Here is an 82,497-nt window from a genome sequence, read left to right as displayed (position 1 = left end):
CAAGGCTATCACGCCCGCCTCTCCAAGTAAAGTTGCGAGCAAGTGGATCCTAGGCATATTGTTTATTGCCAAATATATTTTTTGTAATACTTTGTGAAAGCATTGACAGGGAATTTACACAAGATAATGGACTTGACTCAAAAATTCTGCCCTCGCGCTCAAGAAATCGGATCGGCGCTCAAGATTTCTGCTCCCGCGCTCAAGAAATCGGATCCGCGCTCAAGAATTCTGCTCCCGCGCCCAAGAAATCGGATCCACGCTCAAGAATCCTGTCCCCGCGCTCAAAGCAAGCCGCCGATTAAGTGATCTTCTCATGATAGAGCCAATTCAGTATACCGAAGCTAATCGCTCTTGCGCATTGAACGCGGTACGCACTCGAGAGCAATAGTCCCGCCTCTTCGCGATTCGTCATGAAACCGCACTCCACTAATACTGCCGGCATTCGCGTCTCCCTCAACACTGCGAAATTTGCGGTTTTCACCCCTCGGTCTTTCCGTCCGCAAGCTGTGATCAGCGAGCGATGCACCTGTTCAACCAATGCCGCAGTTTGTTTGCTCGCTTGCGGGAACATATACGTTTCGATGCCTTGCGCTTCATTCCAACCGTTGCCGAATGCATTGGCGTGGAGTGACACGAACGCATCTGCATCCAACTTGTTTGCAATTGCAGCCCTCTCCGTTAAAGGCACATCCCGGCTGTTTTCATGCGAATAAAAGACGTCGACCCCTTCCAGAAGCAAATAATGCCGAATCCGTTCAGCCAGCTCCGCGTTGAAATGGTATTCCAATAGCTTTCCGTCAGGTGAACGTTTTCCTGGGGTTAGGGGTCCGTGACCTGCATCAAGTATGATCGTTGCCATCTAATCTCCTCCTCGCCATCTATATAGTCTGTTTCGCATCATTAGTGGACAAATTCGGACGAAATCATTTCAATTGAATCCGTTCGTGGTAAAATAGGGTTCAGGGATACTTGAACTGACAGAAATTTATCGCTTCGTGAAGCGGTCGAATGCATGTTCAACATAGAAAGGCGGCGAGCTAATGTCGGTTGTTACAGTGGAAGACGTTCAAACTCATTTTGGACTTGAAATTGTTGCAGGCGGGAAAGGTATTGAACGGAATATCTTTACGAGCGACATCTCCAGGCCAGGTCTGGAAATGGCTGGCTATTTCGATTTTTACACGTCGGCACGGATTCAACTGCTCGGCAAAACGGAAATATCCTTTTTTAACAAATTGGATGAGGCGGAACGCTGGAGTCGGATGGATCGCCTTTGCACGAATGAAACACCGGCTTTCATCCTCGCGCATAATATCGAATGTCCGATTGAACTTAAGGAAATTGCGGAAGAGCGGGGAATTGCGGTGCTGCAGACCGAGCATCCGACTACGCGGTTTTCGGGCATGTTGACGAATTTCCTGGAAGGCCAGTTGGCTCCGATGACGACGGTTCACGGAGTGCTTGTCGATGTCTACGGGATAGGTGTTTTGATCACCGGAAAGAGCGGTGTAGGAAAGAGCGAAACTGCTTTGGAGCTTGTGAAACGCGGCCATCGTCTCGTAGCGGATGATGCTGTTGAAATACGGCAAGTGGCGAAGAACGTCTTGATTGGAAATGCACCGAAGCTTCTGAGTCATATGCTTGAAATCCGTGGTGTCGGCATTATTGATATGATGACGTTGTTCGGTGCAAGTGCGGTGAAGGATGATAAACGGATTCTCATGGTCATTGATTTGGAAGTATGGGATCCGGATAAAGTGTATGACCGGTTAGGCATCGATGAAGAAAAGATGAAAGTCATGGATTCGGACTTGACGAAGCTTACTGTACCCGTTAGGCCAGGGCGGAATTTATCAGTCATCATTGAAGTCGCGGCCATGGATTATCGGATGAAACGGTTGGGTATTAATGCAGCGGAAGCGTTTTCAAAAAAGCTTGATTTGGCGATCAGCCAAGAGGCAGGGAATTCTGAAGTAGAGGGGATAGAGTAAACTAATGTTCGATTTACTAACGATTGATCCGACGGCCTTCAGTCTGGGGCCAATAGATATACGGTGGTATGGAATACTAATCACAACCGGCATCATCCTTGCATTCCTTGTCGTACAAAAAGAAATGGTGAAACGTGGGATGCATCCGGATTTCTTAACGGATCTGCTCATATGGGCGGTGCCGTTATCCATCATAAGCGCAAGAATCTACTATGTCATATTTACGTGGGACTCCTATAAGGATAACCCGATTGATGCCATCAAAATATGGGAAGGTGGCATTGCCATCCATGGAGCGTTGATTGGAGCCTTTTTAACGACATATGTTTACACGAAAATCCGTGGCGTATCATTCTGGAAAGTGGTGGACATTGCTGCGCCGGGCTTATTGATCGGTCAAATCATCGGGCGATGGGGAAACTTCATTAATCAGGAAGCGCATGGCGGTCCTGTATCGGAAACATTTCTGAAAAACACGTGGATTCCCGATTGGATCATGAACCAAATGACGATTAACGGCGTAACGTATCATCCGACATTCCTCTATGAATCGTTATGGAATGTCGTCGGCCTCATTATTATTCTGCTTTTACGAAGGGTCCGATTGAAGCGGGGCGAAATGTTCTTTTTCTATCTGACGTGGTATTCAATAGGGAGATTCTTCATCGAAGGGATGAGGACGGACAGTTTGTACGGCGGCGATCTTCGTGCTGCACAGATCGTGTCGATCATCGCAATCGTATTTTCAGTTTCATTATTCATTTGGAGAAGGTTCATTAAGAAAGTCAACGTGGACTATCAAGATATATAGAAGAGGGATGGGGAAATGCAGACGCTTCGAAATGGGTTGAAAGCTGGATTAAAGACGACGTGGACGTTAGGGAAGATCATTTTCCCGATCACTGTCCTAGTTGTCATTTTGCAACATACACCTGTTTTGCCGTGGCTAGTCAAATTGATCTCGCCTTTCATGGGGTTGTTCGGATTAAGCGGGGAAGCCGCGATTCCGTTAGTGCTCGGCAATGCATTGAATTTATACGCAGGAATCGCCGGAATCCTCTCACTCGAGCTGACTGTCAAGGAAGTATTCATTTTGGCTGTAATGCTCAGTTTTGCACATAATATGTTCATTGAGACGGGAGTCGCTTTGAAGGTGGGAGTCAAATTATGGATTGTGCTCGTTGTGCGATTCGGTTTGGCGGCGTTCTCGGGCATCATTATCAATTTATTCTGGAAGGGCGGCAGTGAAATAGCACATTACGGCATGGCGCCTGAAGTGACTGCTGTTCCGGATGGATGGCTGGAAATCGGATTGCTCGGTCTACAGAAAGCGTCGTTTGGCGTATTGCAGCTGGCGCTTATCGTCATTCCGCTTATGATCGTCGTCCAGTTTTTGAAAGACCGCAACTATTTGCAGAAGTTTTCGGAGAAACTGGCACCATTTACGAAGGTGATCGGCGTACAGCCGAACGCTTCGATGACGCTTGTCGCAGGCCTAGTCATCGGTCTTGCATACGGTGCAGGCGTCATGATCCAAGCGGTTCAGGAAGATGGCGTCAGCAAAAAGGACGCAACGCTCGCTTTCATTTTCCTCATTGCCTGTCATGCTGTCGTTGAAGATACGCTCATTTTTGTACCTTTAGGCATTCCGATCCTGCCGCTGCTCATCATCCGTCTCGTTACTGCATTCGTGTTGACGATTGTGGTCGCTTACATTTGGAAACAGGCAGAACGGAAAAGAGAGAAGGAGGTTACCATTCTCGATGGATAAAATTACAACATTGTTATTTGATTTCGACGGAACTTTGCTCGATACGAATGAGCTGATCATCCAGACATTCCAAACGGTTTTGAACTCTCATTATCCGGGAAAGTACGAGAGGGAAGACATCCTCCCGTTCCTTGGGCCGACGCTGAAGGAAACGTTTGATAGTATCGACCCTGAAAATTCGGAACGACTGATCGCTGAATATCGCACGTGGAATATTGCCAATCACGACGCTTTCGCCTCTGAATTCGATGGGGTGAGCGAAACATTGCGGCAGTTGAAAAGTTCAGGGTACAAAATGGCCATCGTATCAACGAAACGAAATGATATGATCATGAAAGGTTTACGGCTCATGGAGGCTGAAGATCTGTTCGATACGGTCGTCGGGTTAGATGATGTGCAGCACGCGAAGCCTCATCCGGAACCGTTGCTTCTGGCAATGGAGCGATTGAATTCGACTCCCGCAGAAACGTTGATGATCGGCGATAATGTCCACGATATTCTCGGAGGGAAGAATGCCGGAGTTCGCACGGCCGGAGTTGCTTGGTCGGCAAAAGGCGAGAAGTTCATCCGTGAGCAGGAACCAGATTTTGTTTTGCAGCATATATCGGACCTGTTGAAGATTACAGCCGGAGTCGAAGCTTGAGACGGACGGAGCGATATCCTGCCGGAGGAAACGCGAACTCCCTTTGGCATATATATAAGACTGTTTCGTTTTTCAAAGTAGCGAAGAACTTCATCTTCATCCAAATCGGGCGATACACGCCTTTCATTCCGTTGAAGAATTTCATCTATCGGACGTTTCTTGGAATGAAGATAGGTGAAAAAACTTCATTCGCATTGATGGTCATGCCCGATACAATGTTTCCCGAGCGGATTACGGTCGGCAACAATTCGATTATCGGTTTCAATACGACGATTCTCGCTCATGAGTATCTGATAGAAGAATACCGGATCGGCGATGTTGTCATCGGCGACCGTGTGATGATCGGTGCGAATACGACAATCCTTCCCGGCGTGGAAATCGGGGATGGTGCAATCGTATCGGCGGCTTCGCTTGTCAACCGGGATATTCCTGCAGGCGCCATGGCAGGCGGTAATCCGGTACGGATCATATACACGGCCGAACAATTGGAGGAGCGTCGAAGAGCTTCCCAACAATCGGATATTGACAAGAAATAGGATGACGGAACTAGAAGTTATGATATAATGAAGCCAACTGATTGGAGGAACGTGTAAGCGTTCCTTCTAATTTTTTTCGGAGGAATTTGATTGGACAAAAAGTATAGGAACATAGATAAGAAAGTCATTTCTTTTATCCCGGACGGTGAATTCTACTATCAGAAAGGCGTTAAAGCTATGCAGCGGGAACGCTTTGATGATGCCCATAAATACTTGCAGCGGGCGGTTGAACTGAGCCCGAATGATCCACTCATCCTTATGCAGTATGGCATTCTCATCATGGAAGAAGGCATGTTTGAGGAAGCGTATGAAATTTTGGCGGCAGCGCATGGTCTCGATCCGGAAGAAGAGGATATCATCTTTTATTTGGCGGAAGTCCATGCTCATCTGGGCCTTCTTCGTGACGCGAAGATTTATGCGGAAAAGTATATAGCCCTAGCCCCCGATGGACCTCTGGCCGATGATTCGATGGAAATCATCGATTTTGCGGAACAGGAGGAAGGCTTTTTCAGTGAAGAGGAAATACCGGATGGTGAAGTGTATTTTCTTCAGGAGAAAGCTAGAAGACTTATGGAAGAAGGCGGGTTTGAAGAGGCAATTGAAATTTTGGAGTCGATCATCGTCGATTATCCTGATTTTTGGGCCGCTCATAATAACCTTGCTCTCGCCTATTTTTATATCGGCAAAATCGAGCCTGCGAAGGAATTGCTGGCTGATGTGCTCGCTAAAGACAAAGGGAATCTTCATGCATTGTGCAATCTCGCCGTCTTTTATTATTATGAGAAAGATAAAGAGGAATTGGACGCAATGCTCGAACTCCTCATGAAAATAAAACCTTATCAATTTGTGCACCGCTATAAATTAGGGGCTACATTTGCATTGGTCGGAAAGCATAAGGAAGCGTACGGTTGGCTTAGAAGTTTGCAGAAACGGGGCTTTGAAGGGGATGCAGGCTATTACTTCTGGCTTGCGCATTCCGCTTATTTTTCAGGTCAGGAACAAGCGGCGAAGGAATCGTATGAAAAGCTTGTTGAACTGGATCCGACCAAGGCTGGCTTTGAACCGTGGAAAGACGTGCATCCGTCTGCGAAACCGGAGTCCTATGAACAGGACCGTGAATTTTTATTAAGCAAAATTACGAATAAGTATAGAAGTGAAAGACTGTTAGGGTTTTATTTGTTAGGGAAATCCGCACATAAACAGGAGATCATTTCACATCCTACGTATATCGATCTCGATAAACTAAGTGTCATTGAGCAATTGTTTTTGGCGCACAGTCTCGACTATGAATTCACAACGGAAAATGCGTTTGATCATTCCTTCATGCGCGCCCTGGAAACGACGGAATTGCTTTATGAAAAGTATAAGCCGTTAGAGCGGCAAGGGACCCATCTTTTTCAAATGTGGTTCACCCTTTGTGAAGTAGGTCTCATGCGCTCCTATCCATTCAGGAATCCTGCAGCATTGGCGGCAGCGGCAGATTATATGTTCCAATCTTCCCGATATAAAGGGGTTACAAAAAACTCCATAGCCAAAAATTACGGCATATCTGTGCCTACATTAACGAAATATGTCAGCGAGCTGATCGAGTTTTTGCCTCAGTTCAATGTGTAAGTGCAACCCATGATCGTGTAGGCATATATATTGATTGGCTCCACGGAATCTTATACGATTTGGACAGTGGTATATGTACTGGAGGAGGATAATGTATGACTACCGAGAAAATATACGACGTCATCATCATTGGTGCAGGTCCGGCTGGAATGACTGCTGCGGTTTACACGTCCAGAGGGAGTCTTTCGACGTTAATGTTGGAGCGCGGCATCCCGGGCGGCCAAATGGCAAACACGGAAGAGATTGAGAACTATCCGGGATTTGAAACAATCCTCGGTCCCGATCTTTCGACAAAAATGTTTGAACATGCGAAAGCTTTCGGCGCGGAATATGCCTATGGCGACGTAACCGAAATTATAGATGAAGGCAATGTGAAGATTATTAAAGCGGGCAAGAAAGAATATAAAGCTCGAGCCATTATCATTACAACGGGCGCCGAGTATAGAAAAATGGGCGTGCCGGGTGAGAAGGAACTGACTGGCCGCGGCGTCAGCTATTGCGCAGTTTGTGACGGAGCCTTCTTTAAAGGCAGAGAAATTGTTGTCATCGGCGGCGGCGATTCTGCAGTCGAAGAAGGTGGATACTTGACGCGCTTTGCAAATAAAGTGACGATTATTCACCGACGCGATGAACTCCGCGCACAGAAAATCCTTCAGGACCGTGCGTTTGCAAACGACAAGATCGACTTCATCTGGAATTCGACTGTCAAGCAAGTGAACGAAAAAGATGGCAAAATCGGCTCAGTGACACTCGTCTCTACAGTGGACGGCACTGAAACGGTCATGGATACGGAAGGCATGTTCGTCTATATCGGCATGGATCCGTTGACAGCCCCATTCAAAGGCTTAGGCATCTTGGATGATCACGGCTATATCGTAACGAACGAAGAAATGGAAACGTCAGTGCCTGGCATCTACGCAGCCGGCGACGTCCGCCAAAAAACGCTTCGCCAAGTCGTCACAGCTACTGGAGACGGCAGCATCGCAGCACAAGCATGCCAGAAATACATCGAAGAGCTCGAAGAAAAAATGGCTGCTGAGGTTTGATCTTATAGGGTTGAAAAAAGCTTAATGTATCCTTAATGTTGTTGTAATCGAACTGCAATACAAAAAGGTTATGATAAGAATATCAATTGACCCCCCTTTTTAATATAGCAACATTTTAAAGACGATCTGCCCTTCAAACGGCAGGTGGTCTTCTTTTTTTGTCGTTTGCTTTCAAAACATTGTATAATGGGAATTAGCGCATTGATAGAAGTGAGGAAATGGTCATGCAGAGAATCGCAAATTTATTAGTAGTAAAAGACAACCAAGTGCTATTATTGAAAAAACCGAGACGGGACTGGTACGTGGCGCCGGGTGGCAAGATGGATCCGGGTGAATCGATTTACGATGCCGCCATCCGGGAGTTCGAGGAAGAAACCGGAGCAACCCCCGTCCAACCGCATATTAAAGGCATCTACACAATGATGATCGTAGATAAGGAAACAAAAGAATTACTGAACGAATGGATGCTGTACACGTTCGTTGCGCGGGATCTACTAGGCACTCCTTATGAATCAAACAGGGAAGGCCTGCTCGAATGGCATCCTGTCGAAAGCCTGAAGATACTTCCGATGGCGGAAGGAGACCGAACGAATTTATTATTTGCAGTCTCCCAAATGGGCGTGCAATATGGTACATTCTATTATACAGAAGAGTTTGAACTGTTGGATGAACACATACAAAAATCAATGGAAGGTGACCAGGATTAATGGAGAATGAATTGCCGAACAGCGATGTCGAATTAGTTATCATCACTGGTATGTCAGGGGCCGGGAAAACAGTTGCCATGCAGAGTTTCGAAGACCTTGGGTTCTATTGCATCGATAATCTGCCTCCTGAGCTGCTCGTCACTTTTCTGGATTTGATGATGAAATCCGAAAACAAGATGAGGCGGATTGCCGCTGTCATGGATACACGAGGGGGCGACCTGTTTGACGCCTTGATCGGAGCATTGGATAACTTGCTGAAAATGGAAGGCGTATCGACGAAGCTGCTATTCTTGGATGCGGACGATGAGACGCTCGTCAGGCGGTACAAGGAAACGAGAAGGTCCCACCCACTCGCAGAAGGCGGACTGCCGCTCACAGGCATCCGCAAAGAACGGAACCTCTTATCTGAGCTGAGAGGCCGTGCCCGTTCCATCTACAACACATCCAAATTGAAGCCGCGGGAGTTAAGGGAAAAGATCATGTCGGAATTCTCCTCTACGGGAGACACCTCATTCACCCTGAACTTCATTTCTTTCGGTTTCAAGCATGGCATGCCGATTGATGCTGACGTCGTCTTTGACGTTCGTTTTTTACCGAACCCCTATTATATCGAAGACCTGAAACCGTTGACCGGTTTACAGAAAGAAGTATATGAGTATGTGTTAAAATGGAATGATACACAAGTGCTGATCGAAAAATTGACAGATCTGTTCAAATTCATTATTCCTCAATATAAGAATGAAGGAAAATCCCAAGTGGTCGTCGCTTTCGGCTGCACCGGCGGTCAACATCGGTCCGTTTCGCTCGCTGAATACTTCGGAAACCGTTTTAAAGAAGAATACAAGACGTTGATTACCCATCGGGATGTAGAGAAGAGAAAGGGTTGACACTATGTTGCAATCCGGGAAAAAGAAAAAAATTGTCGTGTTTGGCGGCGGGACAGGATTGTCCACGTTGCTTCGGGGATTAAAGGCCTATCCAGTCGATCTCACCGCGATCGTTACGGTCGCGGACGACGGGGGCAGCTCCGGGAGGCTGTTGGATCAGTACAATATCCCGCCGCCCGGAGATATCCGTCAAGTGATGGCAGCGCTTTCAGATGTCGAGCCGTTGATTGAGAAAATGTTCCAATATCGATTTTCCAACTCGGACGATTTGAAAGGGCACTCGCTAGGCAACCTCATGCTTGCCGCCCTGACGGACATTACAGGTGATTTTGCGCGCGCTGTAGAAAAAATGGGCCAAGTTTTGAATATTAAGGGAAAAGTGTTGCCGGCTGCAAACCAAAAGATCACCTTGCATGCTGAGCTCGATGATGGCACAATTGTAACCGGTGAGTCTAAAATCCCGGTGTATGGACGCAAAATCCGGAAAGTCTATGTGTCTCCCCAAGAGGTCGAACCTTTGCCGGAAACGGTAGAGGTCATCAAAGAGGCGGACTTGATCATTTTTGGACCTGGGAGCTTATATACGAGCATTTTGCCGACGATACTTGTAAGTGACATCCGTAATGCCGTCCTTGCATCCGAAGCGAAGAAGGTATACATCAATAACTTGACGACGCAGGAAGGCGAAACGTACCAATACACGGCATCCGAGCATGTGAAGGCGTTATATGATCATGCAGGCAGTCAATTCATTGACACAGTGTTGTTGAACAAGACGGATTTCCAGACGTTATTTAACGGGGATGCGCCTTCAGATATCCAGGTTCCTGTAGAAAATGACATCGAAGCATTGCAATTGCTCGTCCCCACAATCGTCCTAGGGGACTTTTCGACTGTTGCGGACGGAAGAATCATACATGATGCAGGTAAAGTTGCATCGTGGATCATGGGTTATATGGAAGGTACCATCGTTAGCGAGGAGACCTGATCATCGCCGAGAGAGAGGGGGAAAATCATGTCTTTTGCATCTGAAGTGAAAAAAGAATTGACGCAAATCGATTCCAAGGAATGCTGTGTGAAAGCGGAAATCGCCGCCTTTATCAGGATGAACGGTGCCTTATCGTTTTCAAATAAACAATTGAGCCTCGACGTACAGACAGAAAACGCGGCAATCGCGAGAAGACTTTATTCAAACATCAAGCGATTGTATCCGTATAAAGTCGAGTTGCTCGTCCGAAAAAAAATGCGCCTGAAAAAGAACAATGTCTACATATGCCGAATCCGCGACGGAGCGAAGCATTTATTGGAAGACTTGTATATACTGACAGGAACCTTTCAATTTAAGAACGAGATTGTGGAGCAATTGGTGAAAAAGAAATGCTGCCAAAGATCCTATTTGCGTGGAGCATTCCTCGCAGGCGGATCTGTAAACAATCCCGAAACTTCCTCCTATCATTTAGAGATCTTCTCTTTTTATAAAGAGCATAGCGAAGCGTTAGTGGATTTGATGAACAAATTCCACTTGAATGCAAAATCGATCGAACGGAAGAAAGGCTTCATTGCCTATTTGAAAGAAGCAGAGAAAATCTCGGACTTCCTGGGATTGATCGGAGCGCACGTATCCTTGATGAAATTCGAGGATGTCCGGATTTTACGGGACATGCGGAACAGCGTCAACCGGCTTGTCAATTGTGAAACCGCCAATATGAATAAGACGATTGGAGCGGCACAACGGCAAGTGGAGAATATTAAATTCATCCAGAGCACAATCGGGCTGGATCAATTGCCAGATCGTTTACAAGAGATCGCGTCGCTGCGCATCGAAAATCAGGATGTCACGTTAAAAGAGCTTGGAGAAATGGTGAGCGGTGGCACGGTTAGCAAGTCCGGAGTGAATCATCGTCTTCGGAAAATCGAAGAGATTGCGGAAAATCTTCGCAGCGGAGGAATTGTAAGCCGTTGAGAAAGGTAGATAACGCATGAGGAAGGAGTCGAATACTATGGCAGAAAAACTGGTTGAAGTGAAAATGAAGACAGGATTACAAGCACGGCAAGCTGCGCTTTTCGTGCAAGAAGCAAATCGCTTTACGTCTGACGTCTTTCTGAAAAGGGATGAACGTCAAGTGAACGCGAAAAGCATCATGGGTGTCATGAGTTTGGCAATTGCAAGAGGCGCTGAAGTGACATTGATCGCAGAAGGCGTCGACGAAGAACAAGCAATTGAAACTCTTACAGCACTAGTTGAGAAGGAAAATTAATATGAAGACAGCCGTTTCTCTATGAAGATAGGAGACGGCTGAACAATAAAAAAAGCCGTAAACATGACTACATGTTTACAGGCTTATTTATCAACTCTATTATGCCCTCGGCGGGAGTCGAACCCACATTTCAAGCTTCGGAGGCTTGCGTGCTATCCATTGCACCACGAGGACTTGTCAGTAACAGACAAGATTAATTGTACTAAATAAGTGGTATGAATGCAACAACTAATTTAAAAGCGTTATATTTGACCTTTATTGACCATAATATGTATGATAGAAGTACAGTTGAAACAACTGGTTTCAGCAGAACGAAAATCCTGACCCATTCATAAGGAGGAAATAAGATGAATTTAATACCTACAGTTATTGAGCAAACGAACCGTGGAGAACGTGCTTATGATATCTACTCCCGTTTATTGAAAGACCGCATTATCATGCTGGGAAGCGCAATCGACGACAACGTCGCAAACTCGATTGTTGCACAGTTACTTTTCCTAGAAGCAGAAGATCCAGAGAAAGACATTTCCATCTACATTAATAGCCCGGGTGGTAGCATTACAGCGGGTATGGCGATCTATGATACGATGCAATTCGTCAAGCCGGATATCCAAACGATCTGCATCGGTATGGCTGCATCTATGGGATCTTTCCTTTTGACAGCAGGAACAAAAGGGAAACGTTATGCGCTTCCTAACGCAGAAGTGATGATTCACCAACCACTTGGCGGAGCGCAAGGGCAAGCGACTGAAATTGAAATTGCTGCGAAACGCATTCTCTTCCTACGTGAGAAATTGAACGGAATTTTGGCGGAGCGCACAGGCCAACCTGTTGAAGTAATCGCAAAAGACACAGACCGCGATAACTTCATGACAGCTGAACTTGCGAAGGAATACGGTCTAATCGACCATATCATCACACGCAGCGACATGAAAGAATTGGACGCGAAGAAATAATAGAAGTACGAAGAGCCGACTCTGTTTGTGGAGTCGGTTTTTTGATTTTGCAGGATATCGATCATTTCCCAAGATATATGGTCATTTCGGGACCTTTGGATCACTTGTTTATCTTGTTCAATGCCGCCGCGTTCGCTTTGTTACTGACAAAAAATATGTTTGAAACCTTTTCTCACGTCATACGATAAATAGTATATAAACCCACGTGTTTAAGCCGCGATGCCACTTGGGTATTGCAACTATATCGAATGGAGAGTGAAAAGATGAAAAGAATATTAGGGCCAATCGCCATCATTGTTGTCATTCTTGTTATCCTTGGCATCATGTTCGTGCCGAGTTACAACAAATTTGTCAACTTGGAAGAGAACGTCGATGAATCGTATGCACAAGTTGAAAATCAATTGCAGCGCAGGCTCGATTTAATTCCCAACTTAGTGAGCACTGTGAAAGGATATGCTAGTCACGAGAAGGAAGTGATCGCTGATATAGCCGATGCACGGGCGAGACTTGCAGGAGCGAGAGGACCGGAGGAGCAGGCGGCTGCAGATACCGAGCTTTCGAATGCACTTGGCAGATTGCTCGTCGTTGTGGAAAATTACCCTGATTTGAAAGCGAATCAGAACTTTACGCAATTGATGGATGAGCTTGCCGGAACAGAAAACCGGATTGGCGTCGCAAGAATGGACTATAACACTGTCGTAGCGGACTACAATAGGCAAACGAAGCGTTTTCCAGGTAGACTCGTCGCTTCGATATTCGGATTCGAACAGAAGGAATATTTCAAAGCGGATGCAGCTGCGAATGAAGCACCGAAAGTTGATTTTGGAGATGACAGTAAGTGATCCGTAGGACATTCCGATGCATGATCGCTCTATGTCTAAGTCTCATGATCATGCCGGCAATGGCGTTGGCAGCTGACGTCCCGCCATGGAATTTCTCGGATTACTATATTCAGGATCATGCGGGCATACTTTCCGCGGAACAGAAAGCCGAACTAAACCGGTTAGGTCAACAGTTGAATAAGGCGACAGGTGCTGAGCTTGCGGTCCTTACTTTGCCCAGTATAGGTGATGAGCCGGTAGAGGATTTTGCCGTCAAAGCGTTTAGGGAATACCAGCTTGGCAAAAAGAATGAGCAAAACGGTGCCTTGCTTATCGTGACTACCATTCCAAATTCGGATGACGATCGGCATTTTCGATTGATTCCGGGATACGGCCTGGAAGGCGCACTGCCTGACGGAAAAATCGGCAGGATTATGGATGAAGTTGCTGTGCCATACTTGCAAAATGAACAACCTGACATGGCGATTATGAACGCATACAAGTCTTATTATAACGAAATTGCGGCAGAATACGGATGGAATGGAGAAGTTGCTGATGTGAATACGCTTGCTGGCCAAGGCGGCGGTTCAGGCATTGGCATCCCGTCACCCATCATCATCTTTATCATCATCTATCTGCTATTCCGCTTTATGGGAGGCGGTCGCGGAGGTGGCGGCGGTCCTGGAGGAAGGCGAAGAGGAAGAGGTGGGATGATTTTCTTCCCTGGCTCCTTTGGCGGAGGCGGTGGTTTCGGTGGTGGCGGTGGCTTCGGCGGCGGCGGAGGCGGCTTCTCTGGTGGCGGTGGATCCACTGGCGGAGGCGGCGCTGGTCGTAGTTGGTAATTAAAAAGGGGCAGTCCATAAGGTCCCTAAAATCAAAGGTGTAGAAAAACGATTCGTTTTTCTGCACCTTTTTTGATCATAAACCCTGGCGAGTGATCATAAACCCCGGCAAGTGATCATACACCCACTTCCACACAAGAAGACTGTCACGGAAGATCGTAGTGACTTTGACTTTGTAGACAGCCTGTTTTTCATTTATACTAAAAGAAAAAGCAATTCGAGGTGTTCTGCATGCATGTACAATTCTACACAAAAAAAGGCTGTCATTTATGTGACGAAGCAGAATCGATGATGAAGCTCGTTCAGGAGGACTATCCGTTAACGTGGTCGACCATCGACATCGAGACAGACGATGAAAGCCATGAGAAATATATGTTGATGATTCCTGTCATTGAGAAAGACGGCGAAGTTCTTTTATACGGTTCGATAGGCTATATCGACTTGATCGATCTATTCCAAAATGGATGAAGAAGTTTGAATTTAATGGCGGTGGGGTATATACTAGTAATAGGATTTATATTTTTTTGCACTAGGTGGGACAAATAATATATAGGTGGGCAGAATTCGTCCTATCATGAAAGAGGGGCTTTTCTTTGATCCCGAAAATTATAGAGGCACAACGAAAGCTTGTGCCGGAAATGATGGAGTTATTACATCAGCGGTACAAAGTTTTGAAGTTTATTGAAATAGCAGGTCCGATTGGACGAAGGCCGCTTGGCCAGATGGCTGATATTTCGGAGCGGGAATGTAGGAACTTGATGGAATCGTTGCGAACGGAAGGACTTATACGAATCGCCAAAGAGGGCGCAACGATTACGAGCGAGGGGGCGACCGTCCTCGAATCGCTTAGACCTATCAGTGACGAATGGACCGGGCAAGGACTGATTGCTAGGAAACTGGGCGAGTTATTAGGAATCCGAAGCGTACAAATCGTCCCGGGGGATTCCGATGAAAATCCGGCTGTGAAAATCCTCATAGGCAAAGAAGCGGCCGCGGAATTCATGAAACGGATCGGCGACAGCCATATTATTGCTGTGACTGGCGGCAGCTCGGTAGCTGCGATTCCGCGGCACATCCATTCACTTGAAAACGCAGATCGTTTGCACTTCATTGCTGCAAGGGGAGGGGTCGGCGAGGATATCGGATTGCAGGCGAACGTCATCGCCGCCTCATTCGCAGAAGCAAGCGGGGGTACGTACAGCTCATTTTACTACCCCGAGTCGCTTAGTGTAGAAGCGCATGAAGTATTCAAACGGGAGCCTACTGCGATCCAGATGGTGGAGCTCTACGAGAAGACGGATTGCGTCCTGCATGGAATCGGGGATGCACTCCGGATGGCGGACTTGCGGAACACGCCCGAGAACGAATGTCATCTTCTGCGTGAACAAGGGGCGAAAGGTGAAGCGTTCGGCTATTACTTTGATGAAGAAGGCAAAGTCGTCCATCGAATCAGAACGGTTGGCATCCAGACGGAGCAGCTGGAAAAGGTGCCGCTCATCATCTCTGTTGCGGGCGGCAAAAGCAAAGCAGAAGCAATCCTGTCTTATATGGCAGGCGCTCCCCGCCAGACGATCCTTGTCACCGATGAAGGAGCAGCACATACCATGCTTGAAAAATTGGAAGGTTAACATGAACGAATAAAGTAAATAACTGAAACCAATCATAGGAGGTAATGGAATTGACAATTAAAATGGCTATTAATGGATTTGGACGTATTGGAAGAGTTGTGATGAGGGAAGCGAGTAAGCATGATGAAATCGAAATCGTTGCAGTAAACGATTTGACGGATGCACAAATGCTTGCACATCTTCTGAAGTATGATTCGGTGCACGGAATTTTTGACGCTGAAGTCGGTTCAGAGGAAGATCATCTTGTAGTCGATGGCAAGAAAATAAAAGTGTACGCTGAAAAGGATCCTTCAAATTTGCCGTGGGGTGAATTGGATGTCGATGTCGTCATCGAAGCGACAGGCGTATTCCGGGATGAAAAAGCATTGATGAAGCATATCGAAGCGGGTGCGAAAAAAGTTATCTTATCGGCACCGGCAAAAGGGGATATGAAAACGCTCGTTATGGGTGTGAATGAAGAGTCCTATGATCCGGAAAACGACAACATCGTTTCCAATGCTTCCTGCACGACGAATTGCCTTGCGCCCGTCGTTAAGGTGTTACAGGATAAATTCGGTATTAACAAGGGCATGATGACGACAGTTCATTCATACACGAATGACCAACGTATTCTGGACCTGCCGCATTCCGACTATCGACGCGCGCGTGCAGCTGCTGAGTCGATGATTCCTACAACGACAGGCGCCGCTTCAGCAGTGACAAAAGTTATTCCGGAATTGAAAGGGAAATTGGATGGCATGGCAGTCCGTGTTCCAACGCCGAACGTATCCCTCGTCGATTTCGTTGCTGAACTTGGTACAGAAGTGACTGTGGAAGATGTGAATGCCGCATTGAAAAAGGCTTCTGAAAATGAATTGAAGGGCATCCTTTACTATAATGAAATTCCGCTCGTCTCTACGGACTACAACGGAAATACAGCATCTTCTACAGTCGATGGGCTTTCGACAATGGTATTGGACAACAATATGGTGAAGGTCATCGCATGGTATGACAATGAAACAGGATACTCTGCTCGTTGCATCGACTTGGCTCTATACATGAATAGTAAGGGCATCTAAGCACGACCATTGTCTAAAACATAGCCATTCTTATGGCGACCCATTATAATAGATAGATGGGTAGGAGGAACGGAGAGACCCGTTCCTTTTTTTTATATTCCCCGCCGTTTCTGGCGCTCAATTTTCTTAGAGGGGTGCGGTTTACATGATAGCCAAACAAACGATCAAAGATATTGAACTGAACGGGAAGCGCGTATTTTGCCGTGTCGATTTCAATGTGCCGATGGAAAACGGTGAAGTTACGGATGATACAAGAATCCGTGCTGCTGTTCCGACAATTGAATTCATGGCGGAAAAAGGCGCAAAGGTCATTCTCGCCAGCCATCTTGGAAGGCCAAAAGGTGAAGTGAACGAAGACATGCGCCTCACAGCGGCCGGGGCAAGATTATCGGAGCTCCTTGGGAAAAACGTGAAGAAGCTTGATGCTTCCATCGGGGAAGAAGTGGAACAAGCGGTTGCCGACATGAAGGCAGGCGACATCATTCTTCTGGAAAACGTCAGATTCCACGCTGGGGAAGAAAAGAATGATCCCGAGCTCGCGAAAAATTTCGCGGACCTGGCAGATGTGTTCGTCAACGATGCATTCGGTGCGGCGCATCGTGCACACGCTTCCACAGCGGGCATCGCTGAGTTCATTCCAGCTGTAAGCGGATTCCTTCTAGAAAAGGAATTGGAAGTCCTCGGGAAAGCGTTGTCAAATCCGGAGCGGCCGTTCACAGCGATTATCGGCGGCGCGAAAGTGAAGGACAAGATCGGTGTCATTGATAATCTGTTGGATAATGTGGATCATTTATTGATCGGTGGCGGCCTTTCCTATACGTTCACGCGAGCGCAAGGGTATGAAACAGGCAATTCGTTAGTCGAAGAAGATAAAATCGAGCTAGCGAAATCATTTATTCAAAAAGCAAAGGAAAAGAACGTCAAACTCCATTTACCGATCGATGCGGTAGTGGCGGATGCGTTTTCCGAAAGTGCGAATGTGAAAACAGTCAAGATCGACGAAATCCCGGAAGGTTGGATGGGACTTGATATCGGTCCTGAAACAGCTGAACTGTATGCGGATGTCATCAGGAATTCCAAGCTCATCCTTTGGAATGGACCGATGGGAGTTTTCGAAATGGAACCGTTCGCTGCGGGCACGAAGAAAGTAGCATTAGCGATGGCTGAAACGGAAGCATACACAGTGATCGGCGGTGGGGATTCCGCTGCAGCTGTCGAAAAGTTCGACGTTGCGGATAAAATGGATCATGTGTCAACAGGTGGTGGCGCGTCATTGGAATTCATGGAAGGAAAAGAATTACCTGGCGTGACTGCGCTGAATGATAAGTGACGGAGGAATAAAAATGCGAAAACGAATCATTGCAGGAAACTGGAAAATGTATAAGACGCTGGGAGAAGCGAAAAACTTTGTGGCAGAAGTGAAAGATCGCTTGCCGGAAACGGACAAGGTCGATGCAGTCATTTGTCCACCTTCCCTTTATTTGTCCACGCTCGTGGAATTGACGGAAGGCACTCCATTGAAAATTGGTGCCCAAACGATGCATGATGTCGATGAAGGAGCGTTTACAGGTGAAGTAAGTCCGAAAATGCTGGCCGATTTGAACGTGCCATACGTCATCCTCGGTCATTCCGAACGACGCCAATATTTCAATGAAACGGACGAAGCTGTGAATCGTAAAGTGGTGGCAGCGTTTTCAAAAGGCTTGACGCCAATTGTCTGTGTCGGAGAAAGCTTGGAGGAACGTGAAGCTGGGAAGACAGTCGAAACGGTTGCAGTCCAAGTGAAAAAAGCGTTTGAAGGTGTTAATGCTAAGCAGGCTCAGGAAGCGATCATCGCCTACGAGCCGATCTGGGCAATCGGAACAGGCAAAACTGCTACTGCTGAAGATGCGAATGAAGTATGCGGCGAGATCCGTGCTGAAATCGGCAAGCTATATGATGACGAAACAGCAGCAGCTATTCGCATCCAATACGGCGGCAGCGTGAAACCTGGCAATATTGGCGAGTTGCTATCGATGGAACATATCGATGGCGCACTTGTCGGGGGAGCGAGCCTTGAACCGGAATCATTCCTTGAAATGATCGGAGTTGCGGCGAATGACTAAAGGGCCTATCGCATTGATCATCCTGGATGGCTTCGGGCTGCGGGATGAACGGTTCGGCAATGCTGTGGCACAAGCGAGCACGCCGAACTTCGATATTCTATGGAATGAATACCCTCATTCGACGCTAACTGCTTGCGGGGAAGCTGTCGGGCTTCCAGAAGGGCAGATGGGGAATTCGGAAGTCGGCCACCTCAATATCGGTGCAGGCCGGATTGTCTATCAGAGCCTGACAAGAATCAATAAATCCATCAAAGACGGGGACTTCATGACGAATCCGGCGTTGCTAGGGGCAATTGAACACGTTAAACAGGAAGATTCCTCACTTCATTTGATGGGGCTGCTATCGGACGGCGGTGTACATAGCCATTATGAGCATTTATTCGCCCTCCTTCGCCTCGCAAAAATGAATGGAATCAAGAAAGTTTATCTCCATGCATTCCTCGATGGACGGGACGTCGGTCCACAGACGGCACCGGGTTACATCGAGCAGACCGAAAAGGTGATGGAAGGACTTGAAGTCGGTAAAATCGCCTCGGTTTCCGGCCGTTTTTACGCAATGGACCGTGATAAAAGATGGGACCGAGTGGAGCGCGCATACGAGGCGATTGTCAACGGTAAAGGTGAAACGTTTACGAATGCCGGACAAGGCATCCTGTCTTCCTATGAGAAAGGCATCCATGATGAATTCGTGGAGCCGTTCATCATCGCGAAGGAAGGAAAGCCGGTTGCTACGGTGAAAGACGGCGACGCGGTCGTGTTCTTCAATTTCCGTCCCGATCGCGCGATTCAATTATCGAGGGCGTTCACGGATCCGAGGTTTGACGGTTTCCATACCGGATCCGAGGCGTTCGAGAATTTGAAGTTCGTGACATTCACACAATATAGTGATGAAGTCCAATCTGACGTCGTTTTTACATCTCAGAACCTAGAGAACACGCTAGGCGAAGTGCTGTCGAACAACGGACTTCGGCAGCTGCGGATTGCCGAAACCGAGAAATATCCGCATGTAACGTTCTTCATGAGTGGCGGTAAGGAAGATGAGTTCGAAGGCGAGAAGAGGATCCTCATTGCAAGTCCGAAAGTCGCAACCTATGACTTGAAGCCGGAAATGAGTGCGGTTGAAGTGACGGAAGCTTTATTGAAAGAGATTGAAGCAGAAACGCAAGACGCCATCATCCTTAATTTCGCAAACCCCGACATGGTCGGACATAGCGGAATGCTCGAGCCGACGGTCAAAGCGATTGAAACGGTCGATGCGTGCCTTGGAAGGATCATTGACACCCTTCTACTGAAAGGCGGTACAGCGATCGTTACAGCGGATCACGGGAATTCCGACGAGGTCGTGACGCTGGAAGGGAAGCCAATGACTGCGCATACGACAAATCCCGTACCGGTCATCATTACAAAACCAGATATCGAATTGCGGAAAGGCGGCATTCTGTCGGATCTTGCACCGACGATGTTGAAGCTTCTAGAAATCGAACGACCGGAAGAAATGTCCGGAACACCATTATTCTAAATTAAGGGAGAGATTGAAATGCCAATCATTACTCATATCCAAGCTAGAGAAGTTCTTGATTCACGCGGTAACCCGACTGTTGAAGTTGAAGTGTTTACAGAAAGTGGAGCGTTCGGCCGGGCCATCGTTCCTTCAGGCGCTTCCACAGGTGAATACGAGGCGGTTGAGCTGCGCGACGGCGACGCATCCCGTTATCTAGGAAAAGGTGTTTTGAAAGCGGTCGATCATGTCAATGAAATTATTGCGGATGAAATCGAGGAAAATTATTCTGTACTTGATCAAGTCGTTATCGATAATGCGCTTATTGAACTGGATGGCACGCAGAACAAAGGCAAGCTTGGCGCGAACGCGATCCTCGGCGTTTCAATGGCGGTTGCACACGCTGCAGCGGATTACTTGGACCTCCCGCTTTACCAATACCTCGGAGGCGTTAACGCGAAAGAGCTGCCTGTTCCGATGATGAACATTTTGAATGGCGGCGAGCATGCAGACAACAACGTCGATATCCAGGAATTCATGGTCATGCCGGTAGGTGCGGAATCGTTCCGACATGGTCTTCGCATGGGAACTGAAATTTTCCATAGCTTGAAAGACGTTTTGAAATCGAAGGGCCTCAACACGGCGGTCGGTGATGAAGGCGGATTCGCTCCGAACCTAGCATCAAACGAAGAAGCGCTATCCACAATCATGGAAGCGATCAAAAAAGCAGGCTATGAACCGGGAGAAGAAGTATTGCTCGCAATGGATGTTGCGGCTTCTGAGTTTTACGACAGTGAAACGAAACAGTACCGTTTAGCGGGAGAAGGAATTACAAAGACATCCGAAGAGATGGTCGCTTGGTATGAAGAGCTTTGCTCGAAATATCCAATTGTTTCAATCGAAGACGGCCTTGACGAAAACGACTGGGCTGGCCACAAACTGTTGACGGAACGCCTTGGCTTGAAAGTCCAATTGGTCGGGGACGATCTGTTCGTTACGAATACCGAGAAATTGGAGCGCGGCATTGAAGAAGGCGTCGGCAACTCGATCCTTATCAAAGTGAACCAGATCGGCACATTGACGGAAACGTTCGATGCGATCGAAATGGCGAAACGTGCGGGCTATACAGCAGTCATCTCCCACCGTTCCGGAGAATCCGAAGACACGACAATCGCAGACATCGCTGTTGCGACAAACGCAGGTCAAATCAAGACAGGTGCACCTTCGCGCACGGACCGCGTTGCGAAATACAACCAATTGCTCCGCATCGAGGACCAATTGGATGAAACAGCTGTCTACCGTGGAACAAAAACGTTCTATAATTTGAAAAAATGACACGAACAACCAGCCGGCTTTCGTCGGCTGGTTGTTTTTGAGCGCGGGATTGGAATGTTAAGCGTGGCACCGGGGGCGCGGAACTGGAATGTTGGGCGCGGAACTGGAATGTTGAGCTCGGCACCGGAATGTTGAGCGCGGACCTGGAATGTTGAGCGCGGACCTGGAATGTTGAGCGCGGACCTGGAATGTTGAGCGCGGACCTGGAACGTTGAGCGCGGACCTGGAATGTTGAGCGCGGCACTGGAATGTTGAGCGCGGAACTGGAATGTTGAGCGCGTAACTGGAATGTTGAGCGCGTAACTGGAATGTTGAGCGCGGACCTGGAATGTTGAGCGCGGAATCTGGAATGTTGAGCGCGGCACCGGAATGTTGAGCGCGGAATCGAAATCATGAGCGCGGCACCCGGATCCATGAGCGCAAAACTGCATTATTCTCGAAATTTGTTGTAACAGTGAAAAATGTTTGATAGAATATAAATGTTGTGATGCTCTATGCAGGAGGTGGAACAAAGTGCATGCTTTGTTAATGACGTTGCTATTAATCGTATCATTGGCGTTGATCGTTGTTGTATTATTACAATCCGGAAAAAGTGCAGGTCTGTCTGGAGCCATCTCCGGTGGTGCCGAACAACTTTTTGGGAAACAGAAAGCACGTGGGCTAGACTTAGTGCTTCAAAGAGTGACAATTGTACTTTCAATTTTATTTTTCATTTTGGCAATCGCCATCGTGAAAATTTAATCGGAACTATATAATCGCATAATTGATAAACGCCTGGCCACCCGTATGGTCGGGCGTTTTTTTCACAATGAAAAAGGGAAAGATAGGATACATAAGGATTTTTTATTTAGATCTACATCATTTTTAGCAATGGTAGAGAAAGGGTGACGGATATGAGAATTGCGCAACCGAAGCCATTCTTCTTCCAAAATGGCAAACGGGCAGTATTACTATTGCACGGCTTCACAGGAACATCAGCTGACGTACGGATGCTTGGCCGTTTCCTAGAGAAGAAAGGCTACACATCACTGGCGCCGCACTATAAAGGACACGGCGTCCCGCCTGAACAATTGATCGAAACAGGACCGGACGAATGGTGGGAAGACGTCATTTCAGGTTACAATCAATTGAAGGAAGCAGGCTACGAAGAAATCGCAGTCGGCGGATTATCTCTAGGCGGTGTATTTTCATTGAAATTAGGGGTTAAAATGCCTGTGAAGGGTATTGTAACAATGTGCTCGCCGATGATAATGAAAACACCGGAAAAATTATATGAAGGCGTATTGAAGTATGCTTCGGATTATAAAAGATATGAAGGAAAAACGGCAACTGAAATCGAAGAAGAAGTCGATGCACTACGCGGTAAAACGATGCCGTCGCTTGCCGACTTAAGAACGCTTGTCGACGATGTCCGGATGGAGCTGCCTAACATCGAATCGCCGCTCCTCGTCATCCAATCACGAAACGACGGAGTGATCGATCCGGATTCCGCAAATGTCATTTACGACAATGCCGCGTCTGATAAAAAGCAGATCGAGTGGTTTGAAAAATCTGGACATGTCATCACACTCGGTCCGGAAAAAGAACAGCTTCACGAAGATGTATATCAATTTCTTGAATCACTCGACTGGAACGTGTGAAAATGGAATCAGTTGACGATAGTTATGAATGGAGGGATAGTAATTGGATTTTATTGATGAGGAATTAAAATCAAGACTATTGAATTTCATGAAAGAGGAATCGTATAAACCAATGACGGTTCAGGAAATCCAAGAGGTATTAGAGATTCAAGGGGCAGCTGAGTTCAAGGAACTCGTAAAAATGCTCGTCCAGCTTGAACAAACAGGTGAAATTGTACGCTCCCGCACAAACCGTTACGGCGTTCCGGAGCGCATGAACTTAGTAAGAGGTAAATTCATCGGACACGCGAAAGGGTTCGGTTTCGTCACGCCGGAGACGGATGGAATGGACGACATCTTCATTCCGCCGCCGGAAGTGAATGGGGCGATGAACGGAGATATTGTACTTGTCCGAGTTTCGAAAGGCGATTACGGCGACCGTCGCGAAGGATCGATCATTCGAATCGCTGAACGGAAAACGACGAAGGTTGTCGGGACCTATCAGGATAACCGTGGCTTCGGCTTTGTCATCCCGGATGATAAGAAGCTGCCGATGGATATTTTCATCGGAAAAGGGAATTCACTAGACGCTGTCGATGGACATAAAGTCGTCGTGGAAATTACGGAGTGGCCGAGCGAGTTGAAATCGGCAACCGGTATGGTCGTCCAAATCCTTGGACATAAAAATGATCCTGGTGTCGATATTTTGTCGATCATCCATAAGCACGGCATCGAAGTCGAGTTCGCTCCTGAAGTGATGGAGCAAGCGAACAAGACGCCTGACGAAGTGCAGGAAAAGGATCTGTTCAAACGCCGCGATCTACGAGAGGATCTCGTTATTACAATTGACGGAGCCGATGCGAAGGACTTGGATGATGCCATTTCCCTCGTGAAAAATGAAGACGGGACATACACATTATCCGTCCATATCGCCGATGTCAGCTATTATGTTGAAGAGAACACACCGCTCGATGACGAAGCGTACGACCGGGCGACGAGCGTCTATTTGACGGACCGAGTCATTCCGATGCTTCCGCATAAGCTATCGAACGGCATCTGTTCCTTGAATCCTCACGTTGATCGCCTGACGATGTCATGCCAGATGACAATCGACCGGAACGGAAAAGTGATCCACCATGAAATATTTGAAAGTGTCATCCAATCGAAGGAACGGATGACGTATACGGACGTCTATAAGATCATCGGGGAAAAAGATGAAGAGCTCATGAAGAAATATGAGCATATCGTTCCGATGCTGAATAATATGGCGGACCTTGCATCCATCTTGAGGCAAAAACGGATCGACCGAGGCGCCATCGACTTCGACTTCAAGGAGTCAAAAGTGATTGTTGATGAACAAGGTTGGCCGACGGATATCGTGATTAGGGAACGTACTGCAGCGGAACGCCTCATCGAGGAATTCATGCTTGCTGCGAACGAAACGGTTGCCGAACATTTCCACTGGATGCAAGTGCCGTTCCTCTATCGAATCCACGAAGACCCGAAGGCGGAAAAGCTCCAACGTTTCTTTGAATTTCTGACTAACTTCGGAATCGTCGTCAAAGGGTCGGGGAATAAAGTGCATCCTCGCGCGTTGCAGGAAATTGTCGAGTCAATTGAAGGCATGCCGGAAGAGACAGTCATTTCAACAATGCTCCTTCGCTCGATGCAACAGGCGAAGTATTTCGAGGAAAGCCTCGGCCACTTCGGATTGTCAGCTGATTTCTATACGCATTTCACGTCCCCTATCAGACGTTATCCGGACTTGATCGTTCATAGATTGATCCGCACGTATTTGATTAACAAGGATGTATCATCCGAGACGATTGCGCATTGGAACGCTAACATGTCTGAGATCGCTCAGCACACGTCCGAGCGTGAACGACGGGCAGTCGATGCAGAACGCGATACGGACGCGCTGAAGAAGGCACAGTACATGCTCGATAAGATCGGTGAAGAGTTCGATGGTGTCATTTCATCGGTGACAAACTTCGGCATGTTCGTCGAACTGGAAAACACCGTAGAAGGACTCGTCCACGTCAGCTATATGACAGACGATTACTATCGCTTCGACGACCGTCAAATGATGATGATCGGCGAGCATACTGGCAAGCAGTTCAGAATCGGCGATGAAGTGACGATCAAAGTCGTTTCCGTGAAACCTGAGGAATCGGCAATCGACTTCGAAATATCAGGGATGAAGCAATCATTCCACCGGGCACGTAAAGAATCGCCGAAAGTCATCCATGCGAAGAAACCATCAAGTGGCGGCGGGCGTCGGGGAGATTCCGATAAGCCTAAAGGCGACAAGAAAAAAGGCGCACCAAGCCAAAAGAAGAAGTTTTACGAAGGTGTAGCGAAAAAGAAGAAGAAACAAGCTCCGAGAAAGAGAAAATAAACGTGGCGGCATTCGTTCAGGCGAATGCCGCGGCAAGTGGATTCACATCTAGCTCCGGACGCCAGAGGCTCGGGGTCATAAGTCAAAGCTGTTCTGTGGCAAAAGTCGCCACTCCACATCTTCGCCTTATGCCTGTCGCCTCTAAGCAGGCGTCCTGCGCTTTCGAAATAGGGGGTTATAGAGTATGGCGAAAGGTCAAGGGAAAGTACTGGCCATCAATAAAAAAGCAAATCATGATTTTGCGATTGAAGAAACGATTGAAGCAGGGATTGTGCTGCAAGGAACTGAAATCAAGTCGATCCGTAATGGCAAAGTGCAATTGCGCGATGCTTTTGTTTTGATCCGTAACAATGAAGCATGGATTTCCAACATGCATATCAGTCCGTACGAACAGGGAAATCAATTCAACCACGACCCATTGCGTTCGCGCAAGCTGCTGCTCCATAAGAAACAGATTGCAACGCTGCTCGGGCAGACAAAGCAGGAAGGCTTCGCAATCGTTCCGCTGAAGATGTACTTAAAAGACGGCTTCGCGAAAGTCTTGATCGGCATCGGTAAAGGGAAGAAGCTTTACGATAAACGTGAGGACCTGAAGAAGAAGGAAGCGAAACGCGAAGTGGAGCGTGCCTTCAAAGCGAAACAGCAGTATTGATTTTTACGTCAAAATGTAGTATGATACTAGTAGTGATATAGTTCAGAAGCCTTTCAACAGGCATTCCTGACATCCCTTAAAGGTATAACAACCTTTACTAACGGGGACGTTACGGATTCGACAGGGGTGGTCTGGGCTTGAGCTGCGCGTCGGAGGGATCGTCTCCGTCAGAAACGACAGTTAATAATAACTGGCAAAACAAACAACAACCTAGCATTCGCAGCTTAATAAGCTGATGAATCTGCCTAGCAGTTCCATCGCCCATGTGGCATTGTTAGGCTCACTTATTAGTGGGATACGGTAACGGTCGCCTCCTGAGGCCGTTGCAAGAGATTATCAGGATAGCGCTCAAGACGCCTTGATTGACGGCATAATGCAGTGCGAATCGCAAGTAGTCAATCTACACGCGTAGACGCTGAAGTAGCAGAGCCTTTGGACGTGGGTTCGACTCCCACCGTCTCCATAGTTTAATTTCATGGAGTTTCATTGAACGCCATAAACCTTGTATTATCAAGGTTTGTGGCGTTTTTTCATGTTATACATTTTCATTGGATTTCAACGAAATATAGTCAAAATATAGTCAAAGAGCAAATTTAGTCCGATAGATAGTTATTGAACTTTCCTATTCTTATATAGCTTAATGACTATTCGAATGGGAACAAGCTAAGACTTGATCGCAATATTGTTATTATTTTGAAACCTATAGTAACTAATTCCGTCTATACTCTTAACATGAAAAGAAGGGGTTGTATTATGAAGCCACATATAGACAAAGGAGGGATACATAAGTGAAACGTTCTGATTTGGACGATCGATTAAAAATGTTAAATAATATAAATTTAACAGAACATGAAGCCTCTGAATCATATAAAAAAATACTTTCCAAAGTTAATAAAGCGAAGAAACGAAAAAACGATGGAGCCTTTTTTAGAGGCCCTATAAACGCAATTGCTACAATAATCGTTCTTTTAGCTGGTGGCTGGTTTTTAAATGACCTTTTGAATAGCTCTAGTAACCAACCAGGAGATCAGATACCATCTTTAGTAGAAGATGAAGATAATTCAATAGTGGATGAAAAAACTAAAGCTTGTGTAGATAGCAATGTTGAACTCTCTTCTATTTCAAGATCAATATTAGTTTATTTTTATTTTGAATGTCTTGAATCTGAAGAACATCCATACCCTTTCAAAGCAGTTTTACGAGAAGTTAACAGTGGGGAAAGAGTGGAAAGCCGTATTGAATATGCAGTGAAGCAATTAATAAAAGGTCCGACTAAAGAAGAAATTGCAGACGGATTCAACTCGATATTTAATGAGGAAACTGCTGATTTAAAACATTTAATACACAGTATCGAATTACAAGATTCCGGTCATCTCATAGTAGATTTCGTCGATTTCTCTAAGGTCTTTCCAAATGGAAATTCCTCAGCAGCTTCCTTTTTAATGCTGGAAACGTTAAACAAAACAGTTTCTCAGTTTGTAGAGGTTGAAACTATAGAATATCGTTTTGATGGCAGCTGTGAAGAATTTTATGGATGGATTCAGCGAGCATGCACGACTCATGAAGCGGATGATTATCGAACGGACTTAGAAGAGAGCACTACTAAAGAATTATTACTGGAAAAGTCAGAAGTTGTATTTAATCAGTTAATGGCGAAGGAATGGGAGGAATTAGCAAATAATATTAATTTAGAACGAGGACTTGTCTATTCTCCATTTTCTAATGTTGGGGACAGTGATGATTTACATTTTACTAAAGAAGAAGTTCGAGGTTTTGCAGAGGATAAAAAACTATATAGTTGGTCTTGGGATCAAAGTTCGGCTGAATTTATTGCAACACCAAATGATTTTGTAGAAAACCTACTCAAAACAAGGTATAACTACGTCTATGAATATGATGAAATTACGTATAATGACTCTGATATTGGAACAATGCCAAATACGATTCATGATATTTATCCAAACGCAATCTATGTTGAGTACTTAGATGAACCTGATAGGGATTCCTTCGAATGGCATTACTATCAGGCTATAAGATTTGTTTATGAGGAAATCGAGGATGAATGGTATCTAATTGCAATAGTAAGAGGGGCATACAATCCTTAATTACAAAATTAAATTCTTCCAAACCGCGACCAGACAGCATTCCTGTGAGAAGGTAGTTCGACTTCCGCCGTCTTCATAGATAATATGGCTGATAATTATAGTCGTAACAATGATTTAAAAAGATAGGGGTATTAACGGAGCTGGACTCTTGGGCAATATCCCTAGTTTTAAGTTATAGGATGGATAAAATGATTATTAATAAAAGCTTTGCTCGCTCATCTAAAATGTACTAAGCACATTAGAATGAGGTTCTTACACCATCATTCTATACACTAATAAAGATAAAAGGTATACTTCATTAAATAAGGTACATTATATTTGTTGAATTGGCTCACTTAAAGATGAGAAAAGAAAAGTAGGTGAAAAAAGTGGGAAAATATCAATTGGATAACAAAGGTAAAGCGGCTGTGACAAAGTATCATGAAAAAAACAAGCCGGCCAAATTTGATAAAAAGCAACAACTGGCAAAGCTACGTGCGGAGTATTTGAAAAAAAAGCAAAAACAAACAGATAAAGAATAGGAATGAAAACATAGGAAGACTAAAATCTCCCTATGTTTTTTCTTATTCTAAGTTGTCCTGTTTAAATTTAATGTACTGCATATTGAATTGAGAAAAAAAGAATAAGAAATAGAAGGGAGACCTTCTATTTCTTTAAGGGAATATTCAACAATTCCGGAACTGTGACAAACTCGTACCCTTGCTCTTGCAGTGCCGGAATAATTTGTTGAAGCGATTTGATTGTATTGGTCCGATCTCCACCCGATTCTGCTCCATCGTGCATGAGAATAATCGCGCCTGGATGAATAATGTCTAACACATTTGAAGCAATAACTTCCGGCGGGTCTTCCTGCCAATCCAACGAATCAACCGACCAGCCAATCACGAAATAGTTCATGTCGCGTAGCTTTTCGACTAATTCATTGTATAAGAAGCCATACGGTGGTCTAAATAATTTTGTCCGGTACCCAATAATCTCGTTAAGAGCGTCCTCCGTTTTAGTTACTTCCTGCTCTAGGGTATCGAGGTCGGATTCTTCGACAAGGTTAGGATGGGCGTAGGTATGGTTTCCGATTACATGACCCTCGTTTTGCATCCGCTTGACAATTTCGGGATTAGCAACGGCTCTTGAACCTAACACGAAGAATGTTGCTGGTACATTGTACTGTTTCAATACATCTAATACATCATTTGAAAAACGCGGGTCAGGACCATCATCAAAAGTTAATGCAACTCGTTTTTCATCGGTAGGGCCTTGCAAGAAAAAGATATCTGGATACCGCTGTTGTAAAATTCGTAGGTCAACGGGCTGCTGACGTTCCCTCCCGGAATTTTCAGATCCTCCGTCAAGGTCAGGCAAGTCTTCTTCCGGATCCTCTTGTATGACCGCTTTCGACAATTGTCGCGATACATTTATCAAGGGTTCCTCATTCGCATGAACAGTTAAGAGATCTGTAATATGAAAACTAAATAAAACCCCCGTAACCAACAACCACTTGAATAGTAGATCTTTCATCCGTTCATCTCCTTTTTGTATTCCTTCGTGTTGATATCAAAGGCTAATTATTATCACCATTGTTATTTTTTACGAAAGCGGGTTAATTATTCAAAAAGAAGTGAACGTGGCTAAACGGGGACGTTACGGATTCGACAGGGGTGGTCTGGGCTTGAGCTGCGCGTCGGAGGGCTCGACTCCGTCAGCAACGGTAGTTAATAATAACTGGCAAAACAAACAACAACCTAGCATTCGTAGCGTAAGCTGATGAATCTGCCTAGCAGTTCCATCGCCCATGTGGCATTGTTAGGCTCACCTATTAGTGGGATACGGTAACGGTCGCCTCCTGAGGCCGTTGCAAGAGATTATCAGGATAGCGCTCAAGACGCCTTGATTGACGGCATAATGCAGCGCGAATCGCAAGTAGTCAATCTACACGCGTAGAGGCTGAAGTAGCAGAGCCTTTGGACTCGGGTTTGACTCCCGCCGTCTCCATAAGTTTTATGGAAAACAGCACAGAAAGAAGCACGGACTCTCCGTTGGAGAGATACTGCTTCTTTTTATTTTTATCTATTGTGTCTATTAATTAAATCAATAAAGAATTTACGAAGGACTGTAAAAACTCTGTAGTTCCTTCATTAACCTTTCCACTCTCATCAAACAATTGTGGGGAATTTGCTAAGTATGTTTTCGGTTGCTCCACAACTGCATATTTAGAAATTCAAGTCTTTGCGTAAATGATGGTTTGCGCCAAACCCACTTAAATTCCCAACAGACTCTACCTAGGAAGCGAACGCTTTAACTTATTTACTTTTAGATTGTAATGATTAGTTTACAATTTGACACCGAGCCTCCATGGGTTGTTCGTATATTCCGGTGACAAATGATACATCGGTTGAACACTAATGAACCTTTAGGTATGCTTATTATGAAAGGTGTTGGTCTATTAACTCATATACTAGGAGGATAAATTTGAAAAACTATATTAATTCCTTTAGGCAGTATTATAGTCTTGTGCAAATCTTTAAATATACGTTATTTGTAACTACTGGTTTTACGATTATAGACCTACTGAATCTCCCCTCAAAATACTTCTTTATGTTTGATATTAGAACTACTTTAATTATTTTTATTGCTTTAAGCTTATTTCTGTTACTATTAGCAATTGAATTACATTTGGTTGATGCACTTAAGATTATCTCAATAAATATTATTGATGCATTAGCCTTAACACTTCTACTCTCCTTAACGACGTACACCGGAATTTTAGCTTACTACTCAATTTTAGAAGTATACAAAATCTGTATTATAATATTTGCAACGGTACTATTATTTATATATTTAGCCGCTAGAATATATAATTTAAATAAATTCACAAAAAAAACCATTGAATATCAATCGAATATAATTGACTTAAAAAGAATTTATGATGGTGATTTTTCAATACAAGGGAAGCCAATATTAGTCGATGAAAATGATGTTCAATATGATTTGTTAAGTAGGGGCAGCACCATAAATATTCTCTATAACACCATTCAAAATTCTAATCCTGAAAAAGGCTTTGTTATAAGTTTAGAGGGGAATTGGGGAAGTGGGAAAACAACAATAATTAATAATGTGAAAAATAAACTAATAGATAATAATGAAGATATTATTATTATTGATGAACTTGATCCTTGGTCATATTCCAATCAAGAGGCGCTTTTTTATAGTATGTTTGACTATATTATACAAAAATCCGGGCTTAAGATTAGTACATCGACGACCAAGCAAATGGCCCAATCGTTCTATGTTGGCATTTTCGGGAGTCAGAAAACCTCTTTATTCAAAAATCTGTTTGTAAGTACTGATACTATTGACTCTTTAAAAAACAGAATTAATGATTATCTAAGGTTATCGGGGAAAAAGGTCATTTTTTTTATAGATAATATTGATAGAGCTGAAAGCCAAAATATAATTCTCTTATTTAAACTTATAGGAAATGTATTTGACTTTGAAAGAGTTATTTATGTTCTTTCTTTTGATAATAATCGTGTGCAAAGGATATTAGTTGACAACCATAACATTGACTATCAGTATCTAAAGAAAGTAATACAAATGCAGGTTCGAGTTCCAGAAATAGATAAATCAGTATTAAATGACTTAGTCACAAGATGTATGAATAATATACTTATTTCATACGGAGAAAAAGAAAAAGAACTAACCCACTATAAGTCATTAAGTAATTTTGTTTCAAATCACATTTCTGATATTAGAGACTTTAAGAGATTCATTAATTCTGTCTTGAGCCTTCCATTCAACAACCTAAACAGATTAAATAAAAAAGACCTACTTTCTATCGAATATATTCGTCTAAACAATTTAAATCTGTATGAGAGCATTTATAAAAACAGGAAATTTTTCATATCCCATGATAAAATGTCTGATACTGAAATCTTTGCGACATCATTTGATAAACTTACATTAAATAATACAGGGAAAGAATTTTTTGATGAATTATTTAAGGATAACTGTAACTCGGAATACATCGATTTATTGAAGGATATCTTTCCTTATGTAAAAAAATACTCAGCAGGCCAAAATCTCGAAAATGATAGTAACTTCATTGTTTCTGATTCCAGTTATCCTGAAATAGCAAAGAGTAAAAGTATATGTAGTGCCAAATACTTTAATTTATACTTCACACAAAGTTCTAATGATTATTTAGAGATAGGTAATTTAATCGATATATTTGTTGATCAAATTAATTCACAAGAAGAATTGAACAGCAAAGTTATTTTGTTTAAAGAACTATTGGAATCAGTTCATTATTCTTACCATCAAGAACTAATGGAACGACTACAGTTATATGTAGAGAATTTTAATGAACAGACTCTTTATGATTTAACAATATTACTGTTCAATAACTTGGAAAATGTCAATGATTCTATGAGTTTTATGTCTCTAAACGCTAAAAGTAGGTTGGAAATAATCATTTGGGAATTACTCCAAAGAATTACTGAAGGTGACTATAATACTTTCCTTGAAACTATTAGAACAAGTTATAATAAACTGCAGTACATAAATAGTATCCTTTACTGGTTTGAAAGTGATAAAGAAGGTAAATGTATTGCTGGTAGAGAAGACAAACTATTAGAAGTATATAAAAGTATGGGTGAAAATATAATTAATCAATCATTAAATTTGTATAATGACGCTATTTATTCCCCTAAGAATATTTGGGGATTATACAGTTTATATAAAGAGGATGAGCCTGTATTAAAGCAATACTTCAAAAGGATAATTAACGAAGAAAATATATTTAGATTTCTTTACGATATTACCAACACATCTATGGGATCTACCATTAAATACTCTATTTCAAAGAAAAATATCAATCACTTCACAACTGTTGATGTTATTGATGAAATTCTAAAAAACGCCGAGGTTAAAACCAAGGATCAAGAATTTATTCTGGAAGTTTATAATAACTTTAAAGACGATATTAGAGATGACTGGGGCGAAACTGGAGTATTTACTCAAAATCTTTTAAATTCAAATCGCAAGCCCAAATTATAATTAACATGCGAACATTACAAGTATGCATTGTCAGAGTGTAGACAAAAGGATATTGGACAAGAGTAGAACTCCTGTTCAATATCCTTTTTCTAATACAACTGGATAAACAGATAACCTGAACTCATCAATAAGATCTAACTCAATTAAGGTTGTACTAATGCTTGTTATTGTAAATCTAAAACAATATATTCGTTGTATAGTGGAAGAGATTTCCACTTTCTACAAGTTGTGTTTCATCTTCGTCAGAAAATAATTCACCAACACTTACCGAAGAAGGAATAAAACTGCAAAGTAAAGCCCATCAATTTGCAATGTTAACTGACCAAGAATTACATCAATTGATTGCAATACTGAAGAAAATCGAAATGGGTAACATGAATAACCTTATGCAATGGGGAAGGTGTATCCTAGTGACATTTTGGTGAAATACTAACGGCAAAACAAACAACAACCTAGCATTTCGCAGCGTAAGCTGATGAATCTGCCTAGCAGTTCAAACTCCAATGTGGCTTTGTTAGGCTCACCTATTAATGTGATAGAGTAAGGTCTCCTCCTGAGGCAGTTGTAAGAGATTATCAGGATAGCGCTCAAGAGGCCTTCATTAACGGAAACATGCCCGCAAATCGCAAGTAGTCAATTGTTGCTGAACTAATGAGTTTATAAATCCCGCGAAATAACAAATATAAATCATAGGAATTATCTCCAAGTACTGTATAATGATAATATTCAATAAAGTTCTGCTAGAAATACTAAAAAATAACTCAAAATGCCCTGTTATTGAATTTTAGACCTATGAGTTTATTTTCTATAAGATTAGATTTTGTGCAGAAATTATCCTAAGGGGGTATTTATATAAATTATGAATTATATACCGACAGCTGCCATCTATCAAATCAATTCTGAATATGTTGAAGAAAGAAAAGAATTACATAAACTCATAATATTAAAAAAAACCGATACTAGTATTTCCAAAATACCCTCGTCTGCTGTATTAACTGCGGGAGGTTCAGGTTCAGGAAAATCATTTTTTGTGGAAAAATTATTCTTATCATCTACAGAGGAAGATTATGTTTTAATAGACTCTGATAATATTAAAGAAGAATTACCTGAATATGTTGCTGCAATTGAAGATGAGAATTTAGATGCAGCCGATATTGTCCATGAGGAAAGTGGATTTATTGCTAAAACATTATTAGAGTACTGTATATCCAGAAATTACTCTTTTATTTATGATGGTACTATGTCGAATTTTGATAAATACAATACAATAATTGAACATCTGAAAACAGCAAAATTTAATATTAGTGCTTTATACGTGGATATAGACTTGGAAGTAGCTTTAAGAAGAGCGTTTACTCGTGCGAAGTCTACAGGACGAGCAGTTCCTGAAGACATTATTAGAAAAACAAACATAATGTCTGCTAAAACATTCCATAGACTAGTCCCTCAGTTTGATGAAGCAATTATGTTTAATAACTCTAAGAATTTTTCTTCTAATATCGATATCGATCCTTTTGCATTAAAGGAAATAAACAAGTTAAAAGCTTATAATTTTGAAGAATACAGATTATTTATGGAAAAAGTTGAATCATAAAATGAGTTAAGTGATTTAATTTTGAAAAACATGTATTTTTTTTCACATTAGGGGTATATAATGGATAGAAGGTTTAAAACATAGGGGGAGATTATATGGTAAGCATATTTGGTAATATGATTAATAACCTCAAAGATGAGCAATTCATAAAATGTGTTGCTGAGAGTATGCCTAGTGAACCTGAGATAACTCCCGAATTCACAAAAAAATATAATGAATATCAACAAAAGAACCAAGGAAATAAAAAAAAAATTAGTAAGTATCAATTTGTTTAAACAGATTAATGATAGAAAATTCCGTGGGTATTAACTTGCAATAGCTAATATAATAGGAAGTATTGGTATTTCTAGTTTGTGTATGAGCTTTCTATTTTCAGGCATATGCTTTATTTCCAAAATATGATAAACAATTAATTCAAGGTACCGGTTTCCAATACAATTTCGAATTGTACTGGAAACCGGTACCTTTTTATATCTGTCATTGGTTAGAAACTTTAGAGAAGATGTGGAGAGACTTACTATAGTAAGACTAAAGGTCAGTGTAATATTGATGTTTATATGGCAAGAAGAATAAATTCTGTTCTTGACAATGGTGAAGGGGAAAGTTTCCTTGATCTCTTGATTAAATATGCACCAAAGCTAAAACAGAGATGGATCATATGTTTGAACAACTAATCAATGTATTAGATAGAACAAAGGATCCATTATGTATACAGTCGGATGTAATGGAATTTCTCGATGATGCCTAAGTTGACGAGTTTGCGGATTGCACGTAGTACTGTCACATTGGATTTCCCGATCGCTTCTTCGATTGTTCCGTGTTTCAAATGGGCAGTCCCATATTTCACTGAATATCGACGGATGACGTCGAGAAATAGACGATCAGATTTTGTCATCTCATCCCAGTTGCTCATAGTATGCTGTTCAGCTCCAGCGTCCATTTCTTCGATCGTGTTAAATCGTGAGTATTCTTTCAAGTAGTGTGTCATTTACATATCCCCCTTCACCCTCTATATAGAGGGGAGGGGTCAAAAAGGATACTCTACATATCGGAAAAAATAATACAGTTCCAAATACCTGTGACTATCTTGGTTAAAATAATTTGCATGATGGAGTCAGGCTTTGATTAGATGATAGATATACTTAATTTTATTTTCAGAAGAAGATATATTTTAAAATAGGTTTTAACGAAATTACTGCAAGGGTGGTTGGATTATAAATGATACGTTTTGAAAGTGATTATGCAGAAGGTGCTCATACACAAATTCTGAAACGACTACTGGAAACCAATGAAGAACAGACGCCTGGATATGGCATGGATGAATATTGTGAACGGGCCAGGGGTTATATTAGAGAAGCGTGTGATGTAGAGAATGCAGATGTACACTTCTTAGTTGGAGGAACACAAGCAAATACTACGATTATCTCTTCCATATTGCGCCCACATCAAGGAGCAGTTTCTGCAATTACGGGTCATATTGCAGGACATGAAACGGGAGCAATTGAATCCACTGGACATAAAGTACTTACTTTGCCGAGTGATGATGGAAAAATTAATGCAAAACAAGTAAAAGAACTATACAATGCTCACTGGAATGACGCCACTCATGAGCATATGGTTCAGCCGGGTTTGGTTTACATTTCTCACCCTTCCGAGAATGGGACGACTTACAGTAAATCCGAATTGGAGGAATTGAGCAAGGTTTGCCGAGAATGTGGTTTGCCATTATTTATGGACGGAGCTCGATTAGGGTATGGTCTCGCTTCAAAAGACAACGATCTATCTTTAGGGGATATCGCAAGACTTTGCGATGTGTTCTATATCGGCGGAACGAAAATAGGAGCTTTGTTTGGAGAAGCTGTTGTCATCACAAAAGATGACCTTAAAAAAGACTTTCGGTATATGATAAAACAAAATGGCGGGATGCTAGCTAAGGGGCGCTTATTAGGAATCCAGTTTGAAACTTTGTTTGAAGATGGCTTATACGATGAGATTTCTAAGCATGCGGTAGACTTGGCGATGATGATTCGAGAAGCGTTTGTTGAAAAAGGATTTTCATTAAGATATGATTCCAAGACAAATCAACAGTTTCCCATTTTACCGAATAATGTGTTGAGTGAATTGGGCAGGAAGTATTCTTTTTCTTTTTGGGAAAAAGTTGATGATACGCAAAGTGTTGTGAGATTTTGTACGAGTTGGGCAACAAAAAAGGCCCATGTTGAAAAACTGATTGAGGATATTAAGAAGTTAAATCGTTAATATGGAACTGCATTATTAAAAAGTTGGAGATTAGTTCAGATTAGATCTGTCTAAGACTCCAACTTTTTTATTTATCGCGTGTCTATTGATTTATTCAACAAACGCATCTACGAGGAGTGTAAAAACTTTGCTGAGAAAGGGGGGGACATGTTGACATACGAAGCAATGAATTATGATGTTCCAGTTTGGGATGTACCTCGTAAATGGCAACAACAGCCAACGAGGATTGATTGATGGAGCTGGCACAGGGCCGTGCCGAGGTCGAAGAAAGGAAATGTAAGCAATGAGATTGTAACTATAGATTTCTAATCCCATACATAAACTATATCTAATTATCTACTTAAATCACAATAATTGGAGAAAAGTGTTAAACTTATGAGAGAGATCACGATATAGAATTTTCCGGGGAGTCTGAATTTTTAAGCGATATAGGATTATTGAGGAAAATGGGAGGATTATTATGACGAAAAATAATCTACATTCTAAGACGAAAATGTCTAAGATGTTGGGGTGGTCAGAAGGTGGCGGAAGAAGATGGGTAAAGGAATTTGAGGAGTATATTCCCACTGTACTACATAATAACAAAGTTATGTATAATGACGAATCGGTTAGAATTCTGAAGTTCTTGAGAGATATGAATAAGTCCGGCTTAACGATGTCTGAAATTAAAAAATGGGTTGGGAAAAATGGGATTCCCGAAAACGATGGAGAGTCCGAAAGAGTTATAGCTAAAAATGAATCGCAAATTGTGAGCCATGAATATAATCAAGAAATTGCTGCAACTATTCCAACAGTTAAAGACCTTTTAATTCCATACCTCAATGTGTTAAAAGATGGCGGTGCTTATACAGCAAACGAACTTACTCAAAAGATTGTAACAATATATAAGCTGTCAGAACGCCAACAAATTATGAAGTATGAAAGTAATACAGATGCAATTTTTTTATCTAGAATACGAGGTGTAAGGTATAGTTTGAAAAAGGAAGGCTATATCAGCGAGATAAGCAAATTTACGTATCAAATAACTTCAGACGGATTGGCACTATTAGATGATAGTGTCGTAGAAATTGCGAATGAAGTTGATGAAATGGAAAAGTTAATAGATCCTCTAACAGTAATTAAAGATAATATAGACGATTTACATGAGCAGCTAGCAAAAGATTTATTAAAGACTTTATCTAATCTAGATTGGAAAAAGTTTGAGGATATCGTTGTTGATCTACTAACACAGATGGGTTATGGAGATGGGGAGGTAACACAAAGATCTAATGACGAGGGATTAGACGGAATCATCAAAGAGGACAAGCTAGGATTAGAGAACATTTATATACAAGCTAAAAGGTACGGGATTGGAAATTCTGTTGGAAGAGAAGCTGTTCAAAGTTTTTCAGGTGCGCTAGACGCGAAAGGTGCAAGAAAAGGCGTTTTTATAACGACATCACATTTTACTGATAAAGCTAAAGCTTATGCAGACAGACTTGAGACGAAGAGAATAATTTTAATCGATGGTAAAGAGCTTGCGAATTTAATGATAACTTATAATGTTGGTGTGAATAAAAAAATTTCTTTTGTAATTAAAGAAGTGGATTTTGACTATTTCAAAATAGAATAACTTTGAATAACTGTAAATATTTATTCTAGTAGTCGAGAAATAGCTTGACATGAAGGATTGTTCTTAATACTTAAACTCGCGTAATGGATCTATGTCAATATCCTAGTTGAAGAGTAATATTTATTATCGAAGGATGTGGGGTGGATTTCTTTTTGGTACTAGCAATAATTAACAAAAGGGGTAGGGGGAGTATACCATGAGCAAGGTGAATCCGACATTCCGTGTCGCTGGGGTTACAAAAGAAAACGACCAAGGTAAGGATATACAAAATTTACTAAAGCGATTAGCTGGCGGTTACAAGAAAAACGAATATATCGAATCATGGAATGGCAATACGAAAAAGGAAATGCTTGAGTATGGTTATGAAGGTTTCGAGTTTGAGGATGAATCGATAAGCAACATTATCCGGCTGGAAAGGGAACCTGATAATCCACATGATCCAAATGCTATTAAGGTTTACATCAAAGACGTGAATGATGGCGAACATCACATCGGTTATATAAAGCGCGAAGAGACGGAAGAGGTAGTAGCTCTCACGCATGATAAAGACATCGTTGGCATAGACGTCGAATTCACAGGTGGGAAACGAAGAACAATTGAATACGACTCTGTAGAAGACAAAGAGTATTTCGAGGAAGATGAGGTAACACGAGGTTTAAAGTTGATTTTTAAATATAAACGAGTTACACAGCCAACCATACCTGCCAGCGAACCCACGAAGAAAGACATAGCGGCTACCAAAAAGAATTTAGGAGGAAGTTTAGAACATACAGGAAAAGCAATGAGCGGATGTGGCTGCCTATTGACTGTATTTATTACTATTCCGGTTATCCTAATCATTATATGGTTGCTACTATAAGTGAGGGTGTATTACCTCATATTAAATAAATCGGTCCCTGAAGACTATGATTAGCCTAATTATCGTAAGAAAGGGTATGGAAAACCAGTCTTAAGAAAACCAGGAAAACCGGCTTCAATCATTATAGTAAGATGATTGAGCCGGTTTTTTGCTAGTTTTATAATGTAGGTATTCAGCTAAAGCTACCGGGCGGAATTGGAAAGCAATCCCTTCCAGTTCAAAATGCCTTTTTCCAATAGTAAACGATTGCCCAGGAAGGTTTTTTAAAGTTGCAACGCTGCAAGATGATGCAGTTCGAAAACACTCATTATCAATATGTTCATGGAGCAGCTCAGACAGTAATGTTTGAGCCGTTTCGCTATTCCAAAATGCTGCATTCATTTCGAAGTTGCTGAAACCGAATAACGATGGAGGTGGCAAGACCCGGAACCTTGGTCATATTGAGTTTACCCTTCCCAACATGCTAAACTTAAATGCTCGAAAGGCAATATAGAAGGTGGAATTCAAATGAGAAGAACAGAACATAAGCAACAACAGAAACGATTGAGCAGAAAGAATAAATGGTCTACCATACAAAAACCTATCCGGATACTATTACTTATAATGCTACTTGTAGTCCTCTTTGGATTGGTCAAGGTGAATCAATTAATTGCATCCAGTGATGTGAGTAAACTAGAAGTACCTGAACCGAGACCGACGTTTATATACGATCAAAATGGAGAGATCGTCAGTAAGATTTCAAATTCTAACATTGAAGGAGTTCGTCTGGACCAAATACCAAAAGAGTTGATTGAAGCAGTCATCTCCGTGGAGGATCAGCAGTTTTATAAACATACTGGGGTTAATTTTTTTGGGATTGCACGGGCATTTACTCAAAATACGTTAACAGGTGAAGTTGTTGCTGGTGGGAGTACAATCACTCAACAGCTTTCGAAAAATGCGTTTTTGACGCAGGAACGTACGTATTCTCGTAAATTCAAAGAATTGTTTATCGCGATGAAAATTGAAAGAACGTATTCGAAAGATGACATACTGGAACGCTACCTGAATCAAATCTATTTTGGTGAAGGGGCATGGGGTGTACAACGAGCTGCGGAAGTCTATTTTGGGAAAGATGTAAGCGAATTAACGTTAAGCGAATCTGCTACATTAGCTGGATTGATTAAGGCACCTACTCATTTATCTCCTTATAAAAACTTGGAGAAGTCGATGGAACGACGAAACATTGTTTTATCGTTGATGAAAAGTGAAGGGTATATTAGTCAAGCGAAGTTCGATGAAGCAATCGGACAGGAAATAGCCTTAGCCGATTCTACAATGCCTAATTATAAAGGGAAGTACCCATATTATATTGACCATATTATTGACGAGGCTGTTAACAAGTTCGGACTAACGAAAAATGAAGTGCTATCTGGAGGATTACATATACAGACAGCGTTAAATCCTGTCATCCAAGATGCCCTTGAAGAAGTCTATGAGGATGAAAGTTACTTTCCAGAGAGTAAGCCCGATCAACTCATTCAAAGCGCTGCGGTCTTCTTGGATCCTAAAACGGGCGGCATTACCGCCTTGGTAGGGGGCAGAGGAGAATATACGTATGGACGCTTCAATAATGCGACCCAGCTCGTTAGACAGCCGGGATCGACCTTGAAACCACTAGTGTACACTGCAGCGCTCGAGCAAGGCTATCATATTTCGGATTTACTTGTTGATCAACCAATCAACATTAATGGCTATTCTCCCAAGAATTTTGATCATAGATTCAGAGGGCAAGTGACAATGTACGATGCGGTCGCTCAATCGTATAATATCCCTCCCGTCTGGCTCTTACATCAGATTGGAATTGAAAAAGGAGTGCGCGCCGTAGAACGGTTCGGAATTCCGTTGGATGAAAATGATCATAATCTTGGACTGGCATTAGGGGGCTTGCACAAAGGTACATCACCCCTGCGAATGGCTCAAGCCTTTTCTGCATTTGCTAATAATGGAGTCATGATGGAAGCCCATGCGATTGTAGAAATAAAAGATGCAGAAGGCGAAGTCATTGGGAAATGGCGTGAACAGTCTGTAGAAGTTACAGAAGCGGAAGTTGCCCAGCAAATTACCTATATGCTGAAAGGTGCTGTCGAAGAAGGTACAGCCCAGAAAGCTCAAATTTCAGGGATGGAAGTAGCCGGTAAAACCGGTACTACTCAGCTGCCATTCACGGGTGTGGATGGATCAAAGGATCATTGGTTCGTCGGCTATACACCAGACATCGTAGGTGCAGTTTGGTTAGGCTATGATAAAACGGATTCCGAACATTACTTAACATCGACTAGTAGTTTTACAGTGCCACCAATTTTCGGGGAAGTCCTATCTAGATCGATCAGTGAATTGCCTACGAAGAAATTTGATTTACCATTAATCGCGAAAAAGCAAAAAGAGCTAAAGGAACAGAAGGAAAAGTTGAGGGAGAAAGAACAGAAACGAGAAAAAGAGAAGAGGAAACAGGAGAAGGAAAAAGAGAAAGAACGGAAGAAAAGAGAGAAGAAGGATGAGAAGGAAAGAGAGAAAGAAAAGAAAAAGAGAGAGAAGAAAGAAGAGAAAGAAAAGAAGAAGCGAGAAAAAGAAAAAGATAAATAGAACTGTAAAAACAGCTGGGTGGAGAGGTGAACCTCTCTCACCCAGTTGTTTTTTATTTCGTCATGTACTATTGAAGCCTTTGAAGTTGGTTCGATTCTTGTTGGAAATTTTATTAACTTGACGAAAAAGCCAAAGGGGAGTACTATGTTTAGCTGTAGAAAAAGTTACTTTAAAATAATATTTTCCATAGATCTGAAGTAAAATAAAAAGTAAAAGGTTGGTGTTTGCATGAGAAATCAATGGAATGTGAAAGATTTTCTTCTACACAACTTTTTAGGAATATATGCAATAGCTGTATTGATGTTATGGATGAAAACATATATCGCCCAAGCTACACAATTTGAATTAGGAGTAGAAGGACCTCTTCAGCAATTCCTTTTACTGCTTAATCCGCTCGGTTCAGTATTGCTGTTTCTAGGAGTTTCATTTTTGTTTAAAGGAAAGAAAAAATATACAGTGCTCGTCGTCATATACACGCTCATGTCGATTCTTTTATATGCGAATGTCGTCTATTACCGGTTTTTCAGTGATTTCATTACAATACCTACCCTTATGCAAACGCAGAATTTCGGGGATTTGGGCGGGAGCGTTCTATCCTTGCTAAAACCTTATGATATTTTGTTCTTTGTGGATGTAGTGGTATTGATGTACCTTCGACTCTCACGTAAGGTACAAAAAGAGACGAATCGGATTGGATCTAAAAAAGCCGCCGCGATTATTGCTGTTGCCTTAGTAATTTCCATTATCAATCTAGGACTGGCTGAAGCTAGTCGGCCGCAACTGTTGACTCGCGGTTTTGATAGAAATTATATTGTGAAATATCTAGGGATGTATAATTACACGATTTATGACTCGGTAGAAACGGCGGCAGCGTCATCGCAAAGAGCTTTGGCGGATAGCAGTGATCTAACGGAAGTGATCAACTATACACAATCTGCATACGCCGAACCGAATCCAGCCTATTTTGGGGCAGCCAAAGGAATGAACGTCATCTATTTGCATTTAGAGTCATTCCAAAACTTTCTGATTAACTACAAATTGAATGGAGAAGAAGTTACACCGTTTTTAAATTCATTAACAAAAGATAAGAATACAGCGTACTTCAATAACTTCTTCCACCAAACGGGCCAAGGCAAAACGTCCGATGCGGAATTCATGCTGGAGAACTCCCTATTCGGGTTGCCGCAAGGATCTGCTTTTATTACGAAAGCACAAAATACGTACCAGGCCGCCCCAAGTATTTTAAAGGATTATGGGTATACATCCGCTGTATTCCACGGTAATAACGGCAGCTTCTGGAATCGGAATACCATCTATAAAGCATTTGGATTCGACCATTTCTTCGATGCGAGTTATTATGATACGAGTTCGCCAATCGACATGGCGGAATATGGATTGTTGGATAAACCGTTCTATGAGCAATCTGAAAGTCTGTTGAGTTCACTGCCGCAACCTTTTTATGCGAAATTCATTACGGTAGCAAACCACTATCCCTATGCGATGGATCAAGACTTGGTGACAATCGATAAAGCCCAGACTGGAGACAGCAGTGTGGACGATTATTTCCAAACTGCGCGGTATACAGACGAAGCGATTGAAAAAGTTTTCACTCGCTTAAAGGAAATGGGCTTATATGATAACTCGATCATTGTCCTGTATGGCGACCATTATGGGATCTCCGATAATCATAAAAGAGCGATGGCAAAAATTATGGGGAAAGAAATTACCCCTTATGAAAGTGCGAACTTGCAGCGCGTCCCTTTATTCATACATGTTCCTGGAATGAAAGGCGGCATCAACCACACGTATGGCGGTCAAACAGACCTACTTCCGACGTTGTTGCATTTGCTTGGAATTGATACGAAAGACTTTGTTCAATTCGGTTCCGATTTATTCTCGAAAGAGCATAATGAAGTTGTCGCGTTTCGAAATGGCGATTTTATCAGCCCGACGATTGATTCAATAAATGAAAAGTTTTATGATAATCAAACAGGCTTACTGCTCGACGAACGTCAAATGGAGCGTGCCAATGCTTTGAAAAAAGAAGTGGATTATAAATTGGAGCTTTCCGATAAAGTCGTGAATGGCGACTTATTGAGATTTTATACGCCAAACGGGTATACGCCTGTCGATCCTTCTCAGTACAACTACACGAAAGATGCAGATATACAATCAAACGAATGACAGACTATATCCAAAGATTTATTAAAAAACAGCCGAATGTAGAGGGGGGAACCTCTTTCATTCGGCTGTTTTTCATATGATCATTTACTTTTAAAGTCACAATCCTTCAATGGAATCAACTTTGTTTTGTGCTTAACTTTATATATCAGCCAAACGATCAAGAAGAGGGGGGAGGCCGATATAGGAAACGAGCAAAAATATTACAACATAAAGTCGTCGAATTGCTATATGGGCACACTTCCTGAGTTAGGATTTGTGCCTTTTTTAAATATTGGCGGTTTGCTTAAATGAGACATTGAAACTTTTTATGAAATGAGCCGTATTACTAATAGTCGGAAAATTATTTACGTAAAAAAAGCATAGCTTTGTGAAGCAAATGGGAAGGGGGAGGTTCAGTGGAGGATGAAAATTGGAATGCCAAGGGGAAGGTTAACGAAAATAAATTAATGATGAGAGAAGCAGGTTTTGTAGCGTTAGTAATAATGCTTTTTCTACAATACTTTAAGTTCGCTGCTTACTTGTCGAATAAATACTTTTTTGATAGTTATTTCATGAGCTATCTTGTCTTGTTTTTAGGAATTCCTTTATGTTACTTTGCTGTGAAATATTTGGTTCAGGTGATTAAAAAAATAATATGAAAATAGTAAGAGGACAGTGTAAGGATGATGGACAGTTTGAAGCAATATATGCGGAATGTAAAGAGAATGGAGGGGGTGTAAAAAAATTGAAGTTCCTTACACATTACGAGTGGAGAATAAGTAAAATTGCTCTAACAGCACTTCTCGGGACCTTTATTGCAATCATCGTCATTCAACGTGAGCTGAACCTAACATTTGCAATAGGGTATCTTGCCTTTTTTGCAGTAGTGGTGGCTTGTAATGCGATTTACGTGTTCTTTAAAAGAAAGAAAAACAGCGGCCCTTGAGACAACATTCGAAACTACTGATAGACTATCCCGGCACATTTCTTGAATCAGGATCTGTGCCAGTTTTTAATTTGGGTGGTTTGCTTATATGAGTCGTTGGAACTTTTTGCGAAATCAATCGTATTACTAATAATCGGAAAAATTTTTGAAGGGGTGTTTTTTTGACACGAAAAATGAATACGCCCAAAAAACACAGTTTCATTAGCTACATTTCACTGCTTATAGGAGTTATTTGTTTCTTTATCGTTTTCGTGGAACCTACGAGAATTGCAAATGTTGGAAGCTTGGTTGGTGATAGGATAACACTTATCCTCACAGCTACAGGTATTTTATTATCAATTGTAGGCTTGGTGAAAAGAACGGAGAAAAACACCATACCGATTATTTCATTAATTCTCTCTTCGTCTTTTTTTATTTTTTGGATTATCATGTTACTTTTATTGTTCACTGGTCAAGTCCCATTTGCACCATAATGCAGCAAAATGACCACTTTATCATTACTAGGGGGGGCGATATATTGAATAGTTTCCCGTTTATTATTGTACCTATGATAGCGGTTTTAGTTGTTAGTACGATAATGTCGAAAATATATAAGGATAAAGAAAAAAAGGATACAGGGTTTGTACTCAATTATTATCGATTAACTTATCGAAGGAGATTCATACGTGCCATTTGGGGAGTTCCAATTGTATCCCTATTATTTCTTGCTTTGTATTGGTTTAGTGATTTGACGTCAAATGAGTATAAAGTCATCGGAATTATTTTCTTTTTATTATTCTCATTAGACATCGGCTACAATTACACTAAATGGAAAAAGAATGAGAAAAGTTGATAAGTGAATGGATTTTCTTCTATACAGCATCAACGAAGAAGGAGGTTGCACCAATTTGAAAAGTGCTTTTAGTGTTTGGTCAATTGTCTTTATAGCATCTGGATTACTGGCACTTGTGATCAATTGGATTTCACTTGAAATCATCGAACCTGTTGTCCTCATAGGATTTATACTTTTAGTACTTGGAGTTATCTATAGTTTTATTGCCCTCTCAAAAAAAGAAGAGGGCGCATTGAAAGTGATTTCTGGCATATCCTTTTTTGTCATATTATTTTTCCTCGTTTGGTTCGAACCGTTGCTGATTATATATATCATGACTTGGTTAAAGAATATCTTTTAACACAGGGGGATGCTGGTGAGGAATATAATTACTTCTACGTTACTATCGATGGTTGTTTTGGTGTTGGCGGGATGCAATGCCCAACCTAAATTGAAAGGCTTTTATCAAAGTGAAACGCATGTGAATGGTTATTACATTCAAATCTCGATTTTCCACAATGATAACGCTTTTGTTGAATATATTGACAACATTGAAGTTGACAGAGGAACCTTTGAAGAGATTGAAACTGGCAAATACCTCATGACAAGTGATCAGCAACAGTTTACGATTGACCTAACGAAAGACAACACATTTCACATGACGATAATAAAATTAAATGATGGAAACCCGATTAACATGGTAAATCTCGGTGATGTACCGGTCACTTTCCCGGTTCATTTCGATGACGTTGAAGAATATAAAGAATTAATAGGTGAATAAACCCTACTTCACTGCTCATCGAAACAAATACCAGGCACAAAACGTTTAAAGAAACGAGTGCCTGGCACTTGGAACCCGTACTATTTTATAATCTTCAAGATCTGTTTAAACTCCTCGGCATCTGCCGTTTCCAACAATTCATAAATGGCCATTTCAACGCTCGTTCCGAGAATGCCAAGTGCCTTCATCTTCTCAAGCCCGAGTTGGTTATTTGCCAATGTGCGGGACGATACGGCGTCTTCCACGACTTGTACATCGTAGTTCGATTCTTTCAGGTCGGCAGCCGTTTGGTAGACGCAAATATGCGTCTCGATGCCTGCAATGAGGATTTGCTCTCTATTCGTTGCCCGTAGCGCATTCATGAACGCCTCGGTCTTACATGCGCTGAACGTCATTTTCGAAATAGGCGCAAGTCCTTCCAATTGTTCTGCAACTTCTTCCACAGTCGGTCCCAATCCTTCAGGATACTGTTCGAGCCAAATTAGCGGCACATCCAAAATCCGCAAGCAGCTGATCAGCTTCCTCAAATTATCGATGACCGCCTCACTGTCATGCACGATTCTGGCCAATTTCCCTTGAACATCGACTAATACAAACACCGTTTGATCTTTTGTAAACATATGAACTCCTAGCCCCCTTTGTGTATGTACAGGTAATTGTTTGATTGTTCTATATTCAATCATACCATGTTTCATGCCAATAAACCGCCTGTCTCTACTGGCGTGTCATACAGCATGAAAATGTCCTTGAAATACGTCTCATCAACCAACTTGTCCAAAACCCCTTTGTAATACCCCGGTAAATTACGAACTTCCTTCTTCTTTGTAGCCATCACTGTAATCATCAATGCACGATATGCAAGTTCTTCGAAGACAGACTTGTCGTCTTTATAAATTTCATACTTCAGCATCCTTCCGGAAATGGCCAAGTGAATTCCGTAAAATTCACGGGCTGTTTTTGTGTCTCCAATTGTCGAGGCAAGCAGTTCTTTCATCCGGCTGAATAGACTTGTGGATAACTTTGGCGATTCCGTAGGAGACGTGTAGTTAAGATCTTTAGATTTTAATAGAGATTTAGAAAGAAGAGCTTCGTCTGCTGGAAGTTGCTCGTTATCCTTGTCCTCATGCGGTTTAACATCGTTGTCCCGGTCGCTCATTTTCCCCTGGTCATCGAAAGGTAAAATGATATAAATGTTGGCGCCGAGTCCGCTCATGACCGGGCGTATGTAATGGACTTTCTCGATAATGCCTAAGTTGACGAGTTTGCGGATGGCGCGTCTGACGGTCACATTTGATTTCCCTGTTGCGTCTTCGATCGTCCCGTGTTTCAGATGTGCCGCTCCGTATTTGACAGAGTATCGACGGATTATGTCGAGCACTTGGCGGTCTGATTTCGTCAATTCATCCCAGTGGGTCTTCACATGCTGTTCAGCTGCAGCGTCCATTTCTTCAATCGTGTTGAATCGTGCGTATTCTTTCAAGTAGTGTGTCATTTACATTTCCCCCTTTGCCCTCTATATAGATGGGAGGGATCAAAAAGGATACTATGTAGAGAGAAAAGTTTAAAATGGTTCTAAATGACTATAACAGATACTTCAACGCTCAAAATTCCAAAATCCGTTAATTATAAAAATGTGCTTCACAATTCTAAAAAGATTGTGATAAAATAAGGCATCAGTCTACTCTAACAGGGAGAAATGATTGAAGACTTTATACAACAAAAGATATTGGGGGTAGACGAATGAGAAATGTAGTTGGTACATGGAATCAAATAAGCCTAGTAAAAAGAATAGTTATCGGTATTCTAGTCGGTCTTGTCTTAGCTTTAACAGTTCCCAATGCCGCAAGTTGGATCACCATTTTTGGTGCATTATTTGTCGGTGCATTGAAAGCGGTTGCACCAGTATTAGTCTTATTCTTGGTGATGCATGCAATTGCTGTGCATAAGAGCGGTACGAAAACGAATATGAAATCGATTCTTGGTTTGTACGCCATTGGTACATTGCTGGCTGGAGCTGTCGCTGTAGTAGCGAGCTTTTTATTCCCAGTGAAATTGACATTGACAACAGGGGCTGAGGATCTTTCACCTCCTGAAGGCATAATGGAAGTATTGGAAACATTATTATTCAACCTAGTTTCTAATCCGATTGATGCATTAGTCAATGCGAACTATCTAGGTATCTTAATGTGGGCAGTCGTATTAGGGATTGCATTAAAAAAGGCAAATCAACATACAAAAGATATGTTAGGAAGTTTTTCGGATGCAGTCACCATAGTCGTGCAGTGGGTGATCAATTTGGCACCACTCGGTATTATGGGTCTTGTATTCGATGCAATTGTATCAACGGGACTTTCCGCTTTGCTTGTTTATGGACGCTTAATCTTAATTTTAGTGGGATGTATGTTGTTTATCGCACTAGTCGTGAACCCGTTAATTGTATATGTCTATACGCGCAAAAATCCATATCCACTAGTATTCATGGTGTTGAGAGAAAGTGGAATTACCGCATTCTTTACACGTAGTTCTGCTGCTAATATTCCAGTAAATATGAAGTTAGCTGAAAAACTTGGTTTGGATGAGGATACGTATGCAGTCTCAATTCCTCTTGGTGCAACAATCAATATGGCCGGTGCAGCCGTTACAATTGCTGTACTAACACTTGCAACAGTTCATACGCTTGGGATTGAAGTCGACATTCTGACTTCAATTATGCTTTCAGTAGTTGCGGCTATCTCTGCAGCCGGTGCATCCGGTGTTGCAGGCGGATCACTTTTATTGATACCGCTAGCATGTAGTTTGTTTGGAGTACCAAATGATATTGCCATGCAAGTAGTTGGCGTTGGTTTTATCATCGGAGTTATTCAGGATTCTTGTGAAACTGCATTGAATTCGTCTTCGGACGTATTGTTTACAGCTACAGCTGAATATGCGAATGAACGTAAAGAAGGTAAAGAGGTTTCTATGCAATCTTCTTGGAAGTTCCGGAAAGTTTAAGATATCCATTTGCTTGAACAGCTAAAAAGCCACGATTACTGAAGATAATTCAGTGATTGTGGTTTTTTAATGAGGAATAATGTGTCGTGTTTGACAATGCAGACACCCTTATGTTTATACTAGGTAGTTCTATGTGGTATTCCAGAGCTCGGATATGATAACACTACATAGCGAAGAGGAGAAATCCTTTTGGCCGGCTTATGTAACAACTTACTCAAAGGGGTTCTTTCCTCTTGGGGTGTAATTCAGTATTCGCTATTGAAGAATGGTAATGGTCTACTAGTAATGCTTCTCTGCAACGCAGAAAAGAACTAAGGTTTAGACCGGGTTTTTCAGCGCATACTTGAGTTAATAAATACTTATTAAAAAGGGGACTAATATTATGAGCGGATATAACGCAGTATCAGCAAAAAACACGGAAAATGCACCAAGCGGTAACGGTCTGTTTTCACATTCAGTAGCTTTCTCTCACTACAATAACCTTTCAGCTCAATTGCCTGTAGATCCATCAACAGGTAAATTGGTTGCTGGTGGCATAACTGAGCAAGCGAAGCAGTGCTTTACGAACATTAAGTCAATTGTAGACAGCATCGGTCATGTTATGAGCGATATCGTTCGAATCACAGTATTCGTGAAAGATATTAAAGACGTTGATGCAGTTAACGAAGTTTATAAAACATTCTTCCCAACTTATGTTCCTGCACGCACAAACGTTGCAGTTGCAGCTTTGCCAATGGATGCTATGGTCCAAGTTGAAGCACTTCTTTCACACGGAGAAGGTTCAATTCCAAATGCTCCACAAGCAGGCGACCTTATCAAGCTAACGAATAACACTGCGAATGCGCCTACATGTGCATTATCTACTCAAACTGTCGCATTCTCTCACTACAATTACCTTTCAGCTCAATTGCCGATCGATCCGAAAACAGGCAGATTGGTTATTGGTGGCGTAAAAGAGCAAGCTGCACAGTCCTTGAAAAACATTAAAGCTATTCTAGAAAGCATTGACGTTCCTTTTGACGATATCGTTAAAATGACGATCTTCGTTAAAGACCTTGCAGATATGGAAGCGGTAAACGAAGTGTATTCAACATTCTTCCCAGACTCCGCTATCGCTAGAACTGTTGCCTATGTCCCTGCACGTACAGTAGTTGAAGCATCAGCTCTACCTATGGGTGCTTTGGTACAAATGGAAGCAGTTGTGTCACACGGTGATGGTACGCCTCCACAGGAGATTGAAGATAGACATGGTATCGTTATTTGGGCAAACAACACGGACAATGCACCAAAGAACTCACTGTCTACACAAACTGTGGCGTTCTCTCATTACAATCACCTTTCAGGTCAATTACCTTTGGAAGCAAAAACAGGCCAATTGGTAGCTGGTGGCGTAAAAGAGCAAGCTGAACAATGCTTGAAAAATGTTAAAGCAATTGTTGAAAGCATCGACCACGCTATGGAGGATATCGTTAAAGTAAACCTCTTCCTTACAAACCTTGAGGATATCGATGCAGTAGATGAAGTTTACAAAACATTCTTCCCAGGAGGAGTTCCTGCACGTAGAACAGTTGGTGTTTCAGCTCTACCTGAAGGTGCTTCAATCCAAGTCGATGTAGTCGTATCAAACGCTGAAGGAACACCTCCACAAGCGTAACTAATTATAAAAAGGAGCTATCTTCAATGAAAATTGAAGTAGCTCCTTTTTTACGTCTATACCTCTCATACCTCTCATGCCTTTCTCTTAGAGTACACGAGCAAACCTAATAGAAGTACGGTTTGTCCAAGAAAAGCGATTGCGTCCCAAAAAGCAGATGGCGTCGAAGACGAAAGTAAATTAGAAAAAACTTGTGAATAGGCATAATAAGCCTGCGGCAGAAAATAAAAGACAATTAGACTAAAAGATAACAGAATTCCAGCGATATAAAACAAGCTGTACATACGAACAATTCTTTGTTCTCCATCGAACGTTTCCGCATCAACGGAATCGCTTTTTAAAAACGGCAGCCATTTACTTAAATACTTCTTTCCGCTTTCCATCAAGTTATAGCATCCCGTACTGTTTTCAACGAAATAATAGATATCTGTTTTCATGTAAAAACAGCATTGATATAAGGTTTTTATGAAAATATCCAATACGACTATCCCTAAAAAACCTAGTAAAATGCTGTTGGCTTCCGGGATAAGAAGTTGCAACGTTAACGCGATTAATACAACTACTTGCTCAAAAGACATTCCCGCGAAATAGAGGATGTTCCTTTGCCTCGGCGCGAGTTTCCATGCTGAAGTTAAGTCCGTCTCAAACACGACAAAGATAAGCCGGTTCCCAATACCTAATGTAGCGGGTAAATCATATGAGCGGATCGCTAAAATATGCCCGAACTCATGAACGATGATTAATATAAGGGAAATCAGCATGTAGGCGACGATATTAAGCATCATCGAATCAAATATAAATATATCTTTATAATGAGGGAATAATCCAGGGTTCCAGACGATAAGTGAAATGTTGATCAGTAATAAAATCACATAAATTTTATTTGTTATTCCATTGAAAAAGAAACGCCCGACAGAAGAGGGGAGCCATGTAAATCCACTCGAAGCTTGGCTTTCCTTTTTTAGAGTCGTTTTTTCTCCATCTATCTCTTGAACAAGACCTAATTCAATGAGCTGTCTGCCAAATTCAATCATATCGACAGTTTCATTCGGATATTTTTCCTGCAGTTCTAATTCTATTTCACCTAACGTTTGGCCTTTATTTATCCTATCAATCGCATCAATACAAATCACTGGCATTTCAAAAAACTCACCAGAGACAGGTTCTTCAACGATATAATTCTTCTTATCTTTTTGAATGGATAAAGGATAAAGAGTGAGTTGTGATTGTGTTGTTAATTTCAAACTTAGCTCCACCGTTCTTTAAAAATGAAAAAAGGATGCTATAACTATAGCATCCCTTTTTTAAGATTCCTTAAATTTTTGGAATAAAGAAACACCACCAGCATGTTACTTTAACTTGTTTAAGTTTACGGATTTTCATGTTTGTGCCCCTCCTTTGGTATATGAACTTTGTTATATTGTATAGAGATTGTAATCCAATCTTGATACACTTGTTTAAAAATCTCCACCAATTCAGGATCGAACTGGGATCCCTTTCCATCCACTATTCGTTTATAAGCTTCTTCAAAAGGAAGCGCTGGTCGGTAGGACCTTGTGGAAGTCATTGCATCAAAGGCATCTGCAACCGCTGTAATTCTAGCAACAAGGGGTGTTTGTTCTCCAGTAAGTCCATCTGGATAGCCCTTACCATCCCATCTTTCATGATGATGATAAACGACAGCAAGATTGCCACCGATCCCTTGTACATCTTCAATTGCTTTCGCTCCCACAACAGGGTGAGTTTTAATCACTTCATATTCTTCCTCTGTTAGTTTACCATGTTTCGCCAAAATAGTATCGGGAATATTGACTTTCCCTAAGTCATGCAGTAAACAAGCATAATAGAAAGAATGTAATTCAGATTCACTAACCTTCCCAGTTGCTTTTGCAAGACTCATCGCATATTCCGCCACACGCTCACTATGTCCTCGCGTATATGGATCCTTTAACTCTAATGTGGCAATAACCCCTTTGACCATTCCAGCTAATTGTTCGTCATAGGAAGTTGTTAATGCCTTCACGTAACTTAAAAATCGATGAAGAAGGATGTAAGCAATAATAGCCAATAAGATGTTGATAATAACAGGAAATAATATGACAGGATCTTGTATGAATACTCCTACCAATATATATTTTAGAATTACACCAAACGTAACTAAATAGAAAAATCGTTTATTAATAAAAATTGGCGAAAACAAGAAAATAACTAATTCTACAAGGTTACCACTAGAATAAAATTCTGCTTTGCCGAAATAATAATAAATATCCGTTACTATGGTAGTAACCAAATAGGTAATAACTACAATATGTTTTACCTTCTCAGGCTTTCCCTTTTTAAAAAAATAGATGGTAACAGGGATAAGGAGGATAATGATTAGATGTTTAATGGTATTTAGAAAAGACCAAACTGTATCTGGAATTTCAGTCGCCCATGGAAATATTGGAAACACTTTATAATAAATAATTTCATATAAAAAAAACACAATATAAAATAACCACATGAACAAAATAGTAGCTCTTTTTTCTTCTTGTAATAGAGATGTTTTATTCATTTTTCTACCCCAGTAAGTACATTTAAATGGTGATGTAGTTGTGACTTTTTCATAGTGACTAGCTTCCTTCGTTATGGATTTTACTTTATACTTTGTATATCGGCAGATAATAATAAATCTGAAGTGTTTTGTCCATCTTCAGGATAGTATTATCACAACTAAGAAAGGACCATCCCTAAAATATAGGGAGGTCCTTCTTTCTTACCTAATTTTCTTTTTTCTCATCCATTGCGTTGCGACCCATTTTTCACCGGTTATAACAGGTGCGCCACCATGTAAAGTTAACTCATTCATAGCTTGATCATTATAGAAATACTCGAAGTAAACTGCCATACCCTTTTTAGGTGATACTGAAAAATTCAGTTTAGGGAAGTACGTTTCTCCGCCTTGTTCTACATCATTTAAATACATAACGAGTGTACTAATTCTATTATTGTCCGCTGCTTTAAAGAAATCATGGTGAGCTTTGTATTGTTGGCCAGGAGTATATTGAAGGATTTGAAGGCCTTCTCCGTGTTCAATTGGGATATTCATAATAGAAGAGACTCTGCTTTCGACTCTTGCAACAATTTCGTTTTCACTTTCCTCAATAAACGTACTACTACTTGTTCTCAGTTCATTTACTTCGCGTGTCGTTCCGATTTTTGAGCGTTGCATTTTATCCTTAGACAATTTGATCAGTTCTTCGCACTCTTCGTCACTTAAGACATTTCCTAAAACCACTATCAATGGTTCTTCTAGTCTAACGACTATATCAATCTCTCTATCCGTACTAATTTTACTTCCTACGTGATCAAATATCGTTAGCTCTTTATTTTCCGTTATCATCTTCAAACCACCTCGTAAACGAATTTTAAAACAAATGCATTTTGGGTAATGAGTATGCGTGGTTTAACGGTCTTCGTCTTTCTTTTGGGATTAAATTCAATTTATTTTAGCACGTAATTATACATATCGCAAACTTACGTGTATTTTAAAGAGGAGTACTCATCTGAATATTCGTGATAAAAAAGAGAGGTTGGAAAGTGCTCTCATTTTCCAACCTCTCTACTTGGGTTTATTATATTCGTGTCAATCCAGTTCTTTTTCCAAAACTTCCTTCACCAATTCCCGCACCTCATCCGTCGACTTCGTATCCATCAATCGATTCCTCAACTCACCAGCACCCCTAAATCCGCGAATATAGATTTTGAAGAAGCGGACAAGTGGTTTATATGGACGCGGTTCAAGTTCGTTTGAGTATTTATCGTGGAGATCCAAGTGCAGCAGTAATAAATCGAGATATTCTTTCACGCTGCGTTCTGTAGGTTCCTCTTCAAATGCGAAAGGATTCGTGAACACGCCTCGGCCAATCATGACGCCATCCACGCCGTATTGTTCCACTAATTTCAACCCAGTTGCGCGGTCAGGGATATCGCCATTAATCGTTAACAATGTATTAGGAGCAATTTCATCACGCAGTTTTTTTATTTTCGGAATCAGTTCCCAGTGTGCATCCACTTTACTCATTTCTTTCCTTGTGCGTAGGTGGATGGAAAGATTCGCGATGTCTTGTTTCAGTACATGTCTTAACCAATCGCGCCATTCGTCAATTTCACTGTAGCCTAATCTTGTTTTAACACTGACTGGCAATCCACCAGCTTTTGCGGCTTGAATAAGTTCTGCTGCCACTTCCGGACGTTGTATTAAACCAGCACCTTTTCCGTTGGCTGCAACGTTAGGAACGGGGCATCCCATATTCAGATCGATACCACGGAAACCAAGTTTTTTCATATCGATGCTCATCTGTGAAAAGAACTCAGGTTTATCGCCCCAAATATGAGCGACAATCGGTTGTTCATCTTCCGTGAACGTCAACCGGCCGCGCACACTATCTCTTCCTTCAGGATGGCAGTAGCTTTCCGTATTCGTGAACTCCGTAAAGAATACATCGGGTCTTGCTGCTGCGCTGATGACGTGACGAAACACGACGTCTGTAACATCTTCCATTGGTGCTAATATAAAAAACGGCTTCGGCAATTCAAGCCAAAAATTATCCTCGTTATTCATCTTATATCCTCCTGTTGCATGCAAAATCCTTTGCTCATCAAATAGTATCATTTTTTATTGTCTAATGCACTGATACATTCTTGTTAAGGATCAAGGGCTCCATTATCTCGACAAGGGTTCCATTCTTTCCTACAAAGGCCCATTAGTACTGCTAGCTGGCTTCGTTTTGCCCCGGTCCGAATAAATTCAAAATTACCACTCCAACAAGTATGAAAGTGATTCCGACAATGCTAGCCAAATTGATTTTTTCCTTCCAGATGCTAACTGAAATGATCACAGTCGCAACAATCCCGATTCCTGACCAAATCGCATAGGCAGTGTTTAAAGGGATTGTTTTCAAGGACAGCGATAAAAAGAAAAAGCAACTAATGAAAGCGATGATGACCCCCAGTGTAGGGAACAGTTTTGTAAATCCCTCCGAGGCTTTTAATAAAGAAGTGCCAATTAGCTCCAGAGATATAGAAAGTGCTAAATATAAATAGGACATCGTTAAATTTCCTCCTGAAACATGTAAGAATGCGGTAGCTGCTAACCATTGACAGTAATCTCATTGTAACGCCCATACGTTTTTAATCAAATGCTGGGGCCCCGGAAACTTTCAGCCAAATGATTTGTAATAAATGACAGATTACTTCATCTATCCTCCGCTTTTAAGTGTTATACTTTTTGTATGAAACTTGCAAACTTTCAATTATGAAGAGTACCTTCGAAGGAGATTACCTTTATGAACAAGTGGCTATTTGCATTTCTAGTCGTATTGACGACATCGCTAATGGGGTCTGCTTTCACGATTGGAAAGATTGGATTGGCATACGCTACACCGATCATGTTGGTTGCACTACGTTTCCTCCTAGCTGGGGTCCTTATGGCGATTATTGTAAAGTGTTTACGAATCCCATATCCGAAGCATGTTTCGGTTTGGTTGAAAATAGCATTGATTGGATTCTTTCAAACAGCAGCTGTCATGGGATGCATCTTTGTCAGTTTGCGTACGATAACAGCGGGGCAATCATCTATCTTAACATTTACGAATCCACTATTGGTTGTACTATTTGGAACACTTTTCATGAAAATGACGTATAGTTGGCGACAATGGCTGGGCGTTATTTTGGGTTTTATTGGCGTACTGATTACGCTTGGTGCACAGGTGGACTTACGAATTGGAACACTTTATGGTTTTTTATCAGCCATTTCGTGGGCTATCGGCACTCTACTAATTAAAAAGTGGGGCACACAGATTAATACATGGGTATTAACGGCTTATCAAATGTTGTTTGGTGGGCTGATTCTGTTCGTTGGCAGTTTTCTATTGGAAGACCCTTCGTTTCAAATTACCCCAATATCAATTGCCATTTTAGTATGGTTGGCCTTAATGGCTTCCATTGTACAATTTGCAGTTTGGTTTTATCTTCTACAGAAAGGTGATCCGGGAAAGACAAGCGCATTTCTGTTTTTAGCTCCATTTTTCGGCGTTCTCACGGGTTGGCTATTATTAGATGAATCGATTTCGTGGAACGTAATCCTTGGTGGAGTTTGTATATTTATTGGCATCTTCTTAGTGAATTGGACGGCTAGGTTAAGGATGGAAAGAGAGGCTATTCATCATGACGCTAAACTATAAGGAGACATTTGATCGTTTTTCTCTCTACTTTTTAACGATTTTCATTTCTCCCTTTCTCTTTGGAATTTTCATGGCTCTTTATTCGATGATTGCTTTTCAAGACTCTTGGGGTTTTGGCTCAACTGTCTTGGTGGTGGGGATATATTCGTGGCCTTTCTTCGGGTTTGGGGCATTTCCTGTTTCATTGTACATCGACTTTTCTGCCCGAACTAAAATGTACCCGAATTGGGGAAAGGCACTTTTGTTTATAGGTTTCGGCGGTTTGGCGGGGCTTCTTGGTAGTGTGATTCTATTTAATCTTTATTCAATCATCTTCATGTTGATATTAGGTATGTTCGGTGGAGTCATTCATTTTTTCGTGTTGGCATTAATAAAAAAGCTTTTCAAGTAGTAATAGAGAACGTTAAACCCTGAATAGTATAGACGAGCCGGTGTTCTATACTTTTTCGAAGATACATACAGGCTAATGGATTGTTGGCAGGAAACTGAATTCAATGCTGATTGTTTTTGATTAATGAAGAAGGAGGGGTTGAATGTTAAATCGAGTCATTCAGCAATTCAAATTGAATGTTTTATCAATAAATGAAGTTGAAGATTCCCATAGTTCCACAGTTTATAAATGTTACTTGGATATTGGGGAAGTTGTATTTGTGAAAATACCTTACACAACATTGAAATGTCAACGAGAGTTGGAAGCCTATGAAATCTTAAAAGATAGAGTTTCCATTCCTGAAATGTTGGATTATTGGTCTGGTGATGAAGAGTGTCCCGGTGCGTTCTTATTAACTGAATTAAAGGGACAACCCCTAACAAATAAAGATCTACCCACAGTAGCGTTTCAGGTTGGAGTCCTTCATGCCTCAATGCATCAAATCCAGCCGCCTTCCATCTTACAATTAACTGGAATAAAAAATGAATTTCCGGATTGGTCTAATTTTGTGGAACGGCAATTTTATAGTTTTGCTGAGGATGTAAAGGAAGTCTTGGATGAATGCTTATACAGGCAGGCCATTGAAAAGTTCGAAAATATGAAACTCCAACTCCCGCCTTCAGATGGTCCGAGCTTTATACATATGGATTTTCGTCCAGCCAATATTATTGTTGATGAAGGTAAGGTGTCAGGTCTGATCGACTTTGAAAGTGTACGATTTGGTTCAACAGAAATCGATTTCACTAAACTGTACCGTGATTTTTTAAGCTTTGATTTTAACCTGTATCAGTCTTATGAGGAAGGCTATAACACCGTAAGACCAATAATTGATTTAGAGGTTGTGTTGCCTTTTTATCAATTTACTGATGCTTTTAATAGTATTGGCTGGTGTAAACGCCGTGGAATTGAAAAGAACGCTTCATTTCTGAAGGAAAATCTTTCAATCCTAAAAAAAGTGTTACTTTGACGGATGATTGATGAAATTCTTATGGCGAAACGTAAGTGGAAGAATCTGCAGAAAAAAGTGATAGGAGATCCTTTAGAACGAAGGATGGATTGAGACGAGAAAGTGAATATGCTATTCAATTAGGGTACTTGGCGGGGGGATAGGAGAATGAAAAGTTGGTCAGGTTCAGCAGGTATTTGTATTAATGAACAACAGGAAATATTAATGGTGAAAAGCTTCGAGTCAGAGGGGTGGGCAGTACCATCCGGTGGTATTGAGGGAGGTGAAAGCCCAGAAGAATGTTGCGTTAGAGAGGTTAAAGAAGAAACGGGATATGATGTGAAAGTCATTGAACGTTTAAAGGTGAAAGAAACGACCATAAATGAAATTCAGGTAAAAACATATTATTTCAGGGTTGAAAAGATCGGTGAAAGCAGCGGAATAAATGATCCTGATGAAATTATTGCCGAAGCCGAATGGAAGTCTTTATCTGAAATAAAAACGATACCCCATTCTTATCCTGAGGATTTAGGATTAATACTGGAGCAACTTAAATAGCAAGACCATAATTAACGTTAGCAGAATAACTCTCTTCTACTGTTACTAAATTTATGAAATTGGTTATACCATTTGGATAAGGTGGTAATGGAGATGGATATTTTTATACCAATCGGTTTAGGATTTGTTGTAAATTCATTAGTTTTTATTGCTTCTAAGAGTCTGAGACAAACTAATGAAAGATCACTACTAATTTGCCTGTTTGCCTTTGTAGCAGTTCTTCTAACATCCTTACTTATCGGTTCTTGGTCAGGTATGGGTCTGGGCGTAATCAGTTTAGGTATGTTGATCTTCGTGATTTTAATTGGGCTTTTGGAGTTGGCTCAGGAAATCAATTAAATAATGCTATTTGAAAGAAAGTACGACTCGTTGTTTCTTCAGTATGAAGAAATTTCAAGGTGCTCATTTCATTGTCCAAAGGTTAAGGAGAGCAGTTAAATGTGGTGCCGATATAGGCAATCAATTTAATAGGATTTCGATTATGGGATTTGTGGGGAGAAGGGGGTAGATACATGTTACTGATCATTATCTTCTATATTATAATTGCACCGACCTGTGTATTGCTGCATGAAATAGGACATGGACTCGGTGCTGTTTTCGCTTCAAAAAACCACGTGCATATTTATCTAGGATCGAAGAGTGAGAAGAATAAAGAGATCTTCAGATTAGGACGGCTGCACTTTCATATTATTTGGTCCTATATAGGTTTTGCCTATTGGGAAGGAGAGTTAAGTAAACGACAGAGAGCGATTGCACTAATCGGTGGACCTTTAATGTCGTTATTACTAGCGCTTTTATTTGGACTGCTGACGCTGCTTGGTCCTCGAGGTGATATGCAAACATTGTTTTGGTGGATAACGCTAGTAAACTTCTTTCAGTTTGCTGTTACAATAATCCCTATGAAATACCCTCGTTGGATGTGGGGATATAGTGGTCATCCATCTGATGGCTTACAGTTATTACGACTGTTGAAAAATTAAAAGGGAGATTCCAATGGACACATCAGCTATTAAAGAACTTCACTCTCACAAGGAGTTTTTAGAAGCCTTCCCGGTAATGAACCAACTACGTACTCATCTTGACGAAAAAGCCTATCTCGATTTAGTGGCGGAAGCCAAAGAAAAGGATATGTATCGATTAGTCGCTTTGTATGATCAAGGGGAGATTGTCGCAGTTACCGGCTTTAAACCTATGATCACTCTTTACTATGGGCGTTTTGTTTGGGTTTGTGATTTGGTTACGGATAAAAACAAGCGTTCACATGGATATGGGGAAAAACTTCTTTTGTATGTACAAGATTGGGCGAAAGGAAATGGCTATGGAAGTGTCGCCTTGTCCTCAGGATTACAGAGAACCGATGCACATCGATTTTATGAAGAAAAAATGGACTATGACAAAGTGAGCTATGTGTTTAAAAAAGAAATATCTCTTCAGCTGAAAAAACGCTGAGTGATCATAAATCCTGTTGAGTGATCATAACCCCCGTTGAGTGATCATAAATCCTGTTGAGTGATCATAAACCCAGTTGAGTGATCATAAATCCTGTAGAGTGATCATAAACCCCGTTGAGTGATCATAAACCTTAAAAAGATTTCAATTAACACTTGAAAACTCCGCTAAAAACGAATAATATATGTAAGGTGTTAAATAACGTTCGTCTTTGGAGGAGTTTTTTCGTGTTTAAATTACAAGAAAACAATACAACTGTAAAAACGGAAGTCCTAGCAGGGTTCACAACCTTTTTTACGATGGTATATATCGTGATCGTCAATCCGATCATTTTGAAAGATGCGGGCGTGCCATTCGATCAGGTGTTTACGGCTACGATAATTGCTACTGTTATCGGAACCCTTTGGATGGCGCTAGCAGCAAATTATCCGATTGCGATTGCACCGGGGATGGGTATGAATGCGTATTTCGCCTATTCGGTCGTTGGAACAAATGGTATTACGTATGAAACAGCGTTCTCAGCTGTTTTCGTTGCGGGTTTGATTTTTGTTATTTTGTCGTTGACGTCTTTCCGGAAAGTGTTAATTGAGGCGATTCCTGATAACTTGAAACACGGGATTACAGCGGGGATTGGCTTGTTTATCGCCTTTATTGGAATGAGACAGGCTGGGATGATCGTCTCCCATCCGTCCAATCTTGTAGCGCTTGGGGATCTACATTCACCTACTGTGCTTTTTGGCTTGCTTGGTCTTACGGTTACATTAATATTTATGGCGTTGAGGGTACATGGGGCATTGTTCATCGGCATGATCATTACGGCACTAGTTGCCTTTTTCACAGGACATCTATCCTTTGATCACGGTTTCGTTCAGATGCCTTCGCTTCCTGAAGGAATCATTGTCTCCAATCCGTTCGCTGCTATTACAGATGTTTGGAGTCACATGCTGTTTCCTGTCGTCTTTTCATTCCTCATGGTGACAATTTTTGATACGACTGGAACGATGATTGGGGTTGCACAGCAAGCGGGGTTAATGAAGGATAATAAAATGCCAAGGGCACGCCAAGCTCTACTCGCAGACTCTGTTGCTGCCACTGCTGGCTCGATGTTCGGGACAACCCCGACAAGTGCTTATATTGAATCATCTGCAGGCGTAGCAGCAGGTGGACGAACTGGGCTAACTACAGTAACTGTCGCTATTCTATTTATCGTTGCAGCGTTTTTCGGACCGTTAGTTAGTGCGATTTCAGGTTTATCTTCAATTACTGCACCTGCGTTGATTATTGTCGGCAGTTTAATGATGGGGGCAATTGCCAAAATCAAATGGGATGAGATTGACGAAGCATTCCCCGCATTTCTAATCATCTTAAGCATGCCGCTCACTTCGAGTATTGCAACAGGGATTGCATTAGGTTTCATTTCTTATCCAATCTTAAAGGTTGTTATGGGGAAATGGCGTGCTGTCCATCCACTTGTGTATGTGTTCGCGATTCTGTTCTTTTATCAATTAGCATTTCTGCCGCATTAAACTTTGCAAGTAACGAAAAGAGCAACTCCCAGCTTTCTGGGTGGTTGCTCTTTTTTTGCTTTTCATCAATTGAGTTCAATGGGAAGCCTAATTCTTTCGTTTTAGACATTTTGGTGATAAAGTAGAAACTTATGTTTACATAGGTAGGTACCGAATTTGCCGCCTTTAAGCTTAGAAAGGTTGAAAACATCATGAAAACATTAACAGGAGCTAAGCGCTTAAAGCTGGCACTGCTTTTAGGGACGCTGGCAGCGATGGGCCCTTTAACCATTGATATGTATTTACCGTCATTCCCGACAATTGTTACTGCATTTGGCACAACTCCTTCCTTGGTACAAGTGAGTCTGACAGCGACGTTAGTCGGAATCGGATTAGGACAGTTAGTGCTAGGTCCGATGAGTGATGTCCATGGACGAAAGAAACCGTTAGTCGTTGCACTGATCGTTTACTTGGCGGCATCAATCCTTTGTGCCTTTGCACCCAATATTGGATTGTTCATTGCGGCTCGTTTCCTACAAGGATTTGCGGCATCTGCGGGAATTGTCATCTCCAGAGCAGTCGTCCGGGACGTATACAGTGGAAGGGAATTAACGAAGTTTTTCGCACTCCTCATGCTGATCAATAACCTGGCGCCGATTCTCGCACCTCTTCTAGGAGGAGTCATTCTCGCGTTTACGGATTGGAAAGGCATATTTATCACATTAAGTTTTATTGGTCTTTTGTTGGCCATTGTTGTGATTTGGAAGATGGATGAATCATTATCGCACGATATGCGAGTCCCCAGCAATCTCAACCAGACATTTAAAAACTTCCAATCATTACTGAAAAATCGTAGCTTTATGGGCTATGCACTCGCACAAGGGTTCATTATGGCTGGTATCTTCGCTTATGTTGCGGGGACTCCCTTTGTGTATCAAACGATTTACGGTGTTTCGCCGCAACTATTTAGTGTGTTATTCGGCATGAATGGAATAGGACTCATCATCGGATCGCAAGTTGTCGGGCGCTTAACGGGCATCGTTTCTGAACAGCGATTTTTACAGACAGGATTATTCATTTCCGTCACATCAGGCGCATTTTTACTTATTGCGGTTCTTGTGCACGGCCCGCTTCTCTCAATCGTTGTACCCATCTTCTTTTTCGTTGCATCAATTGGTATCATTGCTACGTCCTCGTTTTCATTGGCGATGGAATCGCAGGGCCATATTGCAGGAAGTGCTTCCGCGTTGCTAGGATTATTGCCATTCATCTTAGGCTCAATTACTGCACCGCTCGTTGGCATCGCAGGAGAGGAAACAGCAATCCCGATGGGGGTCATCATTTTTGGTACATCAATCATTGCACTTCTCTCTTATTACGGACTTGCGCGGAGAAAGAGCGTGGAAACATAACAAGCGATGAATAGTAAAATAATAAATCAGAATCAGTATATGCATAAAAGTAGCACAGACCATGTGGATGGTTTGTGCTACTTTTATTTCTCCTGATTTGCCTTGATAGTAACATTTACGCTCCAATAAAAGCTTTAATGGCATCAATCAAACTATATATTCCGAGGAACGTACAAATGACAGCAACGATTCCGCCAATAATATTCGCTTTCACGGAGTTTCCAAATTCACCAAGACGCTTTTTGTTATTCATGATGACAAGAAGCGTAATGACGATCACCGGGAGTAAAATCCCATTCAACGCTTGTGCGAACAGTAAGACGTCAAGCGGATTGAAACCAAGACCCGAACAGACGATGCCGATGATCATCACTGTTGCGAAGACAATTTTGAAACGCTTATCCTTCATCCCTTTTTCCCATTTTAAAACGCTGCTTACAGTCATCGCTGCACCTAGCGGGGAAGCGAGTGCAGAAGAAAATCCAGCTGCAAACAGTCCGAGGCTCATGAACGCTTTCGCCCATTGGCCAAAAATGGGTTCCAATTGAAGGGATAGATCTGCAGCGCTTGAAACTTCAACACCTTGTATCATTGCTCCAGCAGTAATCAACACTGCCGCTGTAATCAATCCGCCGATACTGATCGAGACGATTGTATCAATGCGCGCTTCTCTCAAGTCAGTTGGCTTGTTCCAACGTTCCTGTACCATGGAGGAGTGTAAAAATAAATTATAGGGCACGACTGTCGTCCCGATCAGCGCAATGATCATAATGATGGAACCACTTGGGATCGTCGGAAGGAATGCGCCTTGGAACAATTCGCCAAGATTAGGCTTTGCGACAAACATTGTTGTAATGAACGTCAAACTCATAATGGCAATCAAGGAGACCATGACCCGTTCAATCAACTTATAACTTCCGCTCAATCCAATAAATAAAATAATAATGCCCACTATTGGCCCAAGCACATTCGGCGAAATGCCTGTCAACGTTGAAATACCGAGCGATGTACCGAGCAGATCGCCGGCCATATAGGCTGCACACCCGACGCTGATTGCAATCATTATAAGCCACATGGAGCCATATTTTAATATGGGATTGGAGAATTGTTCACGAACGGCTTCCCCCAGACCTTTCCGCGTAATTATCCCAAGACGTGCTGTCATTTCTTGCAACACGATTGTCGCGATGATCGAAAAGACGACCGCCCAGAGGATGGCATATCCATACGAAGCACCTGCTCGAGTAGCAGTTGTTACGGTCCCCGGACCAATAAAAGAAGCAGTAATGATGGCGCCAGGACCAATCACTTTTATTCTATCTAGTAATGATTTTCTCTCTGCAACTTGGATGTTCTCAAGTTCAACATTCGTCATTGTAGTACACCTCTCGTTTCAACGTTTGGAATATTTCGTTTATTTGTGGTGGATGAAACCAACGATGATTTCATCATGTGTATATTCTATTTTCTTCTTACTTCATTCTAAATAGTTATAGATCGTTTGTTTTGAAACACCCAGCACAGTAGCGATGCGGTCCCCGGAACCTTGGATTAGGAAAGCGCCTCTCTCTTCCAACTTCTGAACAAAACGAATGCGCTCGTTTCGGGACATTTCGGGAATAGGAACTCCGATTTCCAGCGTTACAGAGCTGATTAAATGATGAAAAACTTCATCAATATTTTTCGCATAAGATTCATCCAGGTGATTACTATTTTCTTCTGCATCGTATACAGTGGTAAATTCTTTCATCACTTGGTTAACCAGTGAAAAAGCAGTAATATCGAAGTTTATGCCCAAATAACCAATGACTTCACCTTCATCGTTCCGAATGAAAGAGATGGAGGTTTTCACCATTTTTCCGTCTGTCGTTCGTGTCGTAAATCCAAGTTTATCTTTCACTTCATTGCCATGTTGGCGTAGTTGTTTCAAAATAACCTCGGTTGTAGGGGCACCTACTTCACGACCTGTCACGTTTCCTTGAATATAAACAAGGGAAGATTGAACATTGCTTAAATCATGTACGACGACTTCACAATTGCTGCCGAAAGTAGCATGAATCATATCAGCAATCGGCTCGTAGCGCTTCAAAATACTGTTAATTTCTCCGTTTGTATCAGCCATTTTTATCACCATTTTTCAGTTTCTTATGTAAGCGCTTTAATTGCGCTTTGCATAGAAGTCTTCAACCTCAGGAAAGGGTTGAAGACTTACAAAATTTACGTGAAAGGGAATTACGAGTTTTGTTGTTTGTGGGCAATTTCACCAGCGAGTGCATATAAAACGACTGTTGAAACAAAGTGTGCTGAGTTTTGGTTCGGATCTTGTTGTGGGTAGATTTCCACGAAGTCCATCCCGATGACACCTTGTTTGCAAATTTCGTAGACAAGCGTAAGTAGTTCATAGGAAGTAAGACCGTTGCCATCGACTGGACCGCCAGGGTTGAACGCAAAATCTAGCACGTCACTGCAGATGCTTAGGTAGACACAATCTACCTCTTTGCTAGCCATTGCATATAGATCACCAGCAAGTGCCTTTAAGTCTTTCGCATTTCGAATATCGTTAATCGTTACTGTGACAGCGCCGGCTTCCTTCGCATTACGGCCGGCTTCCGGCATATTTCTTGGCCCGTGAATCCCAGTATGGATGATGCTTTCATTGCGAACGCCTTCTTGCTCGTATAGACGGGCAAACGGGCTGCATCGTGCATATTGATCTCCGTTATGAGAAGGGAGGTTGTCGTAATGCGCATCAAGATGAATGATACCGACTTTTTTGCCCGTTTCAGCAAGCGCTTTCACGATTGGGAAAGTAACGCCATGATCGCCGCCTAAGCCAATTAGGAATTTCCCGCTTTTCCATAGATCGCTCGAAAATTTTGTAATGCGATTCATTGTTTCATCTACATCAGCGGGTACGACATCGATGTCTCCGATATCTCCGATTTTCATATGTTCAAACACATCAATATGATCAAGTTCCGGTAAATAACCGCTATAACGAGCAGAAGTTAAGCGCATCACTTTCGGGCCAAGTTCACAACCTGTGTAATCTCCCCATGTAACGGCTCCTTCCCATGGAATTCCGTATACTACTGCATCTATATTTTCAAATGATTTAGTAGCAGAGATGTTATCTGCTCCTAAAAAGCAAGGTGTGTTTCCGTAAAGAATTTTAGTCAATTAAGTCAATTCCTTTCGATGTGGTTTTAAATTTTTTCAACTTCTAGATTGAATCGTACTGTTTCTTTGAAAAAAAGTCAAAGGTTTTTTAAATAAATTAAAAGTGTTTAAGGGGAGCTACTCAATAGTGGGGTTGGGCGGAGCTCCTTTGAGAATAAATTTTCAGATGCTTGTTAATATCGGCTCATGGAGTTGTCACTTTTGGACAAGATAAGTTTGGGATGAGTCCTAAAACAATATAGGGAGTGAAATGAATGGAAAATAGTAATAAACGAAAACGTGAAGAACATGATTCACGCGAGGCAACAGCAACTAGTGTAGGTGCTTTTACTGGGGATACTATGGCTTCTGCTCTTGATCCATTCGGATCTACTGCTGTTGGTTCTGACGGAACGTCGGATAACAAAGCGGGGAAAGGTACCGTTGATGATGATAAAATGGCGGCACCAAAACGAGAGTTGTAAAATAAATAAAGTAATCGCTTCTGTTCTTTTATCAATTAGCATTTTTTCGTCATTCATCTTATCTATGCAATCACTGAAAAGAGCAACCCCTAATTTCATAAGGGGTTGCTCTTTTTTTGTTATTCGTGAACGTAGGAAGCCGTATTTATTGTTTGCGTTCGGACGTTTTTCGAAAGTCGATGCGATATACCTTTTTAGGGCGTCCTCTCAACTTTTCTTGTTTGCGATAGATCGTTTCGACCACACCTTTTTCCTCCAATTTATTTAAAATGCGATTGGCTTGGCGGACTGTATGGCCTAAATGATAGGCAAGATCTTCCGAAGTAAGCTCATTTGATTGATTTTTTGCTAGGACAGCCATGATTTTTTGGATATGAAGACTGGATATTTCAAGATTTTCGCTTAACTTCTCTATTTCCGGATTGATCGACACGCTATATTCAATGCAACTATCCATGCCTAGGGGGCCGATGACCTCTTCTCGATCTCTTATGAGGTAAGCGCTAGAGAAATCATTTGCTGCCGCTTCATTATTGGCGATATAGGCATCTTTTTTTGTTTGGTAAAGTGTAGTTCCTACACCCCATCCGATGTTTACTTGGAAGGGGAGTGCATTTGTTAAGTAGTTGATGGCGGCACAGTTTGTAAAATCATTCGTTATTTTTTTCAGTTCAGCATGAGACGTAACGACCTCAAAACCTTTGCGCTGCCTTTGAATGATGGAGAAATAATTTGTGTGATGATTAAACTCCAACAAAGCTTTGTGCAGTAGAACCTGTTTGAAATCCAATTCACTATCATCCGCATCATCAGTAATTGTAATGATCCCGATGGCCCATTGGTTTTCCTGCAAATGGGAGATTTGCAGTTCGTGAATAATTTGCTGCAATTGTTCCCAAATGGATTCTTTTGAGGGAAAAATGAACGTATTGGGAATGCCGGCTTCATTCAAGTGATGAACAATGTTACTTAAACGAGTGATTGCAAAATCAATTTTTCCTTCCGCCCATAGAGTTAAATGTTTTTGCAAAGTCTTTTCGTAAATATCATCCGCATACTCCAGTTGGCTGGAATAAGGTCTTTCGTCTTCTTTCAATACTTCATACAATCTGAATGAATCCTCGTATTCTCCCAGAAAATCAATAAACACCCTTGAAAAGTCTAGTTCTTTAAATTGATTCCGGATCGCGAATAGGTGTTTATAAAAGTCGCCTTCTGTAATTTCCAAATAGAAAGTAGGTGTAGGTAATACAGTTGAATGCTGGAGCAATATCTTATAAGCCAACCTACCACTCAATAGGATGCCGTCATAGTACAAATGATGCTGTTCGTACAACACTGTAATTTCTTTGATTTGCCGATACGGGATGAACGTTAACTCGCAATGATCTGGTAAATAGGATTCGACTTGTTTAATCATTTCGATAGAGTGACTAGCTGTAATGACGCCTATTTTGAGCATAATTGACTAGCTCCTTTCCCAGTAAATAAGCTCTCATTTAAACTATACAAGGAAACTTCAAGGAGAATCAATGAATCTGAGCTAATTAATAAAATACTTTCATTTTTAGTAAAAATGGGATTGCATTCTTAAAAAGTGCTTGCTATACTCTTTTCAAGACATGTCCTAAATAGGTCTAATAATAAATCTACTCTTATCGCATGCAGGTTATTATTTCAGCGTCTTTTAGTTAAACGATATGAAAGCGCATTCACGTGATGTAGAGAAAATGAACAAAATTTGCAGTTCTTCAACACTATCAATCACACCACGGGAGGTAAGTCATGAGTAAACCAACAGAGAAAACTGCGAAGCAAGGATTGTTTATACGATTTTTAAACATCGTTGAAAGGGTTGGAAATAGACTGCCAGATCCTTTCATGCTATTTGTCTACTTGGCAATCGCAGTAATGGTCGCGTCATTCATTTTTGCGCAGTTTAATGCATCCGTTATTCATCCTGGAACAGGAGAACAGCTGCAGATCAAGAACTTACTTTCTGGAGAAGGATTGCAATACATTCTCTCGTCCATGATAACGAACTTCACAGGCTTCGCGCCTTTAGGTCTTGTCTTGGCGATGATGCTTGGAATCGGTTTAGCAGAAAAAGTTGGTTTGCTAGAAACTGCGATTAAAAAAACCGTATTGAAAGCACCTGCGAAATTGGTTACATATGCAGTTGTCTTTACAGGGATCATGGGGAATATAGCTTCTGACGCAGCGATGATCTTAATTCCTCCGCTTGCGGCAATGGTATTTTATAAGCTTGGGCGTCATCCGCTTGCCGGTTTGGCAGCTGGTTTTGCAAGTGCAGGTGCTGGATTTACAGCCAATTTATTAGTAGTAGGTACAGACGCACTGTTAGCCGGAATTTCGACCGAAGCTGCAAAAATGATTGATGAAACAGTGGTTGTCACACCGGTGGACAATTGGTTCTTTAACATCGCTTCTGTTTTCATTTTGACAATTGTCGGTGGACTGATAACTGATAAAATTATTGAACCTAAACTTGGAAAATATACAGGGGATGCCGTATTGAAGTCGATGGATGATGATTTGCCGAATGCGAGTAAAGGCCTTCGCAATGCTGGCTTGGCAGGACTCGGTTATATTGCTTTGTTGCTGCTCGTTATTTTTTGGCCGGACTCTCCGTTGCGCAATGAGGATGGCGGTATGATTCCTTCACCATTTTTAACCGGCATCATCCCGATTATTATCTTGTTCTTCGTGACGATAGGCGTCGCGTATGGATTGACAACTGGTACGATTAAATCGACAAAAGATGTTTCAAAACATATGACTGCATCCATCCGGGAAATGTCAGGATATATCGTGCTCATTTTTGCAGCAGCTCAATTTATCTCGTACTTCAACTGGACAAATATTGGTACATGGATTGCGGTCAATGGCGCAGAATGGTTAAAAGAAATCAATCTTACGGGCATGTGGGTTGTTATCGGATACATTATTTTCACAGCTTTGCTGAATTTCTTAATTACTTCCGGATCGGCGAAGTGGGCATTGGAAGCACCTGTATTCGTGCCGCTGTTCATGCAGCTTGGGTACCATCCTGCATTTACGCAAGTGGCATATCGGGTAGCCGATTCTTCAACGAATATCATTACTCCGCTAAATGCGTATTTCGTAGTGATCTTATCATTCATGCGCGAGTATGACAAAAAAGCGGGGATTGGAACATTGATATCCTTGATGATTCCTTATTCCTTGGCGTTTCTAGGTGTTTGGATCATTCTCATTCTTGTGTTCTTCTATGCCGACATCCCATTTGGGCCAGGCGTAACGCCATTCTATACACCGTGAATTATGAATCTACATGGCGTACTGTTGCGGATTTCCGTGGACGGTACGCCTTTCTGATAAATGAAACTATTTGGGAGTGACTATTATGGATGAGATACAGTATATGGAAGAACTTCACCAACTGCTTCAAAACTGGAGACGCGATTTTCACCAAAACCCTGAAATCGGTTTTATGGAAATGCGTACAGCATCGATTGTAGCCAGCTATTTAGAAGACTTAGGCTATAAAGTGCACGCAGGTGAAGAGGTGATGAAGAGGGAAGCAAGAATGGGCGTCCCGGAACAGGATGCGTTGGATCGACATTTTGAATGGGCGAGACAAAATGGCGCCGATGAAAGATGGTTGGAACGGCTGAAGGATGGAATGACGGGCGTTGTGGGCGTCCTCGATACAGGGAGACCTGGTCCGGTCATAGCATTCCGGGTAGATATGGATGCGCTCGAAATTCAGGAAGAACTATCACCAGGACATTTGCCATTTGATGAAGGATTCTCTTCAGTCAATGAAAATACGATGCACGCATGCGGTCATGATGGTCATACGGCAATCGGGATGGGGCTTGCCAAACTGCTGATGGAAGAAAAAGATTCGCTTAACGGGGTCGTAAAACTGATTTTCCAACCTGCGGAAGAGGGGACGCGCGGTGCAAAGTCAATGACAGAAGCAGGTGTTGTAGATGACGTTGACTTCTTCATCGCAACTCATATAGGGACAGGCGTTACAGCTCGTCACGTAGTTGCAGGCAATGCAGGGTTCCTTGCAACTACGAAAATGGATGTCGTTTTTAAAGGAAAAGCGGCTCACGCCGGTGCTGCGCCTAATGAAGGACAAAATGCATTGGTAGCGGCCTCAACGGCAGTCCTCGGACTATATGGAATCCCCCGTCACGCAGATGGAGCATCCCGCGTCAATGTCGGTGTATTGAAGGCGGGAAGCGGGCGTAATATTATTGCGCCACTTGCATTCCTGCAAATTGAAACACGCGGAGAGACATCGGAAGTGAATGAGTACATTCGAGCGCAAGCTTTATCGATTTTACAAGGGGCCGCTGCAATGCATCAAACAGAGGTGGACATTCAAATTGTCGGGGAAGCTGTTAGCAGTACTCCAAGTGAGTCATTGGTCGACATCATTTCCGAAGTGGCGACGTCTTCACCGTATGTTGATCATGTCATTCCAATGAGCACTCAATCCGCCGGTTCCGAAGATGCCACATATTTCATGGAAAGAGTGAAAGAGCGAGGCGGTCTTGCAACGTATACAATCATTGGAACGGATCTGGCAGCGGGACATCATCATGAACGGTTCGACTATGATGAGGAAGTTCTTCTGACAGGCGTTGATCTATTGTTCCGGACAGCAAAAGCACTGGCAGCAGTTAAGGATGAAAAGGAGTGTCAAGAATGAATGATCTTCAGAAAATAGTTCAATTGGTAGAAGAAAAGAAAGATAAATGGGTGGATGTCAGCAAGCAAATTTGGCGATTTGCCGAAACGCGTTTTGAGGAAGTCCAATCGGCTGCATTACTTTGTGAAGTACTGGAATCTGAAGGGTTTGAAGTGGAGAAAGGGCTTGCCGACATGCCGACAGCCTTTGTAGGCAGTTACGGCTCCGGTAGTCCTGTCATCGCTTTTCTAGGTGAGTACGATGCGCTTTCAGGATTAAGCCAAGAAGGTGGAACGGCTGATCCATCACCAATTGAACAGGGAGGGAACGGCCACGGATGCGGTCACAATTTGCTCGGAACAGGCTCCCTAGCCGCAGCCGTTGCGCTTAAAGACTTGATGGTGCAAGAAGGCTTGCCGGGCACAATTCGTTATTATGGCTGCCCAGCAGAAGAAGGCGGTTCCGGAAAAACGTATATGACACGTGCAGGTATTTTTGATGATGTTGATTTTGCACTATGTTGGCATCCATGGTCGACAAACGAAATCTTCACAGGGAACTCGTTGGCAAACTATCAGATCTACTACCGGTTCAAAGGGAAAAGCGCCCATGCAGCTGCGGCTCCGCATCTTGGCAGAAGTGCATTGGATGCAGTTGAACTCATGAACGTCGGCGTGAACTACTTGCGCGAGCATATAATTCCTGAAGCAAGAGTTCACTATGCAATCACTAATTCAGGTGGCTTCTCGCCGAACGTGGTTCAAGCCGAGGCGGAAGTACTTTACTTAATCCGCGCCCCTAAAACACCTCAAGTCCAAGAAATTTACGAGCGCGTATGCAATATCGCAAAAGGCGCAGCATTAATGACCGGAACAGAAGTGGAAATCGTTTTTGATAAAGCTTGTTCAAATTTAATTCCGAATACAACAATCGAGACGAAAATGCATGAAGTATTCAATGAAATCGGCTTGCCTGATTACAGTGAGGAAGAGCTTGCATTCGCCCAACAACTTCAAGCAACGTTGTCACAAGCGGATATTGAAAACGATATGGGGAAATTGCCGAAAGAAGTTGCGGACCAATTGAAAGGAAAAGCAATGGCAGACGTCATTAATCCTTACAATCCGGATTCAACTCCATCTATTTTCGGGTCAACCGACGTTGGGGATGTGAGCTGGGTCACTCCAACCGCTCAACTTTTCGGAGCATGCTGGGTTCTTGGTACGCCGGCCCACACGTGGCAAGTCGTCTCCATTGGAGATACATCCATTGCAGAAAAAGGAATGTTGCTTGCAGGGAAAGTAATGGCAGGAACAGCGCTCGAAATGCTGAAACAACCAGAGCTGATCGAGAAGAGCAAAAAGGAATTAAAAGAACGCCTTGGCGACAACGTCTACAAATGTCCAATTCCCGACCATATCATCCCAGCAAGCAACGAAAAGAACTAATCTGAATTGTGCCGGAATTGTGTCGGTGCCTGTGCATGGTGCATTTATGACAATTCAATAAAACTTATATAAATACAAAGGGAAGCCATCCAAATGACAATTTGGATGGCTTCCTGTTTTTCATTTATGCAATTGTAGTGTATAGACAGAATTGTGTCTTGCACAGGCACCGAAAAAGGCACCGAAAAAAACCTAAAAGGCTTTTTATATTGTAGGGAAGGCAATGATGATTTGTCCGTTGTTATTTTCGACTTCTATGATTTCGTTATCAAATAGATAAGGGGTGTCGTTTTCATCTTGTGGTTTGATCTTCTCGTACATGTTCCTTACTGATAAGACAGGGAATGTAACAGGTATGAATCGCCCTTTATGTAATGCTTTCATATTGCCCATTAGAAATAATTCTTTGCTGGATGCCGCGAAGCTTAAGTGGCCAATTTCCTTATTGGAGCTGCCCGTTACTAGTTTCACGTTTTGCAATAAGGAAATAATACACAAAATGAAGTCATTGATTACTTCGGGTGTCATTTTTTCATAACCTTTGTCGATGAAAAACGCGTTGAAGCCGTTCCGAATCTCTTTAAAGGAAAACAGGTTCTCGATCTTTTGCTTTCTTCCTTTGCCGAGATTATCAATAATTTGCTTGCACTCCTCGAAAAATTCTTTGACGAACCCCCTGCAATTTTCCCTATGTACAATAAAGTCCCCCAGTTCCTTCATCACTTTATTGTCTTGCACATCTTCTCTAATAAACAGTAAAAAGCTTAAGACATCTTTTTCATCAAAGCTTCTTTCTGTAAACGTAGTGTAATAGTAGTCAAAGAGTTGCCGCTTTTTTTTATCCACTGTTCGTCACTCCTTAAATCGTTATATTAATTGCAGCTCATAGTCATTTTTTAATCATATCATGCAATGTTGTGGGGAAGATTATATTCTAACAGGAAATACTCAAAATTTAAATGTTGCACGAAGGAAACATGGCGCATATAATAGCGTTAATCTATAGAATAAAGACACAAGAGGGTGAATGTTGATGATAGATTATTTTATAGGACTGAATCCGATTGCACAGGCATTGATCGCCACTTTATTCACGTGGGGAATGACTGCTGTCGGAGCGGCCCTTGTCTTTACAACGAAGAAAGTAAATCAGAAATTGATGGATGGAATGCTGGGGTTTGCGGGTGGTGTAATGATTGCGGCAAGTTTTTGGTCATTGCTCGCACCTTCCATTGAAATGGCCGAACAAAATAGCTCTTTTCCATCTTGGTTTCCGGCAGCTATAGGCTTTTTATTGGGAGGCGCCTTTCTGTGGGTGGCGGATAAGATCATTCCCCACTTGCATCCGAGCTCTTCCATGAAAGACGCTGAGGGCATCAATCCTGCCGGCAGACGGCGGAGCACCCTTCTTGTATTTGCGATTACGTTGCACAATATACCTGAAGGTCTAGCAATCGGGGTTGCCTTCGGTGCTGTGGCGGCAGGTATGCCGTCCGCAACAATGGCGGCCGCTATTGCATTGGCGATTGGAATCGGGATCCAGAACTTCCCAGAAGGGACAGCGGTTTCAATGCCGCTGCGGAGAGACGGAATGTCACGCCGGAAAAGTTTCTTCTATGGACAATTTTCCGGCGCGGTTGAACCGATTTCGGCTGTAATCGGTGTAATTGCAGTCACAACGATGCAGCCCCTTCTCCCATTCGCGTTAAGCTTTGCTGCAGGCGCAATGATTTTCGTAGTAGTGGAAGAGGTCATCCCGGGATCACAGGAAAATGGCAATAAAGACTTGGCATCGATTTGCTTAATGCTAGGATTTGCAGTCATGATGATACTGGATGTTGCATTTGGCTAAGGGATGAACGAGACAATCTGCAACTAACGAGAAGACGGCGTTGTATAAATAAATATTACATTTCATAGAGCAGTCAGTGTGGATTTATTCACACTGGCTGTTTTTGTTATTTTGTGAAGTGTTCTTGTTAATCGCCGAAGGTTTTCATTGTGAAATAGTAACTTTTTCATAATAAAACATCTGTTAAACCTTTCTAATCCATCTTACTGTTTAATTGTGAACGATTGAGATAATTATTTTGTCACAATAAGATTAAAGGTCATAAATCCGCCAAACTTTGGACAAAGAAATGTCGTTGATTAGTCATCTCTTCGGCATGGATAGTGAGTAAACATCCATGTATACTTGTATACTCCATGAAGATCCTCAATCATTTGGGCTTATGGAAATACTATTCGTAGCATTACTTTAAAGGAGTGTATTTGTGAAATGGATCCGTTATTTTTAGCAAGGATACAATTTGCTTCTACAACAATATTTCATTATCTTTTCGTCCCGATGTCAATCGGTCTCGCACTGACGATTGCGATTATGCAAACGATTTATCATCGAACAGGCGATGAAAAGTATAAAAAAATGACGAAGTTTTGGGGAACCATGTTTCTCATTAACTTTGCAGTCGGTGTTGTAACAGGAATTTTACAAGAATTCCAGTTCGGTATGAACTGGTCGACATATTCAAGATTCGTCGGAGACGTCTTTGGTCCATCACTTGCAATCGAAGGACTGCTTGCGTTCTTTATGGAGTCAACTTTCATTGGATTATGGGTGTTCGGTTGGGATCGCTTGCCGAAACGAGTTCATTTGCTATCCATCTGGCTCGTTCTGTTTGGAACTGTTCTTTCCGCCTTTTGGATTTTAACAGCCAATTCATTTATGCATCACCCCGTAGGCTTTGAATATTTTGAAGGCAGAGCCCAAATGAATGATTTCCTCGCTTTATTAACAAACCCGCAATTATGGGTTCAGTTCCCGCATGTTTTGTTTTCAGCTTTTGCAACAGGTGCTTTTTTCGTTGCAGGAATCAGTGCATGGAAAATTCTAAAGAAACAACAACTAGATATGTTCAAGAAGTCTTTTCAGATTTCCATTATCATTGCAACGGTTTCAACAGTTGTCGTTCTGTTCGTCGGTCACCAACAAGCGGTGCATCTCCTTACTACGCAACCTATGAAAATGGCGGCTGCGGAAGCATTATGGGAAGACAGCGCTGATCCGGCACCGTTTACGGTGGTAGCAAAAATTAACCCTTATGAAAAGACAACGACAAATGAAATACAAATCCCTTATATGTTAAGTGTTTTATCGTTCAATAAATTTAGTGGACAAGTTGAAGGGATGAATACGATTCAGAAGCATTATGAAGAAAAGTATGGGCCTGGCAACTATATTCCACCTGTTCGAACAGTATTTTGGAGCTTCCGTACAATGGTGTTTGCTGGCACAATCATGCTTCTTCTCGGAGTATACGGCTGGTTTGTATCAAGGAGAAACAAACTTGAACAAAATCCATTGTTCATGAAAGTAATGGTATACGCGATAGCGTTACCGTTTATCGGGAATACTGTCGGTTGGATAATGACGGAAATGGGTCGTCAGCCGTGGGTTGTCTTCGGTGTCATGAAAACAGAAGATGCCGTATCCCCGAATGTCACAGCGGGTCAGGTTCTATTTTCGCTTATTTCATTTTCAACATTGTATGCGATTTTAGCGGGGGTAGCGGTTTACTTATACGTCCGCACAATTAAGCAAGGTGCATTTCAGGAAAAAACGGTTGAGGTTGATGTTGATGCTGTTGACCCATCCGGTCGGGAGGATGATTATATTTGGAACTAAGTGAATTATGGTTTCTGCTGATCGCTTTTATGTTCACATTATTCTTCGTGCTTGAGGGATTTGACTTTGGTGTCGGCACGGTCGCCAAGTATTTGGGACGCGATGATTATGAGAAGCGAGTGTATTTAAATTCGATCGGACCTTTTTGGGATGCCAATGAAGTGTGGCTCATTTCAGCTGGTGCCGCAATGTTTGCGGCATTTCCACATTGGTATGCAACGCTGTTCAGTGGTTTCTATATTGCCTTTGTGTTCATGTTGCTTGCGTTAATTTTACGCGGCGTCGCATTTGAATTTAGAGGGAAGGTAGATCATCCCGTATGGAAACAGGTGTGGGATTGGGCAATCTTTATTGGAAGCGTTGTCCCCCCATTCCTTTGGGGAGTGGCATTGACGAATTTTATGACAGGTGTTCCAATCGATCAACATAAGGAGATGATCGGTGGGTTTCTACAATTGCTTCATCCATTTGCCTTACTTGGCGGTGTGATGTTTACGCTTCTTTGCATCGTACATGGGTTGCAATTTATCACACTGCGAACAGAAGGCGAACTACAAGAACGAGCAAGGGTTGCGTCATCGAGATTTGCACCCGCGGTATTGCTTGCTTTGCTTGCTTTTGCCGCAGCCGGTCTTTGGAAGACAGATATCTTCACTTCACACGGAACTGGGTGGATTGCGTTGCCGCTGTTAGCCTGGGGAACATTGCTCCTGTCAACTATATTGAATAAAAAGAAGAGGAACAGACTCTCATTTTTAATGACGACGATTACAATCATTGCGTTAACCGCAAGTGTCTTTATAGGACTGTTTCCACGGGTCATGATCAGTACGCTTGGCGCAGCAAATGATTTAACGGTCTATAACGCCTCCTCGGGAGATTATTCGTTAAAAGTGATGAGTTATATTTCGTTAACACTGATTCCCTTCGTGCTAGCTTATCAAGGGTGGAGCTATTACGTATTTCGTGAACGTCTCAAAGGGAAGGACCAGTTGGAGTATTAATGAAAAGAAAAAAAGGACTTCCATCTTACCCCGGCAGCCGTTCTCTCTATACGTCCCTGACGTTCCTCATTTTAGTAGAAGCGTGTGCAATCGTCTTTCAAGCCATTTTCTTGGGACGGAGTGTGACATCTTTATTCCAAGGGGCAACTGTTCAAGAAATCTGGAAAGACCTCCTTTTGTTCCTAGTATTTTTCGTCATGCGTCACGTTTTATCCCACGTCCAACAACTGTTGTCAGAGCGCTTTGCAGTCCGAACAACGAAAGCGTTACGCGAACAACTTACCGCTTCCTATTTTAAACTCGGTCCACGATTTGCGCAGACTAACGGAACGGGGAGACTCGTTACGCTTGCGATTGAAGGGATTGAACAAGTCAAAACGTATTTGGAAATCACGATTCCACGTATGATCCGTACCTTTATCATCCCTGCGGTACTTGCGATTACTATTTTTACGTTCGACAAAATATCATCCATCATCTTAATCGCCACTGTCCCGATCATTATCATTTTCATGATTTTACTTGGGATGGCGGCGCAAAAAATGGCAGACAATCAGTATAAAACTTATCGTATCCTATCGAATCACTTCATCGATACATTAAAAGGATTGGAAACGTTAACGTACTTAGGAGTAAGCGAAAGACATGAAGGCAAAATTGCACGTGTCAGCAAACGATATCGGAAAGCGACGATGAAAACACTTCGTATCGCATTCCTTTCATCATTTGCACTCGATTTTTTTACGAGTTTGTCGATCGCATTCGTTGCGGTTGGTCTTGGTTTCCGCCTCATTGATGGTGCGATCGTTCTTCTACCAGCATTAACGATTCTTATTTTAGCACCCGAATACTTTTTGCCAATCCGACAAGTTGGAACGGATTATCATGCGACGTTGGACGGGCAAATTGCCTTGGAACAAATAGAATCCATTATTAAAGAACATGAGGATTCAACTCTCCCTGCGATGAACACGAAAATCGAATGGGGACCGATGAGCAAGATTGCGTTTCATGGAGTAACAGTTAGTGTAGATGAAAAACAGATTCTAAATAACCTGCGATTTGCATGGGAAGGTAGCGGAGCAATTGGGATTGTAGGTGAGTCAGGGGCTGGAAAGTCAACATTCATCGATATTATTGCCGGCTTTTTACAGCCGACTAGTGGACTGATCGAAGTGAACGAAGAGAAAACACCTTCGCTCATGCGAACGGATTGGACAAGTCAGATTGCCTATATCCCGCAGCACCCTTATATTTTCCCGGCGTCGATTAAAGAAAACATTCGATTTTATGAACCGACTGCCACTGATGAGGAAGTCGAGCAGGTCATCGATGAAACAGGTCTTCGCGCTCTCGTTGAACAATTGCCTGAACAAGCGGATACCCAAATCGGCGAGGGGGGGCGTTCAGTAAGTGGCGGTCAAGAACAACGAATTGCGATGGCCCGCGCATTGTTAAGTAAACGCCCCATTATTATTCTCGATGAACCAACAGCACATCTTGATATTGAGACAGAATATGAGTTGAAAAAATCAATGCTTCGCCTTTTTGAAGGGAAACTCGTCTTTCTTGCGACGCATCGAATTCATTGGATGAAGGATATGGATCATGTCGTCGTAGTAAAAGAGGGGAGTCTCATCGAAAGTGGTACACATGATGAATTAATTCGGAAACAAGGTGTGTATACAGATTTGATTAGACAAAACCGGGGAAGGGGAGGAGAGCTGTGAGAACTTGGATTATCCCTTATATGAAACAACATAAAGGGCGGATGTTGCTTACCGTATTGGTAGGCGTGCTTGGCGTCGCTTCTAGTGTGATGTTATTGTTCATATCGGGTTTTTTGATCTCAAAGTCTGCCCTTCGCCCGGAAAATATTATGATCGTCTACGTTCCCATTGTGGCGGTACGGGCGTTTAGTATAAGCCAGGCGGTCATGCGTTATTTAGAAAGGCTCATTGGCCATGACGTCATTTTGCGCATTTTGGAGAGAATGCGAACACGGCTGTACCGTGTTCTGCAACCTCAGGCATTAGTATTGCAATCACGTTATAAAACGGGTGACTTATTGAGTATGTTATCCGAGGACATCGAGCATTTACAGGATTTCTATTTACGAACTGTATTTCCAAGTATCTTATCGCTATTCGTTTATGGTGCATTGATTGGCGTGCTTGGATTATTTGACTGGGTATTTGCCCTCATGATGGCGCTTGTGTTAGCGATTATTGTATTCGTAATTCCTTTTATTTCATTACTCGTGACGCGACGTAAATACATCTCGCTAAAACAAGGACGCAATCAATTATACGCGCAATTAACAGATGCCGTATTCGGCTTATCGGATTGGATTGCCAGTGGACGAATTGAATCATTTTTAGCTGATTATAAAGCCGATGAACGCGACTTGTTAGAAATTGAAAAGAGAATGAAGCGATGGCAACATGTGCGAAATGCTATAGTTCAACTTGTCATCGGCATTGCAGTGATGGCGATGATCGCTTGGGCAGGCAACCAAGCGGAGACAGGGCAAATTGCACCAACTGTAATTGCAGCTTTTGCATTAATGATGTTAGCAATTACCGATGCCCTATCACCGGCTTCTGAAGCAATTGAACGGATCCCCGCGTATGAAGAATCACTTCGACGTTTACAAGAGGTGGAAACCGAAACCAACGATGCTCCAGGTCACGCTCCGCAGTCAGCGGCAGCAGCTATTCACGAAGCAAACGGACCAGCGATTGAAGTGCAAAATGTATCCTATCGTTATCCAGAAAGTAAGGAAGATGTCATTAGTGGGATGACCTTGACGATTGATAGAGGAAAGAAAGTTGCAATCTTAGGTCGTAGCGGTACTGGCAAATCAACGCTGCTAAAACTTTTGACAGGCGCACTTCAGCCGACAGCAGGAAATGTGTTCATCGACGGTGAACAAGCAAGCCAAAGCTTGCTTGCCGAATCGCTGTCAATTTTGAATCAAAAATCACATCTTTTTGATACAACGGTGGAAAATAATATTCGGATTGGAAATCCCGAAGCATCTGATGAAGAGATTTCGGAAGTTGTTGAACAAGCACAACTAACGAAATTACTCGCTTCGATCCCTACAGGACTGAAAACGCCGATGGAAGAAATGGGACATCGTTTTTCAGGCGGAGAACGCCAACGAATTGCATTGGCCCGTGTCCTTTTACAGCAAACACCGATTGTTATTTTTGATGAACCAACAATTGGACTTGATCCGAAAACAGAACATGACCTACTGCAAACAATGTTCGATGCGGCAAAAGACAAGACGGTCATTTGGGTGACACATCATTTAGCGGGCATCGAACAAATGGACGAAATCATCTTTCTGGAAGATGGGAACATCGCATTACAAGGAAATCATGAACAACTGCTAGCAACTTCATCCAAGTACCGTGCGTTGTATGACATGGATAAAGGGATTTGATGAGTTGGGAACTGAGCAGTAAATGAGTGTAATGAAATAAGTAATTAGCAAGCATGGACGGATCATTTCACCGTTCATGCTTTTTTGGTGTGCCCAGCATGGGCGTAGTCTATAGGGTGCAAGTCCCGAACCGCGAAGGCAGAAGTAGCGGTTAGCCTAACGCAAGGGTGTCCATGGTGACGTGGAATCTGAAGGAAGCGGGCGGCA

The 82,497-nt window shown here is 42.1% G+C and carries 76 protein-coding genes, 1 tRNA gene and 2 other RNA genes; 63 read left to right on the top strand and 16 right to left on the bottom strand.

What is annotated here, in order from left to right:
• Positions 1-298: 298 nt before the first annotated feature.
• Complete coding sequence (locus M3191_RS15770; RefSeq protein ID WP_251701322.1) at positions 299-859, bottom strand: N-acetylmuramoyl-L-alanine amidase family protein; 561 nt, start codon at positions 857-859, stop codon at positions 299-301.
• A 181-nt stretch (positions 860-1,040) separates the two neighbouring features.
• Between M3191_RS15770 and hprK the strand changes: the two genes are divergently transcribed.
• From hprK to M3191_RS15710, 12 genes are all read left to right on the top strand, one after another.
• On the top strand, positions 1,041-1,991 hold the full coding sequence (hprK, locus tag M3191_RS15765; protein WP_251701321.1) for an HPr(Ser) kinase/phosphatase: 951 nt from the start codon (positions 1,041-1,043) through the stop codon (positions 1,989-1,991).
• 4 nt (positions 1,992-1,995) lie between these two features.
• Positions 1,996-2,802, top strand: coding sequence for a prolipoprotein diacylglyceryl transferase (gene lgt / locus M3191_RS15760; RefSeq protein ID WP_251701320.1), 807 nt, complete (start codon positions 1,996-1,998; stop codon positions 2,800-2,802).
• A gap of 15 nt (positions 2,803-2,817) precedes the next feature.
• Positions 2,818-3,762, top strand: a complete 945-nt coding sequence (locus tag M3191_RS15755) for a nucleoside recognition domain-containing protein (protein WP_251701319.1) — start codon at positions 2,818-2,820, stop codon at positions 3,760-3,762.
• Positions 3,755-4,405, top strand: a complete 651-nt coding sequence (gene ppaX / locus M3191_RS15750) for a pyrophosphatase PpaX (RefSeq protein ID WP_251701318.1) — start codon at positions 3,755-3,757, stop codon at positions 4,403-4,405. Before M3191_RS15755 ends, ppaX begins: the two co-directional genes overlap by 8 nt.
• Complete coding sequence (locus tag M3191_RS15745) at positions 4,402-4,941, top strand: acyltransferase (RefSeq protein WP_251701317.1); 540 nt, start codon at positions 4,402-4,404, stop codon at positions 4,939-4,941. The genes ppaX and M3191_RS15745 overlap by 4 nt, the downstream gene beginning before the upstream one ends.
• Positions 4,942-5,031: 90 nt before the next feature.
• Entirely contained in the window at positions 5,032-6,555 is a 1,524-nt protein-coding gene (locus tag M3191_RS15740; protein WP_251701316.1) for a tetratricopeptide repeat protein, read from the top strand.
• Positions 6,556-6,650: 95 nt separating this feature from the next.
• The gene (gene trxB / locus M3191_RS15735; RefSeq protein ID WP_251701315.1) at positions 6,651-7,601 is read left to right on the top strand and encodes a thioredoxin-disulfide reductase; all 951 of its coding nucleotides are present in this window, start codon (positions 6,651-6,653) and stop codon (positions 7,599-7,601) included.
• Positions 7,602-7,825: 224 nt separating this feature from the next.
• Positions 7,826-8,308, top strand: a complete 483-nt coding sequence (locus M3191_RS15730) for an NUDIX domain-containing protein (RefSeq protein ID WP_251701314.1) — start codon at positions 7,826-7,828, stop codon at positions 8,306-8,308.
• Complete coding sequence (gene rapZ, locus M3191_RS15725) at positions 8,308-9,195, top strand: RNase adapter RapZ (protein WP_251696917.1); 888 nt, start codon at positions 8,308-8,310, stop codon at positions 9,193-9,195. The genes M3191_RS15730 and rapZ overlap by 1 nt, the downstream gene beginning before the upstream one ends.
• Positions 9,196-9,199: 4 nt before the next feature.
• Positions 9,200-10,183 carry a gluconeogenesis factor YvcK family protein gene (locus tag M3191_RS15720; protein WP_251701313.1) on the top strand — a complete coding sequence of 328 codons (984 nt, stop codon included), beginning with the start codon at positions 9,200-9,202 and terminating at the stop codon, positions 10,181-10,183.
• Between the two features lie 27 nt (positions 10,184-10,210).
• Positions 10,211-11,158, top strand: coding sequence for a DNA-binding protein WhiA (whiA, locus tag M3191_RS15715; protein ID WP_251701312.1), 948 nt, complete (start codon positions 10,211-10,213; stop codon positions 11,156-11,158).
• 37 nt (positions 11,159-11,195) lie between these two features.
• The gene (locus M3191_RS15710; RefSeq protein WP_251696912.1) at positions 11,196-11,453 is read left to right on the top strand and encodes an HPr family phosphocarrier protein; all 258 of its coding nucleotides are present in this window, start codon (positions 11,196-11,198) and stop codon (positions 11,451-11,453) included.
• Between the two features lie 102 nt (positions 11,454-11,555).
• Here the strand turns inward: M3191_RS15710 and M3191_RS15705 are convergent.
• Positions 11,556-11,627: transfer RNA gene (locus tag M3191_RS15705), tRNA-Arg, on the bottom strand.
• A gap of 173 nt (positions 11,628-11,800) precedes the next feature.
• Between M3191_RS15705 and clpP the strand changes: the two genes are divergently transcribed.
• The 17 genes from clpP to M3191_RS15620 all read left to right on the top strand — a co-directional run bounded on the left by clpP (position 11,801) and on the right by M3191_RS15620 (position 28,991).
• Positions 11,801-12,409: an ATP-dependent Clp endopeptidase proteolytic subunit ClpP gene (clpP, locus tag M3191_RS15700; RefSeq protein ID WP_251701311.1), complete on the top strand. Its 609-nt coding sequence runs from the start codon at positions 11,801-11,803 to the stop codon at positions 12,407-12,409.
• A 263-nt stretch (positions 12,410-12,672) separates the two neighbouring features.
• A complete protein-coding gene (locus M3191_RS15695; RefSeq protein ID WP_251701310.1) occupies positions 12,673-13,251 on the top strand; it encodes a LemA family protein in 579 nt (192 codons plus the stop codon).
• On the top strand, positions 13,248-14,072 hold the full coding sequence (locus M3191_RS15690; protein WP_251701309.1) for a TPM domain-containing protein: 825 nt from the start codon (positions 13,248-13,250) through the stop codon (positions 14,070-14,072). Before M3191_RS15695 ends, M3191_RS15690 begins: the two co-directional genes overlap by 4 nt.
• A 231-nt stretch (positions 14,073-14,303) precedes the next feature.
• Positions 14,304-14,540 (top strand): glutaredoxin family protein, encoded by a 237-nt coding sequence (locus M3191_RS15685; protein ID WP_251701308.1) that lies wholly within the window; start codon positions 14,304-14,306, stop codon positions 14,538-14,540.
• Between the two features lie 125 nt (positions 14,541-14,665).
• The gene (locus tag M3191_RS15680; RefSeq protein WP_251701307.1) at positions 14,666-15,700 is read left to right on the top strand and encodes a sugar-binding transcriptional regulator; all 1,035 of its coding nucleotides are present in this window, start codon (positions 14,666-14,668) and stop codon (positions 15,698-15,700) included.
• Positions 15,701-15,750: 50 nt separating this feature from the next.
• The gene (gap, locus tag M3191_RS15675; RefSeq protein ID WP_251701306.1) at positions 15,751-16,758 is read left to right on the top strand and encodes a type I glyceraldehyde-3-phosphate dehydrogenase; all 1,008 of its coding nucleotides are present in this window, start codon (positions 15,751-15,753) and stop codon (positions 16,756-16,758) included.
• 145 nt (positions 16,759-16,903) lie between these two features.
• Positions 16,904-18,088: a phosphoglycerate kinase gene (locus tag M3191_RS15670; RefSeq protein WP_285853418.1), complete on the top strand. Its 1,185-nt coding sequence runs from the start codon at positions 16,904-16,906 to the stop codon at positions 18,086-18,088.
• Positions 18,089-18,101: 13 nt separating this feature from the next.
• Positions 18,102-18,863 (top strand): triose-phosphate isomerase, encoded by a 762-nt coding sequence (gene tpiA / locus M3191_RS15665; protein WP_251701305.1) that lies wholly within the window; start codon positions 18,102-18,104, stop codon positions 18,861-18,863.
• A complete protein-coding gene (gene gpmI / locus M3191_RS15660; RefSeq protein WP_251701304.1) occupies positions 18,856-20,382 on the top strand; it encodes a 2,3-bisphosphoglycerate-independent phosphoglycerate mutase in 1,527 nt (508 codons plus the stop codon). The genes tpiA and gpmI overlap by 8 nt, the downstream gene beginning before the upstream one ends.
• Positions 20,383-20,400: 18 nt before the next feature.
• A complete protein-coding gene (gene eno / locus M3191_RS15655; protein ID WP_251701303.1) occupies positions 20,401-21,696 on the top strand; it encodes a phosphopyruvate hydratase in 1,296 nt (431 codons plus the stop codon).
• A gap of 513 nt (positions 21,697-22,209) precedes the next feature.
• Entirely contained in the window at positions 22,210-22,437 is a 228-nt protein-coding gene (gene secG, locus M3191_RS15650) for a preprotein translocase subunit SecG (RefSeq protein ID WP_251696892.1), read from the top strand.
• Between the two features lie 152 nt (positions 22,438-22,589).
• Positions 22,590-23,336, top strand: coding sequence for an alpha/beta hydrolase (locus tag M3191_RS15645; protein WP_251701302.1), 747 nt, complete (start codon positions 22,590-22,592; stop codon positions 23,334-23,336).
• An 88-nt stretch (positions 23,337-23,424) separates the two neighbouring features.
• Positions 23,425-25,713, top strand: coding sequence for a ribonuclease R (gene rnr / locus M3191_RS15640; protein WP_251701326.1), 2,289 nt, complete (start codon positions 23,425-23,427; stop codon positions 25,711-25,713).
• 184 nt (positions 25,714-25,897) lie between these two features.
• Positions 25,898-26,365 carry an SsrA-binding protein SmpB gene (gene smpB, locus M3191_RS15635; RefSeq protein WP_251701301.1) on the top strand — a complete coding sequence of 156 codons (468 nt, stop codon included), beginning with the start codon at positions 25,898-25,900 and terminating at the stop codon, positions 26,363-26,365.
• 102 nt (positions 26,366-26,467) lie between these two features.
• Positions 26,468-26,831, top strand: a transfer-messenger RNA (tmRNA) gene (gene ssrA, locus M3191_RS15630).
• A 322-nt stretch (positions 26,832-27,153) separates the two neighbouring features.
• Positions 27,154-28,470 carry a GerMN domain-containing protein gene (locus M3191_RS15625; protein ID WP_251701300.1) on the top strand — a complete coding sequence of 439 codons (1,317 nt, stop codon included), beginning with the start codon at positions 27,154-27,156 and terminating at the stop codon, positions 28,468-28,470.
• A 368-nt stretch (positions 28,471-28,838) separates the two neighbouring features.
• A complete protein-coding gene (locus tag M3191_RS15620; protein ID WP_251696883.1) occupies positions 28,839-28,991 on the top strand; it encodes a hypothetical protein in 153 nt (50 codons plus the stop codon).
• A 124-nt stretch (positions 28,992-29,115) separates the two neighbouring features.
• Here the strand turns inward: M3191_RS15620 and M3191_RS15615 are convergent, their stop codons facing one another.
• Positions 29,116-29,985: a polysaccharide deacetylase family protein gene (locus M3191_RS15615; RefSeq protein ID WP_251701299.1), complete on the bottom strand. Its 870-nt coding sequence runs from the start codon at positions 29,983-29,985 to the stop codon at positions 29,116-29,118.
• Between the two features lie 116 nt (positions 29,986-30,101).
• On the opposite strand from M3191_RS15615, the gene ssrA (M3191_RS15610) reads away from it, so the two are divergent.
• The 4 genes from ssrA (M3191_RS15610) to M3191_RS15595 all read left to right on the top strand — a co-directional run bounded on the left by ssrA (M3191_RS15610) (position 30,102) and on the right by M3191_RS15595 (position 35,391).
• Positions 30,102-30,462: a transfer-messenger RNA gene (gene ssrA, locus M3191_RS15610) on the top strand.
• Between the two features lie 474 nt (positions 30,463-30,936).
• On the top strand, positions 30,937-33,522 hold the full coding sequence (locus M3191_RS15605; protein ID WP_251701298.1) for a KAP family P-loop NTPase fold protein: 2,586 nt from the start codon (positions 30,937-30,939) through the stop codon (positions 33,520-33,522).
• An 859-nt stretch (positions 33,523-34,381) separates the two neighbouring features.
• On the top strand, positions 34,382-35,116 hold the full coding sequence (locus M3191_RS15600; RefSeq protein WP_251701297.1) for a zeta toxin family protein: 735 nt from the start codon (positions 34,382-34,384) through the stop codon (positions 35,114-35,116).
• Positions 35,117-35,211: 95 nt separating this feature from the next.
• Complete coding sequence (locus M3191_RS15595) at positions 35,212-35,391, top strand: hypothetical protein (protein ID WP_251701296.1); 180 nt, start codon at positions 35,212-35,214, stop codon at positions 35,389-35,391.
• A gap of 428 nt (positions 35,392-35,819) precedes the next feature.
• Here M3191_RS15595 and M3191_RS15590 read toward each other — a convergent pair whose 3' ends face one another.
• On the bottom strand, positions 35,820-36,104 hold the full coding sequence (locus M3191_RS15590; protein WP_251701295.1) for a helix-turn-helix domain-containing protein: 285 nt from the start codon (positions 36,102-36,104) through the stop codon (positions 35,820-35,822).
• Between the two features lie 230 nt (positions 36,105-36,334).
• Here M3191_RS15590 and M3191_RS15585 point away from each other — a divergent pair, with 230 nt between their 5' ends.
• The 10 genes from M3191_RS15585 to M3191_RS15540 all read left to right on the top strand — a co-directional run bounded on the left by M3191_RS15585 (position 36,335) and on the right by M3191_RS15540 (position 47,172).
• Positions 36,335-37,375 (top strand): threonine aldolase family protein, encoded by a 1,041-nt coding sequence (locus M3191_RS15585; RefSeq protein WP_251701294.1) that lies wholly within the window; start codon positions 36,335-36,337, stop codon positions 37,373-37,375.
• A 460-nt stretch (positions 37,376-37,835) separates the two neighbouring features.
• Positions 37,836-38,987, top strand: a complete 1,152-nt coding sequence (locus M3191_RS15580; RefSeq protein ID WP_251701293.1) for a restriction endonuclease — start codon at positions 37,836-37,838, stop codon at positions 38,985-38,987.
• Positions 38,988-39,183: 196 nt separating this feature from the next.
• Positions 39,184-39,846, top strand: coding sequence for an HIRAN domain-containing protein (locus M3191_RS15575; protein WP_251701292.1), 663 nt, complete (start codon positions 39,184-39,186; stop codon positions 39,844-39,846).
• Positions 39,847-40,353: 507 nt separating this feature from the next.
• Entirely contained in the window at positions 40,354-42,471 is a 2,118-nt protein-coding gene (locus tag M3191_RS15570; protein WP_251701291.1) for a transglycosylase domain-containing protein, read from the top strand.
• A 228-nt stretch (positions 42,472-42,699) separates the two neighbouring features.
• The gene (locus M3191_RS15565) at positions 42,700-44,655 is read left to right on the top strand and encodes an LTA synthase family protein (protein ID WP_251701290.1); all 1,956 of its coding nucleotides are present in this window, start codon (positions 42,700-42,702) and stop codon (positions 44,653-44,655) included.
• Between the two features lie 395 nt (positions 44,656-45,050).
• Positions 45,051-45,293 (top strand): hypothetical protein, encoded by a 243-nt coding sequence (locus M3191_RS15560; RefSeq protein WP_251701289.1) that lies wholly within the window; start codon positions 45,051-45,053, stop codon positions 45,291-45,293.
• A complete protein-coding gene (locus tag M3191_RS15555; protein WP_251701288.1) occupies positions 45,290-45,580 on the top strand; it encodes a hypothetical protein in 291 nt (96 codons plus the stop codon). The genes M3191_RS15560 and M3191_RS15555 overlap by 4 nt, the downstream gene beginning before the upstream one ends.
• 173 nt (positions 45,581-45,753) lie before the next feature.
• Positions 45,754-46,053 (top strand): hypothetical protein, encoded by a 300-nt coding sequence (locus M3191_RS15550; protein WP_251701325.1) that lies wholly within the window; start codon positions 45,754-45,756, stop codon positions 46,051-46,053.
• A 414-nt stretch (positions 46,054-46,467) separates the two neighbouring features.
• A complete protein-coding gene (locus M3191_RS15545; RefSeq protein WP_251701287.1) occupies positions 46,468-46,752 on the top strand; it encodes a hypothetical protein in 285 nt (94 codons plus the stop codon).
• Between the two features lie 15 nt (positions 46,753-46,767).
• Entirely contained in the window at positions 46,768-47,172 is a 405-nt protein-coding gene (locus M3191_RS15540) for a hypothetical protein (RefSeq protein WP_251701286.1), read from the top strand.
• A gap of 80 nt (positions 47,173-47,252) precedes the next feature.
• Here M3191_RS15540 and M3191_RS15535 read toward each other — a convergent pair whose 3' ends face one another.
• Both M3191_RS15535 and M3191_RS15530 read right to left on the bottom strand, forming a co-directional pair.
• Positions 47,253-47,867, bottom strand: coding sequence for a hydrolase (locus tag M3191_RS15535; RefSeq protein WP_353056537.1), 615 nt, complete (start codon positions 47,865-47,867; stop codon positions 47,253-47,255).
• On the bottom strand, positions 47,864-48,664 hold the full coding sequence (locus M3191_RS15530) for a hypothetical protein (protein ID WP_251701285.1): 801 nt from the start codon (positions 48,662-48,664) through the stop codon (positions 47,864-47,866). Before M3191_RS15530 ends, M3191_RS15535 begins: the two co-directional genes overlap by 4 nt.
• A 248-nt stretch (positions 48,665-48,912) precedes the next feature.
• Between M3191_RS15530 and sstT the strand changes: the two genes are divergently transcribed.
• Entirely contained in the window at positions 48,913-50,166 is a 1,254-nt protein-coding gene (gene sstT, locus M3191_RS15525; RefSeq protein WP_251701284.1) for a serine/threonine transporter SstT, read from the top strand.
• Positions 50,167-50,548: 382 nt separating this feature from the next.
• Positions 50,549-51,820, top strand: coding sequence for a RidA family protein (locus M3191_RS15520; RefSeq protein WP_251701283.1), 1,272 nt, complete (start codon positions 50,549-50,551; stop codon positions 51,818-51,820).
• Between the two features lie 74 nt (positions 51,821-51,894).
• Here M3191_RS15520 and M3191_RS15515 read toward each other — a convergent pair whose 3' ends face one another.
• The 5 genes from M3191_RS15515 to M3191_RS15495 all read right to left on the bottom strand — a co-directional run bounded on the left by M3191_RS15515 (position 51,895) and on the right by M3191_RS15495 (position 56,910).
• Positions 51,895-53,064, bottom strand: coding sequence for a peptidase (locus M3191_RS15515; RefSeq protein WP_251701282.1), 1,170 nt, complete (start codon positions 53,062-53,064; stop codon positions 51,895-51,897).
• A 125-nt stretch (positions 53,065-53,189) separates the two neighbouring features.
• Positions 53,190-54,374, bottom strand: coding sequence for an HD-GYP domain-containing protein (locus M3191_RS15510; RefSeq protein WP_251701281.1), 1,185 nt, complete (start codon positions 54,372-54,374; stop codon positions 53,190-53,192).
• A gap of 201 nt (positions 54,375-54,575) precedes the next feature.
• Complete coding sequence (locus tag M3191_RS15505) at positions 54,576-55,202, bottom strand: 2OG-Fe(II) oxygenase (protein WP_251701280.1); 627 nt, start codon at positions 55,200-55,202, stop codon at positions 54,576-54,578.
• Positions 55,203-55,445: 243 nt separating this feature from the next.
• The gene (locus tag M3191_RS15500; protein ID WP_251701279.1) at positions 55,446-56,423 is read right to left on the bottom strand and encodes a tRNA dihydrouridine synthase; all 978 of its coding nucleotides are present in this window, start codon (positions 56,421-56,423) and stop codon (positions 55,446-55,448) included.
• A gap of 151 nt (positions 56,424-56,574) precedes the next feature.
• Entirely contained in the window at positions 56,575-56,910 is a 336-nt protein-coding gene (locus M3191_RS15495) for a DMT family transporter (protein WP_251696822.1), read from the bottom strand.
• A 237-nt stretch (positions 56,911-57,147) separates the two neighbouring features.
• On the opposite strand from M3191_RS15495, the gene M3191_RS15490 reads away from it, so the two are divergent.
• The 9 genes from M3191_RS15490 (at position 57,148) to M3191_RS15450 (ending at position 64,344) form a co-directional block, all read left to right on the top strand.
• A complete protein-coding gene (locus tag M3191_RS15490; protein WP_251701278.1) occupies positions 57,148-58,044 on the top strand; it encodes a DMT family transporter in 897 nt (298 codons plus the stop codon).
• Positions 58,028-58,435 carry a hypothetical protein gene (locus tag M3191_RS15485; RefSeq protein ID WP_251701277.1) on the top strand — a complete coding sequence of 136 codons (408 nt, stop codon included), beginning with the start codon at positions 58,028-58,030 and terminating at the stop codon, positions 58,433-58,435. Before M3191_RS15490 ends, M3191_RS15485 begins: the two co-directional genes overlap by 17 nt.
• A gap of 142 nt (positions 58,436-58,577) precedes the next feature.
• Positions 58,578-59,441: an aminoglycoside phosphotransferase family protein gene (locus M3191_RS15480; protein ID WP_251701276.1), complete on the top strand. Its 864-nt coding sequence runs from the start codon at positions 58,578-58,580 to the stop codon at positions 59,439-59,441.
• Positions 59,442-59,588: 147 nt separating this feature from the next.
• Positions 59,589-59,978 (top strand): NUDIX hydrolase, encoded by a 390-nt coding sequence (locus M3191_RS15475; protein ID WP_251701275.1) that lies wholly within the window; start codon positions 59,589-59,591, stop codon positions 59,976-59,978.
• A gap of 93 nt (positions 59,979-60,071) precedes the next feature.
• Positions 60,072-60,317 carry a YesK family protein gene (locus tag M3191_RS15470; protein ID WP_251701274.1) on the top strand — a complete coding sequence of 82 codons (246 nt, stop codon included), beginning with the start codon at positions 60,072-60,074 and terminating at the stop codon, positions 60,315-60,317.
• A gap of 173 nt (positions 60,318-60,490) precedes the next feature.
• The gene (locus M3191_RS15465) at positions 60,491-60,958 is read left to right on the top strand and encodes a hypothetical protein (RefSeq protein WP_251701273.1); all 468 of its coding nucleotides are present in this window, start codon (positions 60,491-60,493) and stop codon (positions 60,956-60,958) included.
• Positions 60,959-60,971: 13 nt separating this feature from the next.
• Positions 60,972-61,427, top strand: coding sequence for a GNAT family N-acetyltransferase (locus tag M3191_RS15460; protein WP_251701272.1), 456 nt, complete (start codon positions 60,972-60,974; stop codon positions 61,425-61,427).
• 227 nt (positions 61,428-61,654) lie between these two features.
• On the top strand, positions 61,655-62,953 hold the full coding sequence (locus tag M3191_RS15455; protein WP_251701271.1) for an NCS2 family permease: 1,299 nt from the start codon (positions 61,655-61,657) through the stop codon (positions 62,951-62,953).
• Between the two features lie 191 nt (positions 62,954-63,144).
• Entirely contained in the window at positions 63,145-64,344 is a 1,200-nt protein-coding gene (locus M3191_RS15450; protein WP_251701270.1) for a Bcr/CflA family multidrug efflux MFS transporter, read from the top strand.
• Positions 64,345-64,459: 115 nt separating this feature from the next.
• Here M3191_RS15450 and M3191_RS15445 read toward each other — a convergent pair whose 3' ends face one another.
• The 3 genes from M3191_RS15445 to M3191_RS15435 form a co-directional block, all read right to left on the bottom strand.
• Positions 64,460-65,719: an Nramp family divalent metal transporter gene (locus M3191_RS15445; protein WP_251701269.1), complete on the bottom strand. Its 1,260-nt coding sequence runs from the start codon at positions 65,717-65,719 to the stop codon at positions 64,460-64,462.
• Positions 65,720-65,821: 102 nt separating this feature from the next.
• Positions 65,822-66,478, bottom strand: coding sequence for a helix-turn-helix transcriptional regulator (locus M3191_RS15440; protein ID WP_251701268.1), 657 nt, complete (start codon positions 66,476-66,478; stop codon positions 65,822-65,824).
• Between the two features lie 98 nt (positions 66,479-66,576).
• The gene (locus M3191_RS15435; RefSeq protein WP_251701267.1) at positions 66,577-67,524 is read right to left on the bottom strand and encodes an agmatinase family protein; all 948 of its coding nucleotides are present in this window, start codon (positions 67,522-67,524) and stop codon (positions 66,577-66,579) included.
• Positions 67,525-67,778: 254 nt separating this feature from the next.
• On the opposite strand from M3191_RS15435, the gene M3191_RS15430 reads away from it, so the two are divergent.
• Positions 67,779-67,988 (top strand): hypothetical protein, encoded by a 210-nt coding sequence (locus M3191_RS15430; RefSeq protein WP_251701266.1) that lies wholly within the window; start codon positions 67,779-67,781, stop codon positions 67,986-67,988.
• Positions 67,989-68,133: 145 nt separating this feature from the next.
• On the opposite strand, the gene M3191_RS15425 is transcribed toward M3191_RS15430, so the two are convergent.
• Positions 68,134-69,450 carry a transcriptional regulator gene (locus M3191_RS15425; protein WP_251701265.1) on the bottom strand — a complete coding sequence of 439 codons (1,317 nt, stop codon included), beginning with the start codon at positions 69,448-69,450 and terminating at the stop codon, positions 68,134-68,136.
• Between the two features lie 323 nt (positions 69,451-69,773).
• Between M3191_RS15425 and M3191_RS15420 the strand changes: the two genes are divergently transcribed.
• The 3 genes from M3191_RS15420 to M3191_RS15410 all read left to right on the top strand — a co-directional run bounded on the left by M3191_RS15420 (position 69,774) and on the right by M3191_RS15410 (position 74,144).
• Positions 69,774-71,309, top strand: coding sequence for an AbgT family transporter (locus tag M3191_RS15420; protein ID WP_251701264.1), 1,536 nt, complete (start codon positions 69,774-69,776; stop codon positions 71,307-71,309).
• Positions 71,310-71,394: 85 nt separating this feature from the next.
• Positions 71,395-72,717: an amidohydrolase gene (locus tag M3191_RS15415; RefSeq protein ID WP_251701263.1), complete on the top strand. Its 1,323-nt coding sequence runs from the start codon at positions 71,395-71,397 to the stop codon at positions 72,715-72,717.
• Positions 72,714-74,144 (top strand): M20 family metallopeptidase, encoded by a 1,431-nt coding sequence (locus M3191_RS15410; RefSeq protein ID WP_251701262.1) that lies wholly within the window; start codon positions 72,714-72,716, stop codon positions 74,142-74,144. Before M3191_RS15415 ends, M3191_RS15410 begins: the two co-directional genes overlap by 4 nt.
• A 204-nt stretch (positions 74,145-74,348) precedes the next feature.
• On the opposite strand, the gene M3191_RS15405 is transcribed toward M3191_RS15410, so the two are convergent.
• The gene (locus M3191_RS15405; RefSeq protein WP_251701261.1) at positions 74,349-74,990 is read right to left on the bottom strand and encodes a hypothetical protein; all 642 of its coding nucleotides are present in this window, start codon (positions 74,988-74,990) and stop codon (positions 74,349-74,351) included.
• A gap of 187 nt (positions 74,991-75,177) precedes the next feature.
• On the opposite strand from M3191_RS15405, the gene M3191_RS15400 reads away from it, so the two are divergent.
• The 5 genes from M3191_RS15400 (at position 75,178) to cydC (ending at position 82,290) form a co-directional block, all read left to right on the top strand.
• Positions 75,178-75,996 (top strand): ZIP family metal transporter, encoded by an 819-nt coding sequence (locus M3191_RS15400; protein ID WP_251701260.1) that lies wholly within the window; start codon positions 75,178-75,180, stop codon positions 75,994-75,996.
• Between the two features lie 429 nt (positions 75,997-76,425).
• Positions 76,426-77,832: a cytochrome ubiquinol oxidase subunit I gene (locus M3191_RS15395; protein WP_251701259.1), complete on the top strand. Its 1,407-nt coding sequence runs from the start codon at positions 76,426-76,428 to the stop codon at positions 77,830-77,832.
• A gap of 29 nt (positions 77,833-77,861) precedes the next feature.
• Positions 77,862-78,836 (top strand): cytochrome d ubiquinol oxidase subunit II, encoded by a 975-nt coding sequence (cydB, locus tag M3191_RS15390; RefSeq protein ID WP_251701323.1) that lies wholly within the window; start codon positions 77,862-77,864, stop codon positions 78,834-78,836.
• On the top strand, positions 78,836-80,566 hold the full coding sequence (cydD, locus tag M3191_RS15385; RefSeq protein ID WP_251701258.1) for a thiol reductant ABC exporter subunit CydD: 1,731 nt from the start codon (positions 78,836-78,838) through the stop codon (positions 80,564-80,566). The genes cydB and cydD overlap by 1 nt, the downstream gene beginning before the upstream one ends.
• Complete coding sequence (cydC, locus tag M3191_RS15380) at positions 80,563-82,290, top strand: thiol reductant ABC exporter subunit CydC (protein WP_251701257.1); 1,728 nt, start codon at positions 80,563-80,565, stop codon at positions 82,288-82,290. The genes cydD and cydC overlap by 4 nt, the downstream gene beginning before the upstream one ends.
• Positions 82,291-82,497 lie beyond the last annotated feature (207 nt).

Origin of the sequence: Sporosarcina luteola (assembly GCF_023715535.1) — a bacterium.
Classification (GTDB): domain Bacteria; phylum Bacillota; class Bacilli; order Bacillales_A; family Planococcaceae; genus Sporosarcina; species Sporosarcina luteola_B.
Note: the sequence above shows the minus strand (reverse complement) of the source record. Positions and strands in the feature narration are given on the sequence as shown.

Coding starts and splice junctions, on each gene's coding strand:
- M3191_RS15770 (WP_251701322.1), bottom strand. CDS start 859: ATGGCAACGATCATACTTGATGCAGGTCACGGACCCCTAACCCCAGGA.
- hprK (WP_251701321.1), top strand. CDS start 1,041: ATGTCGGTTGTTACAGTGGAAGACGTTCAAACTCATTTTGGACTTGAA.
- lgt (WP_251701320.1), top strand. CDS start 1,996: ATGTTCGATTTACTAACGATTGATCCGACGGCCTTCAGTCTGGGGCCA.
- M3191_RS15755 (WP_251701319.1), top strand. CDS start 2,818: ATGCAGACGCTTCGAAATGGGTTGAAAGCTGGATTAAAGACGACGTGG.
- ppaX (WP_251701318.1), top strand. CDS start 3,755: ATGGATAAAATTACAACATTGTTATTTGATTTCGACGGAACTTTGCTC.
- trxB (WP_251701315.1), top strand. CDS start 6,651: ATGACTACCGAGAAAATATACGACGTCATCATCATTGGTGCAGGTCCG.
- M3191_RS15730 (WP_251701314.1), top strand. CDS start 7,826: ATGCAGAGAATCGCAAATTTATTAGTAGTAAAAGACAACCAAGTGCTA.
- rapZ (WP_251696917.1), top strand. CDS start 8,308: ATGGAGAATGAATTGCCGAACAGCGATGTCGAATTAGTTATCATCACT.
- M3191_RS15720 (WP_251701313.1), top strand. CDS start 9,200: ATGTTGCAATCCGGGAAAAAGAAAAAAATTGTCGTGTTTGGCGGCGGG.
- whiA (WP_251701312.1), top strand. CDS start 10,211: ATGTCTTTTGCATCTGAAGTGAAAAAAGAATTGACGCAAATCGATTCC.
- M3191_RS15710 (WP_251696912.1), top strand. CDS start 11,196: ATGGCAGAAAAACTGGTTGAAGTGAAAATGAAGACAGGATTACAAGCA.
- clpP (WP_251701311.1), top strand. CDS start 11,801: ATGAATTTAATACCTACAGTTATTGAGCAAACGAACCGTGGAGAACGT.
- M3191_RS15695 (WP_251701310.1), top strand. CDS start 12,673: ATGAAAAGAATATTAGGGCCAATCGCCATCATTGTTGTCATTCTTGTT.
- M3191_RS15685 (WP_251701308.1), top strand. CDS start 14,304: ATGCATGTACAATTCTACACAAAAAAAGGCTGTCATTTATGTGACGAA.
- M3191_RS15670 (WP_285853418.1), top strand. CDS start 16,904: ATGATAGCCAAACAAACGATCAAAGATATTGAACTGAACGGGAAGCGC.
- tpiA (WP_251701305.1), top strand. CDS start 18,102: ATGCGAAAACGAATCATTGCAGGAAACTGGAAAATGTATAAGACGCTG.
- gpmI (WP_251701304.1), top strand. CDS start 18,856: ATGACTAAAGGGCCTATCGCATTGATCATCCTGGATGGCTTCGGGCTG.
- eno (WP_251701303.1), top strand. CDS start 20,401: ATGCCAATCATTACTCATATCCAAGCTAGAGAAGTTCTTGATTCACGC.
- M3191_RS15645 (WP_251701302.1), top strand. CDS start 22,590: ATGAGAATTGCGCAACCGAAGCCATTCTTCTTCCAAAATGGCAAACGG.
- rnr (WP_251701326.1), top strand. CDS start 23,425: ATGAAAGAGGAATCGTATAAACCAATGACGGTTCAGGAAATCCAAGAG.
- smpB (WP_251701301.1), top strand. CDS start 25,898: ATGGCGAAAGGTCAAGGGAAAGTACTGGCCATCAATAAAAAAGCAAAT.
- M3191_RS15615 (WP_251701299.1), bottom strand. CDS start 29,985: ATGAAAGATCTACTATTCAAGTGGTTGTTGGTTACGGGGGTTTTATTT.
- M3191_RS15600 (WP_251701297.1), top strand. CDS start 34,382: ATGAATTATATACCGACAGCTGCCATCTATCAAATCAATTCTGAATAT.
- M3191_RS15595 (WP_251701296.1), top strand. CDS start 35,212: ATGGTAAGCATATTTGGTAATATGATTAATAACCTCAAAGATGAGCAA.
- M3191_RS15590 (WP_251701295.1), bottom strand. CDS start 36,104: ATGACACACTACTTGAAAGAATACTCACGATTTAACACGATCGAAGAA.
- M3191_RS15585 (WP_251701294.1), top strand. CDS start 36,335: ATGATACGTTTTGAAAGTGATTATGCAGAAGGTGCTCATACACAAATT.
- M3191_RS15580 (WP_251701293.1), top strand. CDS start 37,836: ATGACGAAAAATAATCTACATTCTAAGACGAAAATGTCTAAGATGTTG.
- M3191_RS15575 (WP_251701292.1), top strand. CDS start 39,184: ATGAGCAAGGTGAATCCGACATTCCGTGTCGCTGGGGTTACAAAAGAA.
- M3191_RS15570 (WP_251701291.1), top strand. CDS start 40,354: ATGAGAAGAACAGAACATAAGCAACAACAGAAACGATTGAGCAGAAAG.
- M3191_RS15565 (WP_251701290.1), top strand. CDS start 42,700: ATGAGAAATCAATGGAATGTGAAAGATTTTCTTCTACACAACTTTTTA.
- M3191_RS15555 (WP_251701288.1), top strand. CDS start 45,290: ATGAAAATAGTAAGAGGACAGTGTAAGGATGATGGACAGTTTGAAGCA.
- M3191_RS15550 (WP_251701325.1), top strand. CDS start 45,754: ATGAATACGCCCAAAAAACACAGTTTCATTAGCTACATTTCACTGCTT.
- M3191_RS15535 (WP_353056537.1), bottom strand. CDS start 47,867: ATGAAACATGGTATGATTGAATATAGAACAATCAAACAATTACCTGTA.
- M3191_RS15530 (WP_251701285.1), bottom strand. CDS start 48,664: ATGACACACTACTTGAAAGAATACGCACGATTCAACACGATTGAAGAA.
- sstT (WP_251701284.1), top strand. CDS start 48,913: ATGAGAAATGTAGTTGGTACATGGAATCAAATAAGCCTAGTAAAAAGA.
- M3191_RS15520 (WP_251701283.1), top strand. CDS start 50,549: ATGAGCGGATATAACGCAGTATCAGCAAAAAACACGGAAAATGCACCA.
- M3191_RS15510 (WP_251701281.1), bottom strand. CDS start 54,374: ATGAATAAAACATCTCTATTACAAGAAGAAAAAAGAGCTACTATTTTG.
- M3191_RS15505 (WP_251701280.1), bottom strand. CDS start 55,202: ATGATAACGGAAAATAAAGAGCTAACGATATTTGATCACGTAGGAAGT.
- M3191_RS15500 (WP_251701279.1), bottom strand. CDS start 56,423: ATGAATAACGAGGATAATTTTTGGCTTGAATTGCCGAAGCCGTTTTTT.
- M3191_RS15495 (WP_251696822.1), bottom strand. CDS start 56,910: ATGTCCTATTTATATTTAGCACTTTCTATATCTCTGGAGCTAATTGGC.
- M3191_RS15490 (WP_251701278.1), top strand. CDS start 57,148: ATGAACAAGTGGCTATTTGCATTTCTAGTCGTATTGACGACATCGCTA.
- M3191_RS15485 (WP_251701277.1), top strand. CDS start 58,028: ATGACGCTAAACTATAAGGAGACATTTGATCGTTTTTCTCTCTACTTT.
- M3191_RS15480 (WP_251701276.1), top strand. CDS start 58,578: ATGTTAAATCGAGTCATTCAGCAATTCAAATTGAATGTTTTATCAATA.
- M3191_RS15475 (WP_251701275.1), top strand. CDS start 59,589: ATGAAAAGTTGGTCAGGTTCAGCAGGTATTTGTATTAATGAACAACAG.
- M3191_RS15470 (WP_251701274.1), top strand. CDS start 60,072: ATGGATATTTTTATACCAATCGGTTTAGGATTTGTTGTAAATTCATTA.
- M3191_RS15465 (WP_251701273.1), top strand. CDS start 60,491: ATGTTACTGATCATTATCTTCTATATTATAATTGCACCGACCTGTGTA.
- M3191_RS15460 (WP_251701272.1), top strand. CDS start 60,972: ATGGACACATCAGCTATTAAAGAACTTCACTCTCACAAGGAGTTTTTA.
- M3191_RS15450 (WP_251701270.1), top strand. CDS start 63,145: ATGAAAACATTAACAGGAGCTAAGCGCTTAAAGCTGGCACTGCTTTTA.
- M3191_RS15445 (WP_251701269.1), bottom strand. CDS start 65,719: ATGACGAATGTTGAACTTGAGAACATCCAAGTTGCAGAGAGAAAATCA.
- M3191_RS15440 (WP_251701268.1), bottom strand. CDS start 66,478: ATGGTGATAAAAATGGCTGATACAAACGGAGAAATTAACAGTATTTTG.
- M3191_RS15430 (WP_251701266.1), top strand. CDS start 67,779: ATGGAAAATAGTAATAAACGAAAACGTGAAGAACATGATTCACGCGAG.
- M3191_RS15425 (WP_251701265.1), bottom strand. CDS start 69,450: ATGCTCAAAATAGGCGTCATTACAGCTAGTCACTCTATCGAAATGATT.
- M3191_RS15420 (WP_251701264.1), top strand. CDS start 69,774: ATGAGTAAACCAACAGAGAAAACTGCGAAGCAAGGATTGTTTATACGA.
- M3191_RS15415 (WP_251701263.1), top strand. CDS start 71,395: ATGGATGAGATACAGTATATGGAAGAACTTCACCAACTGCTTCAAAAC.
- M3191_RS15410 (WP_251701262.1), top strand. CDS start 72,714: ATGAATGATCTTCAGAAAATAGTTCAATTGGTAGAAGAAAAGAAAGAT.
- M3191_RS15400 (WP_251701260.1), top strand. CDS start 75,178: ATGATAGATTATTTTATAGGACTGAATCCGATTGCACAGGCATTGATC.
- M3191_RS15395 (WP_251701259.1), top strand. CDS start 76,426: ATGGATCCGTTATTTTTAGCAAGGATACAATTTGCTTCTACAACAATA.
- cydB (WP_251701323.1), top strand. CDS start 77,862: ATGTTCACATTATTCTTCGTGCTTGAGGGATTTGACTTTGGTGTCGGC.
- cydD (WP_251701258.1), top strand. CDS start 78,836: ATGAAAAGAAAAAAAGGACTTCCATCTTACCCCGGCAGCCGTTCTCTC.